Genomic DNA, 115,343 nt, shown 5'->3' with positions numbered 1-115,343 from the left:
GGAATCTGCATCGGCATCAGCATCAGCATCGGCATCCGCATCCGCATCTGCGTCGGAGTCGGAGTCGGAGTCGGAATCTGCATCCGAGTCTGCGTCAGAATCTGCATCCGCATCCGCATCCGCATCTGCGTCAGAGTCGGCATCGGAGTCTGCGTCCGAATCTGCGTCGGAGTCCGCATCGGCGTCCGCATCTGCATCAGAGTCGGCATCGGCGTCCGCGTCTGCGTCGGAGTCGGAATCAGCATCCGCATCGGCGTCGGAGTCAGCGTCCGAATCTGCGTCAGAATCCGCATCAGAGTCTGCATCTGCATCCGAGTCAGCGTCTGCATCGGAATCTGCGTCCGCATCAGCATCCGCGTCCGAGTCAGCATCTGCATCGGAATCGGCATCCGCGTCTGCATCGGCATCCGCGTCGGAATCGGCGTCTGCATCTGCATCAGCGTCAGAATCGGTATCTGCATCAGAGTCAGCATCAGCGTCAGCATCCGCATCAGCATCCGCATCAGCGTCCGCATCCGCATCCGCATCAGCGTCAGCGTCTGCATCGGAATCGGCATCGGCGTCTACATCGGAGTCAGCGTCCGCATCGGCATCTGCATCAGAGTCAGCATCAGCATCAGCGTCTGCATCCGCATCAGAATCTGCATCGGCGTCAGCGTCAGCGTCAGCGTCAGCGTCAGAGTCTGCATCGGCATCAGCATCGGCGTCAGAGTCCGCATCAGAATCGGCATCCGCATCAGCATCGGCATCGGCATCGGAGTCAGAATCGGCATCAGCATCGGAGTCAGCGTCGGCATCGGCATCCGCATCGGCGTCAGAATCGGCATCCGCATCTGCGTCCGAGTCCGCATCCGCATCCGCGTCGGAGTCTGCATCGGCATCTGCGTCTGCGTCGGCATCCGCGTCAGAATCAGCATCTGCATCAGAATCGGCATCCGCGTCGGCATCCGCGTCGGCATCAGCGTCGGAATCGGAATCGGCGTCAGCATCCGCGTCGGCGTCCGTATCAGCATCAGAGTCTGCATCAGAGTCCGCATCTGCATCCGCGTCCGCATCAGCATCCGCATCGGCGTCGGTGTCCGCGTCGGCGTCGGCATCCGCATCCGAATCAGCGTCTGCATCGGAGTCAGCGTCAGAATCCGCATCCGAATCAGCGTCTGCATCGGCATCAGCGTCGGAATCGGGATCGGCGTCAGCATCCGCGTCGGCGTCCGTATCAGCATCAGAGTCCGCATCTGCATCCGCGTCCGCATCAGCATCCGCATCGGCGTCGGTGTCCGCGTCGGCGTCGGCATCCGCATCCGAATCAGCGTCTGCATCGGAGTCAGCGTCAGAATCCGCATCCGAATCAGCGTCTGCATCGGCGTCCGCATCGGCATCCGCATCGGCATCGGAGTCGGCGTCGGAATCAGCGTCAGAGTCGGCATCGGAATCTGCATCAGCATCGGCGTCAGAATCAGCGTCGGCATCCGTATCTGCATCTGCATCCGCGTCGGAATCAGCATCGGCGTCGGCGTCAGCGTCCGCATCGGCATCCGCATCGGCATCCGAGTCGGAGTCAGCGTCCGAGTCAGCATCGGAATCCGCATCAGCGTCAGAATCGGCATCGGCGTCCGCATCTGCATCGGAATCTGCATCCGCATCCGCATCTGCGTCAGCATCAGCGTCCGAATCTGCGTCGGCATCTGCATCTGCATCTGCATCTGCATCTGCATCTGCATCGGCGTCGGAATCGGCATCAGAATCCGCATCGGCATCGGCATCTGCATCCGCGTCGGAATCTGCGTCGGCATCAGCATCAGCATCCGCATCTGCGTCTGCGTCGGAGTCAGCGTCCGCGTCGGAATCAGCGTCCGCATCCGCATCAGAATCGGCATCAGCATCAGCATCGGAGTCAGAATCGGCATCTGCATCCGCGTCGGAATCTGCGTCTGCATCGGAATCTGCGTCCGCATCAGCATCCGCGTCCGAGTCAGCATCTGCATCGGAATCGGCATCAGAATCGGCATCCGCGTCTGCATCGGCATCCGCGTCGGAATCGGCGTCTGCATCTGCATCAGCGTCGGAATCTGCGTCAGAGTCCGCGTCAGAATCGGCATCTGCGTCGGAATCCGCGTCGGCATCCGCATCCGCGTCAGCGTCAGAATCTGCATCTGCATCCGCATCAGCGTCAGAATCTGCATCTGCATCCGCATCAGAATCGGCATCAGAATCGGCATCCGCGTCGGCATCGGAGTCTGCATCAGCGTCGGAATCGGCGTCGGCATCGGCATCCGCATCTGCATCGGAGTCAGCGTCCGAATCTGCGTCTGCATCCGAATCAGCATCAGAATCCGCATCAGCGTCCGCGTCGGCATCCGCATCGGCATCGGCGTCGGAATCGGAATCGGAATCCGCGTCAGCGTCCGAATCTGCGTCTGCGTCGGAATCCGCGTCGGCATCCGCATCCGCGTCAGAGTCAGCATCGGCATCGGCATCTGCATCCGCATCAGCGTCAGAATCTGCATCTGCATCCGCATCAGCGTCAGAATCTGCATCTGCATCCGCATCAGAATCGGCATCAGAATCGGCATCCGCGTCGGCATCGGAGTCTGCATCAGCGTCGGAATCGGCGTCGGCATCGGCATCCGCATCTGCATCGGAGTCAGCGTCCGAATCTGCGTCTGCATCCGAATCAGCATCAGAATCCGCATCAGCGTCCGCGTCGGCATCCGCATCGGCATCGGCGTCGGAATCGGAATCGGAATCCGCGTCAGCGTCCGAATCTGCGTCTGCGTCGGAATCTGCATCGGCATCGGCGTCCGCGTCAGAATCGGCATCGGAGTCTGCATCAGAATCGGCATCAGCATCGGAATCCGCATCGGCATCTGCGTCGGAATCCGCATCCGCATCCGCATCCGCATCCGCATCAGCGTCCGCGTCGGCATCTGCATCGGCGTCCGCGTCAGAATCGGCATCTGCGTCGGAATCAGCGTCCGAGTCAGCCTCTGCATCTGCATCTGCATCAGCGTCTGCGTCCGCATCGGAATCTGCATCAGCATCCGCATCGGCATCAGCGTCCGCATCGGCGTCTGCATCTGCGTCAGAATCCGCATCTGCGTCTGCGTCGGCATCCGAGTCGGTGTCCGCATCTGCGTCTGCATCAGCATCAGAATCGGCATCGGAGTCAGCATCGGCATCTGCGTCAGAATCCGCGTCTGCATCGGAGTCAGCATCGGCATCTGCGTCAGAATCCGCGTCTGCGTCGGAGTCAGCATCCGCATCCGCATCCGCATCCGCATCCGCATCCGCATCCGCATCCGCATCCGCATCCGCATCCGCATCCGCATCCGCATCGGCATCTGCATCCGCATCAGAGTCGGCATCTGCATCGGCGTCAGAATCCGCATCGGCATCCGCGTCGGAGTCAGCATCGGCATCAGCGTCGGAGTCAGCGTCCGAATCTGCATCGGCGTCCGAGTCCGCATCGGAATCAGCGTCAGAATCAGCATCTGCATCAGAATCTGCATCCGCGTCAGTATCCGAGTCGGCGTCTGCATCCGCATCAGAATCTGCATCCGCGTCGGAATCTGCGTCCGTGTCTGCATCGGCATCTGCGTCAGAATCGGCATCGGCATCGGCGTCAGAGTCGGCATCGGCATCCGCGTCGGCATCGGCATCGGCATCGGCATCGGCATCCGCGTCGGAATCGGCATCAGAATCCGCATCCGCATCGGAGTCGGCATCGGAGTCTGCGTCGGCATCGGAGTCCGCATCAGCATCCGCGTCCGAGTCAGCATCGGAATCAGCGTCAGAATCCGCATCGGCATCTGCGTCGGAATCCGCATCCGCATCCGCATCAGCATCCGCGTCGGCATCGGCATCGGCGTCAGCATCTGCATCGGCATCAGAATCGGCGTCCGCATCGGAATCGGCGTCAGAATCTGCGTCAGAGTCGGCATCCGCGTCCGCGTCTGCATCGGAGTCAGCGTCCGAATCTGCGTCTGCATCAGAATCTGCGTCGGAGTCGGCATCCGCATCCGCATCCGCGTCGGCATCGGCGTCAGCATCGGCATCAGAATCTGCATCCGCGTCTGCGTCGGAATCCGCATCTGCATCCGCGTCCGCATCGGCATCTGCATCCGCGTCAGAATCAGCATCCGCATCGGCGTCTGCATCAGAATCTGCGTCCGCATCAGCGTCGGAGTCAGCGTCCGAGTCAGCATCGGAATCCGCATCGGAGTCGGCGTCTGAATCAGCATCGGAGTCGGCGTCTGAATCAGCGTCGGAATCGGCGTCAGAGTCGGCATCAGAATCTGCATCGGCGTCTGCATCCGCATCGGAATCCGCGTCCGCATCGGCATCCGCGTCTGCATCGGCATCCGCATCGGCATCTGCATCCGCATCGGCATCCGCATCCGCATCAGCGTCAGAATCAGCATCCGCATTCGCGGCAGCGATTTCGGAGCCTTGTTCGGATGCAGGAAGGCCTAATTCTTCACGCAGGTCGCCATCGGGATTATCAATTCCGGCTGTGGGGTATCCGGCGGTGGGATCGAGGATCTCACCGGTAAGATCGAGGATGACGTGAGTGTGGCTACCGCCTTCCTCGACACCACCCGGCGTGGCGGGTGTGGCGTTGGCATTCGGGCCTGCGGCAGGTGCTTCAAGGGTTTGTGTCGGGTCCTGCCCGGCGGCAATCGCCTGCTGGATGGCTTCAACGTCCGTGGATGGGCTGTCGGATCCCGTGCTTAAAGTCGCGTCGTTGCTATCCCAATGGGTATCACGGCCCAAATCGAGGGTTTTTCCATCGGATAAGGTAATCGAAATGGCACCTTCGGCACCCGTATCAATTTGCTCTCCTTCCAGGATCGTGTCGCCTTCAACCAGTAGATGTCTGCTACCGTCAGGGGAGGTCGCAAAGACTTGTCCTATAACTGTTTTTACGACCCCGACACTCATATAAATTAACCTCTTAAATACGTCAGATCTTTGCCGCTGAATAATCAGAAATGCATTTGTTAAATTAAATGGTCGATGCCCGAATAATTATATTCGGTATCGAAGCCATTATTTCTAAAGCGTTCTTTTAAAGATGGTGATTTTTCTTAAAATAAAATCAATATGATTCCTGAGGAAATGTGATTTTTCCTAAGGGTCATCTTATTTTAAGGCTGGAGATTATTCCTAAGATAAAAGAGAAATGTTATTTAAAAGTTATGTGATTTGTCCTAAAAAAGAGTGTTTATTATAAGTTGATGATTATTCTGAAAGTGAAAAGTAATTCAGAAGATCCCCTCATCTTCATCATCGATTAAACGTTCCAGCCCGCTAAGTGTCAGTCGCGCTTGCGTACGATTAATCAATTTGGTTTGCGCGGCTTGCGGCAGGTCGGTAATACTAATAATTCCTTTACTCATCAATACTTCAATAAGATCCTCCAGCACACGAACCATTTCAAGATCGCTTTGCTGGAGCCGTTTAAGCGTCTCCTGATGCATGGTATGTATACGAATCCACTCGGTGATTTCTTGCGTATCTTCTTCGTGCTGTTCCACCATTCCTGCAAATGGCGTGGATTCCACTCGGGTAATTCGTCCTTCCGCATCGCGTTCAATGTAATGCATGCTTAACTCCTGTTGTAGTTATGGTGTGGCTAGTAACTTATTGTTTCGACAATAAACCGGGCTCGCCGAAGTAACGGCCCATTGCTCCATAGAGACCTATTTTATTGAGTATCGCCAATTCTCCGGATGTTTCCACTCGCTCAGCAATAAGCGGAAGATCGATTTGCCGGGTCGCCCAGTACATCGCTTCAATAAAAATTCTTTTGTCTTCTTCTTTATCAATAAGATGAATATAGGCACCGTCCACTTTTATCCAGGCCAGCCCCCATTGCGGTAAATTACCTATCAAATTGAATCTACCGCCAAAATGCTGAATACCCAGATGGCAACCCACGGCTTTAAGTTTATTAACCACTTCATTGACGCGTTCGGCATGGGGCAATTCATTTTCATCCAGTTCGAGAGTTAAGTGACTGGCCTGATTCGGCGCATTTTTTAACAGCTGTAATATCGCATCCAGTTTTTCGTCATTCGCTACGCTTTCACCACTAATGCTCAGCGCTAAAGGGTAGGGGATATTTGTCATTTCACGCAGTACTTGTTTAAGCATGACTAAATCCATGCGAAAGCTAAGCGAAAATCGATGAATCCAGGGCATGAAATGTCCGGCAGGCGTTAATTCGCCATTATCCTCTTTTATTCGCGCCAGCACTTTATAGTGCAAAATGCGCTGTTGATCGTGACAGGAAAATACCGGCTGCGCGAAAAGGATAAACTTTTCTGCATTCAATACTTTTTCGAGTTTGCTAAGCCACTGATGATGGTTTTCCTCACCGTAACCCGTTGTGGTTATCCACGGATCTGCTGCGAAATGTTTCTCCGTTTCGGCCTGCGCCAGCACCGCCTGTGGCGTGTCACCTGCCCGAAAGGTGACATGCGTGAAATAGGCCACGGGCGAGATATCGCTCATTCCCGTATCGTTAAGCGCTTTCAGCCGCTGGGACAACAAGTTTTCCAGTTCTGCCGGTAGAAACTCGCCGGTCAGGAGCGCAAATTCACTGCCGCGGATGCGGGCGAGAAACCCCTCGTTGTGCAGAAAGCGTTTCAGCAGTTCGCGCAAAATCGTGGCAATGGATTTCAGTAGCTCATCGGCTTTTTCTGCGCCGACGCGCTGATTTAACCCGGTAAGATCCTGCACCCGCAGCAAAATAAGGTTTCCCTCTTTGCTCTCTTCATCGCTCAGCAGTGATTGCAGTTTGATATCAAATGCGCGCCGGTTATTGAGTTCCGTCAGGCTATCGTGATAGGCGGCTGCGCGCAGGGATTCGGTGCGTTCTGCTTGTTCATGAAACAGGGCTTTCAGTTGCGAAACCATCATGTTGCTGGCTTCGACAACGCGCATTAGCTCCGGTGTTTTAGGCACATCGGTGACTTTACGAAACTCACGGTGGCAGATGGAGCGAGCCTGCTCAACAACGTTATTCAAAGGACGCAGGCTGCGGCGCAACATGAACATCGCACACAAAATGCACAGCAAACTGCACAGGCTTAACCACAGGAAACTGGCAACCATGTTGTTCCATAATCGGGCCACCGAAAACATCTGATGGCTGACCACTTCAACACGTGCTGCCTGAATCCAGCCATCCATCACGATGGCATCGCCCACGCCTGGCCGCAGTCTTACCAGATGGGCGAACCAGCGTGGAACATTGGCGCTTTGCGGCGTGCCTTTTCGCTCAATTAACGTCTTCCCACTCTTCACATCAACCAGGCGAATACTGTAGAAATAACCGCTGTCAAAAATGGAATCGACCATCAGCTCAATCACTGCCGGGTCGTCAATATGGCCGGTCAGCGCAACGCCCAGCGCGGTCGCGGCATCCTGGGCGTGCGAATTCAACTGATTGCTGTACTGCTCACGTGAGCTTTCAAGCGTGATAACGTAATTTCCGCATAAAAGAACCAATGTAAACAGACAGATGCCGATCAGCAGCTGCTTATACAATGACATGGCAATCTCCTATTCTTGAATGACAAATCCTTCCGCACGCATTCTTGTGAGAAGATCCTGCCAGCGGGATAACCGCTTACTGTCGCCGACACGTTTATTTCCCCCGGCTCCTGGCAGCCATAACCCCTCGCCGTTAAATGCATAAACCGGCAGAAGATCCGGACGCTGTGTGGCCGGTAAAATCGCGGTATTCAAATTATCCAGCACCAGTGGTATGGCGTCCGGCGTGGCATACCACGTCACCACCATATGCGCCTGGTTCAGTTTTATTGCTTTGACATAGGTGATGCGTAACTGACTGGCGGGTACGCCAATTTCCCGCAATGTGAAATATTTGGCTAACGCATAATCCTCGCAGTCGCCTTCACCTTTACGTAAAAATTCAATCGGTGTTGCCCAGTAGTCTTCCTTTCCCCAGACCAGTTTGTCATCGCGAAAAAGCATGCGTTGATTAAAAAACTGGTTCACACGATTTAACTTTCCTTTAATCGATTCCTGCGGCGGGTTATTCACCAATATTGCCCATTGATCAATTCGTTGCTGAGCTGCGGGCGTCGCTGCGCCATATAACTGGCGCGTGCGGGAATTAATCGCATTGAAATCCCATCCGGCGGCCAATCCACCTGGAGAAAACAGAAACACAAGCAACAACCAGAAGCACACATATCGCTGCCTGCCGTGGCCTGCTCTGGTTGAGTAGGAGCGCTCGTTCATAAGCCACTACTAAGGGGCAGAATTTTGTTCAGTATGATGAGCGGCTTGTTGCTGCCAGTATTTTCGATAGGCGATGTAACCTGAAAGATAGTGTTCGACATCATCAATCCTGACCCGATAGCTGTGGTGGCGAATAAAAAAACTGCCAACGATACGCGATGGATTTTTAAAAAACATCGCCAGTTCCGGCCAAAAAAAACCATTAGCCAGATAACGGGCGCGAGTTTCCAGCGCCAGAGAAAATTTTTCAGGATCGTGTTCTTTTAACAAATGCCGGTGCTCAGATTCCGCCAGGCGGGCAATCATTTTTGCCGCCGCCATCATCAGTTCCAGCAGTGTTGGATAGGTTGTGATCCGGTTCAGTACAAAATCAAGATGGCCATGGACGTTGTCAAGGCCAAACTGGTAATAACGTTCAAGCGGACGATAGAGCGTCAACTCATTCACACAGTAGCTTAACCAGTGATCGTGCGCCTGCCAGTGCCGCTGAGCGATAAAATAGTCCATCGCCCGTTCAACGCAGGACAGCCAGCGCGGCTCGCGGGTAATTCCGTACAGGCGCATCAGCGCAAAAGCGGCTTCGCCATCGTAATAGATAATACGGTGCTCAGCTTTTAGTGATAAATCAGACGCATGCAAGACATGCACAAAAGCGCCGGTGTGCGAATCCTGCATATAACAAATGCCATTCGCCAGCCGGTTCATCTGCGCAAGATAACGATCATCGGCGGTAAGTTCAGTATATTTTGCCATCGCCAGGATACAGACCGCGTTACCGCCCAGCTTGATTTCATTACCGCTATCGATAAGAAAATCCGCGCTGCTGCCATCGGGCAGTTGATAATTTTGAATCAGTTCATCGCTCAGGTATTTCAGGGCGCGTTCGATAGCCCTTCGCTGATCATCGTTGCGACTGACTTCCCAGCCTTCAAGCAAGGCATAGGTCGAACTGGCGTGGCGTAATGTGTTGTAGGTGGGGATCCGGCGGTCAAAACAGGGAAACCAGCCATATTCATACTGGCCGTCAGGTTTTATCTGGTGCGCCAGATAATCGGTGGCCGACAGGATCATCATCTCCAGCTCATCCTGCCACTGTGTTAGCTGACGATACCCTGAGTTTCGTCCCTGAGATTCAATGGGCAGTAGCGTTTTACCGTCGGAAAAAAGCGCTCTGGTCTTGAAGCGCCAGATCGGCCGATCCGCCTCCTGCGGCCAGTCGAATCGCGCGCCAAAACGCCGCCGGGTAAAGTGCGCCAGATTTGCACTATTGGGCGTCGCGACGCCCTGTTTTCCGTCATACAGCAGCGCATTGGCAGCAATTTCCTGTTCCAGAAAGGCATAGTTAAACGCAGGATCGAAACTTAATCCCCAACGAAAATAGTTACGTTTGGTCGCCGCCAGCTTCTGCTGCAATTTCTCCCAACGCAGCTTTTCAACCTGTTCAACGATATCAACGCGCAGCCAGATTATCTCTGCCTCCCGGAGACCACATAACTGTTGCAATGCAGCGGCTCCGTTCTGCCATGCTTCATCGAAACGCTGGCCGCGCCCGCACGCAACTTGTGCACGGCTTTTACCATCGCTGGCGCTGAAAAAAATAACCCAGCCAGGTGAGGGGGAGGAAAGCGTGCTAATATCCAGTTGTTCTGCGGCGGGCTGTATATGTGTAAGTAATTGATGAAGCGACATTTGGCTCCCCGTTAATTTTTAGCGCCAGCAACATCTATTCTTAATAATTTCAGGTTTATACCCTGCAATTGTAGCAGCCTATTGTTCTGGTTCAGGGGACAAATATGCCATTTCAACTGCGTATCGGAATAATCACATTATTTTTTTTATCCATTTCTGTTTATGCAGATATACCCTTGTTATGGAATCAAAAAGCTATTAGCAGTAATTGTCCCATTACGGCTGATGAAGTCTGGGTTAAATATGATGGCGGAGTTGACTGCATCCGCTATTTTGCAGGTGGAAATATGCAAAATGCACCGCTGGTTGTGGTGGTATTTCTGGGCGATCGCGTCCCTTTTATCAAGCGCGATCCTGAAACTATTCCGGCAAATACCGCAACGGCACAACGAAAAATCGCCAAAAAATTCAGTATGCGAACCGGCTTACCGGTCGTTATTGTTGCCAGACCTGGCACTTACGGCTCCAGCGGTAATCACTATAACCGTCGGCAACGCGCTGAATTTCTGGCGTTAAACGCCACGCTGGACCGGCTGCGCCAACAATACAATATCGGGCAGTTTATTTTGGCAGGCCATAGCGGCGGCGCAACTGCGGCCTCAGCATTATTAACGCTCGGGCGTACTGATATTCGCTGCGCGATTTTAACTTCAGGAGCCTGGGATCTTCTTAATCGGGCAGAAGTGCTGCGTAAAGAGCGTGGTGAGCGCAGCGATGCGGGGAAAGATATTACCGGCCTGGCTAATCCTTATGATCCGCTCTATCACGTTGATAATATTCCTCCTGACCCGCAGCGTCAGATTCTGGTCATTGGTAATCTCCAGGATCAAATCACCCCCTTTGAACTTCAGGTTAAATTTGCTCGCGCCTTGCGTGATAAACATCATCGCGTCGCTTTAATTGAATCGCCTGCATATCCCCCTGAATATCATAATCTTAAAGGCAATCAAGAGCTAAAGTATGTCAAACAATGCACATCAGCGCGGATGGCAAAGCGCTGAGCTTGAGCGTTTGCTGGGCAGTAAATGGCACGTACAACCTGGCACAGAGTGGCGGGCAGATAATATTGCGCTGACCATGGTTGATACCAAAAAAAATAACGGTAAATGTTTATTTATCGCGATGGATGAAAAAACCTGGCATGCCGGTTCCGGGAATACGGGTATTTATGCGGGCTGGAAAGATACTCACCAGGTATTAAAAAATAATTATCATCACTTCTGTGGCGCAATTGTTCAGCATTATCTTGCGGAACTCCCTGACTGGTTTCCGCAAATGGTTGTGGAAAATACCTATGATGTATTACCGGTTCTCGCCGATGAAGCACGCCGTCGGATGAATGGCAAAATTATCGCTATCACCGGTACGGTAGGGAAATCATCGACGAAAGATTTATTACATATGTTGCTGGCGGAAGAGGGGTCCACGATTGCGACACAAGGGAACCATAATACCCGAACCGGAACGATGGTAAGCCTTGCTCGCTGTATTACCGATCCGCAATATGTGGTGCTGGAAGTGGCTATTTCCGCATTATGGATGCAGTCTGGCGGCGCGGGGACGCGAATTAAACCCCATCTTGTTATCATCACGGAAATAGGCATGACGCAGGTGGGGCGTAATGTGAAAACATTGCGTGATACCGCACGTTTTAAGACACGGTTATGCAATGCGATTTTACCTGGCGGCTATGCGATATTAAATCGTGATATGGATGAATATGATTTTGTATCTCAGGAGGCTATTCGCTACGGTGCCCGCGTAATCAGTTATGGTTTTCATCCGCAGGCTGATGTTCCTGTCACGAATTATGCAGCGGAAACGGACCACTCAATAATAGAAATTTTATTCAACGGCACGGCAATTAAATATCAACTGAATGTGCCGGGAAAAGGCATGGCGAGAAATTCTATTGCTGCGCTGATTGCCATTCATTTGTCAGGCTGCGATATCAATAAAGCGGCCGGGCGTATTGCAGATTACCGTAATCATAAAAATAAATTACAAACCGGGACAATGACGCTGCCTGGCGGCGGTTCGGTAACGCTCATTGATGACAACTATAACGCTACGCTGACCTCGATGTGCAATGCGTTTGAGGTCGCCTCCCTGTATCGAATGCAGCCTGGGCAACGGCGTGTTGCGGTTCTCGGGCGGCTGGCAACCCTCGGCGAACTGGCTAAAGAGAGCCATATTGCCCTGGCGGAACCTCTGCTGCGGGCCGGTTTTGATCGGGTCTGGCTGCATGGTGAAGAGATGCGGGATTTGATGGCGGCGTTGCCTGCCGAACGGGTCAGCGGTCATTTTACCCAGGTTGACGAGATGGCTGAAAGCGTGATGGCCGGGCTGAAAGCGGGGGACGTCGTTCTGGTTAAAGGCAGCGTCAGCGATTCCGACTTTCATCAGATCGTCAGCCGGATGAAAAATATCAGTCGTCGTGCGGCACCCGCGTTAAAGGCAGGTCAGACGGCGGGTGTGTTGATCAATCTTTCCCGCGGTGAGCAGGTGGTGTCGTGTCATGCTGATGCGGTTTTCGAACCCTTGCATTTAAGTCATCTGTTATTAATTACGCAACTTGCCGCCCGGCAGAACAAAAACAACGGCGCGCTGACCACCCCCATCACCGCGAAAACGGTGCCTGCCGCTATTTTGCAAAAAGGCCCGGCATTGGGGCTGGAAGCGGGGCAAGAGTACAGCGTGAAAGACCTGCTGCAGGCGCTGATCATTCACAACGCCAGAGATGCTGCCGTTAATCTTGCGCACCATCTGGCTGGCGATACGGCGGCGGCGCTTTCACGCGTGCAGGCGCAGGTCAAAGCGCTGGGGATGGCGCAGACGCAAATCAGTAATGTGTCGGGGCGATTGTGGCGGCAACAGCAAACAACGCTGCAGGATATCGCGCGGCTGGTCCGCCATTTTTTCCAACATTTCCCGCACTTTCTGCACTGGTTTGCCGAAAGCGAAATGGTCTCTGGCGAGCGCCTGTACCGTAAGAGCAGCAATATTCAGGCCGCTGGCCGCGCCAGCTACAGCTATAGCTCCGGCGACACGCCGCGCTGGGGATTTGCCATTCATCGCCACGGCGGTGAGCTATGGCTGGCCTGTGCCGCCGGTGCTGATGATGCTTTTCATCTCGACTATTTGTTGGATGAATTGTTAGCGCAGGCGGAAGGCGCGACAACGGCGGTTAATGATCAGCAGGTCATCACCTTCGATAAAAACGACATTACCGTGGCGCTGCTGGGCGACACCTATTGTGGCGAGTGGTACACGCGCCAGCGTCAGCGCCGCGGCATCGATGATGGGCTGCAACGTTACGGTTACGATCACGCGTTTCTCGGCATCGCGCCGTTACTGGCGGGGAGCGACCTGACGATCGCGAACTTTGAAGCGGCGCTAACCGAGAGCGCACAGGGCACGCTGGCGGGGCGTAAACCCTTTTGTCTGACCGGCGATCCGCTCGCGACAACGGCGACCTTAAAAAATCACGGCATTGATGCCGTGTCGCTGGCAAACAATCATGCGATGGATGCGGGGATCGCCGGGTTACGTCGCACACTGGATGCTTTTTCGCAGCAGGGAATATCCACGTTTGGCGCGGGAATGAATGCCGCACAAGCGCATGCACCATTAACGCTGGCGATTAACGGCAGGCGTTTTAAATTTTTCAGCGCTTACTGGTTTCGGCAATACATGGAACAGGATTGCGCTTTCTATGCGCAACCGCGCCGTGCGGGCGTTGCCTGTATCAGTGGAGGATTAACGGAAAAGCTGCGCGAGGAAAAACGTAGCGACGATCCGGCAACGCTGATTGTGCTGGCTCACTGGGGGCAAGATTATCAATGGACACGCCCACAGCAGCGCCTGCTTGCACAGCGGCTGATGGATGCCGGCGCCGATCTGATTATTGGCTCTGGCCCGCATATTCCCGGCGATATCGTGCGCACAGAGCAAGGCTGGGTGCTCTACAGCATTGGTAATGGCGTGTTCAACAGCAACGGAGAGTATCAGTCGCGCGGAATGCCGCCGTACGGTTTTATCGTGCGTTTGTCCTTAGGGGGAACGCAGCCTGCGCTGGAATTACAGCCCATTTTTACCGATAACCAGCAAACATTCTGGCAGCCCCGGCCAGTGAGCGAAACCGAGTTCGAACACCTCATTATGGTTTTGCGCGAGCAGGGAACTACCGTGGTCGATCATCCACAGAAGGAGGGCGCCTGGATTCGGCGCCAAAAAAATGCTCGCCCGGTAATCGTATTACCACTGGATGCCAGATTCACAGGTCATTGATGGCGATCGACCGGGTGTGACCTGGCCGATAACTTTACGTTCACCGAGCTTCGCCTGACGGTACTCGTCGTTGCGGTGCTCGTGACGCGCCTCCCTTTTTGACCTTGTTTACCTTAACTGGCTGCGGCAGGTTTACTGCCATGACGATAACGAAATAACTCATTGATTATATTGCGTGTATTTCTATTGCTGAACCTGAGTCCAGGTTCTATTTCGCATAGAACGATACCCGTAGCAGAGAGTGAAAGAGCCAATATGGATAGACAATTACATGTTCGCACCCGCGCCAGACTTTGTTGGGCATTGAGTTTATTGCTACTGTCTGCCTCGGCAAATGCCGTCGATTCGACCTACGATCAACTGGTTTTGCAGGCGCGTGACGGTCAGACCGGGGGATTACTTAACTGGCTGCAAAACCAGGAAAAACAGGGTGCGCTGAATGTTAATCAGGTGGCGGACTGGTTGCAGGTGGCGGGCTGGGCCGAACGTGATGAGGAAGTGATACGCGTCTGGCAACGATACCGTTCACAAATGACGATCCCTGCTCGGGGAGTCGCGGCCGTTGCTCAGGCTTATCGCAACCTGAAACAGTGGGATTCCTCCCTGGCGCTATGGGAAAAAGCGCGTCAAATGGAACCGGCTAACGACGATTTACGTATGGCCTGGATCCTGACGCTGGCTGATGCGCAGCGCAATACCCTTGCGCTTAGCGAGGCGCAGCGGCTCGTGCACGATAATCCGGGCGTGCAGCAATATCAGACGCTGGCTTATGTCTGGCGAGCGCAGGGTAAGAGCTGGGATGCACTGTTTGCTATCACTCAGGCCTGGCAAAAAGAAGGGGAAAATAGGTCGGTCAAAGCCGATCTCCTTGATGCATGGACGGCCAACCGCATTGCGGATCCGGCTCTGGTTCTGTCACGGACCATGGATCTGCCCGCCGGACAAAAGCGCAGCCTGGAGCTGAATGCGGCAGCGGAACTGGTGCGAGTCGCGCAGCAGACCTCACGCGGAGAGGCAGAACGATTTCTCGTGGCTGACAAAGCGCTGGCGCGTTATGACACACTTCTGGCGCAGTGGAAGGGGCTTCCTGAAGCGCAAGATGATTATCGCCAGGCGCGCATTGATCGCCTGGGTGCACTGCTGGCGCGAAATGATTTTGCCGATGTCGTGCGTGAGTATCACGCGCTGCAGGCGGAGGGCAAACCGGTTCCCGATTATGTTGACGGCTGGGTGGCTTCTGCACTGCTTTCGCAGCGTGAACCGGAAGATGCGTACCGGTTATTTGGGCGACATCCGGCGCATATCGAACCGGAGATGTTTTACGCCGCGATTGAGAGCGAAAATTTTCCAGCGGCAAAGCGCATTGTCGATCAAATGGTCGCCAATACCCCCTACCTGGTCTATGAATATGGTTCGCCGGTGCCGTCGCCCAACGATCGGTGGCTCACCAGCCGGATCCTGCTTTCCCGCTATTATTCCTCGGCGAACGATCTGCCCGCAGCGGAAAAACTGACCGCCAACATGGCAAGCACCGCGCCGGGTAATCAGTCGTTGCGCATCAACTATGCTTCGGTACTGGCGGCACGTGGCCGGACGCATGCCGCCGAGCAACAACTTAAACTTGCCGAGGTAGTGGAACCCTCAAATCTGGATCTGGAGCGTCAGCAGGCTTATACGGCGCAATCCTTACAGGAGTGGCAGCAGTTCGAGCAGCTAACGCAGGATGTGGTAACCCGCAGCCCGGAAGAACCGGCGACAAAAGAGCTTGCCCGGGCCAGAGCGATTCACCATATGTATGAACTGCGCATTAGCGGCAGCAAAGGCATCTCTTCCGACAGCCCCATTAGCGGTACGCGCGATTTTACCTGGAACTCTGTTTTATATGGCCCGCCGATTGCCGATCACTGGCGACTTTTTGCCGGGATGAATTTTGCAACCGGCGAGTTTGCTGAAGGCAAGGGCTACAACCGGGACGTGCCCGGCGGCGTCGAGTTTACGACCCGTGATTACTGGGTTGAAGCAGAGCTGTCAAATCAGAATTTCGGTCGCGGCAACAAGCCTGGCGCGCGGCTTTCCGCCTGGCATGACTTTAGCGACAGTTGGCGCATCGGCGGTTCTGCAGAACGTCTCTCCGCCGGTACGCCGCTGCGTGCACTACGCAATGGCATCACCGCAAATGGCGGACAAGTTTATGTGCGCTGGTATCAAAACGAACGCCGGGAATATCGTCTGAGCGTCGCACCAACCTGGTTTTCCGATGGTAACCAGCGCGTGGAATATGGGCTAAGCGGCAAAGAGCGTCTATGGACTTCGCCCCATTTCATGCTCGATCTCACTCCGGATATCAGCGCCAGCACAAATACGCGAGAAAACGTGCCTTACTACAACCCCAAACGCGACTTTTCCGTGACGCCTGGACTCTCTGCGCAACACATCATGTACCGACATTACGATCTGGTATGGAGCCAGCAATTTGTTGGCGGCCTTGGGGCGTACTGGCAAAAGGATCACGGTACGGGGCTGGTGACGCAACTGGGTTATGGGCAGAGGGTGCAATGGAACAATGTCCTGGATACGGGCGTTTTAGTGACATGGGATAAGCGCCCTTACGATGGTGAACGTGAACGAAACCTGGGTGTTTCCTTTGATATGAACCTACGGTTTTAAGGATATGTCATGCTGAATTATGTACTCCGTATCATTTTACTTGCTGCGGGCTGGTTGCTGATAGCGGGCTACAGCGGTGCCGAAACGCCGCGTTTTCTACCGCCTGCGGAACGTCCGCAGCTTGAGCAAAATAAGCCGTGGCCGGAAAACCATTTCCTGGTGCTGGCCTACCATGATGTTGAGGATCAGGTCGCCGATCAGCGCTACTTATCGGTGCAAACCAGCGCGCTGAACGATCAAATGGTCTGGCTGCGTGATAACGGCTATCAGCCCGTTAGTGTTCAGCAGATTCTGGATGCGCACAATGGAGGAACGCCCCTCCCTCCGAAAGCCGTGCTGATAAGCTTCGATGATGGCTACAGCAGTTTTTACACGCGCGTGTGGCCGTTGCTCAAAGCCTATAATTGGCCAGCACTGTGGGCACCGGTGGGCAGTTGGGTTGATACGCCAGCCGATAAGAAGGTGGATTTTGGCGGCCTGATGACCGAACGGGAACGGTTTGCAACCTGGGATATGGTGCGCGAATTGAGCCGCTCGCCATTGGTAGAGATTGGTGCCCATACCTGGAATTCTCACTATGGCAGCCAGGCTAACCCACAGGGGAGCGCAGAGCCGGTTGTTGCTAATCGCCTGTACAATAAAGTCACCGGTCAGTATGAAACCGAAGAACAATTCACCCGCCGTATAGATGCTGACGTCAGTCATATCTCTGCCTCGCTTCGTGATGCTACAGGGAAATCTCCTCGTGTCTGGGTCTGGCCTTACGGTGCCGCGAATGGAACCACTCTCTCTATTGCCAGCAAGCATGGCTATCAGATGGCCTTTACGCTCAACAGTGGCCTGGGCGACGTCCGCGATTTGATGAATATTCCACGCGTGCTGATCTCCCTTAATCCGGATATCAGCGAGTTCGCCACTGAAATTACCCGGGTGCAGGAAGCCAGCTATGCGCGGGTTATGCATATCGATCTGGATTACGTTTACGATCCGGATCCGCAGCAACTGAGCAAAAACATCGACAAGTTAATCCAGCGCGTTTCCGACATGAAAATCACGCATGTCTTTTTACAGGCTTTCGCCGACCCGGATGGCAGCGGAACAGTGAAAGCGCTCTATTTCCAGAATCGTTGGCTGCCGGTGCGTGCCGATTTGTTCAATTTTCTTTCCTGGCAGTTGCAGACTCGCGCAGGCGTCAAGGTTTATGCCTGGATGCCGGTACTCTCTTTCGATTTGGAGAGCAGTTTGCCGCGCGTTGAGAGCTGGGATCCGAAAACCGGCAAAACTCGCGTTGAGCCCAAGCAGTACCAGCGCCTTTCCCCCTGGAGCCCGGAAGCGCGCAAGCGCATCATCGAAATCTATGAAGATCTGGCGCGTCACGCGCCGTTCACCGGCATCCTGTTCCACGACGATGCGCTGTTGTCAGATTTTGAGGATGCCAGCCCGGCGGCGATGCAGGCGTATCACGACGCAGGCTTCAGCGGCGACATCGGCGATATCCGCAATAATCCGGAGGAATTTCAGCGTTGGACTCGCTATAAAAGTCGTTATTTGATTGATTTTACTAAACAACTTACGCAGGTCGTACGAAGTATTCGCGGCCCGCAGGTACGTACGGCGCGCAATATTTACGCCATGCCCATTCTGCAACCGGAAAGTGAGGCCTGGTATGCGCAGAATCTGGATGATTTCCTGAGTACTTACGACTGGACAGCGCCGATGGCGATGCCGCTGATGGAAAATATCCCGCTCCATGAAAGCAACGCCTGGCTGGATAAACTGGTGACCACCGTAGCGCAGCATCCCGGCGCATTAAGTAAAACCGTCTTTGAATTGCAGGGACTCGACTGGCGCAGCGACAGCGCTCATGCCGAAATCAGCGGCCAACAAATGGCGGAATGGATGTATCAGCTCCAGAAAAGTGGGGCGGCGAGTTTTGGTTACTATCCCGATGATTTCATTAATGGAAAACCGGATATCTCGCAGGTAAGACCGGCATTCTCCTCATACTGGTATCCCAAAAATGATTGATCGTATCCTGGCTTTTCTGATGCTTTGCCTGGTGCTTGGCCTGCCGTTTGGCGCGGCTACGCTGTTCACCGGGACGGTGATTCTGAACTTTGTCTTCTTCTGGCCACTGTTTATGTCCGCATTATGGATCACCGGCGGCATCTACTTTTGGTTTCATCAGGAACGCCACTGGCAATGGGGTGAGGAGGTTTTGCCGCCAGAGCTGGAAGGTAACCCGATGATCTCGATTTTGATCCCCTGTTTTAACGAGGGCGTCAACGCCCGCGAAACCATCGAAGCGGCGCTGGCTCAGCGTTATGAAAACTTTGAGGTGATCGCCATCAATGATGGATCTTCCGACAATACCGCCGAAGTTCTGGATCAACTTGCCTGTGAATATCCGACCTTGCGGGTTATCCACCTCGCGGAAAATCAGGGCAAAGCCGTGGCGCTGAAAACCGGTGCCGCCGCGGCGCGTAGTGATTTCCTTGTCTGTATTGATGGCGATGCTCTGCTTGAACGCGATACTGCCGCTTATTTGGTGGAACCGCTGTTGCGATATCCGCGAGTGGGGGCGGTAACGGGTAATCCGCGCATTCGGACGCGTTCAACGCTGGTGGGGCGGGTACAGGTGGGCGAGTTTTCGTCGATTATCGGCTTAATCAAACGAACGCAGCGTGTATATGGGCAGATCTTTACGGTCTCCGGCGTCATTACGGCATTTCGCCGCCGCGCGCTATCGGAGGTGGGTTACTGGAGCCCGGATATGATCACTGAAGATATCGATATTAGCTGGAAATTGCAGCTTAAACATTGGGCTATCTTCTACGAGCCGCGCGCGTTGTGCTGGATCCTGATGCCGGAAACGATGAAGGGGCTGTGGAAACAACGGTTGCGCTGGGCACAGGGAGGCGCGGAGGTGTTTCTGGTCAATATCCGTCGTCTGTGGTCGTGGGAATACCGCCGCATGTGGCCGCTTTTTATCGAGTTTTGCTGCTCCACAACCTGGGCATTCGCCTATGCCATGAGCATTGTACTGTTCCTGTTGGGTATGGTGGTGCCGCTGCCGCCTAATCTGACCATTCAACAGCTTATGCCGCCAGAATTTACCGGGCTGATGCTCGGTGTGATGTGCCTGATTCAGTTCTTTGTCAGCCTGATGATCGAACGCCGGTATGAAAAAGGTATTGCCGGTTCGCTGTTCTGGATTATCTGGTTTCCGGTCATTTACTGGATGCTGAGTCTGTTCACTACCCTGGTTGCCTTCCCTAAAGTGATGCTTAAACGCCAGCGCGCTCGCGCCCGCTGGGTTAGCCCCGATCGCGGTATCGGGAGGATGTGATTATGCAACAGCCTTTAATTTTCACCGAGCGGCGTTTATTGCCACGCCTCATTGATATTGTGCTAACCCTGGCCGCCTGGGTGGGTTTTCTGTGGTTGATTTATCACGGCATGGTTAAGCCGATTATCGCCCATCCGGATATGGGGCCGCATCCGGTAGTGTCTACGCTAAATACGCTGGCGTTATACCTGCTTATTGCGGTGCTGTATGGCGGCGCGTTGATCATCTGGGCCAGGTATAACCAATACCGTTTTCGTCATGAACGTCGAACCAGACGCTCTGGGCTGGAGAGCGAAGAGCTCGCCGAAAGTTTTGCGATCACCCCCGAATTGGTGGCAGAGCTGAATAAGGCGCGGGTATTGACGGTGCATCACAACGAAAACGGCAGCATTAAATCGGTAGTCATCCATCACATTAATACGCAGACGCCAGCATAGCGGAGAGAGACTGTTGCGTCTGCACGGAAAACGAAACGATCCAGGGAAGAACCCATGGCACACCGCTGCGTTGTCAGTCTGCGGCGTAAATAAGTTCAAAAATGATGGAGGGAATGCAGTCATTTTTGATGAATTCTTCGAGCGCAGCTTTGTTCTCTTTGAAATGTGCCAGCATGTTATCAACCGCCTGCGCTTCATCTTCCGCGTCGGTTTCAAACGGCATTTTATGCAGGCCTTCTGCTTTTATTTGTTGTAAATCTGCAGCGGAAAGCCTCTTTTTTTCGTAGACATTAACGGTAATGTCGTTCGAGTAAAATAACCAGGTTTTTATGATATTTTCCTTACTCTGTTTTTCTTTAAATATTGCAGGGTTTACGCACTGCAACCAATAATCACCATGCCCACTTTATGGCACGTTTCGTCATGGTTTTTACCACGACATTTACAGAACCACACCGGTTCATGGTGAATGGAGTAAAAGGGGGAATAGTGCTGATCAAGCGCCTCGTCTGCCCGTTTAACGCTGAGCGGACTAAAGTCCCGGTAAAACCCGATGCTCCAGACAGAACGCCGTTTTTGGCCGGTTTTCTTGAAGTGGGAGCTGACGATTTCATCGTTTTTCAGTAAATCCTTCCACATATTATTGATCAGCGCAGTGGGCCTTTTACCGAGTTTGAATTCCAGATAGATAAACTTATCCAGCCGTGTTCGTTGTTTGCGAAAAATCAAATCAACAAACATGTGCTGACGCCCCGTTTGATGCCGTTGATCCGCTGTAGCTCTGACTTCTCGCCTGGCTTTATACTTTAAAATATGTTCGAGATAATACTCAAATTCAATTTGTAACCACTTTTCCCAGTCATTAGTGCCTTTGTCTAATATATGTGAAAGTTTTGTTTTTGTATTTTTATCGGTGAGAAAAGCCTGAAGAGATTCTTTCACCGTATTGAAATCATTGCTGCTCACCGACGCATTCCTTTAGCGACAAAAAATAAATGTGAGAAATTATAAGATAGCGTGAAAAATTTACAATATACCCAATTATGGCGGGGGATATCCGCCGTTAATTTTAATTAAGTCAGACATAAATTTTTATGCTGAGGGAATTAAACAGGCGGAGAAAAGTTGTCCAGAGTTTCATTCTCCTCCAGCCCACCGACAGGCAGTATCTTTCTCGCGTCATCTTTTCACCAGGTTTGCAGAAAACTGTATATAAATACAGTTTTCTACCGTTTTCAAATCCTTTCGCTGCTCCGTTTTTTACACCATGCCGTTATTACCGTGACGCAAAAACGCCGGGCGCTGGTTCAGCCGCGCAAACCACGCGTCGATAGCCGGAACCTCCGGATGTTCAAACGGCGTCATTTTCCAGCGATTCACCGACAGCCCCAGCACGATATCCGCCAGCGTAAAGGTCTCGCCGGCGGCAAAGGCGCCGGTGCGTTGCAGTTGCTGCTCCAGAATGGAGATGCAGTGGTTCCACTCTTTGATACCCGCCTCGATGGCTTTGGGATCGTTAAAGGCCGGATTTTTGCGCGCCAGCGCGGGGAAGACATACCGCCAGGCGTTGTTAAACTCGGTGGCCTGCCAGTCCATCCAGTGCTCCACAATGGCACAGGCCTGCGGTTCGGCAGGCAACAGATCGCTGCGCCCCGTTTTACGCGCCAGGTAGCGGCAAATCGAGTTCGATTCCCACAGCACAAACTCATCATCCAGCAGGACGGGCACCATGGCGTTCGGGTTCAGTGCGCGGAACGCGTCGGTCTCGGTCGAGGCAAAACCGCTGCCGTAATCTTCCTGTAAATAATCCAGCCCCGCTTCCTCGCAGGTCCACAACACTTTACGCACATTGATAGAAGAGGTTTTGCCAAGGATTTTGAGCATATACAAACATCCGTCTGTGTGATTAATCGTTTAAAAACAATACACCAGCCGAATGCATTTTCGCCACTTGCGCCGCAGCACCAGCGTGGTGCAGTGCCTTGTTGTGGCTCACCAAAACAGGGCCAGCGTAACGCAACAAATCGCTAACGTTATGACGATAAAGCAAAAACAACCTGGCACAGCGCTTGCAAATGCGAGAGGGCAGTGCAACACACAATTTGAAAATAGCTGGCTAGGGTTCCGGTTCACTTCGGTGAATGGCTGGTCCAAGAGCTGGCGACCTCTGCGAGGTTACACGGCGGGACAAAAACCCGGGAGACAGCAGCACCAATGGGTGTCGCGCTGCCCCCTAACTTTGTGCCAATCAGAGGTCAAGAATGAAGAAATCTCCATTGTTCCGCTCTCTTGTGTTGTCGCTGGCGATGCTGGTCAGTCTCCCCACCTTTGCCGCCGTGAAAAAAGAGTTCAATGTCTGCTGGACTATCTACGCCGGATGGATGCCGTGGGGCACCATCAGCAGTAGCAAAATCATTGATAAATGGGCCAGTAAATACGGTATCAAGATCAATATCGTGCAACTGAACGACTATATCGAATCCATCAACCAGTACACCGCCGGCCAGTTTGATGGCTGCACCATGACCAATATGGATGCGTTGACCATTCCGGCTGCGGGCGGCGTTGACAGTACGGCGCTGATCCTCGGCAGTTACTCCGAAGGCAACGACGGCGTCGTGATGAAAGGCGAGGGCAAAACCCTCAACGATTTGAAAGGGATGAAAGTCTACCTGCCAGCTCTCTCCGTTTCTCACTATCTGCTGGTGCGCGGGCTGGAAAAAGCCGGGCTGGCGGAGAAAGACGTCACCGTGGTGAACACCTCCGATGCGGATATTGTCTCGGCGTTTGGCACGCCAAACGTGCAGGCCGCTGTCGCCTGGAACCCGCAGCTTTCCGTGATTAAAGCCACGCCGAAAACCACCGAAGTCTTTAGCTCCTCGCAGGTGCCGGGCGAATTGATCGATATGATGGTGGTCAACAGCGCCACCCTGAAAGATAACCCGGCGCTGGGTAAAGCGCTGACCGGCGCATGGTACGAAATGATGGGGCTGATGAAAGCGCAGGACGCCACGGCGCTTAATTCGATGGCCGCCGCTTCCGGCACCGATCTCGCCGGTTACCAGGCGCAACTGAAAACCACCCACCTGTTCTACACCCCGGCGGACAACATTGCTTTTGTGACGTCAGCGGAGCTGGCAAAAACCATGCAGCGCGTTGCCTCATTCTCCTTTGAAAAAGGCCTGCTCGGCGATGGTGCGCAGAGCGCAGATTTTATCGGTATGACCTTCCCCGGCAATGTTACGCAGGGCGATGCGAATAACGTGAAACTGCGCTTTGACGACAGCTTCGTGAAGATGGCCGCTGCCGGCAAGCTGTGATAACTGACGGAGTTCGCCATGCGACAAATTAATCGCCATCCCACACCCGGTATGCGGACGCTGCTGATCCTGCTGCCTTTCGTCCTGCTGCTGGCCGCTTATTTTATGGGCTCGGCAGTACGGCTGGAGGCCAATCCACAGGATAAGCTGCTGCCCGGCCTGCAACAGATGCTGGATGCACTTTCACGGATGGCGTTTACCCCGGATAAACGCAGCGGCGAATACCTGTTCTGGATGGACACGCTGGTGAGCCTCGGCCGCTTGCTGATGGGCCTGGCCATCGCCTCGGTGATTGGTCTGTGCATTGGCATCACCGCCGGCGTTTTCCCGCTGTGGCGGGCGTCGTTATCGCCGCTGATGACGGTGCTGTCGATGATCCCGCCGCTGGCGATTTTACCGGTGCTGTTTATCGTTTTCGGCCTCGATGAGCTGTCGAAAGTGATGCTGATTGTCATTGGCATCACGCCGATGCTGGCCCGCGATCTGGAGCAGCGCGCCTGTGAAATTCCGGCGGAGATCCTGATCAAAGCGCAAACCCTCGGTGCCAATAGCTGGACGCTGGTGCTGCGGGTGGTGCTGCCGCAGTTGCTGTCGCGCCTGCTGATGTCGCTGCGTCTGCTGCTGGGTTCGGCGTGGCTGTTTCTCATCTCGGCAGAGGCGATCTCCTCAACCGCCGGGCTGGGCTACCGCATTTTCCTTGTGCGTCGCTATATGGCGATGGACGTCATCATCCCGTACGTCCTGTGGATCACGTTGCTGGCGTGGCTGATGGATCTGGCGCTGCGTCAGTTACACAAAACCTGTTTTCCCTGGGCGGAAGGAGGGAAGGCATGAGCTTTATCACTATCGACAATATCTGGCAGGAGTACGGCGACCACGTGGTGCTGGAGCGCCTGAACTTGCAGGTGAAAGAGGGGGAGTTTTGCTCGATGGTCGGCGCGTCCGGCTGCGGCAAATCAACCTTTCTGCGCCTGCTGCTCGGCCAGGAAAAACCGAGCCGCGGTGTCATCACGCTGGAGGGCAAACCGCTGAGCGCCGAACCGGACAGCAGCCGTGGCGTGGTGTTTCAGCGCTACTCGGTGTTCCCGCATCTCACGGTGCTGGATAACGTCGCCATTGGCCTTGAACTGCCGCAATCTCCGTTCTTTGGGCGGCTATTTGGCGCGAAAAAACGTGCCGCCCGCGAGCAGGCCAGAGAATTACTGGAAAAAGTCGGTCTTGGTCACGCGCTGAAGAAATATCCGGCGCAGCTCTCCGGCGGTATGCAACAGCGTTTAGCCATCGCTCAGGCTTTTATTATGCAACCGCGCGTCCTGCTGCTGGATGAGCCGTTTGGCGCGCTTGACCCCGGGATCCGTAAAGAGATGCATGCGCTGCTGCTGCAACTGTGGGGTGAAACCCGCATGACGGTCTTTATGGTGACCCACGATCTTTCGGAAGGCTTCAACCTCGGCACCCGCCTGCTGGTGTTCGACAAGGTGCGTATCGATCCGCAGGCACCCAATGCCTTCGGCGCGCGTATCACCTATGACATCCCGCTCAACGAAACGCGGCTCTCCGCGATGAGCGGCGCGAAGCCCGACAACGTCTACGCATTAAGGAGATAATCCTGTGAATCCAACTTCTGTTCTTCGTGACGAGATCCTGCCTGGCGGCGGCCATCTCTCCTTTATCCTCAAACGCGGGCAGATCCTGCGCATGACCGACATCGAAGGCGGCGCAAACGTCAGCCTGATGATGCTCAACGCCCATGAAAAAAGTGAGCGCCTGAACCTGCCGGATACCCTGAAAGGCCAGCACACCGCGCGCCTGACGGCCGGGCACTGTTTCTACTCGGATATGGGACGCGTGCTGGCGGGCATCACCGCCGATACCAGCGGCTGGCACGATCCCTTTGGCGGCGTGCTGAACGCGGCCGAAGTGGCGGAAAAGTACGGCCAGGGGCGCTACCAGGAGCTGCGTAACGGCTTCTTCCGCAACGGTGCGGATAACCTGCTGGTGGAAATGGGCAAGTGGGATCTCAACCTCGAAGATCTGCTGATGGTGGTTAACTTTTTCAGCAAAGTGTCGGTTGATGACCACGGCCAGTTCACCTTCCACAGCGGCCATTCTCAGCCGGGAAGCTATGTTGAACTGTTTGCGCCGATGGATGTGCTGGTGGTGCTGACTGCGCTGCAACATCCGATGGACCCTTCCCGCGAGTATGCGCCGCGCCCGGTACAACTGAGCTGGCGGCAGGCCGACGATGAGCAGGCGATGATCAATACCCTGCTGACGCGCCCGGAAAACAGCCGCGCCTTCACCAATACCCAACTTTTCGCCCTGTAAGGAGCCGCACGATGACTGTTGCCAGCGAAAAACAAGCCCAGCATGCCGTTTTCCGCCATGTGATCCCGGCGGGTGAACCCTATCTGTTTGAAGTGAAAAAAGGCCAGACGCTGCGCCTGCTGGATCTGGAAGGAAACCAGGCCATTGATACGCTGTTCTACAACGCGCAGAACCCGCGCGAACGCTACGACGCCCAGCGCACGCTGCGTCGGCAGAACAACGCCTATCTCACCAGCGGCAGCGTGCTGTACTCCAACCTTGGCAACCCGCTGCTGACCATTGTCGCCGATACCTGCGGCCGCCACGACACCCTTGGCGGCGCCTGCGCGCAAGAGAGCAACACCGTGCGTTATGCGCTGGATAAACGGCACATGCACAGTTGCCGCGATAACTTCCTCTGCGCCTGCCTGCACGATGGCCGCCTGCAAAAGCGCGACATCGGCGCAAACATCAACTTCTTTATGAACGTGCCGGTAACGCCCCAGGGCGGGCTGACGTTTGAAGATGGCATCTCCGCGCCGGGGAAATATGTCGAACTGCGCGCCGAGTGCGATGTGATTGTGCTGATCTCCAACTGCCCGCAGCTCAACAACCCGTGCAATGGCTGGAACCCGACGCCTGCGGAGGTGCTGGTATGGAACTGACGCCAACTCGCTGGCAGCGCCTGCGCCAGGCGCTTTACCACCTCTGCGCGGTACGCGCCGGACGCATCCTGCTGTAATCGCCTTTTCCCCATGGACGACCATGCGGTGAGCCAATGTTCGGCGGGACGACCCGCCACGATTGAGTCTGACCTATGTTTACGAAACTCCTGATCGCCAACCGCGGGGCGATTGCCTGCCGCATCCTGCGCACTTTGCGTGCCATGCAGATTGGCGGCGTTGCCGTCTATTCCGATGCCGATATCAGCAGCCTGCATATCCGCGAGGCCGACGAAGCGATTAGCCTCGGCGACGGCCCGGCAGCAGGCACCTATCTGGTGACGGACAAAATCATTGCTGCCGCCCGCGAGAGCGGGGCACAGGCTATTCATCCCGGCTATGGTTTCCTCTCTGAAAACGCAGCCTTTGCCGAAGCCTGTGAAGCGGCAGGCATTGCCTTTGTTGGCCCGACGCCTGCGCAACTGCGCGTTTTCGGCCTGAAACATACCGCCCGCGCACTGGCGAAAAAACAGGGCGTGCCGATGCTGGAAGGCACCGAACTGCTGGCGGATGTCGATGAAGCGCTGCGCGCCGCAGAAATCGTCGGTTACCCGGTGATGCTGAAAAGCACGGCGGGCGGCGGTGGCATTGGGATGCGCGTCTGCATGACGGCGGCCGAATTGCACGACGCATTCGACGCGGTGGTGCGGCTGGGGAAAAACAACTTCAGCGACGCAGGGGTCTTTATTGAGAAGTACATCGCCCGCGCCCGCCATCTGGAAGTGCAGATCTTCGGCGATGGCGCAGGGGAGGTGATTGCCCTTGGCGTGCGCGACTGTTCCGTGCAGCGTCGCAACCAGAAAGTACTGGAAGAGACGCCTGCGCCAAATCTGCCTGCGGGCATGGAAGCAGCGCTGTGCAGTGCGGCCATTAAGCTTGGCAAAGCGGTCAACTACCGCAGCGCGGGCACGGTGGAGTTTGTCTACGACAGCGAAGCCAAACGGTTTTACTTCCTTGAAGTGAACACCCGTTTGCAGGTTGAGCACGGCGTGACCGAGCAGGTATGGGGCGTCGATCTGGTGGGCTGGATGATTGCACTCGCCGCCGGGGAACTGCCGCCGCTGGCGCAGCTCCGCGATAGCCTGACGCCCAGCGGCCATGCGATTCAGGCGCGGGTTTATGCGGAAGATCCTGGCCGCCAGTTCCAGCCATCACCCGGGTTACTGACGGACGTGGCATTTCCGGCGGACGATCGCCGGACATTGCGCATCGATAGCTGGGTGGAATCCGGCTGTGAAGTGCCGCCGTTCTTCGACCCGATGCTGGCGAAAATCATCGCCTGGCAGCCCACGCGTGAGGCGGCGGTGCATGCGCTGCACGACGCGCTGGGCGCAACCCGTTTATACGGCGTGGAGACCAACCGCACCTATTTACAGCAGATCTTAACCTTTGCCCCGTTCGCCTGCGGTGAACCCTGGACGCGCTGCCTCGAAGGGCTGACGTATCAGGCGCACACGCTGGAAGTGCTGAGCGCCGGGACGCAAACCACCGTGCAGGATCACCCCGGGCGCGTGGGCTACTGGGCGGTGGGCGTGCCGCCATCCGGGCCGATGGACAGCCGCGCGCTGCGTCTCGGCAACCGTCTGCTGGGCAATGATGACAACGCGGCGGCGCTGGAGATCACCCTGAGTGGCCCGACGCTGAAATTTAACTGCGATGCGCAGGCGGTTGTCACCGGGGCGGATATTGCGCTGACGCTCGATGGCGAGCCGCTGGCGATGAACCGTATCTTTACGCTGCGGGCGGGGATGACGCTGCACATCGGCGACATCAGCGGTGACGGTGTGCGCAGCTACCTCTGCCTGCTCGGGGGCTTCCAGGTGCCGGAGTACCTGGGCAGCAAAAGCACCTTCACGCTGGGGCAATTTGGCGGCCATGCCGGGCGCGCGTTGCGTACCGGCGACGTGCTGCATCTGGCGCCGTTAACGGCACCGTGCCGCGAAACGGCGCTGCCGCAGGCGCTGCATACGCCGCTTTCCCCGGTGCGTGAGTTGCGGGTGATTTATGGCCCGCACGGTGCGCCGGAGTACTTCACCCCGGCGTATATGGCGACCTTTTTGGCGACCGACTGGGAAGTGCATTTCAACTCCAGCCGCACCGGCGTGCGCCTGATCGGCCCGAAACCGGAGTGGGTGCGCGACAGCGGCGGCGAAGCCGGGCTGCATCCCTCCAATATTCACGACAACCCGTATGCCATCGGCGCGGTGGATTTCACCGGCGATATGCCGGTGATCCTTGGCCCGGACGGCCCGAGCCTCGGCGGTTTTGTCTGTCCGGTGACCATTATCGAAGCGGATTTACCGGCCGTCGGCCAACTGAAAGCGGGCGATAAAGTGCGTTTTATCCCGGTGGATATCGCCACTGCGCGCCGTCTGGCGCAGGCGCATGAAGCGCAAATCGCCAGCCTCACACCGCAGGCGGTGGCGTGGCAACCTGTGGCGTTGGCTTCGCCGATCGTCCTGAACTGTGGCGAGGCGGATAAGCGCCTGGTGGCGCGGCTTTCCGGCGATACGCATCTGCTGCTGGAGATCGGCGAGCCGGAGCTGGATCTGGTGCTGCGTTTTCGCGCCCACGCCTTAATGCAGGCGCTGGAAGCCCTGGCGCTGCCGGGGGTTATCGATCTGACGCCGGGCATTCGCTCGTTGCAAATTCACTACCAGCCGGAAGCGCTGGGACTGAACGCACTGTTGGAGACGGTAGCCGGGCTGTGGCAGGGCGTGTGCGAGCGCCAGGATCTGGATGTGCCATCGCGCATTGTCTGGCTGCCGCTCTCATGGGACGACCCGGCGTGCCAGAAAGCCATCGACAAATATATGACCACCGTGCGCCGCGATGCGCCGTGGTGCCCGAGCAACCTGGAATTTATCCGCCGCATTAACGATCTGGCGAATATCGATGAAGTCTACAAAACGGTGTTTGACGCCAGCTATCTGGTGATGGGGCTGGGCGATGTCTACCTTGGCGCGCCGGTGGCGACACCGCTCGATCCGCGCCATCGGCTGGTCACCACCAAGTACAACCCGGCGCGTACCTGGACGGCGGAAAACTCGGTCGGCATTGGCGGCGCGTACCTTTGCGTCTATGGCATGGAGGGGCCGGGCGGCTACCAGTTTGTCGGGCGGACGCTGCAAATGTGGAATCGCTACCATACGGTGGCGGATTTTGCCGGTAAGCCGTGGCTGCTGCGCTTCTTCGATCAGATCCGCTTTTATCCGGTGTCTGCCGATGAATTGTTAACCATTCGTCGCGACTTCCCGCTCGGGCGTTATCCGCTGCGCATTGAGCACACCACGCTGAAGCTGGCGGAGTATCAGCAGTTTCTCGCCGATGAAGCGCCAAGTATTGCTGCTTTCCGCGCGCAGCAGCAGGGCGCTTTCGCTGCCGAACGCGATCGCTGGATTGCCAGCGGCCAGGCGCATTTCGACAGCAGCGAAACGCTGGCGGAAGAGGGCGAAGATGCGCCGTTACAGCCGGGGCAACAGGGCATCGATAGCCCGATCTCCGGCAACTTATGGCAGGTGAATGTCACGCCAGGCAGCCAGGTTCGCGCAGGCGATGTGCTGGTGGTGCTCGAGTCGATGAAGATGGAGATCCCGCTGCTTGCCGCCCACGATGGCGTGGTAAGCCAGGTGCGCGTGCAGCCGGGCAGTTCGGTGCGCGCGGGTCAATGCGTGGTGGTTCTGGAGAAAACAGCATGATGCAGCCGTTTGATTTACGCCTTGATGTCCTGGCGCAGGCTTACCGCGACGGCCACTTAACGCCGCGCGACGTGATAGCGACGCTGCGGGCGCGGGCGCTGGCGTTGAACCCGGAATTCAACACCTTTATTTATCTTCTTAGCGAGGCGGAGCTGGAGCCATATCTGGCGGCGCTGGACAACGTACCGCCGCAGTCGCTGCCGCTGTATGGCGTGCCGTTCGCCATCAAAGACAATATCGATCTGGCTGGCATTCCGACCACCGCTGCCTGCCCGGCATTTGCGTCTACCGCAGAACAGGATGCGACCATCGTCGCACAACTGATTGCGCTGGGCGCGGTGCCGCTGGGTAAAACCAATCTCGATCAGTTTGCCACCGGGCTGAACGGCACGCGTTCACCGTATGGCGCCTGCCGTAACAGCGTGCATGCCGATTATCCGGCAGGCGGTTCCAGCGCCGGATCGGCGCTGGCAGTGGCGCTTGGGCTGGCAAGCTTTGCGCTCGGCACGGATACCGCAGGCAGCGGACGTGTTCCGGCGTCGCTCAATAATCTGGTTGGCCTGAAAGCGACCAAAGGGTTGATCTCCACGGCGGGCGTGGTGCCTGCCTGTCGCACGCTCGATTGCGTCACCTTTTTTACCGCGACCGCCGCCGAAGCCAGCCGTTTGCTGGCGCTAACGGCCGTGAAAGATGCGCGCGATGCCTATAGCCGTAGTAACCCGGCGTGGAACGGTGCACAGGCCTTTGGCACGCTGCAGCCGGGTTTCCGTTTTGGCGTTCCGGCTACGCTGGAATTCCTCGGCTGTGCGGAGAGTGAAGCACTGTTTTATGCGGCAAAAGCACGGCTGGAGTCGCTTGGTGGCGTGCCGGTAACGCTTGATTTCACTCCATTCCTTGCCGCTGCGCGTCTGCTGTATGAAGGGCCGTGGGTGGCGGAGCGCTACCACGTCGTCGGGCCGTTGATTGAAAAACAGCCGGATGCGGTGCTGCCGGTGATCAAAGCGGTACTGAGCAAAGCGCCCGCCACCGATGCGGTGACAACCTTTGACGCGCAATACCGCTTACAGGCCTACAAAGCGCAGTGCGACGCGCTGCTCACCGATCTGGACTGCGTGCTGACGCCGACCTACCCACGCCCGGTAACGCTGGCGGAGCTGGCGGATGAACCGGTAAAACGCAATGCCGATCTCGGTTACTACACCAATTTTATGAACCTGCTGGATTATGCCGCCGTTGCTGTGCCAAACGGCATGATGACCAACGGCTTGCCTTCCGGCGTTACGTTGTTTGGCCGCGCATTTACCGATCAGTATCTGCTGAGCCTTGCCGATGCGATGCAGCGCAACGCATCGCTGGCCTTGCCCGGTGGGCGGAAAATGGCGGCAGCCGTTCCGGCGACTGTCGCGAGCCACGATCGGCTGGCGCTGGTGGTGTGTGGCGCGCATCTGGACGGGCTGGCGCTTAATGGGCAGTTGCGTCAGCGGGGCGCGACTTTACTTAGCGCCACCCGCAGCGCACCGCGTTATCGGTTATATGCGCTGGCAGACGGTAAACGGCCCGGCATGGTGCGCGATGAGCAGCAGGGCGCGGCGATTGCCGTGGAAGTGTGGGAATTGCCGCACAGCGAAGTCGGCTCTTTCCTTGCCGGCATTCCGGCGCCGCTTGGGCTGGGTAAAGTCGAGCTGGAAGATGGCCGCTGGTTGAGCGGATTCATTTGTGAAAATTATGGCTTGCAGGGGGCGCAGGAGATCACTTCTTACGGAGGATGGCGTGCCTGGCTGGCGTCCGGTTTGTAAAGGATTGTCAATATCGATTAATTATTGACCGCGTGCATGATTTTGTGCAAATAGCAGCCATACTATTAACTTACCCCATTGGCTGACAAGGGAGGAAATAGGTATGAGCTTTGATGAACTTGTTCGTCGCTTGTTGACGAAGTTGACTGCTGCCAGAGCGGACCTTGCGGCCTACACCCAGATGAGGAAGGCAAAAGGTTATATGTCGGTCAGCGAAAACGATCGTCTGCGTGAACGTCTGTTTGCCATGGCGCTTGAGATTCGTGACAAAGGGGAGCGGCTGAATGAAATGCCGGATCGCGAATCGCGGGGGGCGTTGTACCGCGCCGAAGAGGCTCTCTCTTCAGCGGCGGTTTGCCTGATGAGTGGGCGACAGGATTGCCCAATGTATATTTCCGTGAATGCCGACAAACTCGAACGTTCACTGAATGTGCTTGATCACGCCATTCTCTACCTTACCGAGCATTCACCGCTCGAAGAGGCCTAAGCGCAAGGGGGAGGGAACTCCCCCTTCTTATCTGCCCGTTTTCTTTCATGCCGAATGTATAAATTCTGTAAACCTGCGTTTCATTTCTGCGCCCCGGTCTACCCTTTACTTACTCTGCAAAGCTGCTGACTAAAGGAGAATCCGATGCGCCGTCTTCCCCTGTTGCTGCTGTTTCTTGCCGTCCCGGCATTGGCTGAGCCTGCGGCGGTGAAGGTTGATGTTCTGCAACGCAAACTTGATCACCCCTGGTCGCTGGCATTTTTGCCCGACAACCACGGCATGTTAATCACGTTGCGCGGCGGGCAACTGCGTTTGTGGCAGGCCGATAAGGGGCTTTCCGACCCGATAAGCGGCGTGCCGAAAGTGTGGGCGCACGGGCAGGGCGGCTTGCTGGATGTGGTACTGGCGCCTGATTTTACCCAGTCGCGCCGGGTGTGGCTAAGCTATGCGGAAGCGGACAAAGAGGGTAAAGCCGGTACAGCAGTCGGGTATGGCCGCCTGAGCGAGGATTTCACCCGTCTGGAAGCCTTTCAGACGGTGTTCCGCCAGCAGCCGAAACTCTCAACCGGCAACCACTTTGGCGGTCGGCTGGTGTTTGACGGCAAAGGCTATCTGTGGATTGCGCTGGGCGAGAATAACCAGCGCCCGACGGCGCAGGATGTGGATAAATTGCAGGGCAAACTGGTACGGCTGACCGATCAGGGGAAAGTACCGGATGACAATCCGTTTGTCGGGCGCAAAGATGCCCGTCCGGAGATCTGGTCATACGGCATTCGTAACCCGCAAGGAATGGCGATAAATCCGTGGAGCCACGCGCTGTGGTGGCACGAGCACGGGCCGCGCGGCGGTGATGAAATTAATATTGCGCAAAAAGGCAAAAATTACGGCTGGCCGATTGCCACCTGGGGCATTAACTACAGCGGGCTGAAAATTCCCGAGGCGAAAGGGCAGATTGTACCTGGTACCGAACAGCCGATCTTCTACTGGCAGAAATCCCCGGCAATAAGCGGCATGGCATTCTATAACGCCGACACGTTCCCGCAGTGGAAAAACAAACTCTTTATTGGCGCGCTTAAAGATGAAGATGTCATCGTGATGAGCGTTAATGGCGACAAAGTCACGGAAGATGGCCGCATTCTTACCGATCGTAAACAGCGTATCCGCGATGTGCGCGTCGGGCCGGATGGTTATCTTTACGTGCTGACGGATGCATCGGACGGCGAGCTGTGGAAAGTGCATCCGGCTTCCTGAAGAAGGGGAATTCATTCCCCTTTTACTGTTTTCCGGTAAAAGCGCGGTATTAATGCTGCAAGACAATAACTATATTTCAGTATTCTATAATTCCTGCCTTTTATATTTATTAAAATAAATCTTTACGTCTTTTTCTATTTATATAGTGGTTGGCTATCTGGCGTCTTTTATTTAAGTGTGCGGATAAATTGCCGATAACTGAATATCTGAGAAAAGATGGCGTAAAGGAGAGGTAATAATGAATGTGCATGCTGTTCCGCATGCGGCAACCGATATTTATGAATTGATTGCCCGCATTGGCAATGTGACCCGGATGTTAAGAACCAGCCTGCGTGAGCTGGGGCATGATATTACTATTGCTGAAATCGCCCACGCTATTCCTGATGCGCGAAGCCGTTTGCAATATGTTGTCGATTTGACGGCGCAGGCCTCCGGCAAAACGCTTAATTTGATTGAGCAGACGCAGCCGTTGCAGGAGCGGCTCAGCAAAGAAGCCAGCCAGCTACTGTTGCAATGGGATGGCGTTAAAGAGAGTGAGGGTATCGACAGTATGATGGCGCTTGCCCGCGCAACGCGCGGCTGGCTTGACGCGGTGCCGCTTTGTACCGAGGCGACTAAAAAATCTCTGCGCGATATTATGCTGGCGCAGGATTTTCCGGATACCACCGCGCGCATTATTGTGCGCATGATGGCGCTGCTGGAGAATTTAGAAAAACAATTCCTCGCGGTCTTATTAGACAGCGTACCGCAGGAAAGCCGGGCGGCGCTGACCAGAGAGAAAGAACACGCCGCACATTTGCCTGAATCCTCAAGGCAAGATGATATTGATGAATTACTGGATAGCCTTGGTCTGTAATCGGTAATTGTGCTGCACTGTGAAAACCCTCAAGTGATGTAAAAGCTGTTTTACTTGCTGTTATTTATTCTGGATGCAATGGTTCATTGCATCCTTTTTTATTTCCACAGGATAATAATGCTGTGCGCCGGGGAAAATAAAACAGGCGAAAAAAATCCCGCAATGCCATCTAACATTGCGGGATAAAAATATTTCTCAATAGACAGTTATGCGGCATCACCCGCCCTCATGGCAAAGCGGGGATGTATTACCTGAAATAACGTTTAAAACGATCCGCTATGAAGGAGGGTAACGGACCTTAGCCTGCTTAACGCAGCAGCGACAACATGGTTTGCGGTACCTGGTTCGCCTGCGCCAGTACCGAGCTGCCGGCCTGTTGCAGGATCTGTGCGCGCGACATGTTGGACACTTCCGTCGCGTAATCGGAATCCTGAATACGGCTGCGCGCGGCAGAGAGGTTGTTGGTGGTGTTATTCAGGTTGGAGATGGTGGATTCAAAACGGTTTTGGGAAGCACCCAGCAGGCTGCGCTCGCTGTCCACCGCTTTGATGGCGGTATCCAGATCCGCCAGCGGGTTGCCGTTTGTGCCACCGGTAGCATCAACCACGCCCTGCAATACATCGAAGCCGTGCGCGTCAGTGGCACGCGCGCTGCCGTTGACAATTTGCCCGGTGGTGGAAGCCGTTGCGCCGGTGGTGCTGTAGAGGTTGAAGGCATCGCTGCTGCTGACGGTAATGCTGATGGTTTCGCCATCTTTCGCGCCAACCTGGAAGTTATACACGCTGTCGCCGGAACCGGTGTTCAGCACTTTCAGACCGTTGAAGTCGGTCTGAGTGGTGATGCGGTTGATCTCTTCCATGCGCTGGTTGACTTCAGCCTGAATGGAGTCAACGTCAGATGCGGAGTTTGAACCGTTTTGCGCCTGTACAGTCAGGTCACGAATACGTTGCAGGTTGTTGTTGACTTCGCTCAGTGCGCCTTCAGTGGTTTGCGCCAGTGAGATCCCGTCATTGGCGTTACGTGCGGCAACAGACAGGCCATTAATATTTGATGTAAAGCGGTTTGCAATTGCCTGACCAGCAGCATCATCTTTTGCGCTATTAATACGCAGACCGGATGACAGGCGCTCAATGGAAGTGCCTAATGAAGATTGAGATTTGCTCAGGTTATTTTGGGTCGTTAAAGACAAGGTGTTGGTATTAATAACAGCCATTTTTATTTCTCCAGAAATATAGAATTAATCTATTAGCGATGCCCTGATAATATTGCCGGGCTTCAATCATATCGGATGGGATTAATAAAACTTTAAATTTAAATGGAGAATATTTTTATTTTATAAATACCATCGTCCAACATAATGATTTTATAGCTAATAGGTAATGTGCATATATTAATGCTGACAACGGTTAATTCTATTTGCAGATCTTCTATAGGCCATTGTAATTATAATTTTTCCTAAGGATGAAATATTGGTTAGTCTGCGTCTAATTTAATGTAGTGTTGCTTAATGATCAATTAAGCAACGGTGATGATTTTATTGTGTGTTTATGCAGGGAGCGGAAAACAGACCATAAATTAGCTTTGCTTAACTGTTCGATGCTGATAGTCTGATATTTGAATATGTGTACTGCTGGCATAATTCTCCGCTTAAAAGAAATCTGCGGGTAAGTTTTCTTCGTTCTTACAGCGCGTTAATGCCATGATTATAAAACAGGTGAAATAGTAGTCATAAAAACACCACTAAAAGCAAATTTTCTATTTCAACATCGTTACATTCTATGGTGTTTTTGACGATATAAATTACCGATTAAAGTTTTTACTTCTGACAGCGATTATTGATACGTGTAAATTTAGCTCTGTGTATAAAACAAATAATTGATGATAAGTGCTTTTTAGGTCCTTAAATTAAATTACGCATAAGAATTTACTTAAATGCCATCGGCAGGTTGTTTGTGTCGCTGGAAACATAAAAAACCTTATGCTCTGTAGTGTTTTGTTCTTTATTTTTTCTACGCACGGGAGAGTTGACAATATGAGAACCCAGGATTTGGAATATTTTGTAGCGTTGGTGCAACATATGAATTTCCAGAAAGCTGCCGAGGCCTGTGATGTTTCACAACCGACCCTCAGCATACAAATCAAGAAGCTGGAGGAGGAGTTAGGCATTCCTCTGCTGCACCGCAAAGGTAAAGGCTTTAGCCTGTCGCCAACCGGCTTGCATCTGTTGCCGCTGATCGAAAATATTCTCCGTGAAGTTCATAACCTTCAGGAAATGGCGCGCTGGCTACGTTTTCAGCCGGTTGGCGTTATTAATATCGGCATTACCCCAACGCTGGGTTCCTACATTCATGAAGATTTATTTAGCGTATTTAAAGAGAAATTTCCCGATAATGAAATCAAATTGCATGAGGTTAATGAAGATAATTTATTGAGCATGCTGGATAAAGGGCAATTGCAACTGGGTTTGCTGATTGGCCCGATTGATAACGACCGTTTCCTCGAAGCCCAGCTTTATGAAGAGCAATTTGTTCTGGGGGTGAATATCAGCCATCCGTTATCCAGCTATGAAGCTATTGAACTCAAAGATTTGAAGAAGCATAAACTCATTATGACCAAGTCGATGCCAGAACATTTACAGCTTGAACCAGGTAGTGAGGAGATTCTCAATCATGCGCGCAGTATTTCAAACGACCTGGAAACCATCAGATATATGGTGAGAAATTCCGATAATGTCTCCTTCTTTCCGAAACTGTCAACGCTCGGAAATGAGCAAAATAGCATCAAATATATCAATATCAAGGATAATAACTTATCCCGCAAAGTATTTTTGATGATGCGTGAGGGCGATATCATGAAAGAAAAATATTACAGTTTTGGCAACGATGTCGCTGGCAGGATCAGCGCCCGGCTTTGCCCTGCACGCCAGGGAATGTAGCGCTTATTTCTGCGCACCGACGTGCGTTTAAATTTGACGATCAACATGTTGAGATGCAAACGTTTAAAAACTGCATAGCGTTTGTTTCTCAGCAATGCTGCTCTCTTTTCAGCACACTTTCATATCGCAGGCAGAAAAATATTCAGCTACCGCCATGAGTTTTGTATATCACTTTGTGAGATTGAGATGATGGATATTGTAGTCACTGAACAGTTTGATCTTTCGTTAGAACGAGCAAGTTTTCTCAAAAAACGTGCACAGTTATTTTTGGCCGTTGCCAGAACATCTGCGTTGTCGGATAACGCGGGCGATGAATTCGATGACGCATTGAGTGATGATCATGCTGCTGCTATTTCTGGTATGGGGCTCGGCGAAGAAGTGAGCCTGGTGCTGGAGAGTTTACATAATATTGAGTTGGCGATAGCGAAACTTGAGGCGATTGATAATGGCGATCTTACCGCTGCGGACATCACGGTCTGCTGGCAGGATGCGATTGCGTTGCTGGATGAAGCCGAAGAAGTGCTGGAAGAGTGCTGCGGCATTGATCCGGTGCATTATGCCAGCGAGGAGATCGAATGGGAGGAGAGCAACCTGTTCAAAGAAGATGAAGTGCTGTTTGCCGATGACGAAGGCGGCGAGGAGTAGGGCGCGATTTACCGGGCTTCCCTGCCCGGTAACGTCGGGTATCAGGTTACCGGAATCATCACGGTTGTGCGGAACCCCGGACGTTCACACAATTGTGCGTACCAGCGTTGCAGATTGGCGCGTGGCGCCCAGCTTAAGTCGGGAATAGCAAACAAGTTGTAGATAAACGGACCAACGGTAATGTCTCCGCAACCAAAGACTTCGCCGGAAAACCAGCTCTGTTTTGCCAGCGCGTTATCGAGAATATCCAGCATGCCTTCGAGCGCTTGTATTGCGGCAGCAATGACGGCGTTATCCCGCTGCTCTGGGGGCGTGCGCACCAGTCCAATCATCACCTGGGAGTATCTCGGCGCCAGGGTGCCAATCGTCCAGTCCATCCACTTCTCCCCTTCTGCACGCGCAGCGGGAGCGTCAATCCACAGGCGGCCCTGACCGTATTGGGCGGCAAGATAACGCACGATGGTGTTTGATTCCCACAGCACAACGCCGGTTTCATCGTCGCGCAGCAGTGGCACCAGCCCGTTCGGGTTCATCGCCAGATATTCGGCATCGTGATTCAGGCCGAATTGCCCGCCCGCCAGAATCTGTTCGTACGGCAACTCCAGTTCTTCCAGCAGCCAGCGAACTTTTTTGACATTAGTTGAGTTATTCCTGCCCCATAGCGTTATCATTTTTACCCCCTTGAAGTGGATCTCGGTCTGGGATTCATGGTGGGGGAAAGTTAACGTTCTGGCAACGACTTAGAAAAAGATCGCACAAAGTGAGCGCAACACCCTGTTATTGCATAAACTTTAATAACTTTACTCACCGACGGTTTTTTTCGCTCCGTTTGTGCGCTATTACTCACCGTTTGTTGCGGCACGTGTTGTGACGTTTGTTTGAATGGATACTCGGGTGGCCATCTATGACGCATTTCTCTTTATCCCTTCGCAGCCTGGCTGCGGGCTCCGCGCTGTTATTTCTCTTTTCTCCTTCTCTCTATGCGGTTGAACAAAACCCGGCCGCGCCGCCGGTTGACGCACGCGCATGGATCCTGATGGATTACGCCAGCGGCAAAGTGCTGGCGGAAGGTAATGCCGACGAGAAACTCGATCCCGCCAGCCTCACCAAACTGATGACCAGCTACGTGGTGGGCCAGGCGCTGAAAGCCGGAAAAATTCATCTCACCGATACGGTAACCGTTGGTAAAGATGCCTGGGCGACCGGCAACCCGGTACTGCGCGGTTCCTCGCTGATGTTCCTGAAACCGGGCGATCAGGTGTCGGTAGCGGATTTGAATAAAGGGGTCATTATTCAGTCCGGCAACGATGCCAGCATCGCCATTGCCGACTACGTTGCCGGGAGCCAGGATTCATTCGTCAGCCTGATGAACAGCTATTCGCAAAAACTGGGGCTGACCAATACTACTTTTAAAACCGTACACGGGCTGGATGCGCCGGGCCAGTTCAGTACCGCGCGCGATATGGCGCTGCTCGGCAGAGCCTTAATTCATGATGTGCCCGATGAGTACGCCATTCATAAAGAAAAAGAGTTCACCTTTAATAAGATCCGCCAGCCGAACCGTAACCGGCTGCTGTGGAACACCAGTATGAACGTGGACGGCATGAAAACCGGCACGACCGACGGTGCCGGTTATAACCTGGTGGCCTCCGCGACGCAGGGCGATATGCGCCTGATCTCGGTGGTGCTGGGCGCGAAAACCGACCGCATCCGCTTTAATGAGTCCGAGAAACTGCTCAACTGGGGTTTCCGCTTCTTCGATACCGTGACGCCAATCAAACCTGATGCCACTTTTGTCACTCAGCGCGTCTGGTTTGGCGACAGCAGCGAAGCGAAGCTCGGCGCGGGTGAGGCGGGCTCGATCACTATCCCGAAAGGGCAGCTTAATAATTTGAAAGCGAGCTACACGCTGACGCAGCCGGAACTGCAGGCGCCGCTGAGCAAAGGCCAGGTGGTGGGGACGATCGATTTTCAACTGAACGGTAAAACCATTGAACAGCGTCCGCTGGTGGTGATGGAAGCGGTGCAAGAGGCCGGGTTTATTGGCCGGATGTGGGATTTTGTTCTGCTGAAATTCCACCAGTGGTTTGGCGGCTGGTTCTCCTGACGTTAACAGGCCGTGCCCCGGCGGGCACGGTCAGTACATCAATGTGATTTGCTGCTGTTTTGCGAACTGCACCAGGCTGTCATCGGGACAGCAGTCGCTGGCAATCACATCAAACTGGCTGAGTGCGCCCATGCAGGCCGGACGCACTTTACCGAATTTGCTGTGATCCACCACCAGCACATGGTATTGCGCACTCTCCATCGCCCAGTGTTTCACCGGCAACTCTTCAAGGTTAAAACAGGTCGCGCCCTGCTGCACATGCACGCCTGCCGCCGAATAGAAGGCGATATCCGGGCACAGATTTTTCAGCGTCTCATTAAAATTCAGCGGTTTGAAAATCGCGTTGCTGGCATGAAATTCGCCGCCGCAGAGGATCGCGCGGCACTGCGGTTTTTCCTGTAACGCCAGAAAAGTATTCAGGGAGTAGCAAACGCCGATAAACGGCAAATCGTCAGGAATGGCGTCAATCACCCACGGCATGGTGGTGCCGCAATCGAAGAAGGCCATCTGATGCGCGCGCAACAGCGCGGCAGCCTGCTTTGCGGCGCGGCGTTTCTCTTCAACCAGCCGGGTTTTTTGATCGCTTAACAGATAATGGCTGGCCGCGCGCGGCTCCAGCACGATATAACCGCCCAGCAGAACCACCGGAGCGCTGTTGGCGCTGAGATCGCGGCGAATGGTCATCTCTGAAACGCCAAGCAGCGTTGCCGCCTCTTTCAGATGCAGCTTGTCACTGTGCCTGAGCGCCGTCAGTAGCTGGCTAATCCGTTCGTCACGTCTTGTTTCCATATTTCCCCTGAATAAAAGAAAGCCCTGCATTGAGCAGGGCGTTCATCTTACCTTTGGCGCTGGGCTTAGTCACGTACCCAGCCGCGGCGAATCAGCGTTGCAAAGCAGAAGCGATAAATCTGCTGAATGATTCGATAGAGCGTCGGACCAAAACCCTGCCACAGGATTTGCGCGCTCAGGCAGCCGCTGATACCGACCAACAGCGCGCCGAACATGTCCAGCGGCCAGTGGACGCCAAGATAGACGCGGGACCAGGCGATCGTCAGACCAACCGCCATCAGCACGGCGCCCGACCACAGGCGGTGCCAGGCGAGGAAGGCCACGGCAAAGGTAAAGATGACCGTACCGTGGTCGCTCGGGAAAGAACTGTCCGGCGCATGCGGCAGGAAGTTATAGCCGACATGATCGGCAAAGGGACGATCGTGCGGCAAGAAGTGGCCTAATAACAGTGAGATGCACATGCTGACTACGATCGCCATCGACACTTTAATTACCAGTTGGCGCTGGGCGCTAACCTGATGGCGCGGACCCCACAGCCAAAGCCCTACCGCCAGCAGCGGCACAATACTGATGAGATCGCTGGCGCTAAATTCGGCCAGCGCAATTAACCAGTGGGGGGAGTCGGGCGTTGCGTTAATCCAGTAGAACAGCGTGTAGTTGAGGCTCTCTAACATAAGTTTGTTACTCTTTGATTAAACGACCACATTTGCGCGAAAGCGCCCACCTTAAAAGTGCGTCGGCAAACGGTAAAGGGGTTTTATCTTACTCCCAGGAGAGTTAGACGATTCTTAAACAAAACTGTAATAATGCGCACGCTACGCCCAGGCGATTAAGAAAACCTTAATTAGCAATTAGCCGAAAAGCGCTAAATTTAGGCAATGGCTATAAATTCGCTATCACAGCCGGACGGCTTTTATTACACTCTGCGCGATTTTTCATAGATGAAGAGACAGCATGCAAAACCATTCCTTATCTGGCCAACGTCTGGGACGACGGGCGCTACTCTTTCCCCTCTGCCTGGTGCTTTACGAATTCTCGACCTATATCGGCAATGACATGATCCAACCCGGCATGCTGGCAGTGGTGGAGCAGTACAACGCCGGGATCGAATGGGTGCCAACGTCCATGACCGCTTACTTAGCGGGCGGCATGTTTTTACAGTGGTTACTGGGGCCGTTGTCGGATCGCATTGGCCGCCGTCCGGTGATGCTGACCGGCGTGGTGTGGTTCATTTTGACCTGCCTTGCCACGCTGCTGGCGCAAGATATCGAACAGTTCACGCTGCTGCGTTTTTTACAGGGCATCAGCCTGTGCTTTATTGGCGCAGTGGGCTACGCCGCGATTCAGGAATCTTTTGAAGAGGCCGTGTGTATCAAAATCACTGCGCTGATGGCCAACGTGGCGCTGATTGCGCCGCTGCTTGGCCCGCTGGTGGGGGCGGCCTGGGTGCACGCCGCGCCATGGCAGGGGATGTTTGTGCTGTTCGCGGTGCTGGCGGCGTTCTCCTTTTTTGGTCTGCAAAAGGCGATGCCGGAAACGGCGACCCGCCTTGGCGAGCCACTCTCGCTGAAAGCGTTGTGGCGCGATTATGCAGAAGTCATGAAAAACCTGCGTTTTGTCGCTGGTGCGCTGGCGACGGGGTTTGTCAGCCTGCCGTTACTGGCGTGGATCGCCCAGTCGCCGATCATCATCATTAGCGGTGAGCAACTCAGCAGCTATCAGTACGGGCTGTTGCAGGTGCCGGTTTTCGGCGCGTTGATTTTCGGTAACCTGGCGCTGGCGCGTCTGACATCGCGGCGCACCGTACGGGCGCTGATCATTATGGGCGGCTGGCCGATTGCTGCTGGTTTGCTGCTGGCGGCCGTCGCGACGCTGGTCTCTTCGCATGCTTATTTGTGGATGACGGCCGGGTTGAGCCTCTACGCTTTTGGCATTGGGCTGGCGAATGCCGGGCTGGTGCGGCTGACGCTGTTCGCCAGCGAGATGAGTAAGGGCACGGTGTCAGCGGCGATGGGCATGTTGCAGATGTTCATCTTTACCGTCGGGATCGAAATCAGCAAGCATGCCTGGCTGGCGGGCGGCAACGGTCTGTTCAGCCTCTTCAACCTGGCAAATGGCGTGTTGTGGATCGGCCTGATGGTGGTGTTTCTGCGCGATAAACGCGTGGGGAATTCGCTGGAAGGTTAAGGCGGCAGCGCGCCGCCTTGTGGTTAACAGGTTTCCGCTTGTGCTTCCGGGGACGGTTTTGCCACGGCGCGAGCGACCAGCGCGGCGATCAACACCAGGCTAAGGACCACCAACATGGCGCTGCGCAGGCCGTAGTGCTCGCCGAGAAAACCGAGCAGCGGCGGGCCGACGAGAAAGGCCAGGTAACCGGTAGTCGCCACCACGCTAACGCGGGTAGGGGCGTCCGGGCCGGTATCGCTGGCGGCTGAGATGGTCAGCGGGAAGCCAAGCGACGCGCCAAGCCCCCACAAAATCACCGACACGCCAGCCACCCAGGCGCTGTCGACAAAGATAATCAAACCAATCCCGAGCGCGCCCATTAATGCGCTGGCGCGAACCACCGCAACGCGGCTGTAGCGGTCGATAAACCAGCCGCCGGTAAAACGGCCAACGGTCATACCGAGAGTGAAACCGGCGTAGATCAGTGAGCCGGAAGTGGGGCTAAAACCGTGACCGTCCACCATCAGCAGCGGTAACCAGTCGTTGGCGGAGCCTTCCGCAAACGCCATCGCCAGCACCACCACGCTAATCAGCAACAATTGGCTATCGCGCCAGAAGGGGATTCCTTTCTTCCCCTGCGCATTCTCTTCTGCGGAGTTTTTGCCGGTACCATCCGGAATCGCAGCAATCGCCAGGATAATCGGCACAATCGCTACCAGCGCCGCCAGCAGAATATGCACATTGGCGGTGAGGCCGAGCGCGGTTAACGTCATGCCTATCCCCGCGCCGACCAGCGTGCCGAAGCTGTAAAAACCGTGCATCATCGGCAGTACGGTTTTATTCATTTCACGTTCAACTACCGCGCCTTCAATATTCAACGCCACTTCGCCCGCGCCGAGGCTGCCGCCGAACACGGCCAGCCCGAGGGCAAACAGCAGCGGTGAAGCGAGCCACAACGCGAGGCTGAGGATCATCATGCCGAGCACCGAAAAGGACATGCTGGCGCGGATCACTTTGCGCGCGCCGAAGCGTTTAACCAGCCACGCGGAAGAGAGAATGCCGCTCATCGAACCGATCGACAGGCCAAACAGCACGCCGCCCATTTCCGCCGTCGAGACGGACAAAATATCGCGGATTGCAGGCGTACGCGTTGCCCAGGAGGCCATCAGTAAGCCGGGCAGAAAAAAGAAAGTAAACAGCGCCCATAGACGGTAGCGCAGGGCATTGCGGGAGGCAGTTATGGTCATAACTTCTCGTCGGAAAATGAAAAGGTGAGACAACACTAGCAAGGAAGTGTACATTTGTACATAAATCAGTGAGAGGATCTATGGCACGACGACCGAATGACCCGCAGCGGCGCGACCGCATTCTTGAAGCGACGCTGGACACTATCGCCGAATGCGGCATCCAGGCGGTAACCCACCGCAAAATCGCCAGCTGTGCGGACGTGCCGCTCGGCTCGATGACCTACTACTTTTCCGGCATTGACGCGCTGCTGGAAGAGGCATTCAGCCGTTTTACCGGGCAGATGTCGGCACAGTACGCCGCTTTCTTTGACGGCGTTGACAGCCCGGCGCGGGCCTGTGATGCGGTCACGGATCTGATCTACGGTGCGCAGGTTACTACCGCGCGCAACATGGAACTGATGTACCAGCTTTACGCCTTTATGAGCCGCCAGCCAGTGCTGAAAAGCGTGATGCAAAACTGGATGCGCTCCAGCCAGGCCACCCTTGAACGCTGGTTTGATCCGATCACGGCGCGTGCGCTGGATGCGTTTATCGAAGGGATGACGCTGCATTTTGTGACCGACAGGCAGCCGCTGAGCCGCGAAGAGATCCGCCTAATGATTGGCCGTATCGCCGGGCTCTGAGCGGTATGCGTTATCCTGCAACCGGCAGGCGCGGCGGCTGACATCCAGCGCCAGACACAGCGCGACATCGTCGGCAAAACCTCTCTCCTGAAGCTCTCTTGCTGAGGCGCAGTGATGTAAATCAGCGAGGCTGCTTCCACGAAATGCCGCGGCTGCGGCTTGCGCTTCCGGCGACAGATGGCGTTTGCCGAGGGCGGCAATAATCGCTCCCGCCGCCAGATAATCTTCTACCGCCGGGCGCAGGCTACCATCCGGCCAGCGTTCTCCGGCCGGGATCAGCAAAATACGTTGAAAACCAGCGCAGGCCTGCGCGGTGGCGATCCGGTTGCGGAAGCAGCCGCTAAATACCGCCGCGCCGCAGTCGCGCGCTTTGAAGGCGATCGTCGAACCGTTCGGTGAAGGCAGCACCAGCCGGTGTCCGGCGGGAATATCGCGCAATGAAGTCGGTGAGAGCGTATAGCGCTCGCCGCTGAACGTGCGTTCGAAACTGGCGACATCGGCACCATTTTCCTGGGCGTAGCGCAGCGCGCTGTCATCTTTCCACGGCCATGGATAGATAAGTGCGTCGTTATCATTTGCCAGGCTGACGCAGGTGGAAAACGACATCACATCGACAATCACCACGCAATCCGCTTCGTGCGCCAGATGTTCCGCCGCCGCTAAACCCCACTCCAGCCGCACGTCAAACGGGCTTTGGTTGAACCAGGTGTTGCTCATCATGGGAGGCCTCTGTGGGTTGTGGTCCAGTAATAAAGCAGAATAGCGCGATGAAAAACAATCCACTGGCGATTTCCCGGTAAAAGGGACTGCAGATATTCATCTAAAATTCAGATGAATTTCATCCGCTTATTGGGTTTGACGTTAAAAAAATCGCTGGTAACGTTTGTGACAACCATTCCCGCTTTGCTCGCTCTCGCTTATTTTTTTAATGAGAATGGAGAGGTGCATAATGCGAGGTCGATTCACGGTAGCGGGGTGGTTTCTGATGGCGAGTATTTCGGGTTCGGCATTGGCTGCCAGCCATGAACTGGCGGGTAATACGCCTGGCGCGGAGGTTATTAATGTTGAAAAATCCCGCGGGCAGATCGATTTACTGAGCAATATCGTTTACAGCCAGATTCGGAATGTGCGTTCCGTTCGCCAGTTAAACATGTCGCTACTGGTTCCGCGCACCAGCGCGCTGAAGCCAGCCATCGTCTACTTCCCCGGAGGCGGTTTTACTTCCGCCGATTACGATAAATTTATTGAAATGCGTATGGCGCTGGCGGAAGCGGGGTTTGTTGTCGCCGCGGCGGAGTACCGTGTTGTGCCGGACACTTTCCCGGCGCCGCTGGAAGATGGTAAAGCCGCAGTGCGCTATTTGCGTGCGCATGCGAAGGAGTACAACATCGATCCGCAACGAATCGGTGTGTTGGGGGATTCCGCTGGTGGCTGGATGGCCCAGATGCTCGGCACCACCAACAATCTAAAAACCTTCGATACCGGCGATAACACCGATCAATCGTCGGCAGTGCAGGCGGTTGCGACGTTATATGGCATTTCAAACTTGCTGAATATCGGCGAAGGATTCCCGGAAGAGATCCAGCAGGTGCATCGCTCTCCGGCGGTCACCGAATCGCTGTTGGTGAACGGCGCGGCGTTCAGGAATTTCCCCGGCGCGACCATCGCCAGCGATAAACAAAAAGCGCTAAATGCCAGCCCGATGGGGCATATCAGCGGTAATGAGCCACCGTTCCTTATCATGCACGGCAGCGCCGACACGCTGGTATCGCCGGTGCAGAGTGCGCAGCTTTACAATGCGCTAAAAGAGAAACATGACAAGGTGAAATACATTCTGGTTAAGGGCGCGGAACATGGCGATATTTCCTGGTTCCAGCCAGCGGTGATTAATACAGTGGTTGCGTGGTTCAAACAGACATTAGGTGCACCGGCGAAGGGTGAGGGTGAAACGGTAGCAGGCAAAGACAATAATCTATAACCCTACTACTGAAATAAAAGCAGTCGGCGGTGAGTATGTTCCTTCGATTGCTTTTAGTCGATAACATCCATCAATGTGTATTTGTACCTTCATGTATCCGTCCGCGATGTTTTCTGAGGCTTCATTGTTTGTCATTAGTGTTACTCTTCTGCACTATATTGAATCCTGATGTAAGAAAATTAAAAAATATCTGCTTTTATTGGGTAATATTAATAATATTTATTTAAGGTGATATTTTGTCGGATTTTTCATCCTGAGTTGCAAGGTGCCTGATTGGGTGGTAAGTTTATTACGATAACATGTTGTTCGAGGTTTTTAATGGCTTGTTATTATCCTGCCTGCGTTCTGCTTTGGTCATGAAATATATTTGGTTTGTCCGTCTTGCGGGTTTTATATTAAATTTCCATAGTGGAACTGTCGGTTTTTATTCATATAAATGTATTTTATATTTATAATACAAGGTTGATTTCCTTATGGCACTATTTAATCCATTCCGCAAAAAAAGAAGTTGTAAAATTAATTTGCACCCTAAAAATGCTGGGCCAGTATCGTTTTACAAGTCAATCCATCTGCAGGAGGTTGGGTTGGGTAACAATTCAGAGATCTGTCGCCGCGGCTATACCAATAATTTTATGGGGACCCGGCAGCCAGGAATATTGGTCCATGGTACACCTGAAGGGAAAATGAAATTTGTTGATGGACTTGAATTATACCCAAGGGTCGGCGATTTTGACGCTGTGTCGTACATCGCAGAAAGAGAACGGATATTATCCCCCGTAGAGTTTTATGAATATTTAAAGAGTAGATTTTCACTTGATTTGGCGAGTGATAAAACACCATTACATTTGATTTGTTGTTTTTCTGGGGCCGCCGGGAGTATTTATCAGAAAAGCATTGCTCAGCAGTTGGCTGATGTAACGCAAAGAAGAATATGGGCCTACGGCTTGCATGAAGAAGTTTTTACACGGAATCAACTGCAAGGGCTGGTTGATATAATAAATAATAAAGGTCAAATTTTAAATAGCGAGATGATAGAGATTAAACCCGTACTGATCTATCCGCAGAGCAGACGGACCGACGTCACCCGTAATCACAATCGTTATGGATAATCATGATATACGTTTAATTACAATAGCCTGAGATAGAACATCTCTTAATCACCGTGGCGATTGATGCCCCAACGTTTCTTTTCGTTTGCTTATGCCCCAAACAAGGCCCGGTTGGTGCGCTGTTACTAATTAGCGAAGGCTAAGATCGTAAAACCGAAGCGCTTGCATCGTTGGATTAGTGGGTTACCTCGTCGTTCAGCTGCCCGATTGACGAAGGGGAAATTTTATAGCCAGAGAGTCAGGGCAACAAAAAACCCATCAACCTTGAACCAAAATGGCGGGGTTGATGGGCTCCACAAAATGGGGACATCAAAGAAAAGCAGTGGCACTAGTTATGACTGACACCCCAGAAAAAAGTTCTGCGCATAACTGAAATATTTTTCAGCTTCGGAGTTATCCGAGTCCCGGCCAGATGATGATGATCAGCGTCCCCGCCAGGGTTAACAACACGTTGGCGATCGCGTAGGTTCCGGCGTAGCCCAGCGCCGGGATATTACTGCGCGCGGTATCGCTGATGATCTCCATGGCGGGCGCGCAGGTACGTGCGCCCATCATCGCGCCAAAGAGCAGCGCGCGGTTCATTTTCAGCACGTAAGCGCCGAACAGGAAACAGATCAGCACCGGAACGAGGCTTACGATCAACCCGGCGATCAGCATCTGCCCGCCGACGACGCCCAGACCATGCCCAATGCCGCTACCGGCGCTTAAGCCGACACCGGCCATAAACACCATCAGGCCAAACTCTTTCACCATCATCAGCGCACCCTGCGGAATGTAGCCGAACGTCGGGTGGTTCGCACGCAAGAAGCCAAGCATGATACCGGCGAACAGCAGACCGGCGGCATTACCCACGCCAAAACTGAACGAGCTGAACTGGAAGGTGATCATGCCGATCATCAGGCCAACAATAAAGAAGGCGCAGAAGGCGAGCAGATCGGTCACCTGGCTGTGAATCGAGATAAAGCCGATACGGTCAGCAATGGTTTTCACCCGGCGGGCATCGCCGCTGATTTGCAGCACGTCGCCTTTATTGAGCACGATATTGTCGTCGATCGGCATCTCAATCTGGCTGCGGATCACGCGGTTAAGAAAGCAGCCGTGATCGGTCAGTTTCAACTGTGCGAGACGGCGGCCAACCACATTGTGGTTCTTCACCACAACTTCTTCCGTCACGATGCGCATATCCAGCAGATCGCGATCGAACACCTCTTTACCGTTGCGGAAACTGGGATCGAGGCGCGCATGCGCGTCCGGGTAACCGACCAACGAGATCTCATCGCCCATTTGCAGCACTGCGTCACCGTCCGGGCTGGCGAGAATGCCGTTGCGGCGAATACGCTCGATATAACAACCGGTCTGGCGATAGATCCCCAGCTCGCGCAGGTTCTTGCCGTCGGCCCAGGCCACCAGTTCCGGCCCGACGCGGTAAGCGCGGATCACCGGCAGATAAACTTTACGATGGGCATCGGTATCGAGGCCGCGTTCGCGAGCGATCTGTTGGGCGCTGGTCTGCAGATCCTGGTGTTGCAGCTTCGGCAAATAACGCGCGCCGAAAATCAGGCTGACCAGGCCAATCAGGTAGGTTAATGCATAGCCAAGGCTGAGGTTATCCAGCGCGCTGGCGAGATTGCCGCTCTCCATTGAGGCATGGCGCAGCGTATCGCCAGCGCCAACCAGGACCGGGGTTGAGGTCATCGAACCTGCCAGCATCCCGGCGGTGAGGCCAATATCCCAGCCGAACAATTTTCCCAGCCCTAAGGCAATTAATAGCGCGCTGCCAACTAATACCAGCGCGAGCATCAGATAATTCTTACCGTCGCGAAAAAAAATCGAAAAAAAGTTGGGGCCAGCTTCAACGCCCACACAAAAAATAAACAGCATAAAGCCAAGATTTAATGCATCTGTGTTTATGCTGAAATGCTGCTGACCTAATAATAACGAAACGACTAAAACGCCAATGGAATTACCGAGTTGTACCGAACCCAGACGTAATTTACCAAGACAAAGGCCGAGCGCCAGTACGACAAACAATAACAGTATGTAATTCCCGTTTAACAAATCTGCGACGTTTATATTCACGGAGGCTAACTTCTTGTTTACTTGTAAGTTGTTGAAAGGAATGGTTATTTGAGCTAGTGTTTTGAACGTACGCTGGCATTAAAAAGCGGTGTTGCACCATGCATTCTTCGCAAAACAAAAACAGGGCGATAGTTTAATCGGATTAGATTACAACGGCTAGTGAGAATCGCGTGTTTGCGGCCAGGCCATTTCAGGTATGGATTGCCGTCACCCTTTATCTGTCCGGACATTCTTTTGAACAAACGGGTATGTGATAGAGAGTCAGGAGGATTGTTTGAAGCTCAGGCGACGTCGGCTCGGTGTTATTTGCAGTTTTCTACTCTTTATTGCGGTATGCCTTTCTTTGGTCGTTACCATGAAAGGGGATTTACCCGGTTCTGGTAAACCCGAAACAGGTTTGCTGTTTTTTATATTGCCCGGTATTGCCAGCGGCCTTGTTGCTCGCCGTCGCCGGGTGGTGATTGCACTGCTGGGAGCGCTGCTGGCGCTGCCGTTCTGCTATCTACTGATTCATCTGTTTCTGCTGCCGTCGCGATCGGTATGGCAGGAGCTGGCCTGGCTGTTCAGCGCGGTATTCTGGTGTGGGATTGGCGGTCTGGCGTGTCTGTTTGTGGGCAGGGTGTTCAGGCATTAAACGCCCCCGGAAGCGGGGGCGGGCGTCGGATCGTTATGCAAACAGGCCGAAATGTTGTTTGGCGTAAGCTTCGAAATCAGTGCAGCCGCCAATGTGTTGCTGGTCGAGGAAAATTTGCGGCACGGTTTCTACCGGTTTACCGACGGTTTTTTCCAGATCGGCTTTCGTAATCCCTTCCGCGTGAATATCGACATAGCGATAGTTGAAATCATCACGTTCAGCGGTCAGTTTTTCTGCCAGCTCTTTTGCGCGCACGCAGTACGGGCAGCCCGGGCGGCCAAAAATTACAGCAAACATACTCTCTCCTTAAACCTGAAGGTTAATGGCCGCTATCATGACTAAACCCCGGCCTGATGGAAAGCAGGTTCTGCCTGTTGCATTAATCTCTGCAACCTTTCAGGACAATTTCGGTTTACAGCGATCCTGCATCTCTGTCCTATACTCGGGGTCTTGTTTATACGGGGATTATTCATCATGACACCAACGATTGACTTGCTGTGCGCCCATCGTTCCATTCGCCACTTTACCGATCAACCTGTCACCCAGGAACAGCGTGAAGCGATCATCGCCAGCGCACAGGCGACCTCCAGTTCCAGCTTTTTACAATGCAGCTCGATTATTCGCATAACCGATAGGGCGATGCGTGAACAACTGGTGGCCTTGACCGGCGGGCAGCAGCATGTCGCTCAGGCGGCTGAGTTCTGGGTGTTCTGCGCGGATTTCCATCGTAACTTTGAGATCAGCCCGGAAGCGAAACCCGGTCTTGCGGAACAACTGCTGCTGGGTGTGGTTGATACCGCGCTGATGGCGCAAAACGCCTTTACGGCGGCGGAATCTCTGGGGCTTGGCGGTGTTTATATCGGCGGGATTCGTAACAATATCGAAGCCGTGGGTGAACTGTTACAGGTGCCAAAACATGTGCTGCCGCTGTTTGGCTTATGCCTTGGCTGGCCGGCGGACGATCCGGGTTTAAAACCGCGGATGCCAGCGTCGCTGCTGGTGCATGAAAACCATTATCAGCCGTTGGATCGTGATGCGTTGGCGCAGTATGACGAAGAGATCGCTAACTACTATCTGACGCGTGGCAGCAATACGCGCCGCGATACGTGGAGCGATCATATCCGTCGCACGCTGATTAAAGAGAATCGTCCTTTTATTCTCGATTATTTGCATAAACAGGGATGGGCAACACGCTAATTCCCGTTCATCCTGCTCTTCGCTGCGTGTATGATACGCGGGCTTTAACGGCTCTTTTTTAGCGAGGTGCAGGGTGAGAATTGCCATATTGTCCCGGGACGGAACGCTCTATTCATGTAAACGCCTGCGCGAAGCGGCTACGCAGCGCGGCCATCTGGTCGAAATTTTCGATCCACTCTCCTGTTACATGAATATCAGCCCTGCGGCATCGTCCATTCACTATAAAGGCCGTCAGCTCCCGCATTTTGATGCGGTGATCCCGCGCATTGGCTCCGCCATTACCTTTTACGGTACGGCTGCGCTGCGCCAGTTTGAAATTCTCGGCAGCTACCCGCTCAATGAATCCGTCGCCATTACCCGTGCCAGAGATAAACTGCGCTCGCTGCAACTGCTGGCGCGCCAGGGGATCGATTTACCGGTGACCGGTATTGCACATTCGCCGGATGACACCAGCGATCTGATTGATATGGTCGGCGGCGCGCCGCTGGTGGTAAAGCTGGTGGAAGGCACGCAGGGGATCGGCGTGGTGCTGGCGGAAACCCGCCAGGCGGCAGAAAGCGTGATTGACGCGTTTCGCGGCCTGAATGCGCATATCCTGGTGCAGGAGTTTATCGCCGAAGCCAAAGGGTGCGATGTCCGCTGTCTTGTTGTCGGCAATGAAGTGATTGCGGCCATTGAACGCCGGGCGAAAGAGGGGGATTTTCGCTCCAACCTGCATCGGGGCGGGCAGGCGACCGTCGCCAACATCACGCCGCGCGAACGCGAAATTGCGCTGGCTGCTGCGCATACGCTGGGGCTGGATGTGGCGGGCGTGGATATTCTGCGCGCCAGTCGCGGGCCGCTGGTGATGGAAGTGAACGCGTCGCCGGGGCTGGAAGGTATCGAAAAGGCTACTGGCATCGATATCGCCGGGCGAATGATCCAGTGGATTGAGCGTCAGGCAACGCCTGGATTTAGCCTGAAAACAGGCGGCTAGAGCATTTCCCTGCGCTATTAATGGTGCCTGCGGTGCTTTTTGCGTAAGCTATGGGTAATTTTTTCAGTAAGAGAGTATTACGTTATGGATTCACTCGTCGTTCCTGGTCTGGACACGCTTCGTCACTGGCTCGACGAACTGGGCATCACTTTTTTTGAGTGTGATAACTGTCAGGCCCTGCACCTGCCGCATATGCAAAATTTTGATGGCGTGTTCGATGCGAAACTCGACCTGGTTAATGACATCATGCTGTTTACGGCGATGGCGGAAGTTAAACCTTCGGCGCTGCTGGCGCTGTCAGCGGATCTCTCTGCCATTAACGCCAGTTCGTTGACCGTAAAAGCGTTTCTCGATATTCAGGATGATAATCTGCCTAAGCTGGTGGTATGCCAGTCTTTATGCGTTGGGCCGGGAGTGACTTTCGAGCAGTTCGCCTGGTTTATGCGCCAGAGCGAGGAGCAGATTTCCATGGTGATTATGGAAGCCAACGCGCACCAGCTGCTGTTTCTTGCGACAGAAGGCGAGGAAGAGGCCATCGCGGGCGACGCAACGCGCAATTTTCTCCACTGACTCTTCGCCGCAATTCATGCAGTCGCTGCCAGCGCGGCTGCAAAATAAATATTTTTATTCTGCTTTTAACCTTTCTTTAAAGAACTATTCACCGCAATTCCGGCGGTGAAGGCTTATCCCATAGACACTTCCTGCATAAAAAATTGATAAACCGCGTTTTTTAATCTGACCTATAGCCTCAAACCCTGGCTACAGTTATTCTTGCGCTGCTTACAACAGCATGCGGTGTCTGCCGGAAGAGTTTTCTCCTCCGAAGCTGTGCAGAGTGACAAAATATGCATGATTCTTGCATACCTTAAAATGCGTACATTTGGTTCGTATGTTAACGGGCTTTTCCAGAAGGAATGAGATATGACCGCCTTGAGCAAAAAATGGGTATCAGGTCTTGTCGCGGGTGCGTTGATGGCTGTCTCTGCCAGCACGCTCGCAGCCGAGCAAAAGACGCTGCATGTTTACAACTGGTCTGATTATATTGCGCCGGACACCGTCGCAAATTTCGAAAAAGAAACCGGTATTAAAGTCGTTTATGACGTGTTTGACTCCAACGAAGTGCTGGAAGGCAAACTAATGGCGGGCAGCACCGGCTTCGACCTGGTGGTGCCGTCGGCAAGCTTCCTTGAGCGCCAGCTGGCTGCCGGCGTGTTCCAGCCGCTGGATAAGAGCAAGCTGCCAAACTGGAAAAACCTCGATCCGGACGTGCTGAAAATGGTTGCCAAGCATGATCCGGGCAACAAATACGCCATGCCGTACCTGTGGGCGACCACCGGTATTGGTTATAACATCGATAAAGTTAAAGCGGCCCTGGGCAAAGATGCGCCGGTGAACAGTTGGGATCTGGTGCTGAAGCCGGAAAACCTGGAAAAACTGAAAAGCTGCGGCGTCTCTTTCCTCGATGCGCCGGAAGAGATTTTTGCCACCGTGCTGAACTACCTCGGCAAAGATCCGAACAGCAACAAAGCGGATGATTACACCGGTCCGGCAACGGATTTGCTGCTGAAGCTGCGTCCGAATATCCGCTATTTCCACTCTTCGCAATACATCAACGATCTGGCTAACGGCGACATCTGCGTGGCGATTGGTTGGGCAGGGGACGTATGGCAGGCCGCTAACCGCGCGAAAGAAGCGAAAAACGGCGTCAACGTGACCTACACCATTCCGAAAGAGGGGGCGCTGGCATTCTTTGACGTCTTCGCAATGCCTGCTGATGCGAAAAATAAAGATGAGGCTTATCAGTTCCTTAACTATCTGATGCGCCCGGATGTGATTGCCCATATCAGCGATCATGTGTTCTACGCGAACGGCAACAAAGCCTCTGTTCCACTGATCAGCGAAGAAGTGCGTAACAACCCGGCAATCTTCCCGCCGCCGGATGTCTTCGCCAAGCTGTTTACGCTGAAAGTCCAGGATCCGAAGATTGACCGCGTAAGAACCCGCGCATGGACTAAAGTTAAAAGCGGCAAGTAAATCAATTACCTGACCGGTGATTTGAGTGCACCATGATGGTGCGATTGCCCCAAAGCTGGACAGAGGTACTGCGCCTCTGTCCGGCCATTTGTAAGTCAACCTGTTGAAACAGGGTGATGTTTATGCCGGAGAGCACTGGATTGAACGACGCTATTCCCCGCCCACAGGCGAAGAGCCGCAAGGATCTGACGCCGCTGCTTGAAATCCGCAATCTGACCAAATCGTTTGACGGCCAGCATGCCGTTGATGATGTCAGCCTCACTATCTACAAAGGCGAAATTTTTGCACTGCTCGGCGCGTCCGGCTGCGGCAAATCGACCTTGCTGCGTATGCTGGCCGGTTTTGAGCAGCCAACGCAGGGGCAAATTATGCTCGACGGCGTCGATCTGGCGCACGTGCCGCCATATCTGCGCCCCATTAATATGATGTTTCAGTCTTATGCCCTGTTCCCGCACATGACGGTTGAACAGAACATTGCGTTCGGCCTGAAACAGGACAAATTGCCGAAAGCGGAAATTGCCAGCCGCGTGGCGGAAATGCTCAATCTGGTGCATATGAGCGAGTTCGCCAAACGTAAGCCGCATCAGCTTTCCGGCGGGCAACGTCAGCGCGTGGCGCTGGCGCGTAGCCTGGCGAAACGCCCGAAACTGCTGCTGCTGGATGAACCGATGGGCGCGCTGGACAAAAAACTGCGTGACCGTATGCAACTGGAAGTGGTGGATATCCTCGAGCGCGTCGGCGTGACCTGCGTGATGGTCACGCACGATCAGGAAGAGGCGATGACCATGGCCGGCCGTATTGCCATCATGAACCGCGGTAAATTCGTGCAGATTGGCGAGCCGGAAGAGATTTACGAGCATCCGACTACCCGTTACAGCGCTGAATTTATCGGCTCGGTCAATGTCTTCGAAGGGTTGCTGAAAGAGCGGCAGGATGATGGCCTGGTGATCGAGTCTCCGGGGCTGGTGCATCCGCTGAAGGTCGATCCGGATGCTTCGGTGGTGGACAACGTGCCGGTGTATGTGGCGCTGCGTCCGGAAAAAATCATGCTCTGCGACGAGCCGCCAGCCGATGGCTACAACTTTGCCGTCGGTGAAGTGGTGCATATTGCCTATCTTGGTGACCTTTCTATTTATCACGTGCGTGTGCAAAGCGGGCAGATGATCAGCGCCCAGTTGCAAAACGCGCATCGCTACCGTAAAGGCGCGCCAACCTGGGGCGACGAAGTTCGTCTCTGTTGGGATGCCGATAGTTGTGTGGTTCTGACGGTTTAAGGAGCGGTGATGAGTACACTGGAGCCGCCGGCCCGGGTTGAAAAACCGGGCGGTTTAACACTGTGGCTGGCGCGTATGCAGATGCGCCACGGGCGCAAGCTGGTGATTGCGCTGCCCTATATCTGGCTTATTTTGCTGTTTCTGCTGCCGTTTTTGATTGTCTTCAAAATCAGCCTTGCGGAGATGGCGCGCCAGATCCCGCCGTATACCGATCTGATTGAGTGGGCCGACAGCCAGCTTACGGTCACGCTGAATATCGGCAACTTCCTGCAACTGACCGACGATCCGCTCTATATCGAGGCGTACCTGCAATCGCTGGAAGTGGCGGCGATTTCCACGCTGTGCTGTTTGCTGCTTGGCTATCCGCTGGCCTGGGCGGTGGCGCACAGTAAACCGTCAACGCGCAATATTCTGCTGTTATTGGTGATCCTGCCGTCGTGGACCTCGTTCCTGATCCGCGTGTACGCGTGGATGGGCATTTTGAAAAGCAACGGCGTGCTGAATAACTTCCTGATGTGGCTGGGCGTTATCGATCAGCCGCTGAACATTCTGCACACCAACCTGGCGGTCTATATTGGCATCGTTTACGCCTATCTGCCGTTTATGGTGCTGCCGATTTATACCGCGTTGACGCGTATCGACTATTCGCTGGTGGAAGCCTCGCTGGATCTCGGCGCGCGACCGCTGAAAACCTTCTTCAGCGTGATTGTGCCGCTGACCAAAGGCGGGATTATCGCCGGGTCGATGCTGGTGTTTATCCCGGCGGTGGGTGAGTTTGTGATCCCGGAACTGCTTGGCGGCCCGGACAGCATCATGATTGGGCGCGTGCTGTGGCAGGAGTTCTTTAATAACCGCGACTGGCCAGTAGCCTCTGCGGTGGCGGTGATCATGCTGTTGTTGCTGATTATGCCGATCATGTGGTTCCACAAACATCAGCAGAAACAGGCGGGGGATCACGCATGAACAACTTACCGGTAGTGCGATCGCCGTGGCGCATCCTGATCCTGGTGCTTGGGTTCTCATTTCTGTATGCGCCGATGCTGATGCTGGTGATCTACTCGTTCAACAGTTCGAAGCTGGTCACGGTATGGGCGGGCTGGTCAACGCGCTGGTACGGCGAACTGTTCCACGATGATGCGATGATGAGCGCGGTGGGGTTAAGCCTGACCATTGCCGCCTGTGCGGCCACCATGGCGGCGATCCTCGGCACCATCGCCGCTGTTGTGATGGTGCGTTTTGGCCGCTTCCGTGGCTCCAACGGTTTCGCCTTTATGATCACCGCGCCACTGGTCATGCCGGATGTAATTACTGGCCTGTCGCTGCTGCTGCTGTTTGTCGCGCTCGGGCATGCGATTGGCTGGCCTTCGGATCGCGGGATGTTAACCATCTGGCTGGCGCACGTCACGTTCTGTACTGCTTATGTGGCGGTGGTGATCTCCTCGCGCCTGCGTGAACTCGATCGTTCGATTGAAGAGGCGGCGATGGATTTGGGCGCTACGCCGCTGAAAGTCTTCTTTGTCATTACGCTGCCGATGATCATGCCGGCGGTGATCTCCGGCTGGCTGCTGGCCTTTACGCTGTCGCTGGATGATCTGGTGATCGCCAGCTTTGTCTCCGGGCCGGGCGCGACGACGCTGCCGATGCTGGTCTTCTCCAGCGTGCGTATGGGGGTGAACCCGGAAATCAACGCGCTGGCGACGCTGATCCTCGGCGTGGTCGGGATTGTTGGTTTAATCGCCTGGTATCTGATGGCGCGCACAGAAAAGCAGCGGATTCGTGATATCCAGCGTGCAAGACAAGATCATTCTCATTAAAATCGGAAAATTGTGTCGCTGATGCCGCGCTTGTCGCGGCATTTTTTCACAGGGAAATCACAGGATTGGGCTTCTTTAAGAAAACCACTCATCACGCGAAACTGAATGTACCCGCGATGGTGCAGGTGGCGGCTATTGCTATCATCACTATTCGCTGTGTCGATGTGCTGATGGTGCTCAATGTGCTGGGCGTGCGCGGTATTATCGATTTTGTCCAGCGCAGCGCACAAACCTGGGCGCTGACGCTGATTTTTCTCGGCAGTCTGTTGCTGGTGTTTATCGAAATCCTCTGCGCGTTTTCGGTGGTGAAAGGCCGCAACTGGGCGCGCTGGCTCTATCTTCTGACGCAGCTTATCGCCACCGGCTATTTGTGGGCCGCCTCGCTCGGTTATGGTTATCCGGAGCTGTTTAGCATTGCCGGTGGATCGCGCCGGGAGATTTTCCGTTCGCTGATGCTGCAAAAACTGCCCGATATGCTGGTGCTGTTCCTGCTGTTTATTCCCGCGCCCAGCCGACGCTTTTTCCGCCTGCAATAACGGTGGTACAATCCCGGCCCCGCAAAACGAAAGGCTTTATTATGCAGTGCGCTCTCTACGATGCTGGTCGCTGTCGCTCCTGTCAGTGGATCGAACAACCGCTTGTCACCCAGCTTACCGCTAAGATGGACGATCTCCATCACCTGCTGGCGGGGTTGCCGGTAGCAGAGTGGCGCACACCGGTGAGCGGCCCGGAGCAGGGGTTTCGCAATAAAGCCAAAATGGTGGTCAGCGGTAGCGTAGAAAAACCGCTGCTCGGTATGCTGCACCGCGACGGTACGCCGGAAGATCTCACCGATTGCCCGCTCTATCCCGACTCTTTTGTCCCGGTTTTTGCTGCGCTTAAACCCTTTATTGCCCGTGCGGGTCTAACGCCTTACAACGTGGCGCGTAAGCGCGGCGAACTGAAATACCTGCTGCTGACTGAAAGCCAGCAGGATGGCGGCATGATGCTGCGTTTTGTCTTGCGTTCCGAAGCTAAGCTGACGCAACTTCGCGCCGCGCTGCCGTGGTTGCAGGCGCAATTACCGCAGTTGCAGGTCATTTCGGTAAATATCCAGCCTGTACATATGGCGATCATGGAAGGGGAGACGGAGATTTTCCTCACCGAACAGCAGGCGCTGGCGGAAAATTTCAATGGTGTGCCGCTGTGGATCCGCCCGCAAAGCTTCTTCCAGACCAACCCGGTCGTTGCCAGCGCGTTATACGCCACTGCCCGCGACTGGGTGCGTGCTTTACCGGTCGCGCATATGTGGGATCTGTTCTGTGGCGTCGGCGGTTTTGGTCTGCACTGCGCGACCCCTGAAATGCGGCTGACTGGCATTGAGATCGCCCCGGAAGCGATCGCCTGTGCAACGCAGTCGGCGCAGGTGCTGGGGCTGCATAATTTGCATTTTCAGGCGCTTGATTCCACGCAGTTCGCCACTGCGCAACAGGATGCGCCGGATCTGGTGCTGGTTAACCCACCGCGACGCGGCATCGGCGCGGAATTATGCGGCTATTTAAGCCATATGGCGCCGCCTTTTATCGTCTATTCAAGCTGTAATGCGCAGTCGATGGCGAAAGATATTCGACGGCTTCCGGGCTATCGCATCGAACGCGTACAACTGTTTGATATGTTTCCACATACTGCACATTACGAGGTGCTGACGCTGCTAATCAGGCGTTAATTCTCCCGCTTAAACGGCAATTTGCGAGACGATATTCTCGGTTTTCCCCGCGCGCCCCTGTTTTTTGTACCAGGCTTAAGCAACATCAGGCCATCAAACAATGTGGGGCAGAATGAAAGAACAGAACCGAACAATAGGTATTGCGCCGTATGGCGGATCAGCAGGCGGCTGGGGCGCATTAAAAGCGGTCGCCGATGCGTTACGCGGCCAAATGTCTGTTAAGCAGGATGTCATTGCTCTCTTCAAAGTAAACCAGCCACAGGGGTTTGATTGCCCCGGTTGCGCATGGCCCGATCCGCAACACACTTCCTCCTTTGAATTTTGTGAAAACGGCGCCAAAGCTGTCTCCTGGGAGGCAACCAGCAAACGCGCCACGCCGGAGTTTTTCGCTGCGCATACGGTGAGCGAACTGTGGAAGCGAAATGCCTTTGAGCTGGAAGGCGAGGGGCGCTTAACGCATCCAATGAAATATGATGCCGCCAGCGATACCTACCAGCCCATCGAATGGGAAACCGCTTTTCGTGAAATTGGCGAGCTTCTGCGCAGCTACGACGATCCCAACAGCGTTGAGTTTTACACTTCGGGGCGCGCCTCCAACGAAGCGGCCTTTCTCTGGCAACTGTTTGCCCGTGAGTACGGCACCAATAATTTCCCGGATTGTTCCAATATGTGCCACGAGCCGACCAGCGTCGGCTTACCGGAATCCATTGGCGTCGGCAAAGGCACCGTTGAACTGGACGATTTTGATCATTGCGACCTGGTACTGTGTATCGGTCACAACCCAGGCACTAACCATCCGCGTATGCTTGGTACGCTGCGTGAAGTCTCTAAACGCGGCGCAACCATTGTGGCAATCAATCCGTTGCGCGAGCGCGGCCTTGAACGTTTTACCTCGCCGCAAAGCCCGATTGAAATGTTGGCGCTCAGCTCGACGAAGCTGGCTTCAACCTACTACAAAGTGCGGGTAGGCGGCGATGCGGCGATGCTGAAAGGGGTGATGAAAATCCTGCTGTCGATGCATGAAGAGTCGCAAGCCAAAGGCGAACCGGGTGTGATTGACGAGGCGTTTATTCGCCAGCATACGCAGGGGTTTGATGCGCTTAAAGCCGATCTCGATGCTACCGACTGGGAACATATTCTTAAAGTTTCCGGAATGGAGCGCAAAGAGATCCAGAATATCGCCCGGCTGTATGCTGATGCTGAACGCACCATCATCTGCTATGGCATGGGGATCACGCAGCATCAGTACGGTACGCAGAATGTGCAGCAAATCGCTAATTTGCTGCTGCTGCGCGGCAATATTGGTAAACAAGGTGCGGGGATTTGCCCGCTGCGCGGGCACTCCAATGTGCAGGGCGATCGCACTGTTGGCATTACCGAAATTCCGCCACAGCCGCTGCTCGATAGCATTGAAAAAGTGTTTGGTTTTAAACCCCCTCAGCAGCACGGTCATGGTGCCGTTGCTGCAATCCAGGCGATCCGCGACGGTAAGAGCAAAGCGCTGCTCTGTCTCGGGGGGAATCTGGCGGAGGCCATTTCCGATCCTCTTGCGACATTCCCGGCGATGCGCAAACTGGATTTGGTGGTGCATATGGCTACAAAACTGAATCGCTCGCACTTATTGATCGGCAAACATAATTATTTGCTGCCGGTGCTGGGGCGTACTGAAACGGATTTACAGGCATCTGGCGCGCAAAGCGTGACGGTTGAAGATTCCATGTCGATGGTGCATGCGTCGCGCGGCACGCTGACGCCAGCGTCACCGCATCTGAAATCGGAACCGGCGCTGGTGGCCGCTTTAGCCAAAGCAACGTTGCCGCAAAGCGTTGTCGATTGGGAGAAGATGGTCAGCGATTACAGCAATATTCGTGATGCCATTGAAGCGGTCTTTCCGGCATTCAGTAATTTCAATACACGAATAAAAAAACCGGGCGGCTTCCGGCTGCGCAATGCGGCTTCGGAACGCGAATGGAATACACCATCCGGCCTGGCGCAGTTCAAAGTGATGCAGGGTATTAATGAAGATCCGCGCTCGCTCAAATGCCACGATCTGGTGCTGACCACACTACGCAGCCACGATCAGTACAACACCACACTGTATGGTCTTAATGATCGCTATCGCGGTGTGACCGGACGACGGGATGTACTGTTTATCAATGCTGACGAAGCGGAAAAACGCGAGTTGCGCGTGGGCGATCAGGTGAACGTGGTGGCGCTCGATCCTGATGGCAATCCGACATCGCGGCGCATGGAAAACCTCACCGTTGTGGTGCTGGATATGGCGCCCGGTTCGGTGGGAGCGTATTACCCGGAAGCGAATATTCTGGTGCCGCTGGACAGCCACGATACCCAAAGTGGTATTCCGGCCTATAAAAGCATTCCGGTTGCTATGGAACATGTTGAGGTGCCGGTGGCCACTTCAGGCGCGCGGCGTTAAAGAGGAAAATCGCCGGATAGCGGCTAACAGCTTACCCGATCGACAAAGAGTATTTTCACTCTTCAGATCGGATAAGCGAAGCGTCATCCGGCGTTAAGCACTTACTGTGGGAACCACTGGTTGCTGATTTTCTGGTAGGTGCCGTCAGCTTTGATCGCTTTCAGGGCGGCATTCAGTTTTTCCAGCAGCGCCTTGTTTTCCGGGCGAACAGCGATGCCGAGACCAGTACCGAAATATTGCGGATCGGTCACTTTCGGTGTTGCAACGCCAAGCTGCGGGTTGGTTTTCAGCCACTCATTAACCACGGCGGTATCACCAAACACGCCGTCGATACGGCCATTTTTCAGGTCGATAATCGCGTTCTGGTAGCTGTCATAAGCCACGGTTTTCACTTCCGGGTGCTTATCCTGCAAATATTTCTGATGTGTGGTGCCGTTTTCCATTCCGATGCGTTTGCCTTTCAAATCATCGAAAGATTTAAACGCGTCTTTTTTGGCAATCACCACGGCGGAGTTCGCATAGTACGGTTCGGTGAAAGAGACCTGTTTAGCGCGCTCTGGCGTAATATCCATGCCGGAGATTACCGCATCATATTTTCTGAATTTCAGCGACGGGATCAGGCTGTCAAACGCGTGGTTGGTGAAGGTGCAGTCTGCCTGCATCTGTTTGCACAGCGCATTTGCCAGGTCGATATCAAAACCGACGATTTTATTGTTCGCGTCCAGCGATTCAAACGGCGGGTAGGTGGCGGAAACGCCGAAATTGATTTTATCAGCAGCAGAGGCGCTCGCAGCGAAAGTCGCAATCAGGGCGGCGGCCAGCATCAGTTTTTTCATTTTCGAACTCCTGTCGATCAATCTTATTGTTGTTGCCGTGTCTTCAGCATGGCGTTCACGATGCCACTAATTGAATTTATATGCAATAAAAATGCTTAAATATATTTAATTGGATATAAAAAAGGCGAGAAATGAAAGCATTATCTCGCCGTTGATTATTATTTATGCAATTAGTTGCGGCGTTCGAAAGCCAACGCTTTGCGTTCAATCAGACGCATCATTAACGTCAACAGACCGTTCACCACCAGATAAATCAACCCGGCAGCGCCAAACACCATCACGTCATAGGTACGGCCGTAGAGCAGTTGGCCGTGCCCCATCACCTCCATCAGTGTGATGGTGTAAGCCAGCGATGTACTTTTAAACACCAGCACCACTTCGTTGGAATAGGACGAAAGGGCGCGTTTAAAAGCGTAAGGCAGCAGGATCGCCAGCGTATCTTTTTTGCTCATGCCCAGCGCGCTGCAGGATTGCCATTGGCCCTGCGGAATCGCGCGGATCGCGCCGTAAAACAGCTGCGTGGTATACGCCGCGCTGTTCAGCGACAGCGCCAGCAGCGCGCACAGCCACGGCTGCGACAGCAGATGCCAGATAAACGGATAGTTCTGCAACGACGGAAACTGACCGGGGCCGTAGTAAATCAGGAAGATCTGCACCAGCAGCGGCGTACCGGTAAACAGCGTGATATAGCCGCGTACGATGTGCGTCAGCACCGGCGTTTTCAATGTCAGGATGACGGTAAACAGCAGCGACAAAATCAGTGCCACAATCAGTGACGCGATGGTTAGCGTCAGGCTGGTATGCAGGCCTTTAAACAGCTCTGGTAAATAGGCAAGCATTATCCCGGCCTCCGTTCAAAGCGCGTCGCACGCAGGTCAATGCGTTTGAGGATCCACTGGCTGAACAGAGTGATCACCAGGTAGATCGCCGCCGCCACAATGTACCAGGTGAAGGGCTCCTGGGTACGGGTCGCAATGCTTTTGGTTTGCAGCATCAGATCGTTAACACTGATCAGCGACACCAGCGCGGTATCTTTCAACAGCACCAACCACTGGTTACCCAGACCCGGCAGCGCATGGCGCCACATTTGCGGCATCACCAGACGGAAGAAGATCGCCCCTTTCGACAGACCGAGTGCCTGGCCGGATTCGCGCTGCCCGTCCGGCACCGCTTTTAACGCACCGCGCAGGGTTTGCGAAGCGTAAGCCGAATAGAGCAGAGAGAGCGCGATCACGCCGCACAGGAACGGGCTGACATCGAAGTTTTCAATCTGTACCTGCACCGGGATTTGCACTACGCCAAGATTGATGGTGAAACCATCAGAGAGCGTTAGCAGGAGCTGCGAGGCGCCAAAATAGATAAACAGCACCACGAGAATTTCCGGCAGGCCGCGCAGCAGCGTGACCAGCGCGGTACCGATCCATGCAATGGGACGCCACTTAACGGACTCCCACACGGCAAAGATCATCGCCAGCACCAGGCCGATGAGCAGCGCACAAACGGCAAGGCCGACGGTCATCCCGGCGGCGCTTGCTAATGGAAACATTTCGTTCATTAAGGATTACTTCTGGAACCATTTGCTGTAGATGGCCTGGTAAGTCCCATCTTTCTTCACTTTTTCCAGCGCAGCGTTGAATTTCTGCTGCAACTCAGTATTGCCCTGGCGTACGGCGATACCCAGACCGGTACCGAAGTACTCTTTGTCCGTCACTTTATCGCCTACCGCTGCCAGTTTGGCATCGGCTTTCAGCCATTCGGTAACCACTGCGGTGTCGCCAAAGACAGCATCAATGCGGCCGTTTTGCAGATCCAGACGCGCATTCTGGTAGCTGTCGTAAGGCACGGTGGTGATTTCCGGGTGTTTATCGTTAATGAATTTCTGGTGTGTGGTGCCGTTCTGCACGCCAACACGTTTGCCTTTCAGCTGATCGATGCTGGTGAATTTACCCTGCTGGCCGACGAACAGCGCAGAGTTATCGTAGTACGGCGTAGTAAACAGAACCTGTTTTTCACGCTCTGGCGTGATATCCATACCGGCCATTACCGCGTCAAAACGGCGGAATTTCAGGCTCGGGATCAGGCTGTCAAAGGCCTGGTTGGTAAAGGTACAGGTCGCATCGATCTCTTTACACAGCGCATTCGCCAGATCCACATCAAAGCCGACGATCTTGTTATTGGCATCGGTGGATTCAAACGGAGGGTAGCTCGCTTCCGTCGCAAAACGAATGGCCTGGGCTGCTGTAGCGCTAAGGCTGATGCTGGCAAGTAGTGCGGCAATCAGTACTTTTTTCATTGTCTTTATTCCCGAGTCTTCAGTGAGATAGGTAGTATTTAAATGCATCGGTCTGCGGCGCGGCAAAGCAGCTGGCATCCCCTTGCTCAACAATGTGACCATTTTCCATATACACCACGCGGCTGGCGGTTTTGCGCGCCACTTCCACTTCGTGGGTCACGATGACCTGCGTAATGCCGGTTTCCGACAGTTCACGAATAATGCTGACAATTTGCGCGGTGATTTCCGGATCGAGTGCGGCAGTGGGTTCATCAAACAGCAGAACCTGCGGCTCCATCATCAGCGCACGGGCGATGGCGACACGCTGCTGTTGTCCGCCGGACAGGTGCAGCGGATAGCGATCGCTATAGGGTTTAAGACGTAAACGCTCCAGCAGCTTCTCGGCGCGCGCCAGCGCCTGATCTTTGCTTAAACCGAGCACGCGGCACGGCGCTTCAATCAGGTTTTGCTGCACGGTCAGATGCGGCCAAAGATTATATTGCTGGAACACCATGCCCACGTTCTGGCGCAATTCACGAATCGCTTTATCTGACGGGGTTTTGGCAAAATCAAAATGGTTGCCTGCAATGCTTAACTGGCCGGAACGCGGCATTTCGAGCAGGTTGAGTACGCGCAACAGCGAACTTTTACCCGCACCGCTTGGGCCGAGCAGCACCAGCGTTTCGCCCTGCGGGCAATCCAGTGTGATGTCGAAGAGCGCCTGGTGTGCGCCATAAAAGCAATTGATGCTGTTTAATTTAATACTCATCGAAGCAGTCTGATAGCAATTGAGGCCGCAAATAGTAACGTTGACAGAATAGTTATGCAATATTTGTGCGTTAAAACTTAAAAATAAACCAGGTTATGCGATAAAGTTAGCACAAAATACCGGGCGGCGAGGGAACCAGGCATAAATGTCGGCATTCCCCGGGGAATGCCAGACAATTTACGGGGGTTACCATAACGGTTAGCGATGTTCTATCGACTGGCGCAGCGTACCGGCGGGCGCGTGTACCGAGCCGCCCAGGTAGCGGACATCATCCACCGCCCAGCACTGTCCTTCGCGGATCATCAGTACTTCATCCTGCCAGCGTTGGCTGCCCTGGCTTAATGTTACGCGCAGCGGAATATTCCGCGCATCGCTATTGGGAATGGTGGAAGCGCTGGTGACGTCGGCATGATCGGCGGCAACGCTACGGCTGGAGAAGGGATCGGTTTTAAACAGCGCAGCGGTTTGCGGATCGCGGCTGGCGTTATTCAGCATTTTCGCCAGGTCGTCACTCAGGTACGGGCGCAATGCGGTCAGGTCGCTGCCCGGATGGGCGATGCGGTAGTCATAAAATTGTTGTGCAACACTGTCAGGACCGCCTTCCACACACTGCCCGCTACGGGTGCCAATATCTTTATAGGCCGGGGTTACGGTAGTACAGGCGCTCAGCAGCAGCGCGCACGGCATTACAAGAGTCAAAACTGAATAGCGCATATTGATTTCCTTATTTCTCTTCAGAAGACACGACCTTTCAAGAATAGTGTATTGATCTGATAATGTGTCTCGTAACGTGCGCAATCAAAAGGAGAACTTTATGCAATTTTCAACCACGCCGACCCTTGAAGGACAACCGATTATTGAGTATTGCGGCGTCGTGACAGGCGAAGCGATTCTGGGCGCCAATATTTTCCGTGATTTTTTTGCCGGTATCCGCGATATCGTCGGCGGACGTTCTGGCGCCTATGAGAAAGAGCTGCGTAAAGCGCGGGAAATTGCCTTTCGTGAACTGGGCGAGCAGGCGCAACAGCTCGGCGCAGATGCGGTGGTCGGTATTGATATCGATTATGAAACCGTCGGCAAAGACAGCAGCATGCTGATGGTAAGCGTCAGCGGTACGGCGGTTAAAACACGCCGATGAAAAAGTATGCATTAGCAATGCTGGCGCTGCTTCTGGCCGGCTGTGCGAGTGAAAAAGGAATTATCGATAAAAACGGCTATCAGTTGGATACGCGGCGTCAGGCGCAGGCAGCTTACCCGCGTATCAAGGTGCTGGTAATTCATTACACGGCGGATGATTTTGATGTCTCGCTGGCGACGCTTACCGACAAGCAGGTGAGCGCTCATTACCTGGTGCCCGCCAGCCCGCCGCTGTACCACGGTAAACCGCGCATCTGGCAGTTGGTGCCGGAGCAGGATCTCGCCTGGCACGCGGGTGTGAGTTTCTGGCGCGGCGCGACGCGCATCAACGATACCTCGATCGGTATTGAGTTAGAGAACCGCGGCTGGCAACGGAGCGCGGACGGGAAAACCTTTGCGCCTTTTGCGCCTGCGCAAATTAGTGCGTTGATTCCACTGGTAAAAGATATTATCGCGCGGTACAACATCGCGCCGCAAAACGTGGTGGCGCATGCCGATATCGCGCCGCAGCGTAAAGACGATCCCGGCCCGTTATTCCCGTGGCAGGCGTTGGCCGCTCAGGGGATTGGCGTCTGGCCGGATGCAGCGCGGGTGGCATTTTATCTGAATGGTCGTTCTCCTCATCAGCCGGTGGAAACGGCGTCGCTGCTCGATTTGTTGGCGCGCTACGGCTATGAAGTGAAACCGGAAATGACGCCTGAGCAGCAGAAACGGGTGATCGAAGCGTTTCAGATGCATTTTCGTCCGGGGTTATGGAACGGCGTTGCGGATGCCGAAAGCCAGGCCATTGCCGAGGCATTACTGGAAAAATATGGCCAGGGGTGACTGCCGCTGGTTTTTTTATGATGAGGTCAATGGAAATGGTGTTTCGCATCATGACAGGGGCATTGCTGATGGCGGCTTTTGCTGTCCACGCTGCGCCAAACCCGCCGTACGCATGTTCCTACTGGGACAAAAAAACGGACAGTGTGGAAACGCTGGATGAGTGCGCCGTGCTGAAAGAGGGCAAGCTGGTATTTTTACCCGCGCTATTTGCCAAAACTCATGATGTCGATGGCATGTCGTGGGTCGGGCTGCACGATTATAACCGTGCAGCGGGGAAACAGGATACGGACTATTATGTGCGTTCTGCGCACGAGTATTTGTCGGTGATGCATTTCGATAACGGGCCGGACTGGTTTGTCGAGGGGCTGGTGCGCTCAACGCAGAACGGCAAAGTGGGCTACTGGGATGACACTTTCCGCAACCGCATTGCCGCCCGCTATGATTACGCTTCGCAGTTTGAGGGCGGCAAAGCGCTGGTCTGTATCGGGTGCAAACCGCAGCGTGAAGGCGAACATATCGCGTTGAGCGGCGGGGAGTGGTACTACATTGATAAGAGTGGTCAGCGGGTGTCTGAAATTAAATCCGGGCCGTTCTGAGTCTGTCAGCGGTGCAACTTGCCGTGGTCTTTTAACCAGTGCGCCGTGCGTTTGATGCCTTCATCCAGCGTCACGATCGGCGCATAGCCCAGCTCTTCCTGGGCGCGTGTGATATCCAGCGTGAAATCAAAATTAAGCTTCGATACGCCATAGTGGGTGAAGGCGGGTTCTTTCGCGCGCTTATCGCCAAAACGTTCCATGCTGCGGGCCAGCATATCCAGCATGGTGTAGGGCACGGAGCGAATGCGGCAGGAGATCGCCAGATCGTCAATCAGCCGCTGTACGATACTGCGCAGCGAGCGCGGCTCGCCGTTGGTGATGTTATACGCCCGCCCGGAGGGTAAGGTGTCGCACTGCTGCTGGCTGGCAAGCCACATCGCATGCACTGCATTTTCGTAGTAGGTCATATCCACCAGCGCATCACCGCCGCGCGGCAGTAGCACGCTGCGGTAGTGGTGCATCATCTGCGCCAGCCGCGGGATAAACACTTTGTCGTGCGGACCAAACAGGCTTTGCGGACGCAGAATGGTAAAGCGGGTGTTGGGGTTCGCCTGTGCCAGCAGATCGATGACCTGCTCGCCAGCGGCTTTACTGCGGGCAAATTCGTTAGCAAAACGCGCCGGGCGAAAATCTTCCGCGATATTGTGATGATGGTGATAATCGAAGTAGAGCGAAGGCGAGGAGATATGGATAAAGTTGCGTACGCCCCAGGCGACAGCCCATTCACCCAGGCGGCGCGTGGCGCGCACATTCGCCAGGTCAAACGCTTCCTGCGTTCCCCACGGTGAGGTGAAACTGGAGCAGTGCCACAGCGTGTCGATATCGGCGAGCATGACTTTAGCCTGCGATGAAACCAGCTCGGTTAAATCCGCATGCACAAACTCGGCGCCCATCTTGCTCAGCAACTTGCCCATCGCTTCGTTGCGGCCCGTCGCCCTGACGCTGATCCCTTTTTGACGCAGATATTCGACGGCGTTTCGGCCTAAACCGCTGGTTGCGCCCGTGACCAGTACCTTCATATCAATCCACTGTGTTGAATAGCAATTATCGCGCGCATTCTTCCGTGAATTACGCCGCGATGCAATGGGAGAAGTAAAAGAAAAAGGTTAACCGTCAGACTTTTCCGCTATTTTTTTCTGCCAGACGGGCAATTTGTTGCGCCATGCCACGAAAGATGAACAGATGAGCCGGGAACATCAGTAACCAGTAAAACAAACCCGGCATGCCGTGCGGATGCCACCAGGCGCGGACATCCAGTAGCCGGTGGTCGCCTTTGTCGCTCAACGTAAAGGTCAGCCGTCCCAGCCCCGGCGCTTTCATGCCAAACAATAATGCCAGTTGCTGCTCCGGTTCGGCGATGATCACTTTCCAGCTATCCACCGCATCGCCGGTTTGCAGCCAGGCGCGATCGGGGCGTCCGCGCGGTAACTGGTGGCCGATTAAGCGATCGAGCGCGGCGCGGGTTTCCCACAGCAGATTGCCGAAAAAGTAGCGCTCTTTGCCGCCGATACGGTTAACCACTTCCCACAGCGCGCTGAGGCTGGCTACGGTTTTTACCTGATAACCAGCCTGTTTCGGATAGTAACCGTATTGCGGACGCCAGCGTGAGAAGGCCTGCGGGTCATAGCCCCAGTCGGCGGAATTCACCAGCTTTTCTTCTTCCTGCAACGTCTGACGCACCGCGTCATCAAAGCGGATCAACGTTTGCGGGATCAAACCGCGCAGCGCGCGATCGTCGGCCAGCAGATCGTGTTTCAGTCCCTGGATTAGCGCCTTTGCAATGGTTGGCGGTACGGACGTGATGAGATGCAAAAACCAGACGGAGATCAGCCGCGTTGGCAGCGGAATGGGGATCAGCGGGCGATGTACGCCGCTGACGCGCATAAAATGCTCGAACTGCTGCTGATAGCTCAGCACTTCCGGCCCGGCAGCCTCAAACACTCGGTGTTCTGCCGCCGGGTGATGCAGCAACTCCAGCAGATAATACAGCAGATTTTCCAGCGCAATCGGCGTGGTACGCGAACGCACCCAGCGCGGCGGCGTCAGCACCGGCAGGTTAAATACCATATCGCGCATCACTTCAAAGGCCGCCGAACCCGCGCCGACAATGATCCCGGCGCGCAATTCGGTAACCGGAACACCGGCTGCCCGCAGCTGATCGCCGGTATATTGCCGCGCCAGTAGATGGTCAGAATCCGTTGCCCCTTTTGCCTGCAACGAACTGAGGAAAATAACCTGTTTGACCGGCGTTTCCCGCAGCGCATCGCGCACATTCAGGGCGATTTGCCGTTCATGCGCCACAAAATCGCTGCTTTCGCCCATGCTATGTACCAGATAGTAGAGCGTATCGACATCGGCCAGCAGCGCCGGAAGCTCCTGCGGCCAATAGAGATCAATCGTGTGGCAGGTCACGCCGGGCAACTGCTGCTTTTGCAGGCGCGTTAACTGGCGCGCCGCCGCTTTGACCTGGTGGCCTTGCTGACTGAGCGCGGCCACCAGCCGCTGCCCGATATAACCGCTGGCACCAAGCACCAGGATCCGCTGCGCCACATCTGCTCCTTAGCGCTGTAAAAAAGCCTGCCAGTGGCGAACTACCTCGGTGAGCTGCTGGCGATTGACGTCGAGATGGGTGACCAGCCGCACCACCGGCGACGCGTTGATTAGCACATCGCGCTCGCGCATAAACGCTCCCAACGCTGCGGCCGGTTCGCCAACGCGGACGAACAACATATTGGTGTCGTGGCGCATCACGTCGGCACCAATTTCCTGCAACTGAGCGGCCAGCCAGGCGGCGTTCTCGTGATCCTCTTTCAGCCGCGCGACGTTGTGCTTCAGCGCATACAGACCCGCTGCGGCAAGGATCCCGGCCTGGCGCATACCGCCGCCGGTCATTTTGCGCCAGCGGTTGGCGCGGGTGATATAAGCTTTGTCGCCCACCAGTAATGAACCGACCGGCGTGCCGAGGCCCTTCGACAGGCAGATGGTGAAAGAGTCGCAATATTGCGCGATCGCGCTAAGGTCGCAGCCGTATTCCACGATGGCGTTAAAGATGCGTGCGCCATCAACGTGCAGCGACAGCCCGCGCTCGCGGGTAAATTCCCACGCCTGTTTCAGGTAGTCGCGCGGCAGTACTTTGCCGTTGTGGGTATTTTCCAGACTGAGCAGTTTGGTGCGTGCGAAGTGGATGTCATCGGCTTTGATTTTTGCCGCGACTTTGTCCAGCGGCAGCGTCCCGTCGGCGGCGGCATCAATGGGCTGCGGCTGAATGCTGCCGAGCACCGCTGCGCCGCCCGCTTCGTAGAGATAGTTATGCGCTCCCTGGCCGACAATATACTCTTCGCCGCGCTCGCAGTGGCTTAACAGCGCCACCAGGTTGGCCTGCGTTCCGGTCGGCAGAAACAGTGCGGCTTCTTTGCCGCTGAGTTCTGCTGCGTAACGCTGCAGTTCGTTGACGGTGGGATCATCACCGTAAACATCGTCCCCGACCGGGGCGGCCATCATCTCTTCGAGCATGGCGCGCCCCGGGCGGGTTACGGTATCACTACGTAAATCAATCACGGCATTTCCTTTCTCTGGCTCAGGTTAAACATCTGTTTTACCTGAGCCAGTTGGTTTTCGCCAGTTCGATGACTTCATCGCCGCGTCCGCTGATAATGGCGCGCATCATATAGAGGCTGAAGCCTTTGGCCTGCTCCAGTTTGATTTGCGGCGGGATCGCCAGTTCCTCTTTGGCGACAGTGACATCCACCAGCACCGGGCCGTCGATTGAGAAGGCGCGCTGGAGCGCTTCGTCAACATCGGCGGATTTCTCCACGCGAATCCCGGTAATGCCGCAGGCCTCGGCGATGCGGGCAAAGTTGGTGTCCTGCAACTCCGTACCGTCGGTTAAGTAGCCGCCCGCTTTCATCTCCATCGCCACAAAGCCGAGCACGCTGTTATTAAAGACGATAATTTTCAGCGGCAGCTTCATCTGCACAACGGAGAGGAAATCGCCCATCAGCATGCTGAAACCGCCATCGCCGCAGAGCGCCACGACCTGTCTTTCCGGGTAGGTTGCTTTTGCACCGAGGGCCTGCGGCATGGCGTTGGCCATCGAACCATGGTTAAAGGAACCGAGCAGGCGGCGCTTGCCGTTCATTTTCAGATAGCGCGCCGCCCATACCGTTGGCGTGCCGACATCACAGGTGAAAATCGCGTCATCCGCGGCAAAATGGCTGATTTGCTGCGCCAGATATTGCGGGTGAATCGATTTCTCGCTCGGCTTCGCTAAATCATCCAGCCCTTTGCGGGCTTCGCGGTAATCCGCCAGCGCTTTATCAAGGAAGCGGCGATCGGTTTTTTCTTCCAGCAACGGCAGCAACGCGGCAAGGGTCGCTTTGATATCGCCCACCAGCGCCATGTCCACTTTACTGTGCGCGCCAATGCTGGCCGGATTGATGTCGATCTGGATGATTTTGGCGTCGGTAGGGTAGAAGGCGCGATAGGGGAATTGCGTGCCGAGCAGCACTAAGGTATCGGCATTCATCATGGTGTGGAACCCGGAAGAGAAGCCAATCAGCCCGGTCATGCCGACATCGTACGGGTTGTCGTACTCCACATGCTCTTTACCGCGCATCGCGTGGACAATCGGCGCATTCAGTTTCCCGGCGAAAGCCAGCAGCTCTTTATGCGCACCGGCACAGCCGCTACCGCACATCAGGGCGATATTGCTGGAGTAGCGCAGTAACTGCGCCAGTTTTTGTAACTCTTCTTGTGTCGGAGTGATCACCGGTTGCGGCGCACTGTACCAGTGGCTGCTGGCGCTTTCCGGCGCGGGTTTCAGCGCCACGTCGCCAGGCAGTACAACGACGGACACGCCTTTATTCAGCACGGCTTTGCGCATGGCGATCGCCAGCACCTGCGGGATCTGCTCCGGATTGGAAACCAGTTCGCAATAGTGACTGCATTCGCGAAACAGCTCCTGAGGATGGGTTTCCTGGAAGTAGCCGCTACCGATTTCACTTGAGGGAATGTGGGCCGCAATGGCCAGCACCGGAACGTGGTTGCGGTGGCAATCGAAAAGGCCATTGATCAGATGTAAATTTCCCGGCCCGCAGGAGCCGGCACAAACCGCCAGCTCACCGGTCAGTTGCGCTTCCGCTCCGGCGGCGAAGGCGGCGACTTCTTCATGACGCGTTGGCATCCAGTGAATGGTACCCATGCGATTCAGGCTGTCGCTCAGCCCGTTAAGAGAATCACCGGTAACCCCCCAAATCCGTTTAACGCCCGCTTGTTCAAGGGTTTTAGCAATATAAGCAGCCACAGTCTGTTTCATGGAAAACTCCTTTTGTGATCTTGCTTACAAGCTTAGACAATGATTCTGCCTGGAATGAGATTAACCATGTCCTTTTTTAAAACAGGGGTTTATTTCAGTTACATTCCGTAATACTCTGACAAGGGTCGATGAAAACAGGAATCATTTCAAATGGTTAAATCATTGTTAAACACAGTTAATAAGATGTTTTCGCATGAGGATCTTGGCCGACTGTTGTTGCGTTTGTTGGTTGGCGGATTGATGTTGTTTCACGGGCTGCACAAATTAATCGGTGGTATTGATGGTATTGCGGGCATGCTGGTGGCAAAAGGGTTGCCGGGTTTTATTGCTTATGGCGTGCTGATTGGCGAAGTGCTGTGCCCGATTCTGATCATTCTGGGCGTTCTGACTCGTCCTTCCGCGCTGGTGCTGGCGTTTACGATGGTGGTGGCGTGGTTACTGGTCGGCATCGGTAAAACGGGCGCTCTGGATGCGACCGGCGCGTGGGCGATTGAAAGTATTGTTTACTTCTTTATTGCTGCGCTGGTGATTGCTTTTATTGGCGCGGGCCGCTATTCCGTGGCTCCGGCCTGGAAGTAGTGCAGAGTTAACCGCGTACCGGAACGTTACCCGGTCAATGAGATCAAAAAAACGCCCTCTCTATGAAGGGCGTTTTATTTTGTGCAGAAAGCGTTACGCCAGCACCAAATCCCCTTGTGGATGACAAGAGCAGGCCAGCACATAACCGGCGGCAATCTCCTGCTCCGTCAGCGTCATGGTGCTGCTGACGGTATACTCACCGGAAATCACCTGCGTTTTACAACAGCCACAAACCCCGGCGCGGCAGGCGGCATTCACGGGCATCTTATTGCTTTCCAGCGCTTCCAGCAGCGTACTGCCCACCGGCGCGTAGAAGGTTTTCATCGGCGAGAGTTTGCTGAACTTCAACCCGCTGGTGGCAGCCTGCGCGACAGGGGTAAAGAATTTCTCTTTGAAGAAACGCGTCACGCCCAGCGCTTTCACTTCGCTCTCAACCCAATCCATGTATGGCGCCGGGCCGCAGGTCATTACCGTGCGCGCAGCCAGATCCGGCACCTTGCTGAGCAGTTCGCGGCTCAGGCGGCCTGAAGCAAAACCGGCGGTCGCGTCATTTTCTGCCACCAGCGTGACCGGATATTCTCGCCACTCGTCGGCGAAAATCACATCCTGCGGCGAACGCACATTAAAGATCACCTGCACATCGGCCTGTGGGCGATACTTCGCCAGCCAGCGACGCATCGACATAATCGGTGTCACGCCGCACCCTGCCGCCAGCAGCAACAGCTTATCGTTCGGTTCGTTATCACAGGTAAATTCCCCCTGCGCATCGGACAGCCACAGATAATCACCGCGCTTTACCTCCTGGGTCAGCCACCGGGAACCTGCGCCATCATCAATACGGCGAACGGTCAGCGTAATGTATTCGCTCACACCCGGCGTGGATGAAAGAGTGTAAGCACGCAGCGTATCGGCGCTGTTGCGAATGCTTACCAGCGCGTACTGCCCGGCGCGATACGGATAGTAATCGTGGCATAACAGCGACAGCGTCCAGACATCCGGCGTTTCCTTATGGATATGGTGAACCTGCATGCGCCACGGGCATTGAGGGGTTGGCATGGTCATCGTTATCTCCTTATGCGCTCAGCAACTGCTGCATATCCTGTTCAACGGTCGTGACCTGGCGCAGGCCAAATTTCTCATTCAGCACGGCCAGCAGATCCGGTGTCAGGAAGCCCGGCGCGGTGGGGCCGGTAACGATATTGGTGACGCCCAGCGACAGCAGAGTCAGCAGGATGACAATCGCTTTCTGTTCAAACCAGGAGAGCACCAGCGACAACGGGAGATCGTTCACGCCGCAGCCCAGTTTTTCCGCCAGCGTTACCGCCAGAATAATCGCCGAGTAGGCGTCATTACACTGACCGGCATCGATCAGACGCGGCAGCCCTTCGATATTGCCGAAGTCGAGTTTGTTGAAGCGATATTTCCCGCAGGCCAGCGTCAGGATCAGGCAGTCATCCGGCACCTGGGTGGCGAAATCGGTGAAGTAATTACGTTCGCCGCGTGCGCCGTCGCAGCCGCCGACGAGGAAGACGTGGCGCAGTTTTTCGCGGCTCACCAGGTCTATCAGCGAATCCACCGCGCCAAGCAGGGTCTGGCGACCAAACCCGACGGTGATCAGATGTTCGATTTCGCTGAACGGGAAACCGGACATTTGCTGCGCCTGGCGGATCACCGGTGCAAAATCGTCGCCTTCGAGGTGGTTCACGCCCGGCCAGCCAACAATGCTGCGGGTCCAGATGCGGTCGTCATAAGAACCGACGGTCGGATCGATGATGCAGTTGGAGGTCATTACGATTGGGCCCGGGAAGCGGGCGAATTCCACCTGCTGGTTCTGCCAGCCACTACCGTAGTTGCCGACCAGATGTTTAAATTTGCGCAGTTCCGGATAGCCGTGTGCCGGCAACATTTCACCGTGGGTATAGACGTTAACGCCGGTGCCTTCGGTTTGTTGCAGCAGGTTATAGAGATCTTTCAGGTCGTGACCGGAGATCAAAATGCATTTCCCGGCGACGGCTTTAACGTTCACGTGGGTTGGCGTCGGATGGCCGTAAGTGCTGGTTTCACCGGCATCGAGGATGCTCATGACGCTGAAGTTCATCTGGCCAATTTCCATTGAACATTCAAGCAGAGCGTTCATGTCCGCAGGCCAGGTGCCCAGCCAGGCCATAATTTTATGGTAGCGGGCATAAATAGCGTTGTCGTACTGACCGAGCACGTGCGCATGTTCCATATAGGCGGCTGCGCCTTTCAGGCCGTACAGGCAGAGCAGACGCAGGCCAAGGATATTTTCGCCAATTGTGGCTTTGTCTTTGTTCGGTGTGAATTCTGCTGCCTGACGCTGTAATTCGCCCAGATCGTCGCTGACCAGTTGCAGCTCAGCCATCGGATTATCAACGCTGGCGTTCGGGTCGATAGAAAGGCAGCGCGTTTTCAGCGCTTCGCGTTTGGCGATCGCTTCACGGGCGTAACCGACAATGCGAACGGAGTCGAAGTTCACGTTGGTCAGCGTCGAGAAGAAGGCGCGCGGTGCGAAACTGTCGATTTCATGATCGATCAGATCGTAGTCACGGGCTTTGCAGGCCCAGGCAGAGAGCCCTTGTAACGCGGCAATCAGCAAATCCTGGAGGTCGGACGTTTCGGCGGTTTTACCGCACATCCCCTGCGCGTACGCACAGCCATTACCCGCCGGGGTTCGAATGGTTTGTTCACATTGCACACAAAACATGGTCACACCTTCACTGTTAAAGTTATATTTTAAATGCATGTTTAAGATTATGCTGGTAAGAGAAGCCTTAAAAGCGCTTTTCGGTGCAACTTACAGGGAGATTGATTTAGCGCAATTTTGGCGGCAAAAAGTTACCGCCAAAGAGGTATCAGGCAGAGAAGAAGGCCATCAGCAATGGCACCAGCAGGCTGAGGATAAAGCCGTGAACAATGGCCGCTGGTACCAGCTCCAGACCGCCGCTGCGCTGGAGTACCGGCAGAGTAAAATCCATTGACGTTGCGCCGCACAGACCAAGCGCTGTGGAACGGCTGCGGCGTACTAAGCCGGGGATCAACATGATGGCGATCAGTTCGCGCGCCAGATCATTAAAGAAGGCGGCGCTGCCAATGACCGGGCCAAAAGATTCGGTCAGCAAAATCCCGGAGAGTGAATACCAGCCAAAACCGGAGGCCATCGCCAGACCTGTCTGGAGCGGCAGGCCAAGCAGTAATGCGTTGATGGCGCCGCCAACCAACGAACTAAGCGCCACCACTACGGCGATGATCATTCCGCGGCGGTTGAGGACAATCTGCTTCAGCGTCATACCGCTGTTGCGTAGCTGGATGCCGACCAGCAACAGCAGGAAGATCAGCGTATATTCGCTGGCTTCCGTGGCATGCTGTAAAAACGCCAGCCCGCTGAGGCCAATGGCAAAACCGGCAACCACCACACCGCACAGACGCAGGGATTCCAGCGCCATGGCAAGACGCGAAGGCAGTTTTTCCTGCTGATGCTGGTGCTGCCAGGGCAGGGTGCGCTCCAGCCATAATAGTGCAACGGCATTGCACAGCAGGATCACCACGATACTCACCGCGGAATAGTGAAATATTGACAGCAGATTGGCGCTGAGATTATCGAGGAACGCGAGGCTGATCCCCATAAAAAACAGGATCAGGTAAACAATCCAGCTCAGTAATTTATTGATCAGTTTAAGAGCCGCAGTATGACGCAGGGGAATGAGGTAGCCGACGATCAGCGGCAGAAGAATAATTAGCAATCCTGAAAGCATGAACAGCCTGAATCCTTGCAAAAATGAGTAAGCGCCGGACACACTACCGAAAGGTGGGAACTGAGTAAAGCCACGAAAAGACGCAGTAATAATGTAAAAAAAAGCCCGGCGTGCTTGCCGGGCCTGATTTTATTAATCGCGTTTTTCCAGCAGTGTGCGGTAAATCACCCCACCCAGAATGCCGCCGATAATCGGCATTACCCAGAAGAACCATAATTGTTGCAATGCCCAACCGCCCTGGAATATTGCGACGGCGGTACTGCGCGCCGGGTTAACGGAAGTATTGGTCACCGGAATACTGATTAAATGGATAAGCGTCAGCGCCAGACCAATGGCAATGGGCGCAAAGCCTGCCGGCGCGTGTTTGTCCGTGGCGCCGTGGATCACCAGCAGGAAGCCACAGGTGAGCACAATTTCAATGACCATTGCGGAGTACATGGAGTAACCGCCCGGCGAATGCTCGCCATAACCGTTTGAGGCGAAACCACTGGTTGCCGCATCAAAACCCGCTTTGCCGCTGGCAATAAAATAAAGAATCGCCGCTGCCACAATGCCGCCAACGACCTGCGCGACAATGTAACCAATCACGTCTTTAGCCGGAAAACGGCCGCCTGCCCACAGGCCCAGCGTTACTGCCGGATTAAAATGTCCGCCGGAAATATGACCAACGGCAAAAGCCATGGTCAGTACCGTTAAACCAAACGCCAGCGCAACCCCGGCGAAACCAATACCGGTTTGCGGAAACGTTGCGGCCAGCACTGCGCTGCCACAGCCGCCAAACACCAACCAAAATGTGCCAAAGCACTCTGCTGCTAATTTTCTGAACATAGCCACCTCGATAAGAACAGAACCGGGCAAATGCCCTTGCCATAGGTAAAACTCCAGTAAAAGCGCGGTTATTCTAATCCTGGTGATAGCTAAAACAACTGATAAATTAAAATAAAGTGAAATATAATATATGTTCTATGGAATTATCTTAGTATTGAATTTTGATATTCGTGTGATGATTGGATTCTTCTTCTTTTCATTTTTCTGCGTTGTACTTCCTTCGAACGCTTTAGCGGTTTTCTACATATTTTTTCAATAAAATTTTGTACTTAGCGCATATCCTGACGCTTTCCGCCCCGCTATACTCCTCAAAAAGCATAGACGAGAAAGATGAAATCAGCCGGAGGGAAGAATGATTCTGGAGCGTGTAGACATTGTCGGATTCCGCGGCATCAATCGTTTATCGTTGCCGCTTGAGCAGAATAACGTGCTGATTGGCGAGAACGCCTGGGGTAAATCCAGCTTGCTTGATGCGTTAACGTTATTACTGTCACCGGAAACCGATCTCTACCATTTTGTTCGGGAAGATTTCTGGTTCCCGCCGGGAGATATCCAGGGGCGCGAGCACCATCTGCACATTATTCTGACTTTCCGTGAATCTGAGCCGGGACGCTACCGCGTGCGACGCTATCGTCCTCTTGCCGAATGCTGGGTACCCAGTCACGACGGTTACCATCGCCTGTTTTATCGCCATGAAGGTGAGCTGTCTGATGATGGCAGCGTGCTGACATTGCGTGGTTTTCTGAATGAACAGGGGGAGTTGCTCGATCTGCCTGATATCGATGAATGCGCCCGTCATCTGGTGCGTTTGATGCCGGTGTTGCGTCTGCGCGATGCGCGATTTTTACGGCGTATCCGCAGCGGTACGATGCCTGATACACCCGAAATGGAGACCACCGCCCGGCAGCTTGATTTCCTCTCCCACGAGCTGGTTTCCCGACCGCAAAATTTGACGGACGGGCAGATTCGTCACGGCCTCTCTGCGATGGTGCAACTGCTGGAACACTACTTCGCTGAACAGGGCAGCGGTGCTTCGCACCAGCGTCTGATGCGGCGTCGCTCTCATGATGAGCAGCGTAGCTGGCGCTATCTGGATATTATCAACCGCATGATCGACAAACCCGGCGGCCGTATGTATCGGGTGATCCTGCTGAGTTTTTTTGCCACCTTATTGCAGGCGAAAGGGACGGTGCGCCTCGACCGTGACGCGCGACCGTTGCTGCTGGTGGAAGATCCTGAAACACGGCTGCACCCGATTATGCTGTCGGTTGCGTGGCAACTGCTGAATTTGTTGCCGTTGCAGCAGGTGACAACGACCAATTCTGGCGAGCTATTGTCGATGACGCCGGTTGAGCACGTCTGTCGGCTGGTGCGCGAATCGTCACGCGTCGCGGCCTGGCGTCTTGGCCCCGGTGGATTAAATTCCGAGGATGCGCGGCGTATCGCTTTCCATATCCGCTTCAATCGCGCCTCTTCGCTGTTTGCCCGCTGCTGGCTGCTGGTGGAAGGAGAGACAGAAACCTGGGTGATTAACGAACTGGCACGCCAGTGCGGCCACCATTTCGATGCTGAAGGGGTGAAAGTCATTGAATTCGCCCAGTCCGGTTTAAAGCCGCTGGTTAAGTTTGCCCGCCGTATGGGGATTGAATGGCATGTGCTGGTGGATGGTGATGAAGCGGGGAAAAAGTACGCCGCCACGGTGCGCAGCCTGCTGGATAATGATCAAGTTCAGACACGGGAACATCTGACCGAGTTGCCAGCGCGGGATATGGAACATTTTATGTACCGGGAAGGTTTTGCCGATATTTATCATCGGGTGGCGCAACTGCCGGAAAACGTGCAGATGAATATGCGCCGGGTGATCATCAAAGCCATTCACCGCTCATCGAAGCCGGATCTGGCGATAGAAGTGGCGATGGAAGCGGGGCGCCGTGGGATAGACGCTGTACCGCCTCTGTTGCGTAAGATGTTTTCCCGCGTGCTGTGGCTGGCGCGCGGGCGCGCTGACTAGTTCCGGCAGAGGCTGGCTGTCTGGGTATGCAGACTATCGAGTAATTCGTAACGGCGTCGGTACTCTGCGCGTTTTTTACTGGCGATCGCCTCCATCGGTTTGCGCGGTATTGCCAGCGGCAGAATATAGTCGCCCGACGCGTCAGCTACGGCACCCAGCGATTGCCAAAAACTATTGTAATCCGCGTGCAGTAGCCCCTGTTTTTTCCGGCGGTAACGAATATTTCGATAGATATGGGTTTCGTTGCTGACAGCGCGGATCTGCTGCACGTTCAGAAACTGGCTCAGCGTCATCACTGCCTCTACCAGCAGGCGTTTTGGAAAGAGGCCGTGGCAGGATTTGGTCGCAGCCTGAATAAGTTCATGCGGCACATGGGCTTTGGCTCCCTGTAATCCGCCAATATACAGCGTGTTTTTGCCGGCAAACTGGCACAGGGTAAATGTCAGCCCGGCCAGTACGGTATTCTGTGCATCGCAGAATACCAGCGTTGCTTCACCTTCCTTGTCCAGCATGGCTTCTGAACACAGACGCAACGAATAATGCTGCTCATCTTTACCGTTCAACAGTGCAACGGTGATTCCTGACTTGTTAAGATAGCCATTCACCAATCTGGCAGGCAGCAGGGTGGTGATTGTGTCGTAATGCCAGCACAGCGCGTCGGACGCTTGTGCACGACTGGTATTCATGGACAACCATGGGCGATGCAGACGGCAAGGTAAACCAGGCTGCACCTGTAATATTTTGGCCAGCATGGGCTGGCGTACCAGGCGCGTGAGAAAACGGGCGGTGCTGAACGGCGTGGCCAGCGAACGTAGCAGAAATTTGCGGCGATAGGCAGGATGATGCCATGCCAGTCCTGGCATCAGTTCGCCTGAAGCAAGAGAATAAAAGAGTTGCCATGCCGTTTTCGGCAGCGGCATATCGGTATGTGTCGTTTCAGCGATGGTGGACATATTGAAATCCGGATATCTCACAGAGATCGCTATTCCATCAGCCAGCACTTCAACAACATCTAAATGAATAATGGAGAGATTAAGAATTTTCTGTTTCGTTGATATTGTGTTTGGTTAAGAATGTTATCTACAGGCCGCGAGTCAGATTATTCGGGATTTTTATGAAACTTAAGGGAAAACGCAGGACGGTATTTATCGTGCTGGCGGTCGTCATTTTACTGGCCGTCTTTTGGCTGTGGGGAAAATTGAACGCGCCGGTGGTGCAGTATCAAACGCTGATTGTCCGCCCGGGTGAATTACAACAGAGCGTACTGGCGACAGGTAAGCTCGATGCATTACGTAAAGTTGATGTCGGCGCACAGGTCAATGGCCAGTTGAAAACGCTGTTGGTCAATATCGGCGATAAAGTCAAAAAGGATCAGTTGCTCGGGGTTATCGATCCGGAGCAGGCAGAAAACCAGATCAAAGAAGTGGATGCCACGCTGATGGAACTGCGTGCGCAACGCCGTCAGGCGCAGGCGGAACTGAAGCTGGCGCAGGTGACACTGGCACGTCAGCAACAACTGGTGAAACGCAATCTTATCTCCCGTCAGGATCTGGATACCTCGGCCACCGATGTGGCGGTTAAAGAGGCGCAGATCGGCACTATTGATGCACAGATAAAGCGCAACCAGGCGACGCTGGATACCGCGAAAACCAATCTCGACTACACCCGCATTCTCGCGCCGATGGCCGGTGAGGTGACGCAAATTACCACCCTGCAAGGGCAAACGGTGATTGCGGTGCAACAGGCGCCAAACATCCTGACGCTGGCCGATATGAGCACCATGCTGGTTAAAGCGCAGGTTTCAGAGGCGGATGTGATTCATCTGAAACCCGGGCAAAAAGCGTGGTTCACCGTATTGGGCGATCCCGGCACCCACTATGAAGGGGAACTGAAAGACATTCTGCCGACGCCGGAGAAGGTCAATGACGCAATCTTCTATTACGCCCGTTTTGAAGTGCCGAACCCGCAGGGCATATTGCGCCTGGATATGACCGCTCAGGTGCATATTCAGCTAACTGGCCTGAAAAATGTGCTGACCATTCCACTGGCGGCGCTGGGCGATCCGGTTGGTGATAATCGCTATAAAGTGAAAGTGCTGCGCAACGGCGAAACCCGCGAGCGCGAAGTGATGCTGGGCGCGCGTAATGATACTGATGTCGTCGTCGTGAAAGGGCTGGATGCCGGTGAAGAGGTGGTAATCGGCGAGTTGAATCGCGGAGCTGCCCAATGACGGCACTGCTGGAACTGAAGGATATTCGCCGCAGTTATCCTTCAGGTGACGAGCAGGTGGAGGTGCTGAAGGGCATTACTCTCAGTATTAATGCCGGTGAAATGGTGGCGATTGTCGGGGCTTCGGGTTCCGGTAAATCGACGCTGATGAACATACTCGGCTGTCTGGATAAACCCTCCAGCGGTACATACCGCGTTGCCGGAACGGATGTCTCCACGCTTAGCGGCGATGCGCTGGCACAACTGCGACGCGAGCATTTTGGTTTTATCTTCCAGCGTTATCATCTGCTTTCGCATCTGACGGCCGTGCAGAACGTTGAAGTGCCTGCGGTATACGCCGGAACCGATCGTAAAGCGCGGCTGATACGCGCCAGAGAGTTACTGACGCGCCTCGGCCTGGGCGAGCGGGCGGATTATCAGCCTTCTCAGCTTTCTGGCGGCCAGCAGCAGCGCGTCAGCATCGCCCGGGCATTGATGAACGGGGGGCAGGTCATTCTGGCCGATGAACCCACCGGCGCGCTGGACAGCCATTCAGGCGAAGAGGTCATGGCGATCCTTCACCAGCTGCGCGATCGCGGGCATACGGTGATTATCGTCACCCACGATCCACAAGTGGCGGCGCAGGCTGAGCGAGTAATTGAAATTCGCGATGGCGAACTTATCAGTAATCCTCCGGCCCGCGAACGAGTGATAACAGCGGAAAATCGCGATGCTGTGTCTGTGCAGGCAGGGGGCTGGCGGCAGTTTATCAGCCGTTTTCACGAAGCACTGACTATGGCCTGGCGGGCAATGGCGGCGAACAAGATGCGCACGCTGTTGACCATGCTCGGCATTATTATCGGTATCGCCTCCGTGGTCTCGATTGTGGTGGTGGGCGATGCGGCGAAGCAGCTCGTGCTGGCGGATATCCGTTCGATCGGCACCAACACCATTGATGTCTATCCTGGTAAGGATTTTGGCGATGATGAGCCGCAATACCAGCAAGCGCTGAAATATGACGATCTGCTGGCGATCCAGAAACAGCCGTGGGTGCGTTCGGCGACACCGTCGGTTTCGCAAAACCTGCGTCTGCGCAATGACAATATTGATGTTGCGGCCAGTGCGAATGGTGTGAGCGGGCAGTACTTTAATGTTTATGGTATGGCCTTCAGCGAAGGCGCGTCGTTCAATGCCGAGCAGGAGAAAGGGCGGGCGCAGGTGGTGGTGCTCGACAGCAATACCCGCCGTCAGCTCTTTCCTAATAAAGCCAGCGTAGTGGGCGAGGTGATCCTGGTCGGCAATATGCCGGCAACGGTAATTGGCGTGGCGGAAGAGAAGCAATCTATGTTCGGCAGCAGCAAAATCCTGCGCGTCTGGTTGCCCTACACGACCATCTCCGGGCGCATTATGGGCCAGTCGTGGCTAAACTCTATTACCGTTCGGGTGAAAGATGGCTACAGCAGTGAGCAGGCGGAACAGCAGCTCACCCGGCTGCTGAATTTGCGGCACGGAAAAAAAGATTTCTTCGTCTGGAATATGGACGGGGTATTGAAAACCGCGGAAAAGACCACACGTACTCTTCAGTTGTTCCTGACGCTGGTGGCGGTGATCTCCCTGCTGGTTGGTGGTATCGGTGTGATGAATATCATGCTGGTCTCTGTGACCGAGCGAACCCGCGAGATCGGCATCAGGATGGCAGTGGGCGCCAGAGCGGGCGATGTGCTGTCACAGTTTCTGATTGAGGCGGTGTTTGTTTGCCTGGTTGGCGGCGCGCTCGGCGTAACGCTTTCGATGTTGATCGCGTTTACTTTGCAGCTCTTTTTACCGGGCTGGGAAATTGGTTTTTCACCGGTTGCGTTGATCACCGCTTTTTTGTGTTCAACATTTACCGGGGTGCTGTTTGGCTGGTTGCCGGCGCGCAATGCCGCGCGCCTGGATCCGGTGGATGCGCTGGCTCGCGAGTAATAAAAATGCCAGCCGATTGGGCTGGCATTTTAACTGCGGCATGTACACAATGAGGTTGCTGGCGTCAGGCCATGGCTTCCACTTCGACGGGCACGATAACGCTGGCGTGATTGCCTTTAGGGCCCTGGTGTACATCAAACCGGACTGTCTGCCCGGCTTTTAACGTTCTGTAACCATCCATTTGAATGGTGGAGTAATGCGCGAAGATATCTTCGCCGCCGCCTTCAGGGCAAATAAAACCAAACCCTTTGGCATTGTTGAACCACTTAACAGTACCCGTTTCCATGCTTCGACATCCTTCGTAAATCTTATTTAAGTAAGATGGAATGAACCGGTGGCAGAGCGAGCGGGCTGTTCAAAACCTCACCAGCTCTCGACTGTACAATTTAGATAAATCGTATAACGCGTCAAGCGTTTGGCAGGGGTTCTGGGAGGCGGCGCATCAAAATTTTGAAGCAGTTAACGCTATGACAACAGAATGTGACAGCCGTCGCGGATGGCAACGATAGATGATTGTTATCTGACATCTGATGTAGATTAAAAATACATCTAGACTCATGTAATCGGCCGATTAAAGACTGCCGGAACCTGTAACCTAAGATGAAGCGCTAACGATGGGTAAGAGTAATAGCTGGCTGGATTTCGACCAATTGGCGGAAGAAAAATTGCGCGATGCGCTAAAACCGCCATCCATGTATAAAGTCATGTTAATGAACGATGATTACACGCCGATGGAATTTGTTATTGACGTGCTACAAAAGTTCTTTTCTTATGATGTAGAACGTGCAACGCAACTGATGCTTACGGTTCACTATCACGGCAAGGCTATCTGCGGTGTTTTCACCGCCGAAGTTGCAGAGACCAAGGTCTCTATGGTGAACAAGTACGCGAGGGAGAACGAGCATCCGTTGCTGTGTACGCTGGAAAGAGCCTGAATGCAGGCATGAAACTTGGGGGAGGTGCCCTATGCTCAATCAAGAACTGGAACTCAGTTTAAATATGGCTTTCGCCAGAGCGCGCGAGCACCGACATGAGTTTATGACCGTCGAGCACTTGTTACTGGCATTGCTCAGTAACCCTTCGGCCCGCGAAGCGCTTGAAGCGTGTTCCGTGGACCTGGTAGCGCTGCGGCAGGAACTCGAAGCCTTCATCGAACAAACCACACCCGTTCTACCCATGAGCGAAGAGGAGCGCGACACGCAGCCGACGCTCAGCTTCCAGCGTGTTTTGCAGCGCGCGGTGTTTCATGTTCAGTCCTCCGGTCGCAGTGAAGTCTCCGGGGCGAATGTGCTGGTTGCCATTTTTAGCGAGCAGGAGTCGCAAGCGGCTTATCTGCTGCGCAAACATGAAGTGAGCCGCCTCGACGTGGTGAACTTTATTTCTCACGGTACGCGTAAAGACGAACCGGGACCGTCATCGGATGCAGGTAGCAGCAGTAGCAGCCAGGTGAACAGCGAAGAGCAAGCAGGCGGGGAGGAACGTATGGAAAACTTCACCACCAACCTTAATCAGCTTGCTCGTGTTGGTGGCATCGACCCGCTGATTGGCCGCAGTAAAGAGCTGGAACGCGCGGTTCAGGTGCTGTGTCGTCGCCGTAAAAACAACCCTCTGCTGGTCGGGGAGTCCGGGGTCGGTAAAACGGCGATTGCCGAAGGTCTGGCCTGGCGGATTGTGCAAGGCGACGTGCCGGAAATTATGGCCGACTGCACTATCTATTCGCTGGATATCGGTTCGCTGCTGGCAGGTACCAAATACCGCGGTGATTTTGAAAAACGTTTCAAAGCGCTGCTGAAACAGCTTGAGCAGGACAATAACAGCATTCTGTTTATCGATGAGATCCACACCATCATCGGTGCAGGCGCTGCGTCCGGCGGGCAGGTCGATGCTGCTAACCTGATTAAACCGCTGCTTTCCAGCGGTAAAATCCGCGTAATGGGTTCGACCACCTATCAGGAATTCAGCAACATCTTCGAAAAAGATCGCGCCCTGGCGCGTCGCTTCCAGAAAATTGATATTACTGAACCGTCCGTTGAGGAAACGGTGCAGATTATCAACGGCCTGAAGCCGAAGTATGAAGCGCATCACGATGTACGTTATACGGCGAAAGCGGTGCGTGCAGCGGTGGAGCTGGCGGTGAAATACATCAACGACCGTCATTTGCCGGATAAAGCGATTGATGTGATCGATGAAGCGGGCGCGCGTGCGCGTCTGATGCCGGTGAGCAAGCGTAAGAAAACCATCAACGTGGCGGATATCGAATCGGTTGTTGCGCGCATCGCGCGTATTCCTGAGAAAAGCGTTTCTCAGAGCGACCGTGATACGCTGAAAAATCTCGGCGATCGCCTGAAAATGCTGGTGTTTGGCCAGGATAAAGCCATTGAGGCATTAACCGAAGCCATCAAAATGAGCCGCGCAGGGTTGGGTCAGGACCATAAACCGGTCGGTTCCTTCCTGTTTGCTGGCCCAACCGGCGTGGGTAAAACCGAGGTGACCGTACAGTTGTCGAAAGCGCTGGGTATTGAACTGCTGCGCTTTGATATGTCCGAGTATATGGAGCGTCATACCGTCAGCCGTTTGATTGGTGCGCCTCCGGGATATGTCGGCTTCGATCAGGGCGGTCTGCTGACCGATGCGGTGATCAAACATCCGCATGCGGTGTTGTTGCTCGATGAAATCGAAAAAGCGCACCCGGATGTCTTTAACCTGCTGCTGCAGGTGATGGATAACGGTACGCTGACCGATAACAACGGGCGCAAAGCTGATTTCCGCAATGTGGTGCTGGTGATGACCACCAACGCCGGGGTGCGTGAAACTGAGCGTAAATCCATTGGTCTTATCCACCAGGATAACAGCACCGATGCGATGGAGGAGATCAAAAAGATCTTTACGCCGGAATTCCGCAACCGTCTGGACAACATTATCTGGTTCGATCACTTGTCTACTGAGGTGATCCAGCAGGTGGTCGACAAATTTATCGTCGAACTCCAGGTGCAGCTGGATCAGAAAGGCGTGTCGCTGGAAGTCAGTCAGGAAGCCCGCAACTGGCTGGCCGAGAAAGGCTATGACCGCGCAATGGGGGCTCGCCCGATGGCGCGTGTTATCCAGGACAACTTGAAAAAACCGCTGGCTAACGAACTGCTGTTCGGCTCGCTGGTTGATGGTGGTCAGGTAACCGTGACGCTGAATCAGGAAAAAGATGTGCTGGAGTATGACTTCCAGAGTGCCCAGAAGCACAAACCGGAAACCGCCCATTAATCTCTGTCATTAACTTACAAAAACCGGGTCTCTGAACCCGGTTTTTTTATGCCTGCGGTTTGAACCCGGCACAAGTACTCCTGCGCCCGGTCGCGAACATATGCGCCTGGCAAGTAATAAATTCTGCAAACGATGCCACACGGGGAGCAAGCTGGCGTCCTTTCTGCGTCACGAGGTAAATAGCGCGCTCAAGCGCCAAATCATCAAATGGCAAAATTACGATATCTTTGTGATTGAACTGGAAAAGTGTTAATCCGGTTGTAATGCTGATGCCATAATTTGCAGCTATCAAGCCCATCATTGTGGTGAGTTGCCTCACTTCCAGATGATAATCCAGATTCATCGCGAGATTCTCACATAGTTTATCGGTGTATTGCCGAATACTGGTTCCAACGCTAAAACCGATGAACGGATAGTCGCCTAGCTGACTTAGCGAGACGGAAGATTGTTGCGCCAGAGGGTGATCACGGTGGCATAGCAAAAAAAATTTATCCGAAAACAATAAGATGGAATTAAATGTTGAAAGCGAGGGCTGCCCGGCGGTCAATGCCATATCGGCCTGACCATCAAGCAGCGATTTCAGGCAGCGATCCCACTGAGTATCGATTAGCTTTACCTTACTTTGGGGCGCGGCCTTGCTGTATTTCACCAGTATTTCCGGTAACCACTCCACCGCCAGCGAAGGCAGCGCGGCAAGCGTAATATCGCTATGATTGCTTGCAGCACGGGTTTTGATTTCACCGATAGCATCATCATGGCTCTGGACGATTTTGCGTGCCAGATCGAGAAAATGTATGCCGTCCGCATTCAGTGACACACGTCGCGTATCCCGGTCAAATAAACGGTAGCCAATCTCCTCCTCCAGTGACGCAATCAGGGTACTGAATGCTGGCTGAGAGAGGTTAAACCGACGAGCAGCCTGGGTAAAACTGTCAGCTTCACTTAATATTAAAAAAGCCCTTAGCTGCTTTATTGAAAAATTCATCACTCGCTCCACTTAGCGTATTTTTGAATTATATTATCGTTATTTCTGATTAATAAAAATGTCATGAACGTATTTTTATGATCTACTACACATTACCTGTTTTTTAATTTTTCTGTTATATCTTCTGATAATGTCAGTTCAGTCGGAAAAATGATGAATAAAACCATTAGAGTATTATCTATATTGTTGTTTGTGTTGTTTTTTTTGATTAACGCAAATGTATTATAAGTCTATTTATATTTCAAATAATACCATTTAACTTGTTGTCAAATTGCACTATTGCAATTATGAATTAGTGCCTGTTTTCTTGGTTGTGATAAAAATAGGGTTAGAGAGTAATTATCGTGAGTTATTAACGACTCATTTATCTTTGTGTTTCAAATCAAGCAAACTTATAACAATATAAAGGAGAAGATTATGCTCGCATTAATAGGTGTGCTGATCATAGCAACCCTATTATTTTTTATCATGTCTAAAAGAATGTCACCTCTGGTTGCGTTGATCGTTATTCCGGTCATTGGCGCGCTTGCTGCCGGTTGTGGAACGGATACGGCAAAGTTTGTGGTTGAAGGCATTACGAAATTAGCGCCCATGGCGGCAATGTTTGTCTTTGCTATCGCTTTTTTTGGTGTTGTGACCGATGCCGGGATGTTCGACCCCATTGTGCGCGGTATTTTGCGTTTCGTGGGGACAAACCCGGTCAAAATCATTATCGGGACGGGGATACTGGCGCTGATCGCTCATCTTGACGGCAACGGCGCGGTCACTTTCTTGATTACCGTGCCGACGATGTTGCCGCTGTTTAATCGTCTGGGTATGGATAAACGTATTTTGCTCGGTATCACCGCGCTGAGCGCAGGGGTTAACTTTTTACCCTGGACCGGGCCGATGATCCGCGCTTCTGCAGCGTTGAATGTCACCACTCATGATCTCTTTATCCCCCTCATTCCGGCGCAGGTTATTGGGCTCGTCTTTATGGTTGCAATGGGCTGGTATTGGGGAAAACGGGAAGAAAAACGGCTTGGCGCTGCGCATTTTACCTCTGCTGCCGGAGATTTTTCACATCACAAAACCCTTACCGAACAGGAACAAGCGCTGCGCCGCCCGCATCTATTCTGGGTCAATATCAGCCTCGTTGTTGCGGTTATCGGCACGATGGTTTTTACACGTATCTCTCCAACCGTTGCGTTCATGATCGCCCTGACGCTGGCGCTGATAATTAACTACCCAAATGTTGAAATGCAGAAAGAGCGTATCAATGCGCATGCCAAAGCGGCGCTGATGATGGCCAGTATTCTCTTTGCGGCCGGTGCCTTCACCGGGATCATGGGCGGAGCGGGTATGTTGAAAGCAATGTCCCATGCCGCAGTGGAGTTTATGCCGAATGCGCTGGCTTCACATATTCCCTTTATCGTCGGGCTGATTTCTATGCCGCTGTCTATGATCTTCGATCCCGACTCTTACTATTTTGGCATCATGCCAGTCATCGCGCATACCGTTGACATCATGGGGATACCCGCGATTCAGGTTGCGCAGGCATCCGTACTGGGCCAGATGACCACCGGCTTCCCGGTCAGTCCCTTGACGCCAGCGACCTTCCTGTTGATCAGCCTTGCGGGCGTTGATCTCGCCGATCATCAAAAATTCTCCATCCCGGTGCTTTGGGGCGCCAGCGTCATTATGACATTTGCCGCCGCCTTGACCGGGGTCTTCCCGCTTTGATGGCAAAATTTATTTTTTAAATTAAGGATATAAGATGAAGACAATCCGAATCGGTTCCGGCGCTGGTTATGCGGGTGACCGCATAGAACCCGCAGTTGAACTGGCAGAAAAAGGCGAACTGGATTATCTGGTTTTCGAATGCCTGGCAGAACGAACCATCGCTCTCGGACAAAAACAAAAACAGCAGGATGCGGGCAAAGGGTACAACGAATTACTCGAAGCGCGTATGCGCGCTGTTTTGCCCATCTGTCATGCCAAAGGGGTGCGTATTATCTCTAACATGGGTTCTGCAAACCCTGTCGCGGCAGGGCAAGCGGTGATTAACGTGGCCGCCGAACTCGGTTTGCCCAACTTTAAAGTCGCGGTCGTCACTGGCGATGATGTCTTATCGCTGATTCAGACGATGGCTCTTACCCTTGATGAAGCTGGTCTGACGGTTTCTCAGTTCGATAAACCTCTCCTTTCGGCGAATGCTTATCTCGGTGCGACGGGTTTACTTGAAGCGCTCAGCACAGGGGCGGATGTGGTTATTGCAGGACGCGTTGCCGATCCCTCGCTGTTCCTCGCCGCGATGATGCATGAATTTAACTGGGCGGCGGATGACTGGCACAATCTTGGGCAGGGCACCTGTATTGGCCATCTTCTGGAGTGCGCAGGGCAAATTACCGGCGGCTATTATGCCGATCCTGGCGTGAAAGATGTCCCGGAGCTGGCGCGGCTCGGTTTTCCTCTGGCTGAAGTCAGTGAAGATGGCAGCGCAACGATCACTAAAGTTGCCGGTTCTGGCGGGTTGGTCACCGTGGATACCTGCAAAGAGCAGTTGCTGTATGAAATTCACCGACCGGAGCGTTATCTCACTCCGGACGTCGTGGCAGATTTCAGCCATGTGCGTTTCGAAAGTGCTGGCACGGATCGCGTAGCGGTAACGGGCGCTACCGGTTCACCACGGACTGATAGCCTGAAAGTTTCAGTCGGTTATCAGGATGGATTTATTGGTGAAGGCGAGATCTCCTACGCCGGCCCTGGCGCTGTCAACCGTGGCCGTCTGGCGCTGGACATCGTGCGGGAACGCTTCGCCATTTGTGGTTTTAAGCCGGAAGAAGCGCGCTTTGATCTCATCGGCGTTAATGCTTTGCATGGTGAAACCCGGGGTCAATACAGCGATCCGTATGAAGTTCGCGCCAGAGTTGCAGCCCGCTGCGCCACCCGAGCGCAGGCCATTAACATCGGCAATGAAGTGGAAACCCTCTATACCAACGGCCCGGCCGGCGGTGGCGGGGTGATGAAATCCGTAAAAGAGATCCTTGCCATGGATTCAACACTGATCCCTCGTCATTGCGTTCAACACCATGTCACCGTCCTGGAGAGTAAATAATGAAATTACGTGAAATTGCTCATTCCCGTACCGGCGATAAAGGAAATATCTCCAATATTTCGTTAATTGCCTGGCGTGCTGAAGATTATGAAATACTGGTTGAACAGGTCACCGCTGAAAAAGTAAAAGCCTGGTTTGGCGATATTGTTCATGGCGAAGTCATTCGCTATGAATTACCCGAACTTGGCGCGCTTAATTTCGTCATGCATAAAGCATTAGGCGGCGGTGTTACGCGTTCGCTGGCGCTGGATATGCACGGCAAAGGGCTAAGTTCAGCGTTACTGGATATGCCTATTTAGTTTTCCCCAATCGGGCAACGATGCATCTCTGACGGCGTACTCACTCCGTCAGCGTTTCCCTGTTGTCAAAAAAAGTAAGAGTAGAATTATGCGAAATAAAAAAATAACAGCGGAAACTTTCCGCGAATTATTATGCGACGGCATGCATATTATGTTCGGCGGATTTATGGGCGTCGGCACGCCGGAATATCTGGTCGCCGAAATACTTCGCTCAGGCGTTAAAGAATTAACGCTGATTGGTAATGACACTGCTTTTATTAATAAAGGTATTGGCCCGCTGATATCCAGTGGACGAGTAAAAAAAGTCATCGTCTCCCATATTGGTACTAACCAGGAAACCGGGGAAAAAATGATTTCCGGCGAACTGGATGTCCAGTTAGTTCCGCAGGGCACGCTTGCCGAGCAAATCCGCGCAGGTGGCGCCGGACTGGGAGGATTTCTCACCCAAACAGGCCTCGGTACGGTCGTGGAGGAGAATAAGCAAACCCTGATTATTGATGGTGAAAAATGGTTGCTTGAGCATCCTCTGCGCGCCGATCTGGCTATTTTACTGGCTGATAACGCCGACGAGGCAGGCAATCTTACCTATAACCTGACCGCCCGCAATTTCAATCCTGTGATGGCACTGGCCGCCGATGTGGTCGTGGCCGAGGTGCGCAATATTGACGCGACGGGCAGTATTCCCCCCGAACATGTCGTGACGCCTGGTGCGCTAGTGGATTATCTGATGATGGAGGAGCAATGATGAACGCAAAAGAGCGTATTGCCCGGCGCGTGGCGCAGGAGTTGCACGATGGCGATGTCGCTAATCTGGGGATTGGCCTCCCGACCCTGGTGGCGAATTTTCTGGCCGATGGTATCCTGGTCACGCTGCAGTCGGAGAATGGTTTCCTCGGTCTGGGCCCATTAGAAGAGGTCAATGCGAACCTCGTGAATGCGGGCGGCCAGCCCTGTGGAATATTGCCTGGGGCGGCGATATTCGACAGTTGTTACTCTTTTTCCCTTATCCGCGGGGGGCATGTTGATGTGTGTGTGCTTGGCGGGTTACAGGTTGATGAACAAGGGAATCTCGCAAACTGGATGGTACCAGGAAAGAGGGTACCCGGCATGGGGGGCGCTATGGATCTGGTGGTCGGGGCGAAGAGAGTCATTATCGCGATGGAGCATTGTGCCAAAAATGGTGAGCCGAAACTGCTGCACCGTTGCCACTATCCCTTAACTGCTGCCGGTAAAGTGAGCAAAGTCATAACCGAATACGCAGTGTTCAGCTTTGTAAACGGCGAGATGGTTCTCGACGAAATCAGCGATCTGATAACGCTCGATGAACTGCGTGCGTGCACGGAAGCCCGTTTCCGTCTCTCTGAAAATCTGAAATTAGCGCCAGCTGCGGAGGTCACATGCGCGATTCCGTTGTGATTGTGAGTGCAAAACGCACCCCTATTGGTAAATTTTCTGGCAGCCTGGCGGAGATCCCGGCGGTAATGCTGGGAGCAACCACTGTTCGGGCGAATCTGAGTGAACTGCCGACAGAGATAAAAATTGACGAAGTATTCCTCGGCAATGTTTTACAGGCGGGACTGGGGCAAAACCCGGCGCACCAGGTTACGCATCATGCTGGCTTACCTCAGACGATTCCCTCTTTTACCGTCAATAAAGTGTGTGGTTCCGGGCTGAAAACCGTAGTTCTTGGCGCGCAGTCTATTCTAAGCGGCGGCAACCAGACCTGTATCGTCGGTGGTATGGAGAACATGAGCGCCGCGCCGTATTTACTTTCCCGCGCGCGGCAGGGCTATCGCATGGGCAACGGCGAACTGACAGATGTCATGATTCAGGATGGTTTATGGTGCGCTTTCAATCAGTACCATATGGGAATTACGGCGGAGAACATCGCGAAGCGCTATCAGATAAGCCGGGAAGAGCAGGATCAGGTGGCACTGGCGTCGCAACAAAAAGCGATTGCCGCTATTCGTGCGGGACATTTCAAAAAAGAGATTGTGCCGGTTTGTGTAAAGTATAAAAAAGAGATGCGTCAGTTTGACACCGATGAATATCCACGCCCGGAGACCGATGCCGGCTCGCTGGCGGCGCTTCGCCCGGCCTTTGATAGTGCGGGAACAGTCACTGCAGGCAATGCTTCTGGCATCAATGATGCTGCTGCAACGCTGGTGCTGATGTCTGAAAAAGCCGCACGTGCGCAAGGTATCACTCCACTGGCGCGGATTAAAAGCTGGGCTTCGGCAGGGGTTGACGCCAGTATGATGGGATTAGGTCCGGTTCCGGCAACACAGTTGGCGCTCGACAAAGCCGGGATGAATGTCAGCGATCTGGATCTTATTGAGGCAAACGAAGCCTTCGCGGCGCAATATTTAGCCGTCGCCAGAGAGCTGAAATTCCGGCAAGACAACGTTAACGTCAACGGTGGAGCTATCGCGCTGGGACACCCTATCGGCGCAAGCGGAGCGCGGATCCTCGTCACACTGGTGCATGCGTTACAGCAACAAAACAAATCAACGGGGCTGGCAACGTTATGCATCGGCGGGGGGCAGGGGATCGCGGTCATTATTGAACGTATTTAAATAGCTAAAAAGCCGGAGTTGCGGGCTGCTGGTCGCCTAAAGTGACCAGCAGTTTTCCTTCGGATATCAACGCCTTTTACTTTTTGCGGATAACTTCGCGTTTGTCTGGCCGATTATTTCGGGCATAGCCCTCTCGCAGAGGCAGCTTACATATGCCTGGTGCCGGATAACGCCGGCGCATTCTCAATGCCTGCTCCGGCGGTTCGCCGACTTCATCTTTCCGCCTGGCTGACCAGGCGGCTATCGAACGAAAAAGGAAGCGCTTGTACCGATTTTAATAGCTTGCTAAACCCCGGATGCAGTGGATTCAAAAGGGCGTTATTTTCCAGCGGGATGACGCAGGAGGGCAGCACCAGCGCGACGGCGCTGTTCGCTTCCAGCCAGGCGGTTCCCAGATCCATCGTCGAAAGCGGAGCCGGGTTTTCCTGCCAGTCCGGTGGCAGCCACTGTTTATCCAGATACTCGATCTCTTTATCGGGGATGTTGATACTGAACAGGCCGTACTGGTTTAGAACCGTGTCGCTGTGCACATGTACCAGCATTTCCAGCGCGGCGAGCGAAACGGATGAGGCAACATAAACCGCCGGATGCCCTTTGTGATTCCATCTGCCGCCGTATTGATTCGCACCGCTGCCGGTCCAGGCTTCGCTGGCGTAGCGGCGCGAAACAAGGCGATAAAAAATCACGCAAACACTCCGTGTTCAAGGCGGCCGATCAGATCGGTGACTTCCAGCGCGCCGCTCTCTGTCGCAATCAGCGAAATCGGCGCAACGTTACCCAGCCCTCTGACTGGCGATTCCAGCCACTCGTACGCCATCTTTTTGCTGCCGAAAAACTGTACGGCGGCATCAATTACCCGCACTAAACGCGCGATCCGCTCGCTCTCTTCCGGCGTTAAGGTGCGCCCCGCGCTCTTACGGCGGGCAACATTACGCTCGTTAATACCGGTGACACGCAAAATGTCGGAACGGGACATTTCCGTCCATTCATGAATGTTATCCAGAATGCTGACGGGTAAACCTTCATTCAGCATCTGAACAAGTTTTAGTCCCCTGTTGGCGGGGAAGCCGGCAAAACGCCAGAGCGCGTTTTCAATCGACTTTTGTTCCGGGCTCCAGGCTCTCATTTTTTCCTCCAGCATTCAGACATCTGTCATGGTTAAGTATAGACAGTTGTCGTATTTGATTAAAGTTTGATCTGATGGTTGTCGGCTAAACGCTTTATGCAGGAGGCGCTCATTCAGGATTTACCCTTTTTCTCAATGCTCGTGTAACTAATTGATTTTAAATGTTAATGAATAGCGGGAAAATAAAAGGGGTAAAAACACGTTTTAAATAGTTTATCCAACAAAAACAGAAGGCTACAATCGTACGGATTCAGTTCACTGCCGTACAGGCAGCTTAGAAAACATTCACGCCGTCGTGGAACTGGACCGATATGTTCACTGCCGTACAGGCAGCTTAGAAATCAACCCAGCGCTTGATCGTTCTGTTATCTGGGTTCACTGCCGTACAGGCAGCTTAGAAATGTCGGGATGCGGAATTGTGTTGAACGCGAGCGTTCACTGCCGTACAGGCAGCTTAGAAACTGCAACAATTTGTTAAAGTAACGTGGCAAACGTTCACTGCCGTACAGGCAGCTTAGAAAAACCAGCAGATAACCATCGGGCCCAGCAAGATGTTCACTGCCGTACAGGCAGCTTAGAAACAACGCGCCGCACGAAACCGGCTTACTCATTAGTTCACTGCCGTACAGGCAGCTTAGAAAACTCACCCATTGCTGTCGGAGGAGATTTCACGGCTCACTGCCCCACAGGCAGCTTAAGGTTGTCACTATCGGACAGGAAACGGTTTGCTAACGTTTGCAACTGTAGAGAAGCGGAAAATAACAGGCCGATAAAAAAGGCGGGTAAAAGCTAGTTAAAGGTTGATTTAGCAATGCTATTATTTCTGTTGCGAAGAAAAACAAAAGGCCGGGTTTTTACCCGGCCTTTAATATCAGGTGCACTTAGTTGTGCTGGCGGAAGATCTTAGCGGCTACGGAAGACAATGCGGCCTTTGCTCAGGTCGTACGGGGTCAGTTCCACAGTCACTTTATCGCCCGTCAGAATACGGATGTAGTTTTTACGCATTTTACCGGAGATATGCGCAGTGACGACGTGACCGTTTTCCAGTTCTACGCGGAACATCGTATTAGGTAACGTTTCAAGAACGGTACCCTGCATTTCAATATTGTCTTCTTTGGCCATCTAATCCTCGGGGGTATCACTACCATAATTTTTGAACCGGCAAGATAATGCCGAAGTTCGTGTGTTAAGTAAAGATTTGTGCTGATAAAACGCAGCAAAACGACTTTTGCCAGTTACCCTCACGCCACAGCCAGGACGCGCTAAATGCGCAACCGTAAAGGGGAGCGATGGAGTAAACGAAGGGCATCCCTGATACGAACGACTCCCGGACGGGGCGGGGCAACAGGCAAAAGCTGCTTTGAGCGTCCATTATAACACCCTGATAAAAAATGTGCCGAAAACATTATTCAGGAGATAAAAACAGCGTCCGCGGCACCCAAAAATGTGAAGGCAAAGGGATTGCACGCAATTCGGCAAGCTGGAGTAAATAATCTCTGCGCGGTATTTCTATCGCCCCGAGTGATGCAGTGTGATTATTCAGCACCTGGCAATCAATCAATTTGCCGCCCTGACGGAGAAACTCGTCGCAAAAAACAAGCAGCGCCGTCTTCGAGGCGTTAATGCGGCGGCTAAACATCGACTCACCGCAAAAAAGCAAGCCCTGCGCCACGCCGTACATTCCTCCGACCAGTTCGTCGCCTTCCCACACTTCAATTGAGTGTGCATGACCAAGCTCGTGCAGACGATGGTAGGCCATCACAATATCGGACGTAATCCAGGTCCCTTCGTCGCGATCCTGCGCACAACCGTCAATCACTTTGCCAAAGGCATGATTGAGGGTAACGCGGTAAGGAGAAGACTTATGAAAGCGTTTCATGCTGCGGCTGATATGAAACGTCTGCGGCCACAGTACGGCGCGCGGATCGGGCGACCACCAGAGGATCGGATCGCCGGGAGAAAACCAGGGGAAAATGCCGCGCTGATAGGCCATCAGCAACCGGGCCGGGCTTAAATCTCCGCCCAGCGCCAGCAGACCATTAGGTTCGCGCAACGCTGCTTCAGGCGAAGGAAAAGCGATAGAGTGACGAGAAAGCTGAACCAGGCGCATGACAACAACGCTCCACAACGCGACAAGGGACCCCTTTTTAATATCGTCATTTTGCCATTTCACTTTAATCGCGCTGCGGCAGAAGCGGCAAAATGACGAATATCAACTACAGACGCTGCTTAAACTGGTAATACCGACCCTGTTTCGCCATTAACGCTGCGTGATTACCTTGCTCAATTATTTGTCCGTTGTCCATCACAATTATGCGATCAAAAAACGCCAGACCGCGCAGACGGTGCGTGACCATTAACAGCGTTTTGTCTTTCATCTCTTCACGAAGTAATTCAAGCACCTGGCTTTCTGTTTCAGCGTCCAGCCCTTCGGTTGGTTCATCCAGTAGGACCAGCGGAGCGTCATGCAACAGCGCGCGGGCAATTGCCAGGCGGCGCAATTCGCCACCGGAAAGCTGGCGACCACCTTCACCTAACCAAGCGTTCAGACCGCCATCATCCAGCAGCTTTTCCAGCCCGACGCGCGTCAGCATCGCGCTCAACGTTTCATCACTCGCCTGCGGCGCTGCAAGCAGCAAGTTATCACGCAACGTAGCGCTAAACAGATGTACGCGCTGTGGAACCATGCTGATGAGCGAACGTAGCGTCGCTTCGTCCACATCGCTCAGCATCATATCGTTCAGGCGAATTTCGCCCTGCTGCGGATCCCACGCGCGCGTAAGCAGTTGTAGCAGCGTTGATTTGCCGCAGCCGGTACGGCCCAGGATGGCGACATGTTCACCCGCAGCTATCGACAATGCGATATTCTCCAGCGCACGCTGTGGCTGCCCAGGATAGCTAAAAGCCAGATCCTTAAATTGCACGGCAACATGCTCTGGTACAGACATGCTGGATTGCGGGAAAGTCACATCTGGCGGGCAGTCGGTGATTTGCGTAATGCGTGTGGCGGAAGCGATCACCTGGCCAAGGTGCTGGAAAGCGCCAGTAACCGGTGCCAGCGCTTCAAAGGCCGCTAGTGCACAGAAGACGAACAGCGCGATTAATGCGCCTGGCTGCGTATTGCCGCCAACATCGCCGGAAGCAAACCATAGCATGACGATGACCGCTACACCGCTAATCAGCAACATCAGCGCCTGAGAAATGGCACTCAGGTCAGACTGACGGCGCTGGGCGTCGTGCCAGTTTAACTCGGTGTTCTCCAGTTGTTCACGGTAGCGCTGGCTGGCACCAAAAATGGTTAGCTCCGCCTGGCCCTGCAACCAACTGGTTAATTGCTGACGATACTGGCCGCGCATCGCTGTCAGGCTCTCGCCGGTTGGTTTGCCCGCCCGGTAAAAGAGTGGCGGCAATATAAGCAGTGTAGCCAGCATAATGCCGCCCAGCATCAGTGCCAGAGAGACATCCAGAACGCTTAAACCGACCATCACCACAAGGATGACCACCAGTGCGCCGATCAGCGGAGAGATGACGCGCAAATAAAGATGGTCGAGTGTATCGACATCGGCCACCACCCGGTTCAGCAATTCCCCTTGGCGAAAACGCGCCAGCCCGGCAGGGGAGAGGGGTAATAGTTTGCTGAAAGTGGCGACGCGCAAATGTTCCAGTACGCGGAAAGTGGCCTCATGACTGACCAGACGCTCAAAATAACGTCCGGCGGTACGGGTAATAGCCGCGCCACGAACCCCGGCCGCAGGTAGCATATAGTTAAAACTGTAAAGCCCGGCCACGCCAACGACTGCAGAGGCCGACAGGAACCACCCGGAGAGCGTTAACAGCCCGATACTGGCCAGCAGGGTGACAATCGCGAGGAGCACGCCCAGCAGCAACATCCATTTGTGGCGTTTATACAGCGCAAGATAGGGCAACAAAGCACGCATTTAAATCTCCTCCTGACGGTGGGCGAGAAGATCGGCAAACGTTCCCTGCGCCGTTGAAAGTTCAGCATAGCTGCCTTGCTCAATGATCTCACCATCCTGCATCACCCAAATGGCATCCCATTGGTTCAGATTTTCCAGCTGGTGGGTAACCATCAGCGTGGTTTGCTGATGAGAAGCCTCAGTTAACGCCTGCATAACCCGTTGCTCGCTATGGGCATCCAGGCTGGCGGAAGGCTCATCCAGCAACAGCAATTTGCACGGCGAAAGCAGCGCGCGGGCTACGGCGACACGTTGCGCCTGACCAACAGAAAGGCGTACGGCCTGGTCGCCAGGCTGCGTTTCCAGCCCTTCCGGCAACAGAGGTAAAAATTCGCTGACCCAGGCTTTATCCAGCGCCGCCTGCAGTTCAGCCGCGCTGGCATTTGGCCGCGCCAGCAGGACGTTTTCCCGTAACGTAGTTGCGGGAAGTTGTGGATTTTGCCCTACCCAGCTTATCGCTTCGTGCCAGCTATCCGGCTCCAGTGCGCTCAGCTCAATGCCATTTACGCGCAGTGAGCCCTCATAGGGCAAGAAACCGGAGAGAACATTAATCAGCGAGCTCTTACCTGAGCCGCTTTTACCTACCACTACCACACGTTGTCCAGCGGCAAGGGTGAAGTTGAGTGGCCCGGCGAGTTTTGCGCCTTCGGCAGACTTTATTATCAGATTGTGTGCGGTGAGGGTGACACGCTCATCGCTTGCTAACCGGGTTTCACCGCGTTGTGGATGTGCCAGCGGTGCTTCCATAAACGTTTTCAGGCTGTCGGCGGCACCGATAGCCTGCGCCTTGGCATGATAGAAGGTACCCAGATCGCGTAGCGGCTGGAAAAACTCCGGTGCCAGCACCAGAGCAAGGAAACCGGCGAACAGCGTAACGCCGGTGCCGTAATGACCAAAATTCAGCTCGCCGAGATAAGAGAAGCCGAAGTAGACAGCGACCAGCGCAATCGATAGCGAAGCGAAAAACTCCAGCACACCGGAAGATAAGAAGGCCAGACGCAACACTTCCATCGTCCTGCTGCGGAAATCCTGAGATGCACGACGGATACTCTCAGTTTCCGCTTCGCCGCGACCAAAAATACGCAGCGTTTCCATGCCGCGCAGGCGATCAAGAAAATGACCGCTCAAACGCGCCAGCGCTTTAAAGTTACGGCGGTTAGCATCGGCGGCACCCATTCCAACCATCGCCATAAACAGCGGAATAAGGGGAGCTGTACCGAGCAAAATAAGCGCGGCGGCCCAATTGATGGGGAATAAAGTGAGAACGATTAACAGCGGCACGCTGGCCGCAAGGGCCATCTGTGGTAAATAGCGGGCATAGAAGTCGTGCATATCGTCAATTTGTTCAAGCACCAGCGTCGCCCAGCTCCCGGCAGGTTTACCCTGAATCCAGGCCGGACCCGCCTGGTGCAGGCGATCCAGCACGTGTCGGCGAATTTCAAAACGAATATGCGCCCCGGCATGAAATCCCACCCGTTCGCGCAGCCAGACAACCCAACTTCGCAGGATAAAGATCAGCACCAGTAAGGTGAAGGGTAGTAGTAACGCCTCACGCGGAATATTTTCCATAATCATATGATTGAGGATGCGCGCCAGTATCCAGGCCTGTGCCACAATCAGTGCGCCGCTGACTACGCCAAGAAGGCGGGAAAGCATCAACCAGCGGCGGGAAATAATGCTTTGCTGTTTCAACCAGCGAGTGAGTTCTTGTTGACGGGTTTTATTCATTGCGCGCTTAGCAGGTGAAGTTATCGGATTTTTTAACTTGCGCAATGTTACATCGGGGCAAAAATAAAGGCGACTTATAGTCGCCTTTTTTACCTTTGTTACTGACTTGTAAAGATTATTTACTTTCAGCCAGCCCGTCGAGATAGCGTTCCGCATCCAGCGCTGCCATACAGCCCGTACCCGCAGAAGTGATGGCCTGACGGTAGATATGATCCATTACATCACCGGCGGCAAAGACACCCGGAATGCTGGTTTGCGTAGCGTTACCGTGAATACCGGACTGCACCTTGATGTAGCCATTTTCCAGCGCCAGTTGACCTTCGAAGATGCCGGTGTTCGGACTGTGGCCGATAGCCACAAACAGCCCTGCAACGTCCAGTGACTCCACGTTGTCTGCATTTTGCGTATCACGCAGACGCAAACCCGTGACGCCCATCTGATCGCCGGTAACTTCTTCCAGCGTGCGATGAGTGTGCAGCACAATATTGCCGCTCTCTACTTTATCCATCAGACGTTTAATCAGGATTTTTTCCGCACGGAAAGTGTCGCGACGATGGATGAGATGTACTTCAGAGGCAATATTTGCCAGATATAGCGCTTCTTCAACGGCAGTATTGCCGCCGCCGATCACCGCCACTTTCTGATTGCGGTAAAAGAAACCGTCGCAGGTTGCGCAGGCGGATACGCCCCGGCCCTTAAACGCTTCTTCCGAAGCCAGCCCCAGATAACGTGCAGACGCGCCAGTCGCGATGATAAGCGCATCGCAAGTATATTCGCCGCTATCACCAGTCAGGCGGAAAGGACGGTTTTGCAAATCAACGCTATTGATGTGATCAAAAATGATTTCAGTATCAAATTTGATGGCATGCTCATGCATGCGTTCCATCAGCAGCGGCCCGGTCAGATCGTGCGGGTCGCCCGGCCAGTTTTCCACTTCAGTGGTGGTGGTGAGCTGGCCGCCTTTTTCTATCCCGGTAATCAGCACTGGCTGCAGGTTTGCGCGTGCAGCATAGACCGCAGCGGTATAACCGGCAGGGCCTGAACCAAGGATAAGCAGCTTACTGTGTTTGGCCGTACCCATGAGATCCTCATTGTTGTTTGGCAGACATTGAGCTGAATTGTAGGGAATTTAGCGTCGTAAAAAAAGGGCGCACCAGTTTTGTTAACGATATGTGTAATAGAAATGGCCGATGACGTAGGGGTGATTTGGGGCTGAAATATAATAATTTCTACTGAAAATCGGCCTGTTATAAGGTGATAAAGTGAGGATTAGCGAGTGGTGTTGATGAATATCTGGCATGTTGTACTAAAAAAAGATGTTTTGCTTTGACAATCCCCTGCGCATTTGCGAAAACATCAAAGGAAGAAAAAAGCAGTGTTTCGCGCGTGATGCAAACTTACGCACGTAAATGCCATTTTTTACCGGGCTAGTGAAATCTACGCATGGCGTGGACAGACGCCATCCGTGATATCGATAGCTGCCTTTGGCAACGGTCTTCTTAATATTGCCTCCGCAATGCCGTAACGCGACGGGCAAAGACTCTGAACAGTGAAGTGCACAGGGTCAAGACAGGAGTAGGGAAGGAATACAGAGAGACAATAATAATGGTAGATAGCAAGAAGCGCCCAGGCAAAGATCTCGACCGCATTGATCGTAATATTCTGAACGAGCTGCAAAAAGATGGGCGTATTTCCAACGTCGAGCTTTCTAAACGAGTGGGACTTTCCCCGACGCCGTGCCTTGAGCGTGTGCGCAGGCTGGAAAGACAAGGATTTATCCAGGGCTATACCGCGCTGCTAAATCCGCATTATCTGGATGCATCACTTCTGGTATTTGTTGAGATTACTCTGAATCGTGGCGCGCCCGATGTGTTTGAACAATTCAACGCCGCTGTGCAAAAACTTGAAGAAATTCAAGAGTGTCATCTGGTTTCAGGCGACTTCGACTACCTGTTGAAGACGCGTGTACCGGATATGTCGGCTTACCGCAAACTGTTAGGGGAAACCCTGCTGCGTCTGCCGGGCGTGAACGACACCCGCACATATGTGGTGATGGAAGAAGTTAAACAGAGCAATCGTCTGGTAATTAAGACGCGCTAATACGGAACAGGTGCACAATCGCTGTTTTTTGATTACACTCCTGTTAATCCATACAGCAACAGTGCCGGGGAGACCCGGCGCTGTTGTCCGTTTTAGCATCAAGGACCTGGAGAGCCTGTCTTGAGCCAGGAATACACCGAAGACAAAGAAGTCACACTGACCAAGCTTAGCAGCGGGCGCCGACTCCTGGAGGCGTTGCTGATCCTCGTTTCACTTTCTGCCGTCTGGCTGATGGCCGCGCTCTTAAGTTTTAATCCGTCTGACCCTAGCTGGTCGCAAACGGCCTGGCATGAACCTATCCATAATCTGGGCGGTGTGCCCGGAGCATGGCTTGCCGATACGCTGTTTTTTATTTTTGGCGTTATGGCCTACACCATTCCGGTGATCATCATTGGCGGCTGCTGGTTTGCTTACCGCCACCGCGCCAGTGAAGATTACATCGATTACTTTGCCGTATCGCTGCGCATGATTGGTGCGCTGGCATTGATCCTGACCTCCTGTGGTCTGGCAGCGATTAATGCCGATGATATCTGGTATTTCGCCTCCGGCGGGGTGATTGGCAGTCTGCTGAGTACAACGCTGCAACCTCTGCTGCGTAGTAGCGGCGGTACGCTTGCGCTGCTCTGCATTTGGGCCGCCGGCTTGACCTTATTTACCGGCTGGTCGTGGGTCACCATCGCCGAGAAAATCGGCAGTGTCGTCCTTAATATTCTGACCTTCGCCAGTAATCGCACCCGTCGCGATGACACATGGGTCGATGATGACGAGTACGAAGATGATGAAGAGTACGAAGAGGAAAAACCGCGTGAGTCGCGTCGTGCTCGTATTCTTCGCGGAGCGCTGGAACGCCGTAAGCGCGTGGCTGAAAAATTCGCCAATCCGAGGGGGCGTAAAACCGACGAAGCGCTGTTCTCCGGTAAGCGGATGGACGATGCGGAAGATGAGATCGCCTACAGCGCGCGCGGTGTGCCGGCGGATGCTGACGACGTCCTGTTTTCCGGACATCGTGCGACAGAAGCTGAGCAGGAGTACGATCCACTGCTGAACGGGCACAGCGTTACTGAGCCGGTAGTGGCAGCTGCAACAGCGACAACTGCAGCTGTGCAGGCGTATGCAGCACCTGCTGAACCTTATGCTCCGGCAATGCAGCAGGATGTTGAATGGCCGTATGCGCAGGCACCAGCAATTCAGGTACCACCGCAAGCGCCTCATCAGCCAGAGCAGTATGTCGAAGTTGTCCAGGAGGCCCCGTATCATTCTCCTCAGCATGCAACCCCTGAGTGGCAGCAACCTGTTGCAGAAGAGGTGTGGACGCCGGATGCGCCGGTAACGCCACTGCCGCGGGAAGAAGAGGTTTATGCTCAGCAGGCGCAGGAGCCGTTGCCGTGGCAAAGCGAACCGCAAATCGCACCGGCTCCGGAACCGATAATCACGCCTGAACCAGAACCGGTCGTTGAAGAGGTAAAACAGACTCGTCCGCCGCTTTACTACTTTGAAGAAGTTGAAGAGAAGCGTGCGCGTGAGCGTGAACAACTTGCCGCCTGGTATCAGCCAATCCCGGAGCCTGCTGTTGAGGAACCCGCAGCAAAACCTGCTGTTTTCCCTGCGCCATCGGCAACAGCGGTTGAGCCAACAGTTGCTCCTGTCGCGGGTGGTGTACAACAAGCTACGGGCCATGTGAGCACCGCAGCGGCAGCCGCTGCGCCGGTCTTTAGCCTTGCTGGTGGCGCGCCGCGCCCGCAGGTTAAAGAGGGGATTGGTCCGCAGTTGCCGCGCCCGAACCGCGTTCGTGTTCCGACGCGCCGCGAGCTGGCGTCATACGGTATCAAATTGCCTTCTCAGCGTATGGCCGAAGAGCGCGCCCGTGAGGAAGAAGTGCGTCAGCATGATGACGACGAAGCCGATATGCTGCAGCAGAACGAACTGGCTCGTCAGTTTGCCGCTACACAGCAAGATCGCTATGGAAATGAATTCCAGCACGAGGCACCACAGTTCCATCCGCAGCACCCGGTTATGAGCGACGAAGATGAGGAAGAAGCTGAACTGGCCCGCCAGTTCGCAGCCTCACAGCAACAACGCTATTCGGTAGACCAGCCGGCAGGCGCGCAAGCGTTTATGCCTGAAGATTTTGCGTTTTCGCCAATGAAAACGCTGGTTGATGATGGGCCGCACGAGCCGCTGTTCACGCCAGGCGTGATGCCAGAGCCGGAGCCGCCGGTACAGCAGCCGCAGCATTATCAACAACCCGCACCGCCGCAATACCAGCAGCCAGCACAGCCGCACTATCAGCCGCAGGCTCAACAGACGGTTCAGCAGCCCACTATGCCGCAACAGCATCAGGTTGCGCCACAGCATCAGGAGAGCCTGATCCATCCGCTGCTGATGCGTAATGGCGATAGCCGACCGGTACAGAAACCGACTACGCCGCTGCCATCTCTGGATCTGTTGACGCAGCCGCCAGTGGAAGTTGAACCCGTTGATACTTTTGCGCTTGAGCAAATGGCGCGCCTGGTCGAAGCGCGTCTGGCCGATTTCCGCATCAAAGCCGATGTGGTGAACTATTCGCCAGGGCCGGTAATTACTCGCTTTGAGCTTAATCTGGCACCGGGGGTGAAAGCCGCACGTATTTCCAACTTGTCCCGCGATCTGGCGCGTTCGCTTTCCACCGTTGCCGTGCGCGTGGTAGAGGTGATTCCCGGCAAGCCGTATGTTGGCCTCGAATTACCGAACAAGAAACGTCAGACCGTCTATCTACGTGAAGTGTTGGACTGCGTAAAATTCAGGGAAAGCCCGTCGCCGCTGACTGTGGTGCTGGGTAAAGATATCGCTGGCGATCCGGTGATTGCCGATCTGGCGAAAATGCCGCACCTGTTGGTTGCCGGTACGACTGGCTCTGGTAAGTCGGTGGGCGTGAACGCCATGATCCTCAGCATGCTGTATAAAGCGACGCCGGAAGAGGTGCGCTTTATTATGATCGACCCGAAAATGCTCGAACTTTCGGTATATGAAGGCATTCCTCATCTGTTGACCGAAGTGGTTACCGATATGAAAGATGCCGCCAATGCGTTGCGCTGGAGCGTCAACGAGATGGAACGTCGCTACAAACTGATGTCGGCGCTTGGCGTGCGCAACCTGGCGGGTTACAACGAGAAAATTGCGGAAGCTGCACGTATGGGGCGTCCGATCCCGGATCCGTACTGGAAACCGGGTGACAGCATGGATGTTCAGCATCCGGTGCTGGAAAAACTGCCGTATATCGTGGTAATGGTGGACGAATTTGCTGACCTGATGATGACTGTTGGCAAGAAAGTGGAAGAGCTGATTGCGCGCCTGGCGCAGAAAGCGCGTGCCGCAGGTATTCACCTGGTACTGGCGACCCAGCGTCCGTCGGTCGACGTTATCACTGGCCTGATTAAAGCGAACATCCCGACGCGTATCGCCTTTACCGTATCGAGTAAGATTGATTCGCGTACCATCCTCGATCAGGGCGGTGCGGAATCGCTGCTTGGGATGGGCGATATGCTTTACTCCGGTCCAAACTCTACTTCTGCGCCGGTTCGTGTCCACGGAGCGTTCGTACGTGACCAGGAAGTGCATGCAGTGGTGCAGGACTGGAAAGCGCGTGGTCGTCCGCAATATGTCGATGGCATTACGTCTGACAGCGAAAGTGAAGGTGGCGCAGGCGGAGGTTTTGACGGCGGTGAAGATCTGGATCCGTTATTTGATCAGGCCGTTAACTTTGTGACCGAAAAACGCAAGGCCTCTATCTCCGGCGTTCAGCGCCAGTTCCGCATTGGCTATAACCGTGCAGCGCGTATTATCGAGCAGATGGAAGCCCAGGGAATTGTCAGCGAACAGGGGCACAATGGTAACCGTGAGGTGCTGGCGCCGCCGCCGTTCGAGTGAAATTTGTAACGTTATCCTGCCTTTTTTTCGAAAAGGGAGCCGAAACTGAGGCAGGATTTTTTGGAAAATTATCTATTCTTTAGTTCCCACAGTTCATCTTTTAAACTTTCTACCGTCCGATCATCAACAACATAAGGAAGATTGCCACATTCGGCCGGCGTTGAAACAGAATAACTGGTAGTCACAATTTTTCCGGATGCATATTCTGTCTTGTCATTACATATATACTTCATGTTCTTTTCTTCATACGCTATTCTTTCTTTTAATTTTTTTATCTTCTTGTCCCGCTCTGCCTTACTTGCTGCTTGTTCTGCTAAATCCGCTGCTGTCAGCCAATGTATTCCTAATTGGTCCCCAAAGAACGTAAAATTATCATTTTCCCTGGGAATGGACTTAACTTGTACTGTCATCAAAACAGATTCCTTATGATTGTCCTCATAAGTGAACGTTGCTTTGCAGCTCATAGGTGACTCGACAGTATTGTTATAATCCAGCCCTTGGGGATTCTGTACTGCGGTAATCCTGGTCACTTCAGGTGAAAAGTTTGAGTTCTGTTTATTAAGGTAATAAATGAATAAATCTGATTGAAAAAATTTATTACCGCAGAATAAAAAAGGTGCTTCGACTTTTTCAGGGAATGGCGTGTATTTTGTTGTGTGTGAATATCCGTGGTAATCGAGTACGGTACAGCCAGTTATCAAAAAAGGAAACGTAAATAGAAATGGTTTGAGATTCATAAATATTCCCTATTACATGGGTAACCAGAACTTTCCATTAAGAAGGAACTTAAATTTCAAAAAGCTAATTCAAAATGTTGCCTGAGGTATTATGACTCTCTATTTAGGAATAAACTATGAGTTTATACTGCATGAAGCAGCGATGAATTTATAAACACACCTCCCTGGAAACGCATCGCGGTTACGGTTCATACGTTTCTCTTCGAAAGCGTCGATCAGGTGAGCACTTTTCAGTTTTTTTACCAGGAAATTGCGTGGCTGAATGTTATAGTAAGCATATTTATTTGCTTTAGTCTGTTGACTGGCAGCGCGAAATTCTCAAGGAATTAGGATGAAAAAAATTGTCGTCACCTGTGCCATACTGGCCAGCTTTGTCACCAGCCAGGTCTGGGCAGATGCTTCCAGCGACCTGAAAAGCCGTCTTGATAAAGTCAGCAGTTTCCATGCCAGCTTCACTCAGAAAGTGACGGATGGCAGCGGAGCTGCGGTGCAGGAAGGTCAAGGGGATTTGTGGGTTAAGCGCCCGAATCTGTTCAACTGGCATATGACCCAGCCGGACGAAAGCGTGCTGGTTTCTGACGGGAAAACCCTGTGGTTCTACAACCCGTTTGTTGAACAGGCTACTGCGACCTGGCTGAAAGATGCCACCGGCAATACACCGTTTATGCTGATTGCCCGTAATCAGGCCAGCGACTGGCAGCAGTACAATATAGAGCAAAAGGGAGATGACTTTGTTCTGACGCCAAAAGGTAACAACGGTAACCTGAAGCAATTCACTATCAACGTTGGTCGCGATGGCACCATTCATCAGTTCAGTGCAATTGAACAGGACGATCAGCGCAGCAGCTATCAACTGAAATCACAGCAAAATGGCGCGGTCGATCCCGCTAAATTCACCTTTACCCCGCCGCAGGGCGTAACGGTTGACGATCAGCGTAAGTAAGAGGCGCGGATGAGCAATATGTCGCTCGATTTCTCCGATAATGCGTTTCAACCTCTGGCCGCCCGTATGCGGCCAGAAAATTTAGCGCAGTACATAGGCCAGCAGCACCTTCTGGCGGCGGGCAAACCTTTGCCGCGCGCCATTGAGGCAGGGCATCTGCACTCGATGATCCTCTGGGGACCGCCGGGTACGGGGAAAACGACGCTGGCGGAAGTGATTGCCCGTTATGCGAATGCAGATGTTGAACGCATTTCTGCGGTGACGTCTGGCGTGAAAGAGATCCGTGAAGCCATCGAGCGCGCGCGGCAGAATCGTAATGCCGGGCGGCGTACTATTCTGTTTGTTGACGAAGTCCACCGCTTTAACAAAAGCCAGCAGGACGCGTTTTTACCGCATATTGAAGACGGTACTATCACTTTTATCGGCGCAACAACCGAAAATCCCTCTTTTGAACTCAACTCAGCCTTGCTCTCCCGTGCACGCGTTTACCTGCTGAAATCTCTCACGACTGAAGATATCGAACAGGTATTGACGCAGGCGATGGAGGACAAAGTCCGTGGCTATGGCGGTCAGGATATCGTACTGCCGGATGAAACCCGACGGGCAATTGCTGAACTGGTTGGTGGCGACGCGCGACGCGCGCTCAACACGCTGGAGATGATGGCCGACATGGCGGAGCTGGATGATGCCGGCAAACGCGTGTTAAAACCGACCTTGTTGACCGAGATTGCTGGCGAACGCAGCGCGCGCTTTGATAACAAAGGCGACCGTTTTTACGATTTAATTTCCGCATTGCATAAATCTGTACGCGGCAGCGCGCCGGATGCGGCACTTTACTGGTATGCGCGCATTATCACTGCCGGAGGCGATCCGTTGTATGTGGCGCGTCGCTGTCTGGCGATTGCTTCGGAAGATGTCGGCAATGCCGATCCTCGCGCCATGCAGGTGGCCATTTCCGCCTGGGATTGTTTTACACGCGTTGGCCCGGCGGAAGGTGAGCGTGCAATCGCACAGGCAATTGTCTACCTGGCCTGTGCGCCGAAGAGTAACGCGGTATATACGGCGTTTAAAGCGGCACTTGCAGACGCCCGCGATCGTCCGGATTTCGATGTGCCTGTGCATCTGCGTAATGCACCAACGAAATTGATGAAAGAGATGGGGTACGGCCAGGAGTATCGTTATGCACACGACGAACCCAATGCCTACGCCGCTGGCGAGGAGTATTTCCCGCAGGAATTAGCACAAACGCGCTATTATCACCCCACTAACAGAGGCCTTGAGGGCAAGATTGGCGAAAAGCTCGCCTGGCTAGCCGAACAGGATCATAAAAGCCCTATAAAACGCTATCGCTAGTGCGGGCGTTGCGGTAAGGTTACCGCTGTACTTTATATCGATCGCAGGCAGCGATCGACTTCTTCTTTTTTACAATACAACAAGCACAGGAAAAGCATGCTCGATCCCAATCTGCTGCGTACCGAGCCAGACGCAGTCGCTGAAAAACTGGCACGCCGGGGCTTTAAGCTGGATGTAGATAAATTACGCGCGCTCGAAGAGCGTCGTAAAGTTTTGCAGGTTAATACAGAGAATCTGCAAGCAGAGCGTAACTCACGATCGAAATCCATTGGCCAGGCGAAAGCACGCGGGGAAGACATTGAGCCATTACGCCTGGAAGTGAACAAACTGGGTGAAGAACTTGACGCAGCGAAAGCCGAGCTGGAAACCCTGCTGGCTGAGATCCGCGAAATTGCGCTGACTATCCCGAACCTGCCTGACGATTGTGTCCCGACAGGGCGCGATGAAAACGATAACGTTGAAATCAGCCGCTGGGGTACACCGCGTCAATTTGATTTTGAAATCCGCGATCATGTTACGCTGGGCGAAATGCACAGCGGGCTGGATTTTGCTGCCGCCGTAAAACTGACTGGCTCCCGTTTCGTGGTGATGAAAGGGCAAATCGCCCGCATGCATCGCGCGCTGGCGCAGTTCATGCTGGATCTGCACACTGAGCAACATGGCTACGCAGAAAACTACGTACCGTATCTGGTCAACCACGATACGCTGTATGGCACCGGCCAGTTGCCGAAATTTGCTGGCGACCTGTTCCACACGCGTCCGCTGGAAGAAGAATCTGACAGCAGCAACTATGCGTTGATCCCGACGGCTGAAGTGCCGCTGACCAATCTGGTACGTGATGAAATCATTGACGAAGACGATCTGCCGATCAAAATGACCGCTCACACACCGTGCTTCCGTTCCGAAGCAGGGTCTTACGGTCGTGATACGCGCGGTCTGATTCGTATGCACCAGTTCGATAAAGTTGAAATGGTGCAGATTGTTCGTCCTGAAGAGTCAATGGAAGCGCTGGAAGAGATGACCGGTCATGCTGAGAAAGTCTTGCAGCTGCTCGGTCTGCCGTACCGCAAAATTCTGCTCTGTACTGGTGATATGGGCTTTGGCGCATGCAAAACCTACGATCTGGAAGTATGGGTTCCGGCGCAGGATACTTACCGTGAAATCTCTTCCTGTTCTAACGTATGGGATTTCCAGGCGCGTCGCATGCAGGCTCGCTGCCGCAGCAAGTCCGACAAGAAAACCCGTCTGGTGCATACGCTGAACGGTTCTGGTCTGGCTGTTGGCCGTACGCTGGTTGCCGTACTGGAAAACTACCAGCAAGCCGATGGTCGTATCGAGGTTCCTGAAGTACTGCGTCCGTATATGAACGGTCTTGAGTTCATCGGTTAAAACTTCTTAAGTAGTTCCTGAAAAGCGCCTGTTGGCGCTTTTTTTATGCCTTTTTGTTAAGTAATCCTCTATTAACCGGTTTTTCTATGATGTATACAGGCCGGTTAATTACCCCCAGGCTGGTCGGGTTAAGCTTGTTTTTATCATGAAATTTTTCTACTGATCTTTGTACTGTTGCTGTGGTTTAGTGCAATAAAAACAAGCAGATGAATATTATCTGAAGTACGTTGAATCGATGCGGGATTAGTTTTTCAAATCGACAACGCACAATTCATGCCAGCCCGCTAATTCTGCGGATTGACTTTGCTTTTGCCGGTGGCATGATGCGCACGCAATCTGAACTTCCTCACGGTTTGAATCCATGTCCACCTATACCCGGCCGGTGCTGTTATTGCTCTGCGGCCTGATGTTGTTGACGCTGGCGATCGCGACGCTGAATACGCTCGTGCCGCTCTGGCTCGCCCACGAAAACTTACCCACCTGGCAGGTCGGTATGGTGGGGTCGTCTTATTTTACCGGTAATTTACTTGGTACCTTATTGACCGGGCGTCTTATCCGCCGTCTGGGTTTTAATCGTAGCTATTACATTGCCTCGCTGATTTTCGCTGCTGGCTGCGTTGGGCTGGGGCTGATGGTGGGCTTCTGGAGCTGGATGATTTGGCGCTTCATCGCCGGTGTCGGCTGCGCGATGATTTGGGTGGTGGTGGAAAGCGCCCTAATGTGTAGCGGCACCTCCCGTAGCCGTGGCCGCCTGCTGGCAGCTTATATGATGGTTTATTATGTGGGCACCGTGCTGGGACAGGTGATTGTCAGCAAATTGCCGACGGATCTGATGAGCGTGCTGCCTTTGATGACAGGGCTGGTGCTGGCGGCGATCCTGCCGCTGCTGTTTACCCGTATTGTTAATCAACAGAGCGAGGAGCAGGCCGCGACCTCAGTATGGCCGATGCTGCGCCTTCGCCAGGCGCGCCTGGGGGTAAACGGTTGCATTATTTCCGGGATTATTCTCGGCTCGTTGTATGGTCTGATGCCGCTCTATCTTTCACATCAGGGGATCAGTGATTCCGGCATCGGTTTCTGGATGGCACTGATGGTGAGCTCAGGTATTATCGGGCAGTGGCCTGTTGGCCGGCTGGCCGATCGCTTTGGCCGGCTGCTTGTCCTGCGTGTGCAGGTGTTTGTCGTGATCATCGGCTGTATGGGAATGCTGAGTAATGCGGCGATGGCACCGGCGCTGTTTGTGTTGGGAACGGCTGGTTTTACTCTTTACCCGGTGGCAATGGCCTGGGCGTGTGAGAAAGTGGAACACCACCAGTTGGTAGCCATGAATCAGGCTCTGCTGTTGAGCTACACCATTGGCAGCCTTCTTGGCCCGACGCTGACGGCAATGCTGATGCAAAGCTATTCAGACAGTCTGCTGTTTATCATGATCGCGGGCGTATCGTTTATCTATCTGGTGATGCTGATGCGTAAAGCAGGGCACCATCCCACTCCGGTTGCGCACGCCTGAGTGTCATCGGCGGAGAAACAACCCGGCATAAAAAAGCCACAACGGTGTGTTGTGGCTTTTTGCTTTTACTGCGGCTCAGTACATCACTTTATGGCCGTACTGCTCCAGAATTCCTTTGACACGTTCCATGGTCTCTTTTTTCGGTGGATGGACGCCATCAAGCTTGTACTCTTCGCCCATGGCCACCCATTTGTGTTTACCCAGCTCATGATAAGGCAACAGTTCTATTTTCTCGACATTGCCCATATCACGGGTAAATTCACCAAGACGGTGCGCGGAATCGTCATCGTCTGACCAGCCCGGAACGACCACGTAGCGGATCCAGACCTTAATATTTTTCTTCGCAAGGTACTGGGC

Annotated in this window: 98 protein-coding genes, 1 CRISPR repeat array and 1 riboswitch (2 of these 100 only partly in view); of the genes, 55 read left to right on the top strand and 43 right to left on the bottom strand. The window is 54.0% G+C overall.

Annotated elements, in window-relative coordinates; genetic code table 11:
- From AWR26_RS25850 to AWR26_RS17170, 6 genes are all read right to left on the bottom strand, one after another.
- A protein-coding gene (locus tag AWR26_RS25850; RefSeq protein WP_206062520.1) for a hypothetical protein crosses the window boundary here: on the bottom strand, positions 1-557 show its 5' end (the start). It extends 4,015 nt beyond the left edge of the window; only the first 557 of its 4,572 coding nucleotides appear in the window; its start codon is at positions 555-557; the stop codon falls past the left edge of the window.
- 6 nt (positions 558-563) lie between these two features.
- Positions 564-4,421, bottom strand: coding sequence for a hypothetical protein (locus tag AWR26_RS17190; protein ID WP_206062519.1), 3,858 nt, complete (start codon positions 4,419-4,421; stop codon positions 564-566).
- Between the two features lie 843 nt (positions 4,422-5,264).
- Positions 5,265-5,606 carry a hypothetical protein gene (locus tag AWR26_RS17185; RefSeq protein WP_043954119.1) on the bottom strand — a complete coding sequence of 114 codons (342 nt, stop codon included), beginning with the start codon at positions 5,604-5,606 and terminating at the stop codon, positions 5,265-5,267.
- A gap of 37 nt (positions 5,607-5,643) precedes the next feature.
- Positions 5,644-7,560 carry a bifunctional diguanylate cyclase/phosphodiesterase gene (locus AWR26_RS17180; RefSeq protein ID WP_064567635.1) on the bottom strand — a complete coding sequence of 639 codons (1,917 nt, stop codon included), beginning with the start codon at positions 7,558-7,560 and terminating at the stop codon, positions 5,644-5,646.
- 9 nt (positions 7,561-7,569) lie between these two features.
- On the bottom strand, positions 7,570-8,274 hold the full coding sequence (lapG, locus tag AWR26_RS17175; RefSeq protein ID WP_139227858.1) for a cysteine protease LapG: 705 nt from the start codon (positions 8,272-8,274) through the stop codon (positions 7,570-7,572).
- Positions 8,275-8,283: 9 nt separating this feature from the next.
- Positions 8,284-9,963 (bottom strand): hypothetical protein, encoded by a 1,680-nt coding sequence (locus AWR26_RS17170; protein ID WP_064567631.1) that lies wholly within the window; start codon positions 9,961-9,963, stop codon positions 8,284-8,286.
- A 104-nt stretch (positions 9,964-10,067) separates the two neighbouring features.
- On the opposite strand from AWR26_RS17170, the gene AWR26_RS17165 reads away from it, so the two are divergent.
- From AWR26_RS17165 to pgaD, 6 genes are all read left to right on the top strand, one after another.
- Positions 10,068-10,964, top strand: coding sequence for an alpha/beta hydrolase family protein (locus tag AWR26_RS17165; protein WP_244256201.1), 897 nt, complete (start codon positions 10,068-10,070; stop codon positions 10,962-10,964).
- Positions 10,924-14,253 carry a CapA family protein gene (locus tag AWR26_RS17160; protein ID WP_064567629.1) on the top strand — a complete coding sequence of 1,110 codons (3,330 nt, stop codon included), beginning with the start codon at positions 10,924-10,926 and terminating at the stop codon, positions 14,251-14,253. Before AWR26_RS17165 ends, AWR26_RS17160 begins: the two co-directional genes overlap by 41 nt.
- 255 nt (positions 14,254-14,508) lie before the next feature.
- A complete protein-coding gene (pgaA, locus tag AWR26_RS17155) occupies positions 14,509-16,920 on the top strand; it encodes a poly-beta-1,6 N-acetyl-D-glucosamine export porin PgaA (protein ID WP_064567627.1) in 2,412 nt (803 codons plus the stop codon).
- Between the two features lie 9 nt (positions 16,921-16,929).
- Complete coding sequence (gene pgaB / locus AWR26_RS17150; protein ID WP_064567625.1) at positions 16,930-18,948, top strand: poly-beta-1,6-N-acetyl-D-glucosamine N-deacetylase PgaB; 2,019 nt, start codon at positions 16,930-16,932, stop codon at positions 18,946-18,948.
- Positions 18,941-20,269: a poly-beta-1,6-N-acetyl-D-glucosamine synthase gene (gene pgaC / locus AWR26_RS17145; protein ID WP_064567623.1), complete on the top strand. Its 1,329-nt coding sequence runs from the start codon at positions 18,941-18,943 to the stop codon at positions 20,267-20,269. Before pgaB ends, pgaC begins: the two co-directional genes overlap by 8 nt.
- 2 nt (positions 20,270-20,271) lie before the next feature.
- Positions 20,272-20,706 (top strand): poly-beta-1,6-N-acetyl-D-glucosamine biosynthesis protein PgaD, encoded by a 435-nt coding sequence (pgaD, locus tag AWR26_RS17140; protein WP_082934113.1) that lies wholly within the window; start codon positions 20,272-20,274, stop codon positions 20,704-20,706.
- 73 nt (positions 20,707-20,779) lie between these two features.
- On the opposite strand, the gene AWR26_RS17135 is transcribed toward pgaD, so the two are convergent.
- The 3 genes from AWR26_RS17135 to AWR26_RS17125 all read right to left on the bottom strand — a co-directional run bounded on the left by AWR26_RS17135 (position 20,780) and on the right by AWR26_RS17125 (position 22,590).
- Complete coding sequence (locus AWR26_RS17135) at positions 20,780-21,091, bottom strand: hypothetical protein (RefSeq protein ID WP_227121367.1); 312 nt, start codon at positions 21,089-21,091, stop codon at positions 20,780-20,782.
- Complete coding sequence (locus tag AWR26_RS17130; RefSeq protein ID WP_043954112.1) at positions 21,079-21,672, bottom strand: hypothetical protein; 594 nt, start codon at positions 21,670-21,672, stop codon at positions 21,079-21,081. The genes AWR26_RS17135 and AWR26_RS17130 overlap by 13 nt, the downstream gene beginning before the upstream one ends.
- Before the next feature lie 294 nt (positions 21,673-21,966).
- A complete protein-coding gene (locus AWR26_RS17125) occupies positions 21,967-22,590 on the bottom strand; it encodes a glutathione S-transferase family protein (protein ID WP_064567621.1) in 624 nt (207 codons plus the stop codon).
- 221 nt (positions 22,591-22,811) lie between these two features.
- A riboswitch (guanidine-I (ykkC/yxkD leader) is annotated at positions 22,812-22,910 on the top strand.
- Positions 22,911-22,967: 57 nt separating this feature from the next.
- On the opposite strand from AWR26_RS17125, the gene AWR26_RS17120 reads away from it, so the two are divergent.
- The 10 genes from AWR26_RS17120 to AWR26_RS17075 all read left to right on the top strand — a co-directional run bounded on the left by AWR26_RS17120 (position 22,968) and on the right by AWR26_RS17075 (position 35,143).
- Complete coding sequence (locus AWR26_RS17120) at positions 22,968-24,026, top strand: putative urea ABC transporter substrate-binding protein (protein WP_064567619.1); 1,059 nt, start codon at positions 22,968-22,970, stop codon at positions 24,024-24,026.
- An 18-nt stretch (positions 24,027-24,044) separates the two neighbouring features.
- On the top strand, positions 24,045-24,860 hold the full coding sequence (locus tag AWR26_RS17115) for an ABC transporter permease (RefSeq protein WP_064567617.1): 816 nt from the start codon (positions 24,045-24,047) through the stop codon (positions 24,858-24,860).
- The gene (locus tag AWR26_RS17110) at positions 24,857-25,633 is read left to right on the top strand and encodes an ABC transporter ATP-binding protein (protein ID WP_064567615.1); all 777 of its coding nucleotides are present in this window, start codon (positions 24,857-24,859) and stop codon (positions 25,631-25,633) included. The genes AWR26_RS17115 and AWR26_RS17110 overlap by 4 nt, the downstream gene beginning before the upstream one ends.
- 4 nt (positions 25,634-25,637) lie before the next feature.
- Positions 25,638-26,354 carry an urea amidolyase associated protein UAAP1 gene (locus AWR26_RS17105; protein WP_064567613.1) on the top strand — a complete coding sequence of 239 codons (717 nt, stop codon included), beginning with the start codon at positions 25,638-25,640 and terminating at the stop codon, positions 26,352-26,354.
- 11 nt (positions 26,355-26,365) lie between these two features.
- A complete protein-coding gene (locus AWR26_RS17100) occupies positions 26,366-26,998 on the top strand; it encodes an urea amidolyase associated protein UAAP2 (RefSeq protein WP_007374060.1) in 633 nt (210 codons plus the stop codon).
- 152 nt (positions 26,999-27,150) lie between these two features.
- Entirely contained in the window at positions 27,151-30,753 is a 3,603-nt protein-coding gene (uca, locus tag AWR26_RS17095; protein WP_064567611.1) for an urea carboxylase, read from the top strand.
- Positions 30,750-32,549 (top strand): allophanate hydrolase, encoded by a 1,800-nt coding sequence (gene atzF, locus AWR26_RS17090; protein ID WP_064567609.1) that lies wholly within the window; start codon positions 30,750-30,752, stop codon positions 32,547-32,549. Before uca ends, atzF begins: the two co-directional genes overlap by 4 nt.
- Positions 32,550-32,652: 103 nt before the next feature.
- On the top strand, positions 32,653-33,036 hold the full coding sequence (locus tag AWR26_RS17085; protein ID WP_064567607.1) for a biofilm formation regulator BssR: 384 nt from the start codon (positions 32,653-32,655) through the stop codon (positions 33,034-33,036).
- Between the two features lie 144 nt (positions 33,037-33,180).
- The gene (locus AWR26_RS17080; RefSeq protein ID WP_064567605.1) at positions 33,181-34,287 is read left to right on the top strand and encodes a PQQ-dependent sugar dehydrogenase; all 1,107 of its coding nucleotides are present in this window, start codon (positions 33,181-33,183) and stop codon (positions 34,285-34,287) included.
- Positions 34,288-34,525: 238 nt separating this feature from the next.
- Positions 34,526-35,143, top strand: coding sequence for a protein phosphatase CheZ (locus tag AWR26_RS17075; protein ID WP_064567603.1), 618 nt, complete (start codon positions 34,526-34,528; stop codon positions 35,141-35,143).
- 307 nt (positions 35,144-35,450) lie between these two features.
- On the opposite strand, the gene AWR26_RS17070 is transcribed toward AWR26_RS17075, so the two are convergent.
- Positions 35,451-36,356 (bottom strand): flagellin N-terminal helical domain-containing protein, encoded by a 906-nt coding sequence (locus AWR26_RS17070; RefSeq protein WP_007374068.1) that lies wholly within the window; start codon positions 36,354-36,356, stop codon positions 35,451-35,453.
- Positions 36,357-37,175: 819 nt separating this feature from the next.
- On the opposite strand from AWR26_RS17070, the gene AWR26_RS17065 reads away from it, so the two are divergent.
- Together AWR26_RS17065 and AWR26_RS17060 are read left to right on the top strand one after the other, a co-directional pair.
- The gene (locus AWR26_RS17065; protein ID WP_064567602.1) at positions 37,176-38,078 is read left to right on the top strand and encodes a LysR substrate-binding domain-containing protein; all 903 of its coding nucleotides are present in this window, start codon (positions 37,176-37,178) and stop codon (positions 38,076-38,078) included.
- A 186-nt stretch (positions 38,079-38,264) separates the two neighbouring features.
- Positions 38,265-38,723 (top strand): hypothetical protein, encoded by a 459-nt coding sequence (locus tag AWR26_RS17060; RefSeq protein ID WP_244256200.1) that lies wholly within the window; start codon positions 38,265-38,267, stop codon positions 38,721-38,723.
- Positions 38,724-38,764: 41 nt separating this feature from the next.
- On the opposite strand, the gene AWR26_RS17055 is transcribed toward AWR26_RS17060, so the two are convergent.
- On the bottom strand, positions 38,765-39,394 hold the full coding sequence (locus AWR26_RS17055) for a glutathione S-transferase family protein (protein ID WP_064567598.1): 630 nt from the start codon (positions 39,392-39,394) through the stop codon (positions 38,765-38,767).
- Positions 39,395-39,627: 233 nt separating this feature from the next.
- Here AWR26_RS17055 and dacC point away from each other — a divergent pair, with 233 nt between their 5' ends.
- Positions 39,628-40,830, top strand: coding sequence for a serine-type D-Ala-D-Ala carboxypeptidase (gene dacC / locus AWR26_RS17050; RefSeq protein ID WP_064567596.1), 1,203 nt, complete (start codon positions 39,628-39,630; stop codon positions 40,828-40,830).
- Between the two features lie 30 nt (positions 40,831-40,860).
- Here dacC and deoR read toward each other — a convergent pair whose 3' ends face one another.
- A complete protein-coding gene (gene deoR, locus AWR26_RS17045; protein ID WP_064567594.1) occupies positions 40,861-41,619 on the bottom strand; it encodes a DNA-binding transcriptional repressor DeoR in 759 nt (252 codons plus the stop codon).
- 65 nt (positions 41,620-41,684) lie between these two features.
- Entirely contained in the window at positions 41,685-42,293 is a 609-nt protein-coding gene (gene ybjG / locus AWR26_RS17040) for an undecaprenyl-diphosphate phosphatase (RefSeq protein WP_007374075.1), read from the bottom strand.
- 280 nt (positions 42,294-42,573) lie between these two features.
- Here ybjG and AWR26_RS17035 point away from each other — a divergent pair, with 280 nt between their 5' ends.
- Positions 42,574-43,806: an MFS transporter gene (locus tag AWR26_RS17035; protein ID WP_064567593.1), complete on the top strand. Its 1,233-nt coding sequence runs from the start codon at positions 42,574-42,576 to the stop codon at positions 43,804-43,806.
- A gap of 23 nt (positions 43,807-43,829) precedes the next feature.
- On the opposite strand, the gene AWR26_RS17030 is transcribed toward AWR26_RS17035, so the two are convergent.
- On the bottom strand, positions 43,830-45,032 hold the full coding sequence (locus AWR26_RS17030) for an MFS transporter (protein WP_064567591.1): 1,203 nt from the start codon (positions 45,030-45,032) through the stop codon (positions 43,830-43,832).
- An 80-nt stretch (positions 45,033-45,112) separates the two neighbouring features.
- On the opposite strand from AWR26_RS17030, the gene AWR26_RS17025 reads away from it, so the two are divergent.
- Positions 45,113-45,655 (top strand): TetR/AcrR family transcriptional regulator, encoded by a 543-nt coding sequence (locus tag AWR26_RS17025; RefSeq protein ID WP_064567589.1) that lies wholly within the window; start codon positions 45,113-45,115, stop codon positions 45,653-45,655.
- On the opposite strand, the gene AWR26_RS17020 is transcribed toward AWR26_RS17025, so the two are convergent.
- Entirely contained in the window at positions 45,626-46,375 is a 750-nt protein-coding gene (locus AWR26_RS17020; protein ID WP_405055540.1) for a 2-phosphosulfolactate phosphatase, read from the bottom strand. The two genes, AWR26_RS17025 and AWR26_RS17020, sit on opposite strands and share 30 nt — an antisense overlap.
- Positions 46,376-46,640: 265 nt before the next feature.
- Between AWR26_RS17020 and AWR26_RS17015 the strand changes: the two genes are divergently transcribed.
- Together AWR26_RS17015 and AWR26_RS17010 are read left to right on the top strand one after the other, a co-directional pair.
- Entirely contained in the window at positions 46,641-47,633 is a 993-nt protein-coding gene (locus tag AWR26_RS17015; protein ID WP_082934112.1) for an alpha/beta hydrolase, read from the top strand.
- Positions 47,634-48,106: 473 nt separating this feature from the next.
- Positions 48,107-48,742, top strand: coding sequence for a hypothetical protein (locus AWR26_RS17010; protein ID WP_139227859.1), 636 nt, complete (start codon positions 48,107-48,109; stop codon positions 48,740-48,742).
- Positions 48,743-49,135: 393 nt separating this feature from the next.
- Here the strand turns inward: AWR26_RS17010 and AWR26_RS17005 are convergent, their stop codons facing one another.
- Positions 49,136-50,821, bottom strand: a complete 1,686-nt coding sequence (locus AWR26_RS17005; RefSeq protein WP_043954091.1) for an aspartate:alanine antiporter — start codon at positions 50,819-50,821, stop codon at positions 49,136-49,138.
- A 274-nt stretch (positions 50,822-51,095) separates the two neighbouring features.
- Between AWR26_RS17005 and ybjM the strand changes: the two genes are divergently transcribed.
- Positions 51,096-51,455, top strand: a complete 360-nt coding sequence (ybjM, locus tag AWR26_RS17000) for an inner membrane protein YbjM (protein WP_064567583.1) — start codon at positions 51,096-51,098, stop codon at positions 51,453-51,455.
- A 33-nt stretch (positions 51,456-51,488) separates the two neighbouring features.
- Here the strand turns inward: ybjM and AWR26_RS16995 are convergent, their stop codons facing one another.
- Entirely contained in the window at positions 51,489-51,752 is a 264-nt protein-coding gene (locus AWR26_RS16995; RefSeq protein ID WP_007374085.1) for a GrxA family glutaredoxin, read from the bottom strand.
- 177 nt (positions 51,753-51,929) lie between these two features.
- Here AWR26_RS16995 and nfsA point away from each other — a divergent pair, with 177 nt between their 5' ends.
- From nfsA to AWR26_RS16945, 10 genes are all read left to right on the top strand, one after another.
- A complete protein-coding gene (gene nfsA, locus AWR26_RS16990) occupies positions 51,930-52,652 on the top strand; it encodes an oxygen-insensitive NADPH nitroreductase (RefSeq protein ID WP_064567581.1) in 723 nt (240 codons plus the stop codon).
- A gap of 73 nt (positions 52,653-52,725) precedes the next feature.
- Complete coding sequence (gene rimK, locus AWR26_RS16985) at positions 52,726-53,628, top strand: 30S ribosomal protein S6--L-glutamate ligase (RefSeq protein ID WP_043954088.1); 903 nt, start codon at positions 52,726-52,728, stop codon at positions 53,626-53,628.
- Between the two features lie 84 nt (positions 53,629-53,712).
- A complete protein-coding gene (locus AWR26_RS16980) occupies positions 53,713-54,198 on the top strand; it encodes a type III secretion system chaperone family protein (RefSeq protein WP_043954087.1) in 486 nt (161 codons plus the stop codon).
- A gap of 351 nt (positions 54,199-54,549) precedes the next feature.
- On the top strand, positions 54,550-55,662 hold the full coding sequence (potF, locus tag AWR26_RS16975) for a spermidine/putrescine ABC transporter substrate-binding protein PotF (protein WP_007374089.1): 1,113 nt from the start codon (positions 54,550-54,552) through the stop codon (positions 55,660-55,662).
- Positions 55,663-55,802: 140 nt separating this feature from the next.
- Positions 55,803-56,936 (top strand): putrescine ABC transporter ATP-binding subunit PotG, encoded by a 1,134-nt coding sequence (gene potG / locus AWR26_RS16970; protein WP_156525221.1) that lies wholly within the window; start codon positions 55,803-55,805, stop codon positions 56,934-56,936.
- A 9-nt stretch (positions 56,937-56,945) separates the two neighbouring features.
- Entirely contained in the window at positions 56,946-57,899 is a 954-nt protein-coding gene (gene potH / locus AWR26_RS16965) for a putrescine ABC transporter permease PotH (RefSeq protein WP_064567577.1), read from the top strand.
- Positions 57,896-58,750 (top strand): putrescine ABC transporter permease PotI, encoded by an 855-nt coding sequence (gene potI, locus AWR26_RS16960; protein ID WP_007374092.1) that lies wholly within the window; start codon positions 57,896-57,898, stop codon positions 58,748-58,750. Before potH ends, potI begins: the two co-directional genes overlap by 4 nt.
- Positions 58,751-58,866: 116 nt before the next feature.
- Complete coding sequence (locus AWR26_RS16955; RefSeq protein ID WP_139227870.1) at positions 58,867-59,286, top strand: YbjO family protein; 420 nt, start codon at positions 58,867-58,869, stop codon at positions 59,284-59,286.
- Between the two features lie 41 nt (positions 59,287-59,327).
- Entirely contained in the window at positions 59,328-60,455 is a 1,128-nt protein-coding gene (gene rlmC / locus AWR26_RS16950) for a 23S rRNA (uracil(747)-C(5))-methyltransferase RlmC (RefSeq protein ID WP_064567575.1), read from the top strand.
- 112 nt (positions 60,456-60,567) lie between these two features.
- The gene (locus AWR26_RS16945; RefSeq protein ID WP_064567573.1) at positions 60,568-62,892 is read left to right on the top strand and encodes an FdhF/YdeP family oxidoreductase; all 2,325 of its coding nucleotides are present in this window, start codon (positions 60,568-60,570) and stop codon (positions 62,890-62,892) included.
- Between the two features lie 101 nt (positions 62,893-62,993).
- Here AWR26_RS16945 and artJ read toward each other — a convergent pair whose 3' ends face one another.
- From artJ to AWR26_RS16915, 6 genes are all read right to left on the bottom strand, one after another.
- A complete protein-coding gene (gene artJ / locus AWR26_RS16940) occupies positions 62,994-63,728 on the bottom strand; it encodes an arginine ABC transporter substrate-binding protein ArtJ (protein ID WP_064567571.1) in 735 nt (244 codons plus the stop codon).
- A gap of 170 nt (positions 63,729-63,898) precedes the next feature.
- Complete coding sequence (gene artM, locus AWR26_RS16935) at positions 63,899-64,567, bottom strand: arginine ABC transporter permease ArtM (RefSeq protein ID WP_043954079.1); 669 nt, start codon at positions 64,565-64,567, stop codon at positions 63,899-63,901.
- Positions 64,567-65,283, bottom strand: coding sequence for an arginine ABC transporter permease ArtQ (gene artQ / locus AWR26_RS16930; RefSeq protein WP_007374099.1), 717 nt, complete (start codon positions 65,281-65,283; stop codon positions 64,567-64,569). The genes artM and artQ overlap by 1 nt, the downstream gene beginning before the upstream one ends.
- Positions 65,284-65,289: 6 nt before the next feature.
- On the bottom strand, positions 65,290-66,021 hold the full coding sequence (gene artI, locus AWR26_RS16925) for an arginine ABC transporter substrate-binding protein ArtI (RefSeq protein ID WP_064567569.1): 732 nt from the start codon (positions 66,019-66,021) through the stop codon (positions 65,290-65,292).
- 19 nt (positions 66,022-66,040) lie between these two features.
- Complete coding sequence (gene artP / locus AWR26_RS16920; protein ID WP_007374101.1) at positions 66,041-66,769, bottom strand: arginine ABC transporter ATP-binding protein ArtP; 729 nt, start codon at positions 66,767-66,769, stop codon at positions 66,041-66,043.
- 198 nt (positions 66,770-66,967) lie between these two features.
- Positions 66,968-67,483, bottom strand: coding sequence for a lipoprotein (locus AWR26_RS16915; RefSeq protein ID WP_064567567.1), 516 nt, complete (start codon positions 67,481-67,483; stop codon positions 66,968-66,970).
- Between the two features lie 100 nt (positions 67,484-67,583).
- On the opposite strand from AWR26_RS16915, the gene AWR26_RS16910 reads away from it, so the two are divergent.
- The 3 genes from AWR26_RS16910 to AWR26_RS16900 are packed head-to-tail and all read left to right on the top strand — an operon-like array spanning position 67,584 to position 69,327.
- Complete coding sequence (locus AWR26_RS16910) at positions 67,584-67,907, top strand: heavy metal-binding domain-containing protein (protein WP_043954077.1); 324 nt, start codon at positions 67,584-67,586, stop codon at positions 67,905-67,907.
- Positions 67,904-68,731, top strand: a complete 828-nt coding sequence (locus tag AWR26_RS16905; protein ID WP_064567565.1) for an N-acetylmuramoyl-L-alanine amidase — start codon at positions 67,904-67,906, stop codon at positions 68,729-68,731. The genes AWR26_RS16910 and AWR26_RS16905 overlap by 4 nt, the downstream gene beginning before the upstream one ends.
- A 17-nt stretch (positions 68,732-68,748) precedes the next feature.
- Positions 68,749-69,327, top strand: coding sequence for a WG repeat-containing protein (locus tag AWR26_RS16900; RefSeq protein ID WP_244256199.1), 579 nt, complete (start codon positions 68,749-68,751; stop codon positions 69,325-69,327).
- A gap of 5 nt (positions 69,328-69,332) precedes the next feature.
- Here AWR26_RS16900 and AWR26_RS16895 read toward each other — a convergent pair whose 3' ends face one another.
- The 4 genes from AWR26_RS16895 to poxB form a co-directional block, all read right to left on the bottom strand.
- Positions 69,333-70,346, bottom strand: coding sequence for an NAD-dependent epimerase/dehydratase family protein (locus AWR26_RS16895; protein ID WP_064567562.1), 1,014 nt, complete (start codon positions 70,344-70,346; stop codon positions 69,333-69,335).
- Between the two features lie 94 nt (positions 70,347-70,440).
- Entirely contained in the window at positions 70,441-71,877 is a 1,437-nt protein-coding gene (locus AWR26_RS16890) for a DUF2867 domain-containing protein (RefSeq protein WP_064567560.1), read from the bottom strand.
- A 9-nt stretch (positions 71,878-71,886) separates the two neighbouring features.
- Positions 71,887-72,885 carry a low-specificity L-threonine aldolase gene (ltaE, locus tag AWR26_RS16885; protein ID WP_043954072.1) on the bottom strand — a complete coding sequence of 333 codons (999 nt, stop codon included), beginning with the start codon at positions 72,883-72,885 and terminating at the stop codon, positions 71,887-71,889.
- Between the two features lie 37 nt (positions 72,886-72,922).
- On the bottom strand, positions 72,923-74,641 hold the full coding sequence (gene poxB, locus AWR26_RS16880; RefSeq protein WP_043954071.1) for a ubiquinone-dependent pyruvate dehydrogenase: 1,719 nt from the start codon (positions 74,639-74,641) through the stop codon (positions 72,923-72,925).
- A gap of 150 nt (positions 74,642-74,791) precedes the next feature.
- Between poxB and AWR26_RS16875 the strand changes: the two genes are divergently transcribed.
- Entirely contained in the window at positions 74,792-75,220 is a 429-nt protein-coding gene (locus AWR26_RS16875) for a DoxX family protein (RefSeq protein ID WP_043954070.1), read from the top strand.
- Between the two features lie 93 nt (positions 75,221-75,313).
- On the opposite strand, the gene hcr is transcribed toward AWR26_RS16875, so the two are convergent.
- From hcr to aqpZ, 4 genes are all read right to left on the bottom strand, one after another.
- Positions 75,314-76,282, bottom strand: a complete 969-nt coding sequence (hcr, locus tag AWR26_RS16870; protein ID WP_064567558.1) for an NADH oxidoreductase — start codon at positions 76,280-76,282, stop codon at positions 75,314-75,316.
- A gap of 10 nt (positions 76,283-76,292) precedes the next feature.
- Positions 76,293-77,945: a hydroxylamine reductase gene (gene hcp, locus AWR26_RS16865; protein ID WP_064569042.1), complete on the bottom strand. Its 1,653-nt coding sequence runs from the start codon at positions 77,943-77,945 to the stop codon at positions 76,293-76,295.
- Positions 77,946-78,093: 148 nt separating this feature from the next.
- Positions 78,094-78,993, bottom strand: coding sequence for a lysine exporter LysO family protein (locus AWR26_RS16860; RefSeq protein ID WP_043954068.1), 900 nt, complete (start codon positions 78,991-78,993; stop codon positions 78,094-78,096).
- Between the two features lie 132 nt (positions 78,994-79,125).
- Complete coding sequence (gene aqpZ, locus AWR26_RS16855) at positions 79,126-79,821, bottom strand: aquaporin Z (protein ID WP_064567556.1); 696 nt, start codon at positions 79,819-79,821, stop codon at positions 79,126-79,128.
- A gap of 352 nt (positions 79,822-80,173) precedes the next feature.
- Between aqpZ and AWR26_RS16850 the strand changes: the two genes are divergently transcribed.
- Positions 80,174-81,832, top strand: coding sequence for an ATP-dependent nuclease (locus AWR26_RS16850; RefSeq protein WP_064567554.1), 1,659 nt, complete (start codon positions 80,174-80,176; stop codon positions 81,830-81,832).
- Here AWR26_RS16850 and AWR26_RS16845 read toward each other — a convergent pair.
- Positions 81,829-82,785, bottom strand: a complete 957-nt coding sequence (locus AWR26_RS16845; protein WP_064567552.1) for a VirK/YbjX family protein — start codon at positions 82,783-82,785, stop codon at positions 81,829-81,831. The genes AWR26_RS16850 and AWR26_RS16845 overlap by 4 nt on opposite strands.
- 161 nt (positions 82,786-82,946) lie before the next feature.
- Between AWR26_RS16845 and macA the strand changes: the two genes are divergently transcribed.
- Positions 82,947-84,062 carry a macrolide transporter subunit MacA gene (macA, locus tag AWR26_RS16840; protein WP_064567550.1) on the top strand — a complete coding sequence of 372 codons (1,116 nt, stop codon included), beginning with the start codon at positions 82,947-82,949 and terminating at the stop codon, positions 84,060-84,062.
- Positions 84,059-86,005 (top strand): macrolide ABC transporter ATP-binding protein/permease MacB, encoded by a 1,947-nt coding sequence (gene macB, locus AWR26_RS16835; protein WP_064567548.1) that lies wholly within the window; start codon positions 84,059-84,061, stop codon positions 86,003-86,005. The genes macA and macB overlap by 4 nt, the downstream gene beginning before the upstream one ends.
- 64 nt (positions 86,006-86,069) lie before the next feature.
- Here the strand turns inward: macB and cspD are convergent, their stop codons facing one another.
- Positions 86,070-86,291 (bottom strand): cold shock-like protein CspD, encoded by a 222-nt coding sequence (cspD, locus tag AWR26_RS16830; RefSeq protein WP_007374119.1) that lies wholly within the window; start codon positions 86,289-86,291, stop codon positions 86,070-86,072.
- A gap of 328 nt (positions 86,292-86,619) precedes the next feature.
- Between cspD and clpS the strand changes: the two genes are divergently transcribed.
- Together clpS and clpA are read left to right on the top strand one after the other, a co-directional pair.
- Entirely contained in the window at positions 86,620-86,940 is a 321-nt protein-coding gene (gene clpS / locus AWR26_RS16825; RefSeq protein ID WP_007374120.1) for an ATP-dependent Clp protease adapter ClpS, read from the top strand.
- A 31-nt stretch (positions 86,941-86,971) separates the two neighbouring features.
- Positions 86,972-89,260 carry an ATP-dependent Clp protease ATP-binding subunit ClpA gene (gene clpA / locus AWR26_RS16820; protein ID WP_064567546.1) on the top strand — a complete coding sequence of 763 codons (2,289 nt, stop codon included), beginning with the start codon at positions 86,972-86,974 and terminating at the stop codon, positions 89,258-89,260.
- Between the two features lie 46 nt (positions 89,261-89,306).
- On the opposite strand, the gene AWR26_RS16815 is transcribed toward clpA, so the two are convergent.
- Positions 89,307-90,245 carry a LysR family transcriptional regulator gene (locus AWR26_RS16815; protein ID WP_064567544.1) on the bottom strand — a complete coding sequence of 313 codons (939 nt, stop codon included), beginning with the start codon at positions 90,243-90,245 and terminating at the stop codon, positions 89,307-89,309.
- A 417-nt stretch (positions 90,246-90,662) separates the two neighbouring features.
- Here AWR26_RS16815 and AWR26_RS16810 point away from each other — a divergent pair, with 417 nt between their 5' ends.
- The 6 genes from AWR26_RS16810 (at position 90,663) to AWR26_RS16785 (ending at position 96,217) form a co-directional block, all read left to right on the top strand.
- On the top strand, positions 90,663-91,967 hold the full coding sequence (locus AWR26_RS16810; RefSeq protein ID WP_064567542.1) for a CitMHS family transporter: 1,305 nt from the start codon (positions 90,663-90,665) through the stop codon (positions 91,965-91,967).
- A 34-nt stretch (positions 91,968-92,001) separates the two neighbouring features.
- Positions 92,002-93,342 carry an acyclic terpene utilization AtuA family protein gene (locus AWR26_RS16805; RefSeq protein WP_064567539.1) on the top strand — a complete coding sequence of 447 codons (1,341 nt, stop codon included), beginning with the start codon at positions 92,002-92,004 and terminating at the stop codon, positions 93,340-93,342.
- A complete protein-coding gene (locus AWR26_RS16800) occupies positions 93,342-93,641 on the top strand; it encodes an AtuA-related protein (protein ID WP_064567537.1) in 300 nt (99 codons plus the stop codon). The genes AWR26_RS16805 and AWR26_RS16800 overlap by 1 nt, the downstream gene beginning before the upstream one ends.
- 88 nt (positions 93,642-93,729) lie before the next feature.
- Entirely contained in the window at positions 93,730-94,386 is a 657-nt protein-coding gene (gene atoD, locus AWR26_RS16795; RefSeq protein WP_064567535.1) for an acetate CoA-transferase subunit alpha, read from the top strand.
- A complete protein-coding gene (locus tag AWR26_RS16790) occupies positions 94,386-95,057 on the top strand; it encodes a 3-oxoacid CoA-transferase subunit B (protein ID WP_064567533.1) in 672 nt (223 codons plus the stop codon). Before atoD ends, AWR26_RS16790 begins: the two co-directional genes overlap by 1 nt.
- Positions 95,039-96,217, top strand: a complete 1,179-nt coding sequence (locus AWR26_RS16785; protein WP_064567531.1) for an acetyl-CoA C-acetyltransferase — start codon at positions 95,039-95,041, stop codon at positions 96,215-96,217. The genes AWR26_RS16790 and AWR26_RS16785 overlap by 19 nt, the downstream gene beginning before the upstream one ends.
- 212 nt (positions 96,218-96,429) lie before the next feature.
- Here AWR26_RS16785 and AWR26_RS16780 read toward each other — a convergent pair whose 3' ends face one another.
- From AWR26_RS16780 to trxB, 7 genes are all read right to left on the bottom strand, one after another.
- Positions 96,430-96,903: an RES family NAD+ phosphorylase gene (locus AWR26_RS16780; protein ID WP_064567529.1), complete on the bottom strand. Its 474-nt coding sequence runs from the start codon at positions 96,901-96,903 to the stop codon at positions 96,430-96,432.
- Complete coding sequence (gene parS, locus AWR26_RS16775; RefSeq protein ID WP_064567527.1) at positions 96,900-97,343, bottom strand: type II RES/Xre toxin-antitoxin system antitoxin; 444 nt, start codon at positions 97,341-97,343, stop codon at positions 96,900-96,902. The genes AWR26_RS16780 and parS overlap by 4 nt, the downstream gene beginning before the upstream one ends.
- 253 nt (positions 97,344-97,596) lie before the next feature.
- Positions 97,597-97,984: direct repeats of the CRISPR family, unit length 28 nt; unit sequence GTTCACTGCCGTACAGGCAGCTTAGAAA.
- Positions 97,985-98,246: 262 nt separating this feature from the next.
- Positions 98,247-98,465, bottom strand: a complete 219-nt coding sequence (gene infA / locus AWR26_RS16770; protein WP_001040187.1) for a translation initiation factor IF-1 — start codon at positions 98,463-98,465, stop codon at positions 98,247-98,249.
- Between the two features lie 283 nt (positions 98,466-98,748).
- Positions 98,749-99,453: a leucyl/phenylalanyl-tRNA--protein transferase gene (gene aat, locus AWR26_RS16765; RefSeq protein ID WP_064567525.1), complete on the bottom strand. Its 705-nt coding sequence runs from the start codon at positions 99,451-99,453 to the stop codon at positions 98,749-98,751.
- Positions 99,454-99,559: 106 nt separating this feature from the next.
- Complete coding sequence (cydC, locus tag AWR26_RS16760) at positions 99,560-101,281, bottom strand: heme ABC transporter ATP-binding protein/permease CydC (protein WP_064567523.1); 1,722 nt, start codon at positions 101,279-101,281, stop codon at positions 99,560-99,562.
- The gene (gene cydD, locus AWR26_RS16755) at positions 101,282-103,048 is read right to left on the bottom strand and encodes a heme ABC transporter permease/ATP-binding protein CydD (RefSeq protein WP_064567521.1); all 1,767 of its coding nucleotides are present in this window, start codon (positions 103,046-103,048) and stop codon (positions 101,282-101,284) included.
- Positions 103,049-103,163: 115 nt separating this feature from the next.
- Positions 103,164-104,129 (bottom strand): thioredoxin-disulfide reductase, encoded by a 966-nt coding sequence (trxB, locus tag AWR26_RS16750; protein WP_064567519.1) that lies wholly within the window; start codon positions 104,127-104,129, stop codon positions 103,164-103,166.
- A 524-nt stretch (positions 104,130-104,653) separates the two neighbouring features.
- Between trxB and lrp the strand changes: the two genes are divergently transcribed.
- Both lrp and ftsK read left to right on the top strand, forming a co-directional pair.
- Entirely contained in the window at positions 104,654-105,148 is a 495-nt protein-coding gene (gene lrp, locus AWR26_RS16745; protein WP_000228469.1) for a leucine-responsive transcriptional regulator Lrp, read from the top strand.
- A 120-nt stretch (positions 105,149-105,268) separates the two neighbouring features.
- The gene (gene ftsK, locus AWR26_RS16740) at positions 105,269-109,054 is read left to right on the top strand and encodes a DNA translocase FtsK (RefSeq protein ID WP_064567516.1); all 3,786 of its coding nucleotides are present in this window, start codon (positions 105,269-105,271) and stop codon (positions 109,052-109,054) included.
- Positions 109,055-109,122: 68 nt separating this feature from the next.
- Here the strand turns inward: ftsK and AWR26_RS16735 are convergent, their stop codons facing one another.
- Positions 109,123-109,791, bottom strand: a complete 669-nt coding sequence (locus AWR26_RS16735; RefSeq protein ID WP_064567515.1) for a transcription initiation factor IIE subunit alpha family protein — start codon at positions 109,789-109,791, stop codon at positions 109,123-109,125.
- 331 nt (positions 109,792-110,122) lie between these two features.
- Here AWR26_RS16735 and lolA point away from each other — a divergent pair, with 331 nt between their 5' ends.
- The 4 genes from lolA to AWR26_RS16715 all read left to right on the top strand — a co-directional run bounded on the left by lolA (position 110,123) and on the right by AWR26_RS16715 (position 114,986).
- Positions 110,123-110,734, top strand: coding sequence for an outer membrane lipoprotein chaperone LolA (gene lolA / locus AWR26_RS16730; protein ID WP_064567513.1), 612 nt, complete (start codon positions 110,123-110,125; stop codon positions 110,732-110,734).
- A 9-nt stretch (positions 110,735-110,743) separates the two neighbouring features.
- Positions 110,744-112,087, top strand: coding sequence for a replication-associated recombination protein RarA (rarA, locus tag AWR26_RS16725; protein WP_064567511.1), 1,344 nt, complete (start codon positions 110,744-110,746; stop codon positions 112,085-112,087).
- Between the two features lie 96 nt (positions 112,088-112,183).
- The gene (serS, locus tag AWR26_RS16720) at positions 112,184-113,476 is read left to right on the top strand and encodes a serine--tRNA ligase (protein WP_064567509.1); all 1,293 of its coding nucleotides are present in this window, start codon (positions 112,184-112,186) and stop codon (positions 113,474-113,476) included.
- 361 nt (positions 113,477-113,837) lie between these two features.
- Positions 113,838-114,986, top strand: coding sequence for an MFS transporter (locus AWR26_RS16715; protein ID WP_064567507.1), 1,149 nt, complete (start codon positions 113,838-113,840; stop codon positions 114,984-114,986).
- Positions 114,987-115,061: 75 nt separating this feature from the next.
- Here the strand turns inward: AWR26_RS16715 and pflA are convergent, their stop codons facing one another.
- Positions 115,062-115,343 carry the end of a pyruvate formate lyase 1-activating protein gene (gene pflA, locus AWR26_RS16710; RefSeq protein ID WP_007374133.1) on the bottom strand. It continues 459 nt past the right edge of the window, so only the last 282 of its 741 coding nucleotides appear in the window; its start codon lies beyond the right edge, outside the window; the stop codon is at positions 115,062-115,064.

The sequence above is a fragment of the Kosakonia oryzae genome, assembly GCF_001658025.2.
Classification (GTDB): domain Bacteria; phylum Pseudomonadota; class Gammaproteobacteria; order Enterobacterales; family Enterobacteriaceae; genus Kosakonia; species Kosakonia oryzae.
Note: the sequence above shows the minus strand (reverse complement) of the source record. Positions and strands in the feature narration are given on the sequence as shown.

Excerpts from the sequence above, each read along its gene's own strand:
- uca (WP_064567611.1), top strand. The coding sequence starts at position 27,151 with ATGTTTACGAAACTCCTGATCGCCAACCGCGGGGCGATTGCCTGCCGC.
- AWR26_RS17125 (WP_064567621.1), bottom strand. The coding sequence starts at position 22,590 with ATGCTCAAAATCCTTGGCAAAACCTCTTCTATCAATGTGCGTAAAGTG.
- AWR26_RS17160 (WP_064567629.1), top strand. The coding sequence starts at position 10,924 with ATGTCAAACAATGCACATCAGCGCGGATGGCAAAGCGCTGAGCTTGAG.
- pgaB (WP_064567625.1), top strand. The coding sequence starts at position 16,930 with ATGCTGAATTATGTACTCCGTATCATTTTACTTGCTGCGGGCTGGTTG.
- AWR26_RS17100 (WP_007374060.1), top strand. The coding sequence starts at position 26,366 with ATGACTGTTGCCAGCGAAAAACAAGCCCAGCATGCCGTTTTCCGCCAT.
- poxB (WP_043954071.1), bottom strand. The coding sequence starts at position 74,641 with ATGAAACAGACTGTGGCTGCTTATATTGCTAAAACCCTTGAACAAGCG.
- AWR26_RS16790 (WP_064567533.1), top strand. The coding sequence starts at position 94,386 with ATGAACGCAAAAGAGCGTATTGCCCGGCGCGTGGCGCAGGAGTTGCAC.
- AWR26_RS17065 (WP_064567602.1), top strand. The coding sequence starts at position 37,176 with ATGAGAACCCAGGATTTGGAATATTTTGTAGCGTTGGTGCAACATATG.
- potI (WP_007374092.1), top strand. The coding sequence starts at position 57,896 with ATGAACAACTTACCGGTAGTGCGATCGCCGTGGCGCATCCTGATCCTG.
- clpS (WP_007374120.1), top strand. The coding sequence starts at position 86,620 with ATGGGTAAGAGTAATAGCTGGCTGGATTTCGACCAATTGGCGGAAGAA.
- AWR26_RS17030 (WP_064567591.1), bottom strand. The coding sequence starts at position 45,032 with ATGACCATAACTGCCTCCCGCAATGCCCTGCGCTACCGTCTATGGGCG.
- artQ (WP_007374099.1), bottom strand. The coding sequence starts at position 65,283 with ATGAACGAAATGTTTCCATTAGCAAGCGCCGCCGGGATGACCGTCGGC.
- AWR26_RS16815 (WP_064567544.1), bottom strand. The coding sequence starts at position 90,245 with ATGAATTTTTCAATAAAGCAGCTAAGGGCTTTTTTAATATTAAGTGAA.
- atoD (WP_064567535.1), top strand. The coding sequence starts at position 93,730 with ATGCGAAATAAAAAAATAACAGCGGAAACTTTCCGCGAATTATTATGC.
- AWR26_RS17020 (WP_405055540.1), bottom strand. The coding sequence starts at position 46,375 with ATGATGAGCAACACCTGGTTCAACCAAAGCCCGTTTGACGTGCGGCTG.
- lapG (WP_139227858.1), bottom strand. The coding sequence starts at position 8,274 with ATGAACGAGCGCTCCTACTCAACCAGAGCAGGCCACGGCAGGCAGCGA.
- dacC (WP_064567596.1), top strand. The coding sequence starts at position 39,628 with ATGACGCATTTCTCTTTATCCCTTCGCAGCCTGGCTGCGGGCTCCGCG.
- AWR26_RS17115 (WP_064567617.1), top strand. The coding sequence starts at position 24,045 with ATGCGACAAATTAATCGCCATCCCACACCCGGTATGCGGACGCTGCTG.
- AWR26_RS16895 (WP_064567562.1), bottom strand. The coding sequence starts at position 70,346 with ATGAAGGTACTGGTCACGGGCGCAACCAGCGGTTTAGGCCGAAACGCC.
- hcr (WP_064567558.1), bottom strand. The coding sequence starts at position 76,282 with ATGACCATGCCAACCCCTCAATGCCCGTGGCGCATGCAGGTTCACCAT.
- AWR26_RS16715 (WP_064567507.1), top strand. The coding sequence starts at position 113,838 with ATGTCCACCTATACCCGGCCGGTGCTGTTATTGCTCTGCGGCCTGATG.
- AWR26_RS17025 (WP_064567589.1), top strand. The coding sequence starts at position 45,113 with ATGGCACGACGACCGAATGACCCGCAGCGGCGCGACCGCATTCTTGAA.
- AWR26_RS16810 (WP_064567542.1), top strand. The coding sequence starts at position 90,663 with ATGCTCGCATTAATAGGTGTGCTGATCATAGCAACCCTATTATTTTTT.
- aqpZ (WP_064567556.1), bottom strand. The coding sequence starts at position 79,821 with ATGTTCAGAAAATTAGCAGCAGAGTGCTTTGGCACATTTTGGTTGGTG.
- atzF (WP_064567609.1), top strand. The coding sequence starts at position 30,750 with ATGATGCAGCCGTTTGATTTACGCCTTGATGTCCTGGCGCAGGCTTAC.
- AWR26_RS17035 (WP_064567593.1), top strand. The coding sequence starts at position 42,574 with ATGCAAAACCATTCCTTATCTGGCCAACGTCTGGGACGACGGGCGCTA.
- AWR26_RS17075 (WP_064567603.1), top strand. The coding sequence starts at position 34,526 with ATGAATGTGCATGCTGTTCCGCATGCGGCAACCGATATTTATGAATTG.
- AWR26_RS16955 (WP_139227870.1), top strand. The coding sequence starts at position 58,867 with ATGGTGCAGGTGGCGGCTATTGCTATCATCACTATTCGCTGTGTCGAT.
- hcp (WP_064569042.1), bottom strand. The coding sequence starts at position 77,945 with ATGTTTTGTGTGCAATGTGAACAAACCATTCGAACCCCGGCGGGTAAT.
- AWR26_RS17055 (WP_064567598.1), bottom strand. The coding sequence starts at position 39,394 with ATGATAACGCTATGGGGCAGGAATAACTCAACTAATGTCAAAAAAGTT.
- trxB (WP_064567519.1), bottom strand. The coding sequence starts at position 104,129 with ATGGGTACGGCCAAACACAGTAAGCTGCTTATCCTTGGTTCAGGCCCT.
- AWR26_RS17080 (WP_064567605.1), top strand. The coding sequence starts at position 33,181 with ATGCGCCGTCTTCCCCTGTTGCTGCTGTTTCTTGCCGTCCCGGCATTG.
- AWR26_RS17120 (WP_064567619.1), top strand. The coding sequence starts at position 22,968 with ATGAAGAAATCTCCATTGTTCCGCTCTCTTGTGTTGTCGCTGGCGATG.
- AWR26_RS16800 (WP_064567537.1), top strand. The coding sequence starts at position 93,342 with ATGAAATTACGTGAAATTGCTCATTCCCGTACCGGCGATAAAGGAAAT.
- cspD (WP_007374119.1), bottom strand. The coding sequence starts at position 86,291 with ATGGAAACGGGTACTGTTAAGTGGTTCAACAATGCCAAAGGGTTTGGT.
- AWR26_RS16875 (WP_043954070.1), top strand. The coding sequence starts at position 74,792 with ATGGTTAAATCATTGTTAAACACAGTTAATAAGATGTTTTCGCATGAG.
- lolA (WP_064567513.1), top strand. The coding sequence starts at position 110,123 with ATGAAAAAAATTGTCGTCACCTGTGCCATACTGGCCAGCTTTGTCACC.
- AWR26_RS16995 (WP_007374085.1), bottom strand. The coding sequence starts at position 51,752 with ATGTTTGCTGTAATTTTTGGCCGCCCGGGCTGCCCGTACTGCGTGCGC.
- AWR26_RS16905 (WP_064567565.1), top strand. The coding sequence starts at position 67,904 with ATGAAAAAGTATGCATTAGCAATGCTGGCGCTGCTTCTGGCCGGCTGT.
- pgaD (WP_082934113.1), top strand. The coding sequence starts at position 20,272 with ATGCAACAGCCTTTAATTTTCACCGAGCGGCGTTTATTGCCACGCCTC.
- AWR26_RS16980 (WP_043954087.1), top strand. The coding sequence starts at position 53,713 with ATGGATTCACTCGTCGTTCCTGGTCTGGACACGCTTCGTCACTGGCTC.
- AWR26_RS17190 (WP_206062519.1), bottom strand. The coding sequence starts at position 4,421 with ATGCTGATTCTGACGCTGATGCGGATGCGGATGCCGATGCGGATGCAG.
- AWR26_RS16850 (WP_064567554.1), top strand. The coding sequence starts at position 80,174 with ATGATTCTGGAGCGTGTAGACATTGTCGGATTCCGCGGCATCAATCGT.
- AWR26_RS16735 (WP_064567515.1), bottom strand. The coding sequence starts at position 109,791 with ATGAATCTCAAACCATTTCTATTTACGTTTCCTTTTTTGATAACTGGC.
- aat (WP_064567525.1), bottom strand. The coding sequence starts at position 99,453 with ATGCGCCTGGTTCAGCTTTCTCGTCACTCTATCGCTTTTCCTTCGCCT.
- clpA (WP_064567546.1), top strand. The coding sequence starts at position 86,972 with ATGCTCAATCAAGAACTGGAACTCAGTTTAAATATGGCTTTCGCCAGA.
- AWR26_RS16945 (WP_064567573.1), top strand. The coding sequence starts at position 60,568 with ATGAAAGAACAGAACCGAACAATAGGTATTGCGCCGTATGGCGGATCA.
- AWR26_RS17110 (WP_064567615.1), top strand. The coding sequence starts at position 24,857 with ATGAGCTTTATCACTATCGACAATATCTGGCAGGAGTACGGCGACCAC.
- AWR26_RS16915 (WP_064567567.1), bottom strand. The coding sequence starts at position 67,483 with ATGCGCTATTCAGTTTTGACTCTTGTAATGCCGTGCGCGCTGCTGCTG.
- potF (WP_007374089.1), top strand. The coding sequence starts at position 54,550 with ATGACCGCCTTGAGCAAAAAATGGGTATCAGGTCTTGTCGCGGGTGCG.
- AWR26_RS16860 (WP_043954068.1), bottom strand. The coding sequence starts at position 78,993 with ATGCTTTCAGGATTGCTAATTATTCTTCTGCCGCTGATCGTCGGCTAC.
- AWR26_RS17015 (WP_082934112.1), top strand. The coding sequence starts at position 46,641 with ATGGCGAGTATTTCGGGTTCGGCATTGGCTGCCAGCCATGAACTGGCG.
- rlmC (WP_064567575.1), top strand. The coding sequence starts at position 59,328 with ATGCAGTGCGCTCTCTACGATGCTGGTCGCTGTCGCTCCTGTCAGTGG.
- parS (WP_064567527.1), bottom strand. The coding sequence starts at position 97,343 with ATGAGAGCCTGGAGCCCGGAACAAAAGTCGATTGAAAACGCGCTCTGG.
- AWR26_RS17060 (WP_244256200.1), top strand. The coding sequence starts at position 38,265 with ATGATGGATATTGTAGTCACTGAACAGTTTGATCTTTCGTTAGAACGA.
- pgaA (WP_064567627.1), top strand. The coding sequence starts at position 14,509 with ATGGATAGACAATTACATGTTCGCACCCGCGCCAGACTTTGTTGGGCA.
- AWR26_RS16845 (WP_064567552.1), bottom strand. The coding sequence starts at position 82,785 with ATGTCCACCATCGCTGAAACGACACATACCGATATGCCGCTGCCGAAA.
- ybjG (WP_007374075.1), bottom strand. The coding sequence starts at position 42,293 with ATGTTAGAGAGCCTCAACTACACGCTGTTCTACTGGATTAACGCAACG.
- AWR26_RS17180 (WP_064567635.1), bottom strand. The coding sequence starts at position 7,560 with ATGTCATTGTATAAGCAGCTGCTGATCGGCATCTGTCTGTTTACATTG.
- infA (WP_001040187.1), bottom strand. The coding sequence starts at position 98,465 with ATGGCCAAAGAAGACAATATTGAAATGCAGGGTACCGTTCTTGAAACG.
- potH (WP_064567577.1), top strand. The coding sequence starts at position 56,946 with ATGAGTACACTGGAGCCGCCGGCCCGGGTTGAAAAACCGGGCGGTTTA.
- rarA (WP_064567511.1), top strand. The coding sequence starts at position 110,744 with ATGAGCAATATGTCGCTCGATTTCTCCGATAATGCGTTTCAACCTCTG.
- artJ (WP_064567571.1), bottom strand. The coding sequence starts at position 63,728 with ATGAAAAAACTGATGCTGGCCGCCGCCCTGATTGCGACTTTCGCTGCG.
- cydD (WP_064567521.1), bottom strand. The coding sequence starts at position 103,048 with ATGAATAAAACCCGTCAACAAGAACTCACTCGCTGGTTGAAACAGCAA.
- AWR26_RS16900 (WP_244256199.1), top strand. The coding sequence starts at position 68,749 with ATGATGAGGTCAATGGAAATGGTGTTTCGCATCATGACAGGGGCATTG.
- AWR26_RS17185 (WP_043954119.1), bottom strand. The coding sequence starts at position 5,606 with ATGCATTACATTGAACGCGATGCGGAAGGACGAATTACCCGAGTGGAA.
- deoR (WP_064567594.1), bottom strand. The coding sequence starts at position 41,619 with ATGGAAACAAGACGTGACGAACGGATTAGCCAGCTACTGACGGCGCTC.
- pgaC (WP_064567623.1), top strand. The coding sequence starts at position 18,941 with ATGATTGATCGTATCCTGGCTTTTCTGATGCTTTGCCTGGTGCTTGGC.
- AWR26_RS17085 (WP_064567607.1), top strand. The coding sequence starts at position 32,653 with ATGAGCTTTGATGAACTTGTTCGTCGCTTGTTGACGAAGTTGACTGCT.
- AWR26_RS17070 (WP_007374068.1), bottom strand. The coding sequence starts at position 36,356 with ATGGCTGTTATTAATACCAACACCTTGTCTTTAACGACCCAAAATAAC.
- serS (WP_064567509.1), top strand. The coding sequence starts at position 112,184 with ATGCTCGATCCCAATCTGCTGCGTACCGAGCCAGACGCAGTCGCTGAA.
- AWR26_RS16910 (WP_043954077.1), top strand. The coding sequence starts at position 67,584 with ATGCAATTTTCAACCACGCCGACCCTTGAAGGACAACCGATTATTGAG.
- nfsA (WP_064567581.1), top strand. The coding sequence starts at position 51,930 with ATGACACCAACGATTGACTTGCTGTGCGCCCATCGTTCCATTCGCCAC.
- macA (WP_064567550.1), top strand. The coding sequence starts at position 82,947 with ATGAAACTTAAGGGAAAACGCAGGACGGTATTTATCGTGCTGGCGGTC.
- macB (WP_064567548.1), top strand. The coding sequence starts at position 84,059 with ATGACGGCACTGCTGGAACTGAAGGATATTCGCCGCAGTTATCCTTCA.
- AWR26_RS17170 (WP_064567631.1), bottom strand. The coding sequence starts at position 9,963 with ATGTCGCTTCATCAATTACTTACACATATACAGCCCGCCGCAGAACAA.
- artM (WP_043954079.1), bottom strand. The coding sequence starts at position 64,567 with ATGCTTGCCTATTTACCAGAGCTGTTTAAAGGCCTGCATACCAGCCTG.
- AWR26_RS16785 (WP_064567531.1), top strand. The coding sequence starts at position 95,039 with ATGCGCGATTCCGTTGTGATTGTGAGTGCAAAACGCACCCCTATTGGT.
- lrp (WP_000228469.1), top strand. The coding sequence starts at position 104,654 with ATGGTAGATAGCAAGAAGCGCCCAGGCAAAGATCTCGACCGCATTGAT.
- AWR26_RS17010 (WP_139227859.1), top strand. The coding sequence starts at position 48,107 with ATGGCACTATTTAATCCATTCCGCAAAAAAAGAAGTTGTAAAATTAAT.
- AWR26_RS16805 (WP_064567539.1), top strand. The coding sequence starts at position 92,002 with ATGAAGACAATCCGAATCGGTTCCGGCGCTGGTTATGCGGGTGACCGC.
- artP (WP_007374101.1), bottom strand. The coding sequence starts at position 66,769 with ATGAGTATTAAATTAAACAGCATCAATTGCTTTTATGGCGCACACCAG.
- AWR26_RS17165 (WP_244256201.1), top strand. The coding sequence starts at position 10,068 with ATGCCATTTCAACTGCGTATCGGAATAATCACATTATTTTTTTTATCC.
- artI (WP_064567569.1), bottom strand. The coding sequence starts at position 66,021 with ATGAAAAAAGTACTGATTGCCGCACTACTTGCCAGCATCAGCCTTAGC.
- cydC (WP_064567523.1), bottom strand. The coding sequence starts at position 101,281 with ATGCGTGCTTTGTTGCCCTATCTTGCGCTGTATAAACGCCACAAATGG.